A 115,343-nucleotide genomic window follows, 5' to 3' on the forward strand; every position below is an offset into this window, starting at 1 on the left:
GACGCGCGGACGCCCGCGGGCTCCGAGCGCCCTCCTTTGGGGGCCACGCGGGTACTGGGGTTGAAACTGAGGATTTGTTACCTTTGTTTCCATGGCGACTGGTCTCTCGCACGAAGAAGCGCCGCCGCAGCCGACGGCATCGCCTCCTGAGCCGCGCCGACGTCGTCGAGGAGCGCTCGGTCTCGTCCTGATCGTCGTCGTCGTCCTGCTCCTCTTCGCCGCCGCCTGGATCGGAGCGCGAGCGTACCTGGCCCATCAGGAGCTCACCGCGGCCTCTCCCGACGTGCAGGTGGTGAGGTCCGCCCTCGAAGCGGGTGACACCGCCCGGGCCGAGGCCGCCGCCGCCGACCTCCAGAAGCGCGCCCATCACGCGGCGACTCTCACGAGCGACCCCGTCTGGCAGACCGCGGAGATCATCCCGTGGGTCGGCCCGAACCTCGCCGCCGTGCGGACGGTCGCGGCCGCCACCGACACGCTCGCCACCGAGGTCGTTCGTCCGCTGGTGTCGGTCGCCGGCTCCGTGGATCCCCGGGAGCTGAAGTTGTCGCACGGCGCGATCGCTCTGGCTCCCCTGCTGAAGGCTCAGCCGGTCGTGGAGAAGGCGCAGACCGCGTTCGAAGCCGCTCAGCAGCAGATGGCCGGCATCGACGACCGGAGCGTGATCGTGCCGATCGCGACGGCCGTCGACAAGCTGCGCAGCGCACTCACGGCGGTCTCTCCCGACCTGGAGGCCGCGGGCAACACCGCGCGGCTGCTGCCGGACATGCTCGGCGCCGCCGGGCCCCGCACGTATCTGATCGTGGCGCAGAACCCGGCGGAACTCCGGGCGACAGGAGGCCTCATCGGCTCGGTCGCGGAGGTGACGACCGACAAAGGCGCCATCACGCTGGCCTCCCAGGCGGCCGGCACCTCCATCGGTCCGTGGCCGGACCCGGTCTTCAGCGTGCCGAGCGCGACGACCGACCTGTACGGGCCGCTCGTCGGCCGCTACCTGCAGGACGTCAACTTCACCCCGGACTTCCCGCTCGCCGCGCGAACGGCCTCCGCGATGTGGGTGAAGACGCACGGCGGCGTGGTCGACGGCGTCATCACGGTCGATCCCGTCGTACTGAGCGGGCTGCTGCGCGCAACGGGCCCCGTCACCCTTCCCTCGGGCGACGTGCTCACGTCGTCCAACGCGGTCTCGCTGCTGCTGAGCGGGATCTACGCCCGCTACCCGAATCAGCCGAACCTCCAGGACGCCTTCTTCTCCTCCGCCACGACGGCGCTCTTCAGCAAGATCTCGAGCGGGGGAGTCGACGGCAAGGCTCTCGCCACCGCGCTCACCGCGGCCGGTTCGTCCGACCGGCTGCGGATCTGGAGCTCGCGACCGTCGGAGCAGTCGGTGCTGCAGTCGACCACGCTCGCGGGGAATCTGCCGGTGTCGGATTCGCAGACGACCGCGCTGGGCGTCTACTTCAACGACGCCACCGGCTCGAAGATGGACTACTACCTGCAGACGTCGGTCGCGGCCGGAGCGGCCGTGTGCCGCTTGGACGACAGGATCACGTCGGTCGTGCAAGTCACTCTGAAGAACAACGCCCCGGCCGATGCGGCGACGGCGCTGCCCCCGTATGTGACGGGCGATGGGACGTACGGGGTTCCCGCCGGCTCCATCCGCACGCGGATCGCGTTCTATGGGCCCGAGAAGGGGCTCCTCGCCGGAGTGAAGAGCAAGGGCGTGGATCTGCCGTCGCTCGCCGGCACGGACGACGGCCGACCGGTCGCCGTCGTGGAGGTCCAATTGAAGCCGGGGGAGTCGACCTCGGTGGACGTGCAGTTCCTCGGGACCATCCAGAAGGCGTCGGGACTCACCGTGGCGGTCACCCCGACCCTGACAGGGGACGGGACCACCCCCGATGTGGGGGCACGGACGGCGGTGGGAAGCATTGCCGTCCCCTGTGCCGCCAGCGTAAAGTGAGCATTAATCACTAAATGCCCGACAGGTCGCCGGGTCGAGGGGAAGGCGTACCCGAATGTTGAAGAAGATCCTGGCGGCGGCAGCCGTCGCCGCAGCTCTGCTTCTCGCCGCGCCGGCGGCCGCGAACGCAGTGGGCTACCCGAGCGGCGCTCCCTGCACGTTCGACGTGAGCACCACACAGGCAGGAGACTCGGCGACGCTCACGTGCGTGCCGGGCACCTGGCGCGACGGTGAGACCATCACCTGGGTCGGCAGCGGTTCCGACGGCGCGAGCATCGTCATGGCGAGTTCTGTGACGTTCTCCAAGCACGCCAACGGCGACGGCAGCGACGTGCTGCACGTCACGCTTCCGTCCGACGCGAGCGGCACCTACACGATCACCGGCACGGGGGCGAGCAGCGGTCACGTCTGCTCCGCATCCCTGACCGTGGTTCCGGCGGACGCGTCGGCGTCGACCATCAGCGACCCGGGCAGCTCCGGCCTCGCCGACACCGGCTCCGTCATCGCGCAATGGGCGATCTGGACGGGCGCAGGCCTCCTGGTCATCGGCCTCGTGAGCGTCGCGGTCGCAGCGTGGATGCGCAAGGTGCGGTCGTCCTGACCGGTTCGTGCCGGGGCTCCTCTCTTCGGGGAATGGGCGGACGGTGGCAGCGGTTGCCCTCCCTGTGACCTCCGGCATCCCCCTCAACGTCCTCGACCTCGCCAGTAGACCCGCCGGCGGCAGCAACGCCGACGCAGTAGCCGGGACGATCCGCCTCGCACGAGAGGCGGAACGTCTCGGCTACCGGCGTTTCTGGGTCGCCGAGCACCACGGGATGCCGGCGATCGCCTCCAGCGCCCCCGCCGTGCTCATCGCCGGGATCGCGGCGGCGACCGAACGGATCCGCGTCGGTTCCGGTGGCGTGATGCTTCCCAATCACGCCCCGCTGGTCGTCGCCGAGCAGTTCGGCACGCTCCGCGCCCTCTACGGCGACCGCATCGACCTCGGGATCGGTCGTGCGCCCGGAACCGACGGCGCGACAGCGATGGCGCTGCGGCGCAGCGCCGAGGGGCTCGGCGTGGACGACTTCCCCCAGCAGCTCCTCGACCTGTTCGGTTTCTTCCATGGCGGCATGAGCGACGCGAACCCGCTGCACACCATCACCGCCGTGCCCGGCCTCGGGGATGCCCCTCAGGTCTGGCTGCTCGGATCGAGCGGCTACAGCGCCCAGGTCGCGGCCGCTCTCGGCCTCCCGTTCGCCTTCGCCCACCATTTCGCCGGCGAGAACACCGAGGCGGCGCTCGACCTCTACCGGTCCCGGTTCGAGCCGGGGGAGCAGCTGAGCGAGCCGCACACGATGATCGCCGTGAACGTGATCGCAGACGACGACCCCGCTCGGGTGCGCGCGCTGTCCCTGCCCGGGCAGTTGTCGTTCCTCCGCATGCGCCGGGGTCTCAAGCCCGAGCCGGTGAGCGTGGAGGAGGCGCTGGCCTACGAGTTCAGCCCGGCGGAGGAGGAGTTCATCGCGGCCCGCAACGCGCGCCAGGCGATCGGCACGCCCGACCAGGTGCGTGCCCGGCTCGACGCGCTGGTCGCCTCCACCGGCGTGGACGAGCTGATGGTGTCCTCCGGCGCCGCCACGGTCGAAGGTCGCATCCGGTCACTGGAGGTCGTCGCGGAGTTGTACCCGGCCGAGGCTCACTGAGAGTGCGCGCCGGGCTCGCTGTTGCGGCACGGCGGCTTCGTGACGGCGCGTGACGGTCGGACGGGCGTTCGCCGACACCCGGGGGTAGCGTTGGGCGCACCCCGACCCCCCTCAGTGAAGGCGGTACCCGCATGGCACACGCACCCCACGTCGTCGGCGTGAGCGGCAGCCCGACCGCGCCCTCCCGCACGACCGTGCTCGTCGACGAGGTCGCGCGCTCGTTCGCCGAAGCGACCGGCGGAACCTCGACGACGATCGAGCTCGCGCCCCTGCTCGCCGACCTCGGTGCGGCGCCGTTCCGCAGCGGCCTGAGCGCCCGGGTGCAGGAGGCGCTGGAGACGGTGGAGTCCGCCGACGTGGTCGTGGTCGGCTCGCCGGCCTACCGGGCCACCTACACGGGCCTGTTCAAGCTCTTCTTCGACCACATCGGCCAGTACGCCCTGATCGACAAGCCGATCGTCCTCACGGCGACGGGCGGCAGCGATCGTCACGCCCTCCTGGTGGAACACCAGATGCGCCCCCTCTTCGGCTTCTTCCAGTCGCTCACGCTGCCGCTCGGGATCTACGCGGCCGAGGCGGACTTCAAGGACTACGCCATCACCTCCGACGACCTCCGCGAACGCATCAACACGGCGGTCTCACGCACCCTCCCGCTCATCCGCTCGCACATCGACCCGGAGACGATCTACGCGCCCGTGGAGTTCGCGCGGCCGGATGCGTTCTGAGGGTGAGCTGTAGGGAGCCGGCTCGGGAGCTTCCCGGGCCGGCTTTCGTAGACCTGGCAGACGAAGAGGGCCGGCTCGCTGAGCGAGCCGGCCCTCTTCGTCTTGCTGTTGGGTCGGGGTGACAGGATTTGAACCTGCGGCCTCTTCGTCCCGAACGAAGCGCGCTACCAAGCTGCGCCACACCCCGGTGGCCCGAAGGCCTCATCTAGGATACACGAGCGGGAGGGGTACAAATGACCATCCCCGCACGGTCGGAGGCGTGGACTACTCCGACGCGGTCAGCGTCACCAGCGTCGCCTCCGGCCGGCACGCGAACCGCACCGGGGCGTAGATCGACGTGCCGAGACCGGCCGAGACGTTGAGGTAGGCCGCACGGAACGCGTGCCTCCAGATGCTGAGCCCCTTGACCTGCTGGCGGGGGATGTCGCAGTTGGTGACCAGAGCTCCGAAGCCCGGGACGCACACCTGACCACCGTGCGTGTGGCCGGCGAAGATCATCGATGCGCCGTAGGTGACGAACGCGTCGAGCACTCGACGGTAGGGTGCGTGGACGACGCCCAGTGTCACGGTCGGGCGCTCGCTGCGCGGCTCGTCGTCCGGCCACATCGCGTCGTCGGAGTACGGGTCGTTCTCGCGCAGTTCGTCCAGCGCGCCCGGGATGGCCTCCAGCCGGTCGGCCTGGATGTGCGGGTCGTTGACACCGAACAGCTCGAGGTGCGTCCCGTTGATGTCGAGAGCGCCGGCGGCGTTGTTGAGGTTCAGCCAGCCGAGGCTGTCGAAGTACGCGGTGAGCGCCCTGTCGTCGAGGCGTGGAGCCGTCGTCGAGTGGCGTTTCGACGGCCCGCGGAAGTACTTCAACGGGTTCTTGAGCTGCGGACCGTAGTAGTCGTTCGAGCCGTGGACGAACACCCCCGGCACGCCGCGGAACGCGTCGAACGCGGCACGGATGCCCTCCAAGCCGTTCTCATGGCTGAGGTTGTCGCCGGTGTCGACGATCAGGTCCGGCTGAAAGCGTGCGAGCTCCCGCACCCACTGCTGCTTGTCACGCTGCCACGGCGCCATGTGCAGGTCGGACAGGTGCAGCACCCGGATCGGCTTCGCGCCGGCCGGGAGCACCGGAACGCTCACCTCCCGCAGGGTGAACGCGCGACGCTCGACGAGCGACCCGTACGCGAACGCGGCCGCGCCGGCACCGGCGAGCACCGCGAGCGCGGTGCCCACCGGATGGAAGCCCGACGAGCGCGCCACTAGCCGCCCGCTCCCGGACCAGGAGAGGCAGTGCTCTTCTGAAGCGTGAGCGTGACCTGGGTGCCGGCCTTCGCGGCCGTTCCCGCGCCGGGATCCATCGCCTGGACGATGTCGTCGGGGGAGGCCCCTCCACCGTTGACCTTGGCGCTGAACCCGGCGGCCGCAAGGGCCTGTTGCGCATCGGAGAGTTTCTGTCCGACCACGTTCGGAATGGCGACGAGGGAGCCATTGCTCGTGTAGAGCGTGACGACGGTGCCCTTGCCCACGGATGCGCCGGCGGCGGGGTTGCTCGATGCGACCGTGCCGGCCGGGGCGGCCGAATCCTGCGGGCCGCCGTCGGCGCTGTCGAGGCCGAGGCCACTCAGGATCGACTTCGCCTCTGCCGGAGACTTGCCGGCGAGGTCGGGAACCGTCACCTGGACTCCCTGCACGAGCTTGCTGCTCGGCGCGGGGAATGCGTCGCCGCCGTACTTGCCGACGGCGGCCGCCATCATTGCGCGCTGGACAGCCGTTCGGGCGCTCGCCGGGGAGATGCCATGGGTCGGGTAGGTCCTCCGCATGTCTTGGTGGCCGCTGACATTGCCGACCCAGTACGCGCCGGCGACTTTCGTCGTGGCGGCCACGAGCCAGAGCTGCTCGTTGCCGTCCGTCGTGCCGGTCTTGGCGAGCATGTCCTTGCCGGTGTTGTTCACGGTCGCCGCGGTTCCACCGCTCTGCGTGACCTTCTGCATCGCGAACGCCATGCCGGCCGCGATGGCGGGGTCGACGGACTGCTGGCACTTCGTCGCCGGAGGCTTGACCTCCTTGCCGCCGCCGTCGACGATCTTGTCGATCGCGATGGGGGAGCAGGTGACACCGCCGTTCGCGATGCCGGCGAACGCTGTGGCCATGGTCAGAGGCGCGATCTCGTTGGTGCCGAGGACGCTCGCGGGGTTCGTGCCGAGTTCCTCGCCCTTGGCGGTGTGCACGTCGAAGGCCTGCGCGGTGTCGCGGATCTTGCACATGTCGAGCTGGGACGCCATCGAGACGAAAGCGGTATTGATCGACATCGCAGTGGCCTGGATGGCGCTACGGGTGCCCTCCTCGCCCGAGCTGTCGTTCGTGGGCCAACGGGCGCCCGTCGACGGATACGAGCCTCCGGGGTAGCAATAGCCCTTGAACGTCCCGCTGGGGTACGTGCGGACGTTCGCGTTCACCGTCTCGTAGAGCGAGTGGCCTTCCTTGAGCCACTCCGCCAGAGTGAACGTCTTGTACGTCGATCCCACCTGGAAGCCGCCCGAGCCGCCGTACTGGTAGTCGGTCGCGTAGTTGATGCTCGTGTAGTTCGGGCCGGTGTTCTCCGGGTCCTGGCTGTAATCCTTGTTCTGGGCCATGTAGAGCACGCGGCCGGTCCCCGGCTGCACTCCGACGAGCACGCCGCCGATGTCGAACTTGTACGCCTTGGGCACGTAGGAGTCGAGTGTGTCTTCCGCGACCTTCTGCAGGTCGAGGTCGAGGGACGTGTAGATCTTGTAGCCGCCACGGTTGAAGTTGGCGGCGCGGGTGTCCTCGTCTTTGCCGAACGACTCGTCGTTGAGGATGATCCGCTGCACATAGTCGCAGAAGTAGGCCGCACCGCCCGCTGTCTGGCAGCCTCGCGTCGACGGCGTGATCACCGGAGTGATCGGGGTCTTGATCGCCTCGTCGTACTGCGTCTTCGTCAGTTTCTTGTATTCGTACATCTTGGCGAGGATGTAGTCGCGCCGATCCTTGTTCGCGGCGTAGCCATTGGCAGCGCCGTTGGTCGTCGAGTCGGGGTTGTCGAGCTTGAGGCGCGTCGGGTTGTTGACGATCGCGACCAGGCTCGCGGCCTGAGCGGGAGTCAGCGCCGCGGCGGTCGTGTTGAAGTAGTACCGGGCTGCGGCCTCGATGCCGTAGACCGAACCGCCGAAGCCGACGATGTTGAGGTAGCCCTCGAGGATCTGGTCCTTCGTGTACTTCTTCTCCAGACCGATGGCGTACTTCATCTCCTTGACCTTGCGGTCGGGGGTGACGCCCGTCGAGTCGTCGACGCAGGTGTTGTACTTGCTCTTCTGCTCCTTGGTCTTGACCGGCATGGCCTCGCACTTCTGCAGCAGGACGTTCTTCACGTACTGCTGGGTGATCGAGGACCCGCCCTGCACACCGCCGCCGGAGACCGTGGACAGCACACCGCGCACGGTGCCCTGGATGTCGACGCCGCCGTGGCTGTAGAAGCGCGGGTCCTCACCGGCGACGAGAGCGTCCTTGGCCGCCTGCGACATCTGATCGAAGCCGACGGGGAGGCGGTTCTGCGAGTAGAAGGTCGCGAGGGGGTAATCCTGGTCGCCGTTCTTGGCGTAGATGGTGGTCGGCTGGGCGAGCTGGCCGATCTGGAGGTACTCGGGAAGACCCTCGAAGACGCCGATACCGTTGTTGGCGGCCATGCCCGTCACGGCGATGGCGGGGGTGACGGCAGCGGTGACCAGAAGACCGGCCACGGCACTCATGCCGACGAAAGCGCCGACAGCTCCGAGCACACCTCTAGCCTGTGGTTTTTGCGCAGACATAGGATCAGAGTAGGCGATGAACCTGTTAAACCCCCCGAATGAAAAGAGCACCATGCTGCGCTGGGAATACCTTACGACTCCTCTCATGATCCATAACACCGCCGCCATCCTCACCAACTGGGGCTCGGAGGGGTGGGAGCTGGTGCAGGTCGTGACCGGCCCGGAGGGCGGCCTGGTGGCCTACCTCAAGCGTCCGGTGCAGAGCGAGGAGGTCGCCTGATGGCCGCGATCGAAGCGCGTCTGGCCGAGCTCGGCATCGAGCTCCCCGCCGTCGTCCCGCCGGTCGCCGCCTACACGCCCGCGGTCGTCGACAGCGGGCACGTGTACACCTCCGGCCAGCTCCCGATGGTGTCGGGCGCTCTGCCCGCGACCGGTAAGGTCGGCGACGGTCACGGACTCATTCCGGCCGACGACGCCAAGAAGTACGCCCGCATCTGCGCGCTCAACGCCCTCGCGGCGGTCAAGAGCGTCATCGGATCGCTCGACCGGGTGACGCGCGTGGTGAAGGTCGTCGGCTTCGTCGCCTCCGACCCTTCGTTCACCGGCCAGCCCGGAGTCATCAACGGCGCCTCCGAGGTGCTCGGCGAGATCTTCGGCGACGCCGGTGTCCACGCCCGCTCAGCCGTCGGCGTCGCCGTCCTCCCGCTCGACGCGCCCGTCGAGGTCGAACTCATCGTCGCCTACGAGTAGGCCGCGAGCGCAGGCGCCGAGCACAGGCGCCGAGCACAGCCGCCCAGCGCAGGAGAACCGCCGCGAATCCACTCGATTCGCGGCGGTTCTCCTGCGCTGGGCGGCGGCCTCCTGAGGCCCCGGCTAGGTGAGCTTGGCCTGGATGGAGCTCATCACCGCAGTGTCGGCGAGCGTGGTCGTGTCGCCGACCTCCCGGCCCTCGGCGACGTCCTTGAGCAGGCGCCGCATGATCTTGCCGGACCGTGTCTTCGGCAGCTCGGTGACGATGAAGATGTCACGCGGGCGCGCGATGGCGCCGATCTGCTGCGAGACATGCTTGCGCAGCTCGGCCGCGACATCGATCGACTCCGCGGTCTCGAGCTGGTTCTGCTTGATGATGACGAACGCGACCACCGCCTGACCGGTCGTCTCGTCGGCGGCACCCACGACCGCGGCCTCCGCCGTCAGGGGATGCGCGACGAGCGCCGACTCGATCTCCGCTGTCGAGAGCCGGTGGCCCGAGACGTTCATGACGTCGTCGACACGGCCCATCAGCCAGATCTCGCCGTCCATGTCGTAGCGGGCCCCGTCGCCGGCGAAGTACTTGTCGCCGAACTTCGACCAGTACGTCTCGACGAACCGGTCGGGATCGCCCCAGATGCCGCGCAGCATGCTCGGCCAGGGCTCGGTGACCACCAGTAGGCCGCCCTCGTCCTTGCCGACGGGCACGCCGGCCTCGTCGAGGATGTCGATGGAGATGCCGGGCAGCGGCACCTGGGCGCTGCCGGGCTTCAGCGTCGTCACCCCGGGCAGGGCGGAGACCATGATGGCGCCGGTCTCGGTCTGCCACCAGGTGTCCACGATCGGGGTGTCGCCGCCGCCGATGACGTCGCGGTACCACATCCACGCCTCGGGGTTGATGGGCTCACCGACCGATCCGAGCACGCGCAGGCTCGACAGGTCGAACTTCTGGGGGTGCTGACGCCCGATCTTCATGAAGGAGCGGATCGCGGTCGGCGCCGTGTAGAAGATCGAGACCTTGTACTTCTCGATGATCTCCCACCAGCGGCCCGGGTGCGGCGTCTCGGGGGTGCCTTCGTACAGCACCTGGGTGGCGCCGTTGGCGAGCGGGCCGTAGACGACATAGGTGTGGCCGGTGATCCAGCCCACGTCCGCGCTGCACCAGTACACGTCCGACTCGGGGTGGAGGTCGAACACGTTCTTGTGGGTGAACGCCGCCTGGGTGAGGTAGCCGCCCGAGGTGTGCAGGATGCCCTTCGGCTTGCCGGTCGTGCCCGACGTGTAGAGGATGAACAGCGGGTTCTCGGCGGGGAACGCCTTGGCGACGTGGTCGGCGTCGACGAGGGCGATCTCGTCCTGCCACCACAGGTCGCGGCCGGCCGTCCAGGCCACCTCGTTCTCGCCGCGCTTGACCACGAGCACATGCTCGACCGTCGACTCGCCGTTCGCGAGCGCGGCGTCGACCGCATCCTTGAGCGGGAACACCCGACCCTTGCGCCAGCCGCCGTCGGCGGTGATGACCAGCTTGGCCTCCGCGTCGTCGATACGGGAGCGCAGGCTCTCGGCGCTGAAGCCGCCGAAGACGACCGAGTGCACGGCGCCGATGCGGGCCACCGCGAGCATGGCGATGACCGCTTCGGGGATCATCGGCAGGTAGATGGCGACCCGGTCGCCGGCCTGGATGCCGAGGCTGGTGAGCAGGTTGGCGGCCTTCTTGACCTCTGCGGTCAGCTCCGCGTACGTGATGGAGCGCGAATCGCCCGGCTCACCCTCCCAGTGGATCGCGACCCGGTCGCCGTTGCCGGCGAGCACGTGGCGATCGAGACAGTTGTAGGCGACGTTGAGCTCTCCGTCGTCGAACCATTTCGCGAACGGCGGGTTCGACCAGTCGAGCGTGCGGGTGAAGGGCGTGTGCCAGTGCACCAGGTCTCGGGACTGGTCGGCCCAGAACCCCAGGCGGTCCGCGGAGGCGCGTTCGTAGAGGTCTGCCGTCGCGATCGCGTTCGCGGCGAACTCCTCTGTCGGCGCGAACCGCCGGGCTTCGTGGAGCAGGTTGTCGATTGTGTTGCTCATGGGGAGTCTTTTCGCTCCTTTGCGATGCTGATGTTCGAGTCGTGGCGCGACAATGCCTGACTCTACAGCGTGACGGTGACGTGCTCCGATCAGACTTGCGTTTGCATTGATTGTGCGTAAACTAGGCAGCGGCCGAATGATAATTCTGGCGTGCGGCGCAATCGATTCCCCCCAATCCTGCGCCGCAGTGGCCGCACCTGTTCCCCCCAATAGGTGCGGCCCCCCTTTTTTAACCGGCGGTGTCGTTCCTTGACCGACCCTGGCACCGACCGGTTCGCGGGTCGGGCCGAGTCGGCGACTCTCCACCTCCGGGTGTGGATGAGTCGGTCTGTCCACAGATTCGCCGGTTCCTGACCGCGTCGTCTCGTCGCTTCGTAGCGTCGAGGGCATGACGATTCCGGACGACCTCCACACCGCTCTGCGACCCGAGGCGACCGCGCGCGGCGAGCCAGGACCGTGGGAGACCTTCGGCCCGCTGACGCCCTACCTGATGCGCGACGGCGTCAGCGACCTCTTCCTGACGGGTGACGGTGTGCTGTGGTCCGATGGCGGCTCGCGCGGCCTCCACCGGGTCGACGGGTGGAGCGCGGATCCGCAAACCGCCCGGCGTCTCGCCACGCGCCTGATCGCCCGCGGCGGCCGCCACCTCGACGAGGCGACACCGTTCGCCGACGTCCGGCTCGGCGGAGGTGTACGCGTGCACGCCGTCCTCGCACCGATCTCCACCTCGGGAGCGGTGATCTCGATCCGCGTGCCGTCCGCCGTCGCGCCAGGCCTCCACGACCTGGTGCGCGGCGGTTCGGTGACGACGGCCGATGCCGCACGCCTCCGGGAGGCGGTGGCGGCGCGCACCAACATCCTCGTCACGGGCGCAGGAGGAGCGGGCAAGACCACGCTGCTGGGCGCGATCCTGGCAGACGCGCGGCCCGACGAGAGGATCGTCCTGATCGAAGACGTGGCGGAGCTCCGCGTCGCGCATCCGCATGTGGTCGGGCTGCAGACCCGGCAGCCGAATCTCGAGGGAGCGGGAGGGGTGGGGTTGCGCAGACTGGTGCGCGAGGCGCTGCGCATGCGACCGGACCGGCTCGTCCTCGGAGAGTGCAGGGGAGAAGAGGTCCTCGACCTGCTCTCCGCGCTGAACACGGGGCACGACGGGGGTGCAGGCACCCTGCACGCCAACTCGATCGCCGATGTGCCCGCGCGTCTGGAGGCGCTCGGTGCGCTGGCGGGGATGAGCGAGATCGCGGTCGCACGCCAGACCACCTCCGCCATCGGCCTGATCGTCCACGTCGAGCGCTCGCCGGAGGGTCGCCGGATCCGCGGATTCGGTCGCTTCACGACGACTCCCGACGGCCGGCTCACGGTGGTCGTCGGTGACTGAGGCGACGGGTCGCGCCGAGCCCGACGACGACCTGGCCCGATCGGTGGAGGCTCTGGCGGTACTCCTCGACGCAGGGATCCCGCCGGCATCGGTCTGGTCGTACATCGCCGAGGACGCTCGACATCCGGCGATACGGAGCGCCGCGGCGCGGATCGCGGCAGGCGTGCCGCCGTCGGAGGCGCTCACGGAGGTGGCGCGGCGGCGGAGTGGCGACGGGGTGGGGAGCTGGTCGGGGCGCGGATGGGGGTCGGGCGGGCGGATGTTGAAGTGGGGGCCGCCGCGGGCGGGGGCGGCGGAGGCTCACGCGGCGGGTGGTGAGCGGTCGGCAGGTCCGCAGGCGTTGGGGAGGCGTGCGGGAGCGCGGGCCGGTGTGCGGGCGGCGGGGGCGCGTACGGGGGCGGGTGAGCGGGCGGCAGGTCCGCGGGTGGCGGCGATGGGGGCGCGTGCGGGTGCGCGGGCGTCGGGGGCGCAGCCGAGACGTTCACGCGCATCACCGACATCGCCGGGCGACCACCTCGACCACGGCACCGCGACCGTGGCGGCCGCGTGGAACGTCGCCGAACACGCCGGGGCGCCCCTGTCACCCGCGTTGCGCGGCGCGGCGACCGCACTGCGCGACCGGGCGGAGACGGCGCGCGACGTGCGTACCGCGCTCGCCGGGCCGCGGGCGACGGCACGACTGATGGCGTGGCTGCCGCTGGTGGGCGTCGCCATGGCCTACCTGATCGGCGTCGATGTCGTCGGCGCGCTCGTCGGCGGCCCGCTCGGGTGGGGTGTGGCCGCCGCCGGCGGGTCGCTCACCGTTGCGGGCCGTCTCTGGACGGCGCGCTTGGTCCGCGACGCCTCGCGGACCGGACCGGTCGCCGGGGCCGAGCACGAGCTGGTGGCGATCGCCCTCGCCGGCGGTATGTCGCCGACGCGTGCGCGTCAGCTCGTCGCGGCGGTCCGCATGCGAATCGGGTCCGCCGGCGGCGAGCACGACGGGCGGTCCATCGACCGGGTTCTGCGCATCGCCGAGCGCGCGGGTGCGCCTGCGGTCGAGCTGCTTTCGGCCGAGGCGCGGCAGCAGCGCCGTCTCGCACGGGCGGAGGGGCGCACGAGGGCGGAGCTCCTTGCGGTCCGGCTGCTCCTGCCGTTGGGGCTCTGTGTGCTTCCCGCATTCGTGTTGCTCGGTGTGGTCCCGGTCATCCTCGCGATGATGTCCTCCACATTCACGGGGCTGACGTGAGCTGTCCACAGATTCGCCCGCGAGCGCCCGGTCGCGGGCGGCGCCAGGCACGATCGGAACATGAGCCACGAAACGTCGTGGCCGATATCGACGAAGGGGGAGATCGTGGGCGATGACTTTCACGGTCGGCGGCCGGTCCTGCAGCGGCTGCGCCACGAGGACCGCGGTGCGAGCACCGCGGAGTACGCCGTCACGACCATGGCGGCGGTCGGGTTCGCCGGAGCGCTGCTGATGCTGTTGCGCGGCGACGAGGTCCGGTCGGTGCTCGCCGACCTCGTACGCCGAGCGTTGACGGTCGATGGCTGAGTGCCGGCACGGTGAGACGGGTGCGGAGGAGACGGACGGGGTTCCGGTCGAGCACGATCGAAGTTCGGGGCAACGGCACACGGCAGACGACGACTGCGGCGCCGATCGAGGCCGCAGCACCGGATTGGGAGAGGGCGCGAAGGCGGGAGCGCGGCAGCGTGACCGCCGAGTTCGCCACGGCGCTTCCGGCTGTCTTGCTCTGCCTTGCGCTCTGCGTGAGCGCGGTGCAGGCCGGGGCGCAGCAGGCTCGGCTGCTCGATCACGCGGCATCGGCCGCGCGGCTCATCGGGCGCGGCGATGCGGCTCCTGCGCCGCCCGACGGAGCGACGCGAGCGGTCGGGATCGACGGAGGGATGGTGTGCGTGACGCTCTCGGCGCCCAGCCGCTCCGCCGGGCTGGGCACGCTCGGCCTCACCGTCTCGGCGCGTTCCTGCGTCCTCGACGATGTCGGGGAGGGGTGAGCGGCGCCGTGCAGTCGCCGAAAGCGTTCGAGCGGGGTTCCGGGACTGTACTTGCCCTGGCCACCGTCGCCGTTCTCGCCGCAGTGACGGCAGCCGTGGTGCTCGTCTGCGGAGCGTGGGCGGCACGGCAGCGCGCGGGCATCGCTGCGGATGCGGCGGCGCTGGCGGGCGCGGACGTCGCGGTCGGCCGGGCCGCCGGCGACCCGTGCACCCGGGCGCGACTCGTGGCCGGAGCCAACGGAGCCACGCTCGCCGAGTGCGCTGTCGCCGGCGTGGTGGTGAGCGTCACCGCCGTGGTGCCCTATGCGGGCTGGCGGGCGGAAGCTCCCGCTCGCGCGGGTCCTCCGGGGACGCCCTGACAGGGACGCCCTCGGACAGGGAGGCCCGGGACAGGTTAGCCCTGACAGGTGCGCCCTGACAGGTGCGCCCTGACAAGTACGCCCTGACCCGTCGGCCGTGGCCGGCGCGCGTCGCGGCGGGAGTCGTCGGGCACGTCTCAGGCGTAGCCGCCCTTCTCACCCGGCGAACCACCTGAGCAGGGGCGCATGCGCGCCCGATGCCCGCCCCCGTAAGTCCGCCTCGGGCGGCGCAGGGCGCGTGGGCGGCTCAGTCGAAGACGGTCTCCACGTAGCGGTACGCCACCGCGCTGGGGAGCGATGCACTCGGGTCGTCCGAGGCGTACTCGGTCTCGGAGGCGGAGCCGCGCACATACAGATAGTGTTTGCCGCCGGCGAGCGCGGCCAGTTCCAGTCGCGGTTGCGGGTCGCCGGAGTCGAGGAAGGAGGTGGAGATGGTCTTGCCCTCCAGGGGACCGTCGATGAGCTTGGCGGTGTACGTCGTCATTGATGTCGTTGCCATGACGCCATTGTCCTCCCGCGGTCCGCAACGCAACAGGGCCGACGGTCCGCGGGAGGTGCGCCCGCGGCGAACGCCGGGGACAACCGGGCCGCGATTAGGCACACAACCGGCCTAGGTGTGTATGGTTTGCCTGTTGGGCCGGTCGGCTCACGCTCGCCGCTCTCTGTGCGGCGCTCGGGGGAGCGATTTCGGGCCGACGGGGTCCGTCTGAACACAGCAGCTATATAAGAGGAGTCAAGTGCCTGGCACGAAGAAGCTCGTCATCGTCGAGTCTCCGAACAAGGTGAAGTCCATCGCCCAGTACCTCGGCGACGGCTACGAGGTGATGGCATCCGTCGGGCACATCCGCGACCTGATCGAGCCCAAGAACCTGCCTCCGGAGCTGAAGAAGGGGTCGCTCGGCAAGTTCTCCGTCGACGTCGAGAACCAGTTCGCGCCGTACTACGTCGTCTCGGACCAGAAGAAGAAGACGGTCGCCGATCTGAAGCGTGCGCTCAAGGACGCCGACGAGCTCCTGCTCGCGACGGATGAAGACCGCGAAGGCGAGGCCATCGCCTGGCACCTGGTCGAGGTCCTCAAGCCCAAGGTCCCGGTCAAGCGCATGGTGTTCCACGAGATCACCAAGGAGGCCATCGAGAAGGCACGCGACAACACCCGCGATATCGACATCGCCCTGGTCGATGCGCAGGAGACCCGCCGCATCCTCGACCGTCTGTACGGGTACGAGGTCTCGCCCGTGCTGTGGCGCAAGGTCGGTCCCGGCCTCTCGGCGGGTCGTGTCCAGTCCGCGGCGACCCGTCTCGTGGTCGACCGCGAGCGCGAGCGCCTCGCGTTCGTCGCCGCGTCGTACTGGGGCCTCACGGCCCAGCTCGCCCCCGAGGAGGCCGCCACGTTCGAAGCCCGCCTCGCCCGTCTGAACGGCGAGCGGGTGGCCACCGGCCGCGACTTCGACGATCACGGAAGACTGACGTCCGGGGCGACGACGCTCGACGAGGCGTCCGCGCAGGCACTCGCCGACGCCATCCGACTGCAGACCACGGCCGTCTCGGTCGCCAAGGTCGACTCCAAGCCGTACTCGCGTCGCCCAGCGGCGCCGTTCACCACCTCCACGATGCAGCAGGAGGCGGCGCGCAAGCTGCGCTTCTCCGCCCGCCAGACCATGAGCGTCGCCCAGACCCTCTACGAGAACGGCTACATCACCTATATGCGCACCGACTCCGCGTCGCTGTCGCAGCAGGCGACCAACGCGGCGCGCACCCAGGCGGCAAAACTCTACGGCGCAGAGACCGTGCCGGAGAAGCCGCGCGTGTACGCCTCCAAGAGCAAGAACGCGCAGGAGGCCCACGAGGCCATCCGTCCCGCGGGTGAAGTCTTCCGCACCCCCGCCGAGCTGGAGAAGTCGCTCCGCGGACCGGAGCTGCGACTGTACGACCTGATCTGGAAGCGCACCGTCGCCTCGCAGATGGCCGACGCCAAGGGCCAGACGGCCTCGGTGACGGTCGAGGCGAAGATCGCCGAAGGCCCGCTCGACGGAACCGTCGCCGAGTTCACCGCGAGCGGAACGGTCATCACCTTCCGCGGCTTCCTCAACGCCTACGAAGAGGGCCGCGACGAGGAGCGCAACGCCGACGCCGGCGGAGACGCCAAGCTTCCTCCGCTGACGCCGGGCCAGCCGCTCAGCGTGGAGGACGTCGCCGCCGACGGTCACGAGACCACCCCGCCGCCGCGCTATACGGAGGCCAGCCTCGTGAAGACTCTGGAGGAGCTCGGCATCGGGCGCCCCTCGACCTTCGCGAGCATCATCTCCACGATCATCGACCGCGGATACGTCACCCAGCGCGGTCAGGCACTGGTCCCGAGCTGGGTCGCGTTCTCGGTGGTGCGACTGCTGGAGGACTACTTCGCCGACCTGGTGGAGTACGACTTCACCGCCGAGATGGAGGACGACCTCGACCGCATCGCCGACGGCGAAGCCGAGCGCGTCGACTGGCTGAACAGCTTCTACTTCGGCAGCGAGAAGCACAAGGGCCTCCGCCGGGTGATCGACAACCTCGGGGAGATCGACGCGCGCAGCATCAACTCGATCGCTATCGACGACGGTGTGACACTGCGCATCGGCAAGTACGGTCCGTACCTGGAGGTCCAGGAGGAGGGCGCGGCGGAGGACGCGACGCCCCGCCGCGTCAACCTGCCTCCGGAGCTCGCACCGGACGAACTGACGCCCGCCAAGGCGAAGGAGCTGATCGAGGCTCCGGTGCAGACCGACCGCGTGCTGGGTTCCGACCCGGCGACCGGAAAACTCGTGCTGGCGAAGGACGGCCGGTTCGGCCCGTACGTGACCGAGGCCGATCCGGAGGAGGAGCCGGCGGCCGACCCGAAGACCGGAGAGGTCGTCGAGGCCAAGAAGTCGGCCAAGAAGGCCGCGGTCAAGCCGCGAACGGCGTCGCTGTTCAAGTCGATGGACCTCTCGACGATCGATCTCGACACGGCGCTCCGGCTTCTGGACCTGCCGCGCACGGTCGGAACCGACCCGGAGAGCGGCGCCGACATCCAGGCCGCCAACGGCCGCTACGGCCCCTACCTGAAGAAGGGGACGGACACGCGGTCGCTGTCGAGCGAAGACGACATCTTCGGGATCGACCTCGCCGGTGCCCTCGAGCTGTTCGCGCAGCCCAAGTACGGCAACCGTCGCGCCTCCAGCGCGCTCAAGGAGTTCGACGCCGATCCCGTCAGCGGCAAGCCGATCAAGATCAAGGACGGCCGGTTCGGCGCCTACGTCACCGACGGTGAGACCAACGCGACCATCCCGCGCGGCGAGACCGTGGACGAGGTCGACTTCGCCCGGGCGGTGCAGCTGCTGGCGGACAAACGGGCGAAGGGCCCGGCCAAGAAGCCAGCGGCCAAGCGCACGTCCACGCGATCGACGTCGGCCAAGACGACGGCCGCGAAGACGACGGCCGCGAAGACGACGGCTGCGAAGACCACCACCGCGAAATCCACCGCAGCCAAGACGACGAAGGCTGCGGCCAAGCCGAAGACGACGTCGACGCGCGCCGCGGCGAAGAAGACCGCCGAGTGACGGACGAGCACGACGTCGACGCGCGCCGCCGCGACGACGACACCCGCCCCAGCGGTAGCGCGCGACCCGGTCTGTTCATCACCCTCGAGGGCGGCGACGGCGTCGGCAAGTCGACGCAGGCCGCGCTCCTCGAGCAGTGGTTGGCCGGGCGCGGGCGGACGGTCGTGCGCACGCGGGAGCCCGGCGGCACCGACGCCGGGGTGGAGATCCGGGAGATCGTGCTGCACCACCGGGGCGACATCGCGCCGCGTGCCGAGGCGCTGCTCTACGCGGCCGACCGCGCCCACCACGTCGCGACCGTCGTGCGTCCCGCACTGGAGCGCGGCGACGTCGTCCTGCAGGACCGCTACATCGACTCGTCCGTCGCCTACCAGGGCGCGGGCCGCGTCCTCGACGCCGACCAGGTGCGCGAGCTGTCGCTGTGGGCGACGGAGGGGCTTCTTCCCGACCTGACGATCCTGCTCGACCTCGACGAGACATCCGCGCGGGCCCGTCTCGATTCGTCGCGCACCCGCTACGACCGTCTCGAGGCGGAGCGCTCCGACTTCCACGCCCGCGTGCGCGCCGCCTACCTGGCGCTCGCCGAGGCGGAGCCCGGGCGCTTCCTGGTGGTCGACGCGTCGCAGCCCGTCGACGTCATCGCGGCGGACATCCGCCGTCGCCTCGAGGACCGGGTCTGACCGCCGCGGCCCCGGCTCCGGCCGCTGCCGCGTCGCCCGCGGTCGCCGACGGGGTGTCCGCCGTCCCCGCTAGCCTGGAGCACATGGCGGTGTGGGACGACCTGACGGGTCAGGACGACGCGATCGCCGTCGTGCGCGCAGCGGCCGAGTCGGCCACCGCGTCCGGCCCCGCGGCCGTCGCCGCGCGCGGCATGACCCACTCCTGGCTCATCACCGGCCCTCCCGGTTCGGGCAGATCCAACCTCGCGTATGCGTTCGCGACCGCACTGCTGAGCCCAGGCACGCCGGACGGCGACCGCGCGGCGCAGCGCCAGGTGGAGGCGCGCACCCACCCCGACCTCGCGGTGCTCAGCACCGAGCGCGTCATCATCTCGATCGACGAAGTGCGGTCGCTCGTCTCCAGCTCGCAGTTCGCACCGTCGGTCGGCCGGTACCGGGTCATGGTCATCGAAGACGCCGACCGCATGACGGAGCGCACGTCGAACGTCCTCCTGAAAGCCCTCGAGGAGCCGCCGGAGCGCACCGTGTGGATCCTCTGCGCGCCGAGCGACGCCGATCTGCTGCCCACCATCCGCTCCCGCGTCCGGACCGTGCGCCTCAAGGTCCCCGGCGTCGCCGACGTCGCCCAGCTCATCGAGCGCCGCGACGGTGTCGACCGCGCGGTCGCCGAACGCGCGGCCCGCCACGCCCAGAGCCACATCGGGATGGCGCACCGGCTGGCCACGAACGAGGAGGCCCGGCGTCGGCGCGACCAGACGCTCGAGCTCGCACTCGGAATCCGCTCGGTCTCCGACGCGGTGCAGGCTGCGGCGACGCTGCTGGAGGTCGCGGGCGCCGACGCGAAGGCGATCACGGAGGAGCGCGACGCAGAGGAGCGCGAGCACGCCCTGCGCTCGCTCGGCGTCGAGCCGGGCGGCGCCATCCCGCCCGCGCTCCGCGGGCAGCTGCGGCAGCTCGAGGAGGACCAGAAGCGCCGGGCGACCCGGAGCCTCCGCGACGGGATCGACCGGATCCTCACCGACCTGCTGTCCCTGTACCGCGACGTGATGATGCTGCAGCTCGGCAGCGGCAGCGAGCTCGTCAACGTCGAGCTCCAGACCCGGCTGTCCGCTCTCAGCACGCACACGACTCCTGCGGCTACGCTCTCCGCGATGGATGCGATCGCAACCGCCCGCGAGCGGATCGACGGCAACATCGCACCAGCCCTGGCCCTGGAGGCCATGCTCATCACCATCCTTCGCGGCACCGCCGCGCGAAAGGGGACCGACCTGTGACCACCCGACTGAGCCGTCCGGCTCGCCGGCGGGCCGCTCGCACCGTCTTCGCCGCGATCGTCGCCGTCACCGCCCTCACGCTGACCGGCTGCGTCACCTGGTTCCTGCCGGCGAAGACGTCGAGCACCTCCACGCCGGCGCCCGAGAAGGTCGCTGCCGCGCTCATGCCGTTCTACACGCAGCAGCTCGTGTGGAGCGACTGCGCCCAGGGCAAGCAGTGCGCGACGGCCACGGCCCCGCTCGACTGGAACGCTCCGTCGGCCGGTGAGGTCAAGCTGGCCCTCATCCGTCAGCAGGCCACCGGCACGAAGCAGGGGTCGCTGCTGGTGAACCCCGGCGGTCCGGGGGGCTCCGGCTACGACTTCGTCAAAGACTCGGTCGGCTACGCGACGGACAAGACGCTTCAGAGCCACTTCGACGTCGTCGGATTCGACCCGCGAGGCGTCGGCCGCTCGACGGCCGTGAAGTGCTACGACGCCGCACAGATGGACGACTACCTCTACGGCATCACCCCGGGCCAGCGCGGCTCCGACGCGTGGATCGCGAGCAGCGTCACGCAGTCGAAGGACTTCGGCTCGGCCTGCGCGAAGAACACCGGAGCCCTGCTCGACCACGTCGACACGGTGAGCGCGGCCCGCGACCTCGACCTCCTGCGCGCGGTGCTCGGCGACACCAAGCTCAACTACCTGGGCTACTCCTACGGCACCTACCTGGGCGCCGTGTACGCCGGCCTCTACCCGGGCAAGACGGGCCGGCTGGTGCTCGACGGCGCCCTCGACCCCGCGGCCTCCAACTTCGACGTCACGAAAGTGCAGGCCGAGGGATTCGAGAGCGCACTGCGCGCCTACCTCACGAAGTGCCTGACCGAGAAGGACTGCCCGTTCAGCGGGACGGTCGACGACGGGCTGGCGACGATCTCGCAGCTGCTCGCCGCCGTCGAGGCCAGCCCCATCCGCAACTCCGACGGTCGAGAGCTGGGCGCCAACACCCTGGTCACCGCGATCATCTACCCGCTGTACGACGCGACCGCGTGGTCGTACCTGAGCAGCATGTTCGCCGACGTGATGAAGGGCAGCGCGCGCATCGCGTTCACCCTCGCCGACGGCTACAACAGCCGCAACAGCGACGGCACCTACAGCGACAACTCCACCGAGGCGTTCATGGCGATCAACTGCCTCGACTACAGCTATGACGACAATCCGGCGACCATGCGCGCCCAGGCTCAGGAGCTGGCCAAGGCCGCACCGGTGATCGGGCCCTACATGGCCTACGGCGACATCGGCTGCGCGAACTGGCCGTACAAGACGACGGTGGAACGGGGGCCGATCGCCGCCGCCGGATCCGCGCCCATCCTCGTCGTCGGCACGACCAACGATCCGGCGACGCCGTACGTGTGGGCCAAGAACATGGCGTCGGAGCTCGAGAACGGGCACCTTCTCACCTACAAGGGCGAGGGTCACACGGCGTACAACAAGTCGAACTCCTGCGTGAACGACACGGTCGACGCGTTCCTGGTCGACGGCACGATCCCGCCGAAGGGCAAGACCTGCTGACGTCTCGCTCGGGCGACGTGACGACTCATCCCGTGTGGTGAGTGGTGCAATTTTGCAGACGGTGAAATAATACGACTCGTGACTGTGGTGACCGGGATGACGGACGGCGAGCTGGGCCTCCGTGAGCGCAAGCGCATCGCGACCAGGCGCGCCATCCAGTTGGCGGCGCTGGAGCTCGCGAGCGAGCGCGGTTTCGACAGGGTGACGGTCGACGAGATCAGTCACGCCGCGAATGTGTCGCCGCGCACGTTCTTCAACTACTTCCCGTCCAAAGAGTCGGCGATCATCGGCGAGCTGCCGGAACTGCCGGACGAGGAGAGCATCGAGCGCTTCATCGAGGCCGGACCGACGGAGCCCATCCTCGACGGAATGGGGCGCCTGCTCATCGCCGCGATCGAGTCGGGCGACCTCGACGGCGACCTGGGAGGAGGCGTCCCAGACGAGCGCACGGCGAGCGCGCAAGAGCTCCACGTGCTGCGCCGCTCCCTGCTGAAGGACAACCCGGAGCTGTTCGCGCAGCGGATGGCCAGCATGCACAAGTTCGAGGACGCGCTCAGCGCCGTCGTGCAGCGCCGCCTGGCCCACGACGACCCCGAGCTCGCGGCCGACGAGGAGGCCCTGCATCAGCGCGCGCGCCTCGTCACCTATGTCGCGTTCGCGGGGATGCGGCACGCGTGGTCGTGCTGGGCCGACCACGGCGGAGTCGAGCCCCTCGCCGACCGCCTCCGCAGCTCGTTCGCCCAGCTGCAGGCCCTCGGCGCACAGCAGGGGTGAGCAGGGGAGGCCGCGTCGGGCGTGGTCGTGAGCACCTCCCGAATCGGGTAAGCTATCTGACTGTGCCCGGGCGCGAGTCCGGCCACGCCGCCCTAGCTCAGTCGGCAGAGCATCTCACTCGTAATGAGAAGGTCAAGGGTTCGATTCCCTTGGGCGGCTCCATCTGATCGTCCCGCTTACGTCGGGTTCGATATCTCCACGTAGCGCTTTCGCCCACTCGACCCGCTGCCTTCCGAGGCGAGACGTTTCCGTGCGCCCGCGACTCATCCGGCGTAGACTCTCCCTTGATTTGAGGATTGTTCAGTTTGACCTGGGGCTGTCATGGAAACGACGTCGGAGTCCGGTCGGGCGCGCGTGCTCGGCATGCTCACCGCGGTGGCGAGTGCGCTGCTGCTGATCGGGGGAGGGCTGAGCCTCGGCGGGGCCGCGTCGGCCGACACCATGCCCGTCGACCCGACGAATCCGGCGACGCCTCCGACCGTTGACGGCAGCGTCCTGCCCACCACGCAGATGGACGGCGTGGCCTGGGCGCAGGCGGTCGTCGGCAACACCGTGTATGTCGCGGGCAAGTTCACGGCGGCGCGGCCGTCCGGGTCGCCCGCGGGGTCGAACACGACTCCGCGAAGCAACTTCCTCGCGTACGACATCACGACCGGTGTCCTGAACACCAGCATCAACGTCCCGCTGAACGGCCAGGCGCTGGCCGTCGCCGCCTCGCCCGACGGGTCGCGCGTCTATCTGGGCGGCGACTTCACCACCGCGGGCGGCGGCACCTACTACCGGATCGTCGCGATCAGCACGGCCACCGGTCAGATCATCAGCTCGTTCCGCCCGATCATGGCGAGCCAGGTGCGGTCGCTCGCCGCGACGAACACCGCGCTCTACGCCGGCGGGACCTTCACCAGCGTCAACGGCACGGCCACCGGCTACATCGCGAAGATCGACGCGTCGAACGGCGCGCTCATCACGTCGTGGAAGGGCTCCGCCGACTACGTCGTGGATGCGCTCGCCGTCAGCCCGGACGGCACCAGGGTCTACGCGGGAGGCCGCTTCCAGAACATGGACGGCGCCGCCAACTACGGCCTCGCGATGCTCGACGGCACGACCGGCGCCGTGCTGCCGTTCCCGACCAACACCATCGTGCGGGACGCCGGTATCAACGCGGGGATCACCGCGCTCTCGGCCACGGCCGACCGGGTCTACGGCTCCGGCTACGTGTTCGGTTCCGGAGGCAACTTCGAGGGCGCATTCTCTTCCGACGCGGTCACCGGGGCACTGGTGTGGATGGAGGACTGCCACGGCGACACCTACTCGATCATGCCGATCGGCAACGTGCTCTACGCCACCGGCCATCAGCACATGTGCAGCAACGTCGGCGGGTTCCCCGAGACGAACCCACGCACTTACCACCACACCCTGGCCTTCTCGAAGGCCGTCACCGGAAAGCTGACGAACGACGGCAACAGGTCGTACGCGAACTTCTCCGGCCGCCCGTCGCCGAGCCCGCTGACCTGGTACCCCGACTTCTCCACCGGCACGTACACCGGCATGGGACAGGCGGTCTGGAGCCTCTCCGGCAACACGGACTACCTCGTGGCTGGCGGCGAGTTCCCGACCGTCAACGGCAAGGCCCAGTACGGCCTGACCCGCTTCGCGATGGACAGCGTCTCGCGCAGCACGATGGGGCCGAACAACAACACGGCGCTCACCCCGACGGCGACCTCGACGACGTCCGGGCAGGCCAAGATCGCGTGGACCTCCACCTACGACATGGACAACTACCAGCTCAGCTACGCCCTGTCGCGTGACGGCAACACGGCGAACCCGATCTACACGACGACGAAGAGCAACAACTTCTGGAACACCTCCGCCATGAGCTTCACCGACACCGGTGTGGCCCCGGGAAGCTCGCACACCTACACGATCACGGTCACGGATCCGGACGGGAACGCGATCTCCCGGACCGGCAATCAGGTGGTGATCGCAGGCGGAGGCACCAACCCGCCGCCGGTCGCGTCGTTCACCGTGGGGGTGAACGGCCTGACGATCAGTGTCGACGGCACGTCCTCCAGCGACCAGAACGGCACGATCGCCTCGTACGCGTGGAACTTCGGCGACGGCAAGACCGCGACCGGAGCGACCGCGAGCCATGAGTACGCGGCCGCGGGCACCTACTCGGTGACCTTGACGGTCACCGACAACCAGGGTGCGACGGACTCGAAGTCCCAGTCCGTCACGGTGTCGGCGAACTCCGGCACGACGATCGCCCAGGACACCTTCCAGCGAACCGTCTCCAGCGGGTGGGGCAGCGCCCAGACCGGAGGCGCCTGGACGGGATCGGGCAGCGCGACGCAGTACGCCGTGAGCAACGGGACCGGCAACATCGCCGACGCCGCGGGCACGACCGCGACCGAACTGCTCAAGTCGGTCTCGACGAGCCGCAGCGACACGACCGTGACCCTCACGACCGACATCGCCCCGACCGGAGGTGGGGCCTTCGTCTCGGCGATCGGCCGGCAGGTCGGCTCGGTCGCCTACGAGGGCCGCGCCTGGATCAGCGCGAGCGGCGCGGTGCAGGTGCAACTGCTGCAGAGCGGAACGACAATCCAGTCGGCGGTGGTCAGCGGGGTGACCTACACCCCGGGGATGCAGCTGAACCTGCGCGTGCAGGTCTTCGGGACCTCCCCGACCACCATCCAGGCGAAGCTGTGGCCGGCGACTCAGGCCCAGCCCACCAACTGGCAGGTGAGCTCGACTGACGCCACTGCCGCACTGCAGGCCGCGGGCGACGTCGGACTGAAGGCCTACCTGTCGGGAGCCGCCACCGTGTCGCCGGTCACGGTGAAGTTCGCGAACTACGGGGTCGTCGCGGTGCCGTGACCCGGCGCCGGGTCACCCGATGGACGCCAGGTGCGTGCCCTTCGATAACCGTGTGATCGAGCGAGTCGAGCGCGTCACACTATTCTGAATCGGTGTCTGCAGCGTTCGTCTTCATCGCCGAGTCAGCGCACGTGCTGCACACTCTGGCGCGGGAACCCCTGGGCGAACCGGCAGAGCATCGGATGCGGCGGTTGCGGTCCGCGGGCGACCGGGACGATTTCAGTGCGGCACGCAGGCTCGCCAAGCGTGCCGCTGAATATGCCGGTGAAAGCGGTCTCGGCGTCATGGATCTGCGTCAGCGCTGTGACAGCTGCGGGGGCGAGCATGGGCGTCCAGTGCCGACTGCGGGAGGTTGGCACGTCTCATGGGGACACTCGCGCGGCTACGTCGTGGCCGGCGTGTCACGGTCCCGGCTCGGCGTGGATATCGAGTCGCACGCGCCCGACGTGTCAGAGATCGCGGAGACGGTACTGACGCCGCGTGAGCGGGTGATGGTGGACTCGGCATCCGATCCGTCCCACTCGTTCCTGTCCGCCTGGACCGCCAAGGAAGCCCTCGTCAAAGCGGGCGTGTGCACACTTGACGATGTGGGGCAGCTGAAGGTCCTCCGGACGTCGAACGCGCTCCTGCCGCATCAGGCGGGCTTCGCGCTCAGCGCAGCGGTTCTTCGTGGTGCGGTGGCTGCCGCCGCGACACGGGAGGACGCCCAGTGGTTCGGCCTCGACAAGCAGGGGAACCCGCGAGCGATGCTCGATGGCTAGCTACCCGATGGCTCTCGGAAGGAGGATCGCGACGATCGTCGCATCTGCCGCGACATGCGCGAGGTAGGTCGCGAGCATGCCGCCGGTCCGCACCCGGAGCGCGGCGAGGAGGATCGCCCAGACGGCGGCCATGACGACTCCGATGTAGCCTCCGGGCACTCCGGCGAAGTGCCCGATGCCGAACGCGATCGAGGTGACGACGATGGCGGTTCGGGGTGGCAGGTGTGTGAGCGCGGCGGTCAGGACGACTCCGAAGAAGACGGCGTCTTCGACGAGGCCGTTCAGGACGAGGAAGATGAGGCCGCCGGCTGCGGCCGCTTCGGGCGACACGCTCCTGGCCGCTTCCCGGTACGCCGGTGGCAGGGAGCCCCCGGTAAGGTTCGACCAGAGCAGTAACGCGAAGGCGGTCACGGCGATCATGCAGAACAGCCAAAGCCAGGTGTCCCAGCGCAGCCGGCCGATTCGCAGCCATGACCGCCACGCTCGGAGCTCGCCTCTGGACAGTGCATACACGGCGGCGATAGCCAGAGCCAGGAGTCCGGCCAGAGGCCAGAGGCCGGCGATCGGAAGCGGCCCGACAGCGTAGAGCCCGGCGACCAGGACGCTCGAGCATGCCAGCGCCGGGGAGGGCGTACGGGAGGCCAGGATCGCCACGGAAGCGAGTAGCGCCGTCATCGGAATCGCGACGGCGACCGCGGAGGACAGGACGGGGCGAGACCCGCCGCCGCGATCACCAGAACGGTGAGTGCTGAGTGCCAGCCGGTACGCACAGGGGTGACATCCGCGGAAGGGGTCGGCCTCCCCGGTGTCCGGAAGGCGTTCAGTGGGCGTCGATCGTGTCGGCCAGCGCTCGGCGAAGGGAGAGGGGACGCATGTCTGTCCAGTGCGCCTCGACGTAGCTGCGGCATTCATCGATGCTTCCCGACGAACCCACCGGGTGCCAACCGGCGGGAACCTCACGTCCGGCAGGCCACAGGGAGTACTGTTCCTCATCGTTCATCAGGACCTGATATGTGACGTCTTTCATCGTGTTCCAATCTGCGCTGTGGATGAGAGGCTCGACTCGAAAGCCGTGTGGAGGGTTGCGGCGAGGGGCGAAAGAAAGCGTCCGCTCATCATGGTCATGTGGTCTCCTGGGGTTTCGGAGCACCGCACGGGCCCCCGGGCGAACGCACGCCAGCCCAGGTCCGGTGGGAGCAGGCTCCGTTCCTGCTGGGTAGCGCGGACGACCGCGAGCGGGACGCTCACCGGCGACGGAGACCAGCGGCGGAGCAGCCGGTCGTGCCGACGGAGCACGGCAAGTCGATTCAGCACGCTCGTGGCGTCGGCGGACGCCCCGAGCAGACCGTGCCGTTTCGCGCTCTCCGCCGCGAAGACGAGTTGCTCATCGGTCGGCATCGACAGGAAGTCGTGCGGGGTGCGGTCGAGGATGACTTCGCCGCTGATCGCCTCGAGGCGGCGGACGACTGTGAGCAGCAGGGAGCCGGAATCCTCCTCATCAGGGAGGTCGAGCAGTTCGGGAACGGCAGAGTCGAGCACCGTGAGCGACAACGGTGCCGTGTCCTCCCGCTCGAGTTGCGACGTCATCTCCGCAGCGATCAGACCGCCGAGGGACCATCCCGCGAGGTGGACGTCAGTCGCAGGGAATCGCTCGCGGAGCACCGCTCGATAGTGGAGCGCGAGATCCTCCATCCGGTCGATCGCCCGCCCACCGTCGAGTTCCGGGTCCTGAAGGGCATAGACCGCACGCTGGCCAGACCACTGCTCCGCCAGCGGCATATAGCAGAGGACATCGCCGCCCGACGGGTGGATGAACACGACCGGCGCGAAGCCTCCTGGTTCGTTGAGCGAGATCAGAGGGCTCTCCGGTCGGTGCCGAATGGAGCGCATCCTGGCTGCGAGGGAGCGAATCGTCGGGTTCCGGAAGAGCGCGGCGAGCGGAACCGAGATCCCGGTCTCCTGGTGCAGCTGCTCCTGGAGAGACAGCGCGAGCAGAGAATGGCCGCCGAGAGCGAAGAAGTCGTCATCGATGTCGATGGGCACCCCGAGGAGCCGAGACCAGATCCGCTGGAGAGCCGCCTCGATCGGGTCGTGGCCGGCAGCGGCGGACTGTGCACGCTCGAGCGATCGTCCCGCACGCTCGCCATTCATCGCGTGCATGGTCGCCGCAGCGTGGAGAGCGCTGTCGTCGCGTTTGCCGTTCACTGTCATCGGGATCGCCGAAATGGCCGTATAGCGCTGGGGTCGCAGATGAGCAGGGAGGCGTGCCGTCACGGAGTCACGGAGCGTTCGGACGCTCGCGGAGGCCACGACGAACGCTGTGAGGCTCCGGCCCCCGGCTTCGTCGGTGACGAGCACGGCGCAGTCGTCGACCCCAGGAATCTCGCGAATGGCCGACTCGATCTCACCGAGTTCGATCCGGTACCCTCGCAGCTTGACCTGTTTGTCCGCACGGCCGAGGAACTCGATTCTTCCATCGTCGAGGAGCCGGGCATTGTCACCTGTGCGGTAGAGCCGGGATCCCGGAGGACCCCACGGATCCGGTACGAACCGCTCCGCGGTCAGTCCGGGTGCGTTGAGATAGCCGCGTGCGACTCCTGCCCCGCCGATGAGCAATTCGCCCATCGCGCCGATCGGCATCCGATGACCGTCGCTTCCTGCGACGTAGCAGCGCACTCCGGGGAGAGGCGAACCGATGTTGAGCTCCTCGTCTCGGTTCGCCGCTTCGGAGGTCGCGATGAAAATGGTCTCGGTCGGACCGTAGGCATTGAAGACGACCCGGTCGTCAGCGAGCCAGCGGCGGGCCAGTTCAGTGGGAACGGCCTCGCCACCCATGAGGATGACCCTCAATTCCGGCAGGACCGTCGGCGGGACCGTGAGCCAGACGGCCGGCGTCGCAAAGGCATGGGTGATGGCTCTGCGACGAAGGAGGGCGGCGTAGTCCGAGCCCAAGCCGCGTTCGTCTCGGCGGGGTATCACGACGGTGCCACCGACCACGAGCGTGGCCATGACTTCTCCCACGAGCATGTCGAAGCTGCGACTTGCGAAATGAAGGACTCGGCTGCTGGAGTCGATTCGAAGAGTCGCTGCTGACGCAGTCGCGATGTCGGCCAGACCTCCGTGCGTGGCTCCCACTCCCTTGGGTTTTCCGGTGGATCCCGACGTGAAGATCACGTAGGCGAGACCCTCACGGTGCACGTCCGGGCGTCCTGTCGGCGGCAGGTGAACGTGTGAGGCGGCACTTTCGAGATCGTCATAGGGGATCGTCCTCACACCGTCCGGCACGGGCGGGGCGTCGCCGAGAACCGCGGCACTGCCGCTCTCCGTGATCATCAGACCCAGCCGGTCAGCCGGATAGGCCGGGTCGAGCGGAACGAACGTCGCTCCCAGCCGCCCGATCGCGAGCATGGCCAGCAGGGCATTCAGGGCGGGGTCGGTCATCACCCCGACGGTCGTGCCGGGGTCCACACCGAGTCGCGCGAGTGAGCCGACGAGGCGATCGACGCGGGCGTCGAGCTCTCCGTAGTCGATGGTGCTTTCGTCCGCCAGCTCGATTGCCGGGGAGTGCGGGTGACGCGCGGCGATCGCGCGCACCCGATCGGAGAGGAGCGGCGATGGGAGGAGCGGAGCCCCGCTGGCGAACCCGTTCAGGGTCGCGAGTTCGTCGGAAGACTGCTCGGGAATCGTCCCGGCGGGATCGGCGAGCCCCGTCGTGATGACATCCGCCAGCATCCCGGTGAAGCGTCGGACGCCCTGCTGCGAGGCGGTGTGCGCAGCGACGGTCACGGTGATCGTCACCGCCCTCTCCGACACGTCGAGCACCACCTCCAGTGCGAAAAGAGCGCTGGACTCCGCCGTGTCCGACGCACGTCGCACCCGCATCGCGGCGAGTACACCGTCTTCCCGCAGTGGGAGAACGTCCGCGACGACCGTGTTCTCGATGGCGGGGCACTCGGCCATCGCGAGCCGTGTCCGTTCGAGAACGGAACGCAGCGAGTCGTCTGGCCGTGCTCTGTGATTCACCATCACCGACGCATGGTCGTCGAGCCCGGCGGCGATGAGGGTGCGCGAACCTGCCGAGAAGCGAGACCCGGCGATGGAGACCGCCGCCAGCGCGACCGTGAGTTCGAGTGCGGGACGTCCCTTGGCCAGCGTCTGCAACCGGGCACGGGTCGATGCGTTCAGGGTGACCTCCTCGCGCACCTGATCTGCGGTCGCCGCAGCGACAGGACCCAGATCCGGGACGAGGGGGAAGTCTCCGTGACGCTCGAGGACCCGGCGTGCGCGAGCGAGCTGTTCGGTCTGGGTGCGTGGTCGCAGTCCCGTCATCGTCCCTCCAGGAGCAGACCGAACTCGAAGTCGTCATCGAGGTCGGGCGAATCGGGTGACGTTCCGATGTCGACGGCCCTGACCTCTGGGCGGACGACGCCGTCGGCGAGGATCGCGACGAAGGTCTCGACGAGCTCGTCGGCGACGTCTCCTGCGTAGAGGGAACCGTTGTAGTCGAGTCGGACGCTGATCTTCGTCCCGTCGTCGATGAGCGTCATCGTGAGGTCGAAAGCGGTGTCATTCCGGTCGATCACGCTGTCCGCGTACTCCGTGAGGACCCGGAGCCCAGGCGGTTCCGGGAGCGCGGCGGGGACATACTCGTAGGCGAAAGTCGTGCCGAAGAGCGGATGGCGGTCGACGCTCCTCTGGCGTGCCGTGACGGCGACGAGGTCTTCGAACGGGACGTCGGCTGCATCCAAGACGGCCCGACTGGCCTCCTTGGTGCGTGCGAGGAGGCGTGCGAAGTCGTCGTCTTCCCGGATGCGCATCGGCATCACGAGCATGGTGACCAGATATCCGATCGTCGAGTCGTGACGTCCGTCTGTCCGGCCGGCGAACGGCGTTCCGACAGCCAGTTTGCTCTGTCCTGTGAGACGTGCGAGTGTGAGCGACCAGGCCGCGAGGGCCACGGTGAACGGTGTCGTCTGCTCGCGCACTGCACAGGCGCGAAGATCTGTGGCGCCTGCATCCGACATCGTCGAGACGACCGAACGTGCCGGCCCTGGGAATCGCGGCCGGGTGAGCTCGGGGAGAGCGAGCCTCGCCGGCACCGACTCCAGCGCCTGGGCAGCCTGCGCGACGCGCCGGGCGCGGTCTGGCGAGGTGCTCAGGGCGGCCTGGTCCTCGCACCACCCGAAGAGTCCTGCGGCGGGTCCGCGTCGTTCATAGCCGGCTGCATCTGCATACGCCTCGACGAGATCCGCCACAAGGATCTGCATCGACCAGGCGTCCGAGACGATATGGTGCACGACGAGCGAGACCACGTGGTCGAGGCTGCTCGAGCTCACGACACGGATCCGCCAGAGAGGACCGTTCTCGAGGTCGAACGGGGCGGCCATGTAGTCGGCGAGAAGCTGTTCGAGTGGCGTGTGCGCGGCCGGCTCGACGATCTCTACGAGAGGAGAGGCGTCGTCTCGGACGTGCATGAGCACGGCTCCGTCCGTCGCGCTGAAGGTCGCTCGCAAGGCATCGTGTCGTGCTGTGACAACCCGGACCGCGCGCCGGAAACGTTCGACGTCGAGGTGGCCCTGAAGGCGGATCGCGGAAGCGAGCGTGTACGAGGTCGAATCGCGATCCATCCGCCAGTGGAACCAGAGAGCGCGTTGAGCGGAGGTCGCCTGGACCGGACCCGAAGGCGCCGCGTCGGATTCGACGCGTGGTCTCGCCGGAACGACTTCCTCCGAGCCCAGAGCGAGGGCGACTCCGGCCAGGGTCGGCTCTTCGAGGAACCGCCGTAGGGTCAGGTCGGTTCCACAGGTGGCACGAAGGCGATTGATGACGAGGATGGCGCTGAGCGAGTGGCCACCAGCCTCGAAGAACGAGGTCTCCGGCCCGAACCGGTCGATGCCGAGCACCTCGGTCCACACGGCAGCCACCTCCTGCTCGCGAGGGCTCAGCGGCCGTGCGACGGTGCTCAGGGAGACCGCCGCCTCGTCCGCGAGGACTGCGAGACGGGCGCGATCGGCCTTTCCGCTGCGACCGAGCGGGATGTGCTCGACGGGGAGGAATCGCGACGGGATCGCACTCGCCGGCAGCGAAGCAGCAAGGTGGCGCCGGAGGGCCGATTGATCGAGGGGATCCATCCCGGTGACGAAGGCGACGAGCTGGGTCGTGGCAGAACGCTGGACCAGAACGGCCGCATCTCGTACCGCGGGGTGGCTCCGGAGCGCGACCTCGACTTCGCCGAGCTCCAGACGGACGCCGTTCACCTTCGCCTGGTCGTCGTCGCGGCCGAGGTACTCGATCTCGCCGTCTGCCCGCAGGCGGGCTCGGTCTCCCGTGCGGTAGAGTCGCGCGCCGGGTTCAGCCGCGAACGGATCGGCCAGGAATCGCTCGGCCGTCAGGCCGGGTCGTCCGATGTAGCCTCGGGCCACGTTGGCCCCCGTGATGCAGAGCTCGCCGACGCCGCCGACCGGAAGCTCGGCCATCGTGTCGTCGACGATCCGGATGCCGGTGTTCGCGATCGGCCGCCCGATCGGGATCCGACCTGTCGTGGCGTTCTGCGTCGTGGGATGCCAGGTCACATCGATGGCGGCCTCTGTGGGCCCATAGAGATTGTGCAATCGGGCGTCGGAGTGAGCGTGGAGCGCGTCGACGACGCCACGATCCAGCGCCTCGCCGCTCGCGAACCACGCGCGGACGGACGGAAAGCGTGCGTCCTCGGGCGCTGCGTCCAGGAACGCTCGAAGCATCGAGGGGACGAAGTGGATGAGCGTCACGCCGTGCCGACGGATCAGTGCGGCGATCCGATCCGGGTCGGTGTGGCTCTCCGGAGGCGCCACCACCAGCCGACCACCGAACGCCAACGGCCAGAGGAACTCCCAGATCGAGACGTCGAAGCTGAGCGGCGTCTTCTGCAAGACCACGTCGTCCGCTGTGAGCGAGAAGGTCTCCTGCATCCACAGGATGCGGTTGCGGATGGCGGCGTGGGAGACCACGACACCCTTGGGACGTCCGGTCGAGCCGGACGTGTAGAGGACGTAGGCCGCTTGATCGGGTCGAACGGGCGGCGGGTCGAAGCGCGGCTGCTGTTCAGGCGTCTCCGAGTCGACGAGGAGGACAGCAGCGCCCGGTCCGAGCCTCTCGGCTCGTGCCAGCAGTCCGCTATCGCTCAGAATCACGCTGACTCCGGCATCTTCCGCGATCCAGGCCAGACGCTCGTCCGGCAGGCCGGGATCGAGCGGGACGAAAGCGGCTCCCGCGCGAAGGGTGGCGTAGAAGGCGATGACGAGCTCGGCCGACCGTTCGCAGAGCACGGCCACGCGACCCTCAGCGTGCACCCCTGCCGCGGGAAGACGTGCGGCGAGGGCATCGATGCGCTCTTCCAACTCCCGGTAGCTGAGCACCACGTCCTCTGTCGCCACGGCGGGCGACAGCGACGAGCGCTCGACTTCATCGAAGAACAGCGTGTGGACGGCGCCTGCGCGGTCCGCAGGGGTACGTGTGCGATTCCACTCGGCGATGTCCGCAACGTCCCGAGGGGAGAGGATGTCCAGAGCGTGCGAGACGGATTTCTCGATCGCCGGAACGACCTGCATGAGCAGCGTGACGAAGGTGTCGAGTATGCGTTGTGCCTCGGCCGCCGAGAGCGACGCACTGTCGACGCTGAACTCGATGAGCGGTCGAACGCTCGGGGTGACGAAGACCGTGACGGGATAGGGGAGGCGCTCTTCGTTACGGATGTCGCGCACCGTCAGCCCCGCGTTCGCGCCGAGATGGTCGTTGCCGGGATAGTTCTCCACGATGACCGCGGTCCGAAGGAAGGGGCTGCCGACGGTGAGACCGGCCGCTCGCTGGATGCGGCTCAGAGACAGCGTCTCGTGCGGGAGGCGCTCAGCCATGTCGGCGTGGACACGTCGCACCAGGTCGCCGATGGTCATGTCCGGTTCGAGCCGGATACGTGTGGGGACGGTGTTGATGAGCACCCCGACGACACGGTCGATCTCCGCCACGTCGGCGGTTCGCCCGGAGACCACCGAGCCGAACGTCGCCTCCGCCGTTCCCGCGTAGCGGCACAGGAGCAGGCCCCATGCGACCGAGATGAGAGAGGCGAACGAAACGCCGAGACGCTCCGCTGTGGTCCTCAGCCGACCCGCGGTCGCGAGGTCGAGCGTGTGCTGGAGGAGGACATGCTCACCACCGAGCCCGCGCTCGTCCGCTCCGAACGGGAGCGGTGTCGGTTCGGCCCCGCTCAGGTGTCTCGACCAGTAGCTCTCCGACGCGGAGGTGTCCGCGGCGCTCAGCGCCGACAGGGCACGACGAGCCGACGGCAATGGCGGGAGTGGGCGCTCTGCGCGTCCGGCGACGATGTCGGCGTAGCGGGTGAACACGGTGTCGAGGAGGATCGCGAGCGACCAGCCGTCGAACTGGAGGTCGAGATGCGTCCAGACGATCCGGTGATGGGTCTCCGACAGCCGAAGCAGACGGATTCGGCTGAGCGGCAGCGCCGAAGGGTCGAATGCCGAGGTGGCCTGGACGTGAGCTGTTTCGTCGGCCGCCGCTCGCTCGGAGGCGACGACCTGGAAATCCGTCGGACCGTCGCGGAACACGACCTGCACCGGGTGGTCGAGACCCCGCCAGTGAACCGCGCTCCGCAGGGCGGGAGCGCCCGCAGTGAGATCTTCGAACGCGCGCTGGAGCGCTGCAGCATCGAGCGCACCGATGAGGTCGCAACGCATCTGCGTCGTGTGCGTGCCGGCGCCCTCGGCGTCGAGGATGTGGTACAGCATCCCTTCCTGGGTCGGCGTCAGGCGAAAGATGTCCTCCACGTCCGTGGGTTGCTGGACGGCGTCTTTCATCGTCCGTCTCCTCTCAGCGTTTCGAGCAGAGCATCGAGCTGTGTCTGATCGAGGTCGGCGCCGCCGAAATCGGACGGCGAATAGGCCGTGTGCTGCTGCGCAGCGAGGTCCGAGGTGAGCTCGCCGAGCTCCGACTCGATCGCTTCGCCGAGTCGACGCATGGTCGCTGCGTGGTAACGACCGGAGCTGTATCCGATCTGCCCTCTCAGCCGACCGTTGACGACTTCCGCATCGATCTCGACGGCGTAGGCGCGTGGCGCGTCCGGCGCACGGAGGCTCTTCTCGTTGACCGGGATCGCTGCGAACGGAGCGTTCGCAGCGAGGATGCTGTCGAACTGACCGAGGAAGTTCACCGAAACGTCCGAGCCGTTCCTCGCCCGCGCCGATGGAGTGGCCGAGTCACGGCGCACCCACTCTTTGACAGACAGGAGCTGATCGACGGCCGTCGCGTGGGAGTGGACGGTGAGCGGCAGTATCGAAGTGAACCAACCGATCGCCCGACTGTGATCGGGTTGCAGTTCGTCTCCGAACCGGCCGTGCCCTTCGACGTCGACCGTGACGTCCGTGCTGCCGGTCATCCTGTGCAGAGCCCGGGCCGCGGCTGTGACCAGGGCGTCCCCGAGACCGGCATTGGCTCCGCGGATCGCAGCGGTGCTGAGAGCGTCGGTTTCGAACTCGGAGAGACCGAAAGTGACGTCGGCTGTTTCGTTGTTTCGGTTCTCTCCGAGCTGCAGGTCGAAGGGGATGGTCGGTGCCGCAGCGGGCGCCTGGGGCAATTGGATCTGGGGTGGTGCGAGCCAGACAGCCGAGGGCGGAAGCTGTGTGGGCTCGCCGTCTCGTTCCGCGCAGTAGACGGCGGCGAGATCTTCCACGAGCACGCGCCACGACACGCCGTCCACGATCAGGTGATGGGCTGTCCAGAGCACGTGAACGCGGGAGCCGCGGCGCTCGAGCCCCGCACGAGTGAGCGGACCCGCTTCAAGGTCGAGCGTCGAGTGCAGGCTCTCGTCCGCCGCCGACTGGAGGCCTGCCCACCCGGCGGATTCGGCAAACTGCTGTACCCAGCCGTCGCTGCCACGAAGGAAGCGGAGCCGGAAGGCGTCGTGGTGCTCCACTACCCGGGTGAGAGCGCGTTCGAAAGCGTCGAGGTCGAATTCGTCGGCATCCGCCTCGAGCCGGATCGCCTGGTTCCAGTGCCCGGGAACGGGCAGCTCCTGGTCGAGCAGCCAGCGCTGCATCGGAGTGAGCGGGAGGACGCCGCTCGGTCGTTCGTGCGGTTCCTGGAGCGCGATGGAACGCAGACGTGTGGCGATCGCTCGAACGGTCTGAAGTCCATAGACGTCGGATGCGGCGACGTCATAGCCTTCGTGGCGGACGCGGGAGACCACCTGCATGCACATGATGGAGTCTCCGCCGAGAGCGAAGAACGAGTCGTCGCGTCCGACCCTGTCGACACCGAGCACACGGGCGAACGCCTCGGCAACCGCTGCTTCCTGGGGAGTCGCGGCGTCCGTCGACGCGCCATCGGCATCGTCGTCGGCAGCGGCGGAGCTCCACTCCGGTGCAGGGAGCGCAGCGCGATCCACCTTGTTGTTCCACGTCAGAGGGATGTGGTCGATCGCGACGATCGCCGCGGGCACCAGGTACTCGGGCACGCGCGTGCGCAGCGCGACGAGCAAGGCGGCCGAATCCCACTCGCGCTGGGGATGCGCCTGTACCACGTAGGCGACGAGCGCACGCCGTGGACCGCGCGGCACGGCCACTGCCACGGCGTGAGTCGCCAGGCCGGTGTCGAGGATCGCACGCTCCACTTCGCCCGGTTCGATGCGATGACCGTCGACTTTGATCTGCTGGTCGTCGCGGCCGAGAAATTCCAGGACGCCATCCTGGCGCATTCGGACGAGGTCTCCCGTCCGGTACATCCGTGATCCCGCGGCGCCGAACGGGTCGGGAAGGAACCGTTCGGCCGTCAGGTCGGCGCGGCCGAGGTAACCCCGAGCGACGGTGGCTCCGCCGATGTAGAGCTCGCCCGCTCGCCCGGCGGGCAGCGGATGCAGTCGCGGCGAGAGGACGTAGAGGGCCGTGCCGGGAAGCGGGCGGCCGATGGGGACGGCTGCGATTGCGGCTGTTCCGGAGCCTCCAGGGTAGGCGGCACTGTCGACCGTCGCTTCCGTCGCACCGTACGAGTTCAACAGGGTCGTCCCTGCCGGCAGCTGTGCCCGAAACTCGTCGAACTCCGCCATCGTCCAGGAGTCGGAGCCGACGAGAACCGTGCGGAGGCTGTGAAGCGGCAGGCCGTGCTCACGTGCGTGGCCCATGAAGACCCGGAAGACGGCGGGCACGAACTCCGCGAAGTCGACGGCCTCCCTCACGATGAGTCGGTGCAGACGTTCGGGGTCGAGGATATCGTCCCGTGAGGCGAACACCAGGCAGCCACCTGATCCCAACGACCGGAGAAGGTCACCGGTGAAGACATCGAACGAGAGGGATGCCTGCTGCAGGACGACACGAGGACGCGTGAGGTCGTAGCAGTCGCGCCAGCCCGCCAACGCGGTGTTGAGTGCACGGTGGTCGACCATCACGCCCTTCGGCGTACCGGTGGATCCGGAGGTGTAGAGAACGTAGGCAAGGCGGTCGTCCGAGAGTTCACGCCTGGCTGAGCCGGCCACCGAGGGGCCGTCCTGGAACTGCTCGACCTGGACGACCGTGATGGTGCTTCCCTCGAGCTTGCTCGCTGTGCTGCTGTCGGTGATCGCGATCGTCACATCGGCTTCTGCGCAGATGGTGAGGACCCGCTGTTCGGGGTGACGGTCATCGACGGGTACATAGGCACCGCCCGATTTGATGACACCAAGAACGGCCGCGACAGCGGCGGCGCCGCGGTTGCAGGAGACGAGGACTCGCTCATCCGGTCCGACGCCGTTGGCGCGGAGCTCGGCCGCTAGCCGGTTCGCCCAGGCATTCAGTGCTCCGTAGCTCGTCCGGACGCCGTCGGTCACGACGGCGGTGCGGAGCGGATCTTCGCCCGCGATCCGCTCGACGACGTCGAGCACGCACGGGCCGCCAGCCGGACGGACGGCGGGAAGCACCGCGCGTCTGCGCGGACCGACGACGTCCGCGACGATGCCGCGACCCTCTGCGATGGACCAGAGTGCGCCCAGGTAGATGTCGCGCCAGAGCTCGATGGTCTCGCGGCCGAAGAGACCGGTTCGGTAATGGAAGACCCCGGAGAGGCCGTCGCCGCCGTCGATGACGGAGAGGTCGACCGCGAACTGGCCACCCTGCTGGTGGAAGGGGACGGACTCCAGCACCGCATCACCCATCGTGAGGGTCGCGGCCCGTATTCCGAACATGAAGTCGGCGAGCTGCTCGCGCTCGTGAACGCGCTCGAATGTGAAAGCCGTCTGGAACAAGGCCCGACGGTCTGCAGAACCACCGAGGACGCGCGCGGACAGGGAGGCGAGCGGCACGTCTTTGTGATCGAGGGCCGAGTGGAGGGCGCGGCGGACCTTGCCCGTCAGCTCGTCCATCGTGAGGTCTTCGTGGACGGATGCCCGGACCGGGACGGTGTTGACGTAGTAACCGACTCCATGTCGATCGGCCTCCTCGCGCCCGGTTGTCGGCGTTCCGACGACCAGATCCGTCTCCCCGCCGACGGCGTGGAGAACGGCGAAGTACGCGGCCATCGACAGGGTTGCCACGGTCGTCGCCGTGACAGCACTTCGCGCGCGAAGCGCATCGACGAGCGCAGCGTCCACGATGAACGGAACGGCATCGGTCTCCCGCTCCGGGTGCCGTCCTGTGTCGTCGTCGGGACGGACGGCGACCGTGCCAACCCCGGTCAGCTGCTCTTCCCACCAATCGAGTTGACGCGACCCTTCCTCGCTGGACTCGAAGTCCAGCTGTCGGGCGACGAAGAGGCCGTAGTCCGACGGCGGTGTCTCGGGCAGGGCGACCTCGGCCTCCCCGTGAATCAACGATGCGTATGCGCCCATGACCTCCCGGAGGATCACGTCGAGAGACGCCAGGTCGCACACGATGTGGTGCGTGCTCAGAAGCAGGAAGCATCGGTCGCCCGGCGTGCGGTAGACGGACGCGCGCACGAGGGGGCCGCTGCCGAGGTCGAACGGCGCGCTCGCATCAGTGTGCAGGCGCCTCAACGAACTCTCGAGGTCGTCGTCGGGGAGCTGGACCTCGGTCCAACTCAGGGAGTGTTCGACGTCGCGGACCTCACGGACGGGCAAGCCGGAATCGTCCGTCGTGAAGCGGCTGCGAAGCTGATCGTGTCTCTCGAGCACCGTCGAGAGCGCGGTCTGGAGCGCATCGGCCTCCAGACTGCCGCGGACTGCGGCGGGAAACGCAACGTTGTACGAGGTGTCGGACGGATCCAGGCGTTGCAGGAACCAGAGCGCGCGCTGCCCGGCAGAAAGCGCACTCGGGTCTGCGCCCTGTGCCGGTTCGGACGTCGGACGCTCCGGCCCGCCGGTGAGGCGCGTGGCGAGCGAGCGTGCCGGTGCCGGCGACATCAGCTCCTCGAACCTCAGCGTGACGCCGAATGCTTCAGCTGCGCGATGCCGCAGCGTGAGTGCTCCGATGGAGTCGAGGCCGAGCGTGGAGAGTGGACGGCTCAAGTCGACGGCTTCTTCGGAGGTCTCCGCCGTCGCCGCGATGGCGGACCGCAGCCAGGATTCGACCTCGGCCGTCGTCGTCGGCCGGTCGCCGTCTGCCGTCCGCCCCCTCCAGACCGCGATCGTTGCGAGGTCGCCTGCGAGGTAGCGTTCGCGGATCTCGCTCCGCCGGATCTTGCCGCTCGTGGTCAGAGGGAGCGTTCTTTGGGGGACCACGACGAGTTCCGCCAGATCGAGGTGATGCGATTGGGCGATGGTGTCTCGCGCGGCCTTTCCCGCGGCGGCGATGTCGAATCGGTCGAGAACGGCTCTGTCGACCTCCTGCACCACGACGATCCGCGTCTCTCCCTCGGCACTGATCGAGAAGGCCGCAGAGGACTGTCCGTCGAAGCCCGGCTCGGTGTCGGCGATCGTGCGTTCGAGATCGTGCGGGTGGTGGTTGACGCCGTCGACGATCAGGATGTCTTTCAGCCGACCGGTCACGAACAGCTCGCCGTCGCTCAGGTAGCCAAGGTCGCCGGTTCGCAGCCAGGATGTGCTGTCGTCGGGGCGCGTGCCATCGAAGGTGGCCGACGAAGCCTCGGCGTTCGCCCAGTACCCCTGGGCCACATGAGGGCCCGCGACCCAGATTTCACCTTCTTCGTCGGCCGCGCGGTCGAGCCCGGTCTCCGGGTCCACGATGGCGACGGAGCATCCGGGTGCGGCGGGACCGCAACTGACGACGGTGCGCCCGTCGCGTGTGCTCTCGGTCCGGTTCGGGGAACGTCGGCTGCCGCTGACGAGAAGCGTCGATTCGGCCAGTCCGTAGCAGGGGAGGAATGCATCGGCGTCGAACCCGACCGCGGAGAATCGCTCGCCGAAAGCGCGAAGCGTTCTGCTGTCGATCGGCTCCGCTCCGCTGAACGCCACCGTCCATCGAGAGAGATCGAGTCCGGTGATCTCATCGTCGGATATCGAGCGGACACAGTGCGCGAATGCCGAGCTCGGGGCTCCAGACACCGTCACTCCGTAGTCGGAGATCATCCGAAGCCAACGAACCGGTGACGAGACGAAGTGATTGGGTCGCATCAGGACTACCGGGCGACCCAGCGTGAGGCCTTGGAGCAGACCGCCGATCAGCCCCATGTCGTGGTGCAGGGGCAGCCAGCTTCCTGCGATGCTCGTCTCTCCCAGCCCGAACGCGGCGCTGATCATCCGTTCGTTCGCCATCAAGCTGCCGTGCCCGACGATGACGCCTTTAGGTGCGTTCGTCGACCCGGAGGTGTATTGCAGAAATGCGACGTCATCAGGTTGAACGTCGGGAAGCGACATCGGGCCGAGTTGAGGGAGGTCGTCGACCACGAGTGTGCGGAGGCTTCGGTGCTGAGAACTCAGCCGTTCGAACTCGGAGCCGACGCGACGCAGCGAATCGGCATCGGTGATCAACACCCGTGCCCGGCTGTCTTCGATCACGGTGTCGAACCGCCGGCTTCGATCATTGCGCCGGGGCGTGTAGAGGGGGACAGCGATCACACCGGCCATGAGGCTGCCGAGAAACGCTGCGACGAAGCTCGGTCCGCTGGGAAGCGCGATGATCGCGCGGTCGCCGGGCTCCACGGTGGCGAGCAGAGAGGCTGCCACGTGCTCGGCCGCTGCCTCCAACTCGCGGAATGATGAGTGACGCTCGTCTCTCTCGCCATCGGCGAGGTAGATCAGAGCAGTACCGTCTGGATCGTTCTTACTGTGGAAGCGGACAGAGTCGACGAGAGTCGACGCGCGTGGAAGCATTGCATTATCAATCAATAAAGAATTTAGCGCTCATAATCTAAGCTATAGATATTTCTATCAGACCCTTTCGATGGTGGCAACGAGCATCTCCAAGCTGTGGCCGGCGATCCAGTCCTCAGCCCACCGGCTGGCAGGCCAGGTCACCCGATGGACGTCAGGTGCGTGCCGTCGATGTCGACGAGGTAGCCGCCGTCGAACTCCCATCGGCTCTGCCAGCTGTCCCTCGGCAGGGTCCACAGGGTCTTTCCGGTCGCCAGGTCGTAGGCGGAGCCCGGAGCCGGGTCTGCGGAGGAATCGGCAGGGGAGGAGAAGTATCGGTAGCCGTAGAGGTTGTGGTCGCCGTAGACGATCGTGCGGTAGGTCTGGTCGGGAAGGGTGCCCGTGCCGAGCTCCCGGCCGCTGTCCGCGTCGAGGCTGCAGAGCCCGCTGTTCGAGAGTGCGATGACGATCGCGTTGCGCGTGGCGTCCAGCCGGGATGAGAACTGCCAGGTCGGGAAGCCTTCGGTGCACTCGACTCGGCTCGTGCGCCAGACGTCGCGGCCGGTCGTCTCGTCGACGAGCGCCACCTCGGTGGCCGTCACGATCGTGAACCAGCCGGCGCCGGCGGCCGAATCCCCGCTTCCGCGGTACCCGCCGGGCACGTGGCCGGACGTCAGCACCTCGCTGATGGTGGCTCGCGTCGGGATCGTGCGGTTCCAGAGGTTGTGTCCCTGGGCGTCGTATCCGCTGATGGTATTCATATCGGTCCCTGACGTGCTCTCGACCAGGACATCGCGCATCGCGTAATTCACGCGGAACGGATGGTCGGTCTCGACGAGCCGACCACTCGAGACATCGATGAGACGGGTGGTCGCGGCCGTCTGACCCACCGGGTAGAAGGCGACGGCCACGACGCCCATCGGGAGCGTCCTCGGATCGAGGGAGGCTGTCGTGCCGGGGAGCGTGAGGGTCCACAGCGGGTGGGCCGCATCGCGTGGATCCACGCGGATGAGGACGTCCGGCGCGGTCGGCGCTCCATTCGCGTCCGTCTGGTGGCGAGTCAGAAGCATGTCACCGGAGTCGCCCGTCACCGCGACGGCGTCGACCGCCGGATTGAACCCGGCGAAGTCGGGTCGGAAGGGCGCGACCGTCGCACCGGTGCGGAGATCGATGACTTCCTGCGGCCCGGAATCGGTGGCGTCGTAGGAGATCACCGCCCGTCCCGAGGTGCCGAGGATGTAGACCTCCGTCATTCGTGTTCCGTGTCGCGGCACGTCGAACGTCCACTCGCGCGACCAGAGCTTCGTGCCGCTCGACGTGTCGACGAGAGTGAGGGCGATGTCCTCGTGCGTCTCGTTCACGCAGTCGGATCCCTCGTACTCCTTGGGCCGCAAGCCGGTCGCGTACAGGGCGCGGCCGTCGGACAGCGAGTACGCCTGCGTCCCCGTGCAGCCGGTGTTCGGGCCGGGGAGGTCGAGCGTCCAGCGGGGCTGCGCAGGGAGGCTGTCCACGTCGTGGGGCCGGATCGGCCCCGACTGCACGATCGGCGCCCGGGTCGGCGTCGGCGTGGGCGTCGGCGTCGGAGTCGGCGTCGTGGACGACGGGACGACGGGGGCAGGGGCGGGCGCTCCGAAATGCAGCACGCCGCTGAGTGCGAGCGCAGCGGTCCCGCCCGCGAGTGCGAGCGCGAGGCCCGTGAGCGCGGCGACCATCGCGAAACGCGTGGTGGGCCGGTGGGAGGGCGCAGCCTCCACCGTCTGGACGAGCAGCTCCCGGATGGCGGCGCTGCGGGCGGCGTCGAACGCCGGGTTCGGGGTGCTGGTGGTCATCGCGCACCTCCTTCGAGAGCGGACTCGGCCGTGCCGAGGGTGAGGTCGCCGAGCTTTCGCTTGGCGCGGGACAGGCGGGATTTGACGGTGCCGACGGGCACGCCGAGAGCTGCTGCGGCCTCCGCGAGCGGAAGCTCTTCGATGACGCAGAGCGTGATGACGTCCTGGTCGCGCGGCGGCAGCGCGGCGAACGCGTCGCGCACGCGGCGGTCGCGCGGTCCGTTGTCGATCGACGCGTCCACGTCGACGGCGTGGTCGCCCTGTGCTTCAGGCTTCGGGAGCCGTGCGAGCGCCGTGCGATAGCGGCGTGCGCTCCGCGTCTGATTGCGGATGACGTTGTTCGTCGTCACCAGCAGCCAGGGGAGGATCGATCCGTCCACGACATGGACGGCGTCCCTGCGGCGCCAGGCCTCCAGGAACACCATCGCCGTCGCGTCCTCCGCGTCGTGCGGATCGCGAAGCAGACGCAGAGCCTGCCCGAAGACGCGGTCGCGATGCCGGTCGAAGAGCGCCGCGAACGAGGAGGAGTCCCCGCTGCGCGCACTCGACCAGGCTTCGGCCTCGTCGAAACTCCCTGTTTCCATATCCCCTCATGTCCGCGCGCCGTGAAAGGTTCCATCGAGCAGGCGGACGACACGGGAGTGGCGCTCTCAGGGAACGTGGGTAATATACCCGGATGCGCGAATCGGACCAGCGCGACTCCGGTCTGCCCGACGGGCCCGAGTCAGAATCGACGAACATTCTCCCGCTCGTTCCCCCCACCGGCGACTCCGCTACGACGGGTGAGCCCGGTGCTGCACCGACCCGTTCCGGCCGCAGAGCGGCTGAGGCCTCGGCACGCAGCGGTACGGCCGGCGGCGCCATCGCGGGAGCGGCGGCGGGAGTGCTCTCCGCCATCAGAACGCACCCCAAGGCTTGGCTCGCGGCGGGTGCCGCCGCCGCCTTCGTGATCCTCGGCACCGGCAGCGTCGCCCTCGGCGCGACCCTGGGTGCGGCCCCCGCAGGAGCGGCGGCAGCGCCCTCCCCGACGCGCTCGGCCACGAGCACGCCGACCCCGACACCGACGCCGACCGTCGACCCGGCCCGACCGGTCCCCGCCGCTCAGCCGGCCGCCAGTCGCATCCGCACCTGCTCCGTCGCCTCGCTCGCGCAGGACGGCCGCCTCGGCAACCTCGAGGCCCAGGTCGTCAACGCCAAGACCGGTGAGGTGCTGTTCGACCGCAACGGCGGCAAACCCGGCCCGACAGCGTCGGTGCTCAAGACTCTGACCTCTGCTGCCGCGCTCGCCACGCTCGGTCCCGACTACCGCGTTCAGACGACGGTCGTCGCGGGCAGCGTCCCCGGTCAGGTCGTGATCGTCGGCGGCGGCGATGTCACACTGTCGCGGCTCCCGGGCGGCCAGGGCGCGTTCTACACGGGCGCGCCGTCGATCCAGGACCTCGCGACGCAGACGAAGCAGGCGCTCGGCGGCCAGCCGGTGACCTCCATCGTGGTCGACACGTCACTGTTCGGCGGCCCGCTGTGGCAGCCCAGCTGGGACGAGCACGAGGAGCGCGTGGTCGAGGGCTCCACGCCGTACATGTCCGCGCTGATGGTGGACGGCGACCGCAACGACCCGGGGGCGGTGGAGTCGCCGCGCAGCACGGACCCCGTCGGCCGGGCCGTGCAGTACTTCCAGCAGTACCTCGGCACGAACGTCCCGGTGACCTCCGGCAGCGCTCCCGCCGGTGCGCGCCAGCTCGCCGCCGTGCAGTCGCAGCCGGTCACCACGCTGATCGACCAGGCGATGACGTACTCCGACAACACGATCATGGAGGAGCTCGCGCGCCTGGTGGCGATCAAGGCCGGCGCGGGCAACACCTTCGACGCCGAGAACGCGGGCGTGCTGGCCGGGCTGAAGGCCTACGGGATCGACACCAGCGGCATCCACATCGCCGACGGCTCCGGCCTCAGCGCAGACAACGCGGTGCCGCCCTCGTACCTGACCCAGCTGTTCATCAAGGTACTGAACCGCCAGAACGGCCTCGGCGTCGTCTACGACGGTCTCCCGGTGTCCGGCCAGTCCGGCACGCTCGGCCCGGGCTACAACCGCTTCACCGGAGCCAACGCGGTCGCCCGTGGCGCTGTGCACGCCAAGACCGGGTGGATCAACAACGGCTACACGCTGTCGGGGATCGTCACGGCAGCCGACGGCACTCCGCTCACCTTCGCCGTGTTCGCGCTCGGGCCGGTGAGCGACAATGCCAAACAGGCGATCGACACGCTCGTCACCGGCTTCTACAAGTGCGGCGACAACCTCATGAACGGCTGAGCGGAGGAAGCGGCCATGGGCAAGGCGCTGTTCATCATCGACGTGCAGAACGACTTCACCGAGGGTGGAGCGCTCGGGGTCGACGGGGGTGCGGCGGTCGCCGCAGGCATCACCGAGTACCTGCGCGCACACGGCGACGAGTACGCGATCGTGCTCGCGAGCCGCGACTGGCACGATGCCGACAACGACAACGGCGGCCACTTCGCCACCGACGCCGAACCCGACTTCGTGACCACCTGGCCCGCGCACTGCGTCGCGGGCACGACCGGGGCCGACTACCATCCGGCGCTCGACACCTCCCGCGTCGGCTACCACATCCGCAAGGGGCAGGGCGTGCCGGCGTACTCGATCTTCGAGGGGCGGACGGATGCCGGGTCCTCCGTCCACAACCTCCTGGACGAGCACGGGATCGACACGGTCGACGTCGCGGGCATCGCGACCGACTACTGCGTGCGCGCATCCGCACTCGACGCACTCGCGCATGGTCAGCGGGTGCGGGTGCTCACCTCGCTCGTCGCCGGCGTGGCGCCGGCATCGTCGGAGGCGGCGCTGGCCGAGCTCGCCCATGCCGGGGCGGAGCTGATCGCGACGGAGTAGAGGCACGGAACCTCGGTCGCAGGCCCCTTGGCCCCGGGGTCGCGGCATCGCTTCGCGCTGCCACTAGCTCCACCGCTCGATTACGCAGTATGCTGATTGCTAACTTAGCTAGCTAATTGGAGGCGTGATGTCGGGCAGGCCGTCGCTGTGGCTGCGGATCGTGGTGCCGACCGCGCTCATCCTGATCTGGCTGGTGCTGGCCGGCATCGGCGGCCCGACCTTCGGCAAGCTCTCGGGAGTGTCCAGCAACGACCAGGCCGCCTTCCTGCCGGCGAGCGCGGAGTCGACCGAGGTGCAGGCCTGGCAGAAGCGTTTCACCGACTCGGACGCGGTGCCCGCCATCGTCGTCGTGCAGTCCGACACCGCGATCCCGAAGAGCGGACTGGCCGCGTACTCCGAGCTGGCCACGAAGCTCGGCGCGGTGGAGGGCGTCCAGGCTCCGGAGCCGGGCGCGACCACGAGCGTGGCCGGTCCGATCCCGTCGGCGGACGGACGGGCCGTGCAATTCATCGTGCCGGTCGCCGACACCAACCACGTCAAGACGGTCGTCGCCGACCTGCGCAGCGTCGTGAACAGCGGGCTGCCCGCCGGGACGCAGGGCTGGGTCACCGGTCCGGCCGGCCTGACAGCCGACCTCGTCAACGCGTTCGGTGGAATCGACGGGATCCTCCTGCTCGTCGCGGTGGGCGCGGTGTTCGTGATCCTGCTGCTGGTCTACCGCGCGCTGCTGCTGCCGTTCCTGGTGCTGCTGACCTCGGTCTTCGCGCTGTGCGCCGCCATCCTCGTGGTCTACCTCTTCGCGCTGTGGGGCTGGATCAAGCTGAGCGGGCAGAGCCAGGGCATCCTCTCGATCCTCGTGATCGGGGCGGCCACCGACTACTCCCTACTGCTCGTCGCGCGGTACCGAGAGGCGTTGGAGCACGAGGAGTCGCGGTGGACGGCGATCCTCACAGCGTGGAAGGCCGCCTTCGAGCCGATCCTCGCCTCCGGAGCGACGGTCATCCTGGCGCTGCTGTGCCTGCTGTTCTCCGACCTGAACTCCAACAAGAGCCTCGGCCCGATCGCCGCCATCGGCATCGTGTTCTCGCTGCTGTCGGCGCTCACCCTCCTGCCGACGCTCCTCGCCGTCTTCGGGAGGGCGGCGTTCTGGCCGTTCCGTCCCGTCTACGCCGGCGCCCACCCCCACGAGCACACGCACAGCGCCGAGGAGCGGATCGCCGGGCTCGACGGCATCCGTGGCGTGTGGCGGCGTGTCGGGGCGCTCATCGCCCACCGGGCTCGGCTCACCTGGATCGTGTCTTTCGTGCTGCTCGCCGCGTGCGCCCTCGGGCTCACCCAGCTCAGAGCGAACGGCGTCGAGCAGACCGACCTCGTTCTGTCGCAGTCGGATGCGGCCGACGGCCAGAAGGTCCTCGCGAAGCACTTCGACGCCGGTTCGGGAGCGCCCGTGCTCATCGTGGCGAAGGAGGCCGACGGGGAGGCGGTGCGCGCGGCGGCCGAGAAGAACACCGGCATCGCGACCGCGACGATCTACACGGGCGGGGGCCGGCCGGCATCGGCGGGCGGCGCCATCGCGCCCGCGGCGGTGAGGGACGGCCGGGTACTCATCCAGGCGACGCTGAAGGCGCAGCCGGACTCGGCCGCAGCCGAGCAGGTGGTCCGCGAGTTGCGGCGCGACCTTCCGCGCGCCGACACCGGCGTGCTCGTCGGCGGGGTGACGGCGATCGCGCTGGACACCAACGACACCGCCCAGAGCGACCTGATGAAGATCATCCCGATCGTGCTGCTCGTCATCCTGCTGGTCCTGATGCTGCTGCTGCGCTCGGTCCTCGCGCCGGTCCTCCTGATAGCCAGCGTCGTGCTGTCGTACGCCGCGGCGCTGGGCGTCTCTGCCCTCGTCTTCGACCACCTGTTCCGCTTCCCGGGGGCCGATGCGAGCGTTCCGCTCTTCGGGTTCGTGTTCCTGGTCGCGCTGGGGGTCGACTACAACATCTTCTTGATGACGCGCGTGCGCGAGGAGTCGCTGCGGATCGGCACCCGGCCGGGGATCCTGCGCGGACTGGGGATGACCGGCAGCGTCATCACCTCGGCCGGCGTCGTGCTTGCGGCGACTTTCGCGGCCCTCGCCGTCATCCCGATCCTGTTCCTGGTGCAGATCGCCTTCATCGTCGCCTTCGGCGTGCTGCTCGACACCGTGCTGGTCCGCTCGCTGCTCGTGCCTGCGCTGTCGTACGACATCGGCCGCGCGATCTGGTGGCCGTCGAGGCTCGGCCGGCGTATACCGCAATCGTGACCTGTTCGACGCTGCGCACTGTGTAGTCCGGATCGCCGTCGGCGCCTCCGGTCACTGCACAGGGTGCGCGCCGGTCAGCGCGCTCGTTGCCGCCGGGCACGCGCGTTGGAGAGAGTGGAATCCATGACCTCCACGATCCTCGAGCCGGTCATCGGAGCGCACGCCGACGTCGCCGCGCTGCTCCGCCGGCTCTACCGGACGATGGCCACCGTTCGCAGACTCGACCGTGAAGCGGTCATCCTGCGCGGGCGCGGCGTCCTCCCCGAACACATCGACTCGCTCGGCCGCGAGGCTGTGCAGGTCGGCGCCGCGTCGGCGCTCGACCCGGCGCGCGACCGCGCATTCCCTGCGGCGCACGAGCCGGGAATCGCGATCGCGCTCGGCGCTGATCCGGCGGCGGTGCTCAGCCCGCGCAGCGGCGCGCTCGGCGCCGCGTTGGACGGCTCGGTGACCCACGCCGCCGGCTGGGCGCTCGGCGCCAAGCTCGACCGCACCGGCGCGTGCGCCCTCGTTCCCGTCGGCACAGGGGGCGGCAGCCCCGTCGAGGTGCGCAGCGCCGTCGGCACCGCGCGCGCAGCGGCGCTCCCCGTGGTCTTCCTCTCGAGCTCCGGTCGCTCCGGCGGCGCCTCGATGCCCGTCCTGCTGGTCGACGGCTCCGATGCGCTCGCGGTGCACGACGCCACGCGGGAGGCTCTGGCGCACGCGCGTTCGGGCGCCGGGCCCATCCTGATCGACGCCGTGCTGCCCGAACCGTCGGCGTGGCCCGCCCGCGACCCCCTCGTGGTCTGCGAGCAGCGCCTCCGCGCGACCGGAACCGTCGACGACGACTACTTCGCCGAGATCGCCGACACCGCGGACGCCCTCGCCGACCGGCTGCGCGCCCGCTTGACCGGCAGGCTCTGAATCGCCGCCGGTCCGAGCCTCCACACGCGCAGATCGGGCAGGATGGACACATGCGCCTCCACGTCGAACGCCACCCGGGGGCCGACCCGGTTCTGCTGGTGCACGGCTTCGCCACGACCGGCGCGCTGACCTGGGAGGCGACCGGCTGGGTGGCAGCGCTCGCCGAGGCGGGCCGAGGTGCGGTCGTCCCCGACCTGCGCGGTCACGGCGGAAGCGACGCCCCGCACGATCCCGCAGCGTATTCGCCCGACCTCCTCGCGGCCGACCTCCTCGCCGTCCTCGACGACCAGGACCTCGCCCGCGTCGACGTCATCGGGTACTCGATGGGCAGCTGGGTCGCCCTCGCCCTCGCCGGACAGGCGCCGGACCGCGTCCGGCGGCTCGTCGTCGGCGGTGTCGGCACGGTCGAGCAGTTCGGGCGGTGGGGCGTGGAGGCCGTGCGGCGGGCGATCCTGGAGGGGGCCGACTCCCTCCCGGCCGACAGCCCGCTCGCGCCGCTGCTGTCGTCGCTGCGCGAGGCGCCCGGCGTCGACCGTGCGGCGCTGGCCGCGTGTGCGGAGGGGATGGCGCAGCACCCGCTGCCGCTGCCGCCGGCGACGCCGGCGTTCTCCGCGCCGACGCTCGTGGTGGTGGGCGAGGCGGATCCCGTCGCCGACGGCGCCGACGAGGCCGCCCGCCGTCTCGGCGCCGAGCTCGTCGTGATCCCGCGCCGCAACCACATCACGACGTTGAGCGCCCGCGCCTTCAAGCAGGCTGCCCTCCCGTTCCTGGGAGCTTCGGTCAGCCTGTAGGAGCGGGGTCGGTGCGGTCGTACGATGTGCGAGGAGCGAAGGAGTGCCCATGATCGACAGGCTGGACGCCGACCTCATCGCGCTGCTCACCGAGGAGCCGCGACTGGGGGTGTTCGAGGCCTCCCGACGGCTGGGGGTGGCGCGTGGCACCGTGCAGGCCCGACTCGACCGCTTGCAGCGCACCGGCGTGGTGAAAGACTTCGCCCCGACGATCGACAACCACCGGCTCGGCTTTCCCGTGACGGCGTTCGTGACCGCCGAGATCACCCAGAGCGACCTCTCGGTCGTCGAGCACCTGCGCGGCATCCCCGAGGTGCTGGAGGTGCACACGGTGACCGGGTCCGGCGACCTGCTGATCCGGGTCGTCGCCCGCTCGAACGCCGATCTGCAGCGCGTGATCAGCGGCATCCTGGGAGATCCGGCGATCAGCCGCACCTCCACCGTCATCGCGCTGGAGACCAAGATCGAGAGCCGCAGCGTGCCGCTGGTGCAGGCGGCCGTCGAAGACTGAGCAGAACGAGCCCGCGTAGAACGAGACCGAGCAGTGCGAGCCAGAGCAGAACCGAGCCAGTAAGGAGTCAACATGGACGAGAGGGTCTTGCTCGAGCGCGTGCCCGACCGCCTCTTCATCGGCGGCGAGTGGGTGCCGGGAGGCAACGGGACACTGAAGGTCTTCGACCCGGCGACCGGTGATCCGATCCGCGAGATCGCGAACGCCTCGGTGGACGACGGCGCCCGCGCGCTGGACGCCGCGGTCGAGGCGGCCGACGCGTGGGCGGCGACCCCGCCGCGCACGCGCGGTGAGATCCTGCGCCGGGCGTTCGATCTGCTGCAGGAGCGCCGTGATGAGTTCGCGTTGCTGATGACGCTGGAGATGGGCAAGCCGCTGGCCGAGGCCAACGGCGAGGTCACCTACGGCGGCGAGTTCCTGCGCTGGTTCTCCGAGGAGGCCGTGCGCATCTCCGGCCGCTACGGGACCAACCCCGAGGGCACCGGCCGGATGATCGTGTCGCAGCATCCCGTCGGCCCCTGCTTCCTGATCACGCCGTGGAACTTCCCGCTGGCGATGGCGACGCGCAAGATCGCCCCGGCTCTGGCCGCGGGGTGCACCGTCGTGGTGAAGCCGGCCGAGCTGACGCCCCTGACGACCCTGTACTTCGCCCGGCTGCTCGAAGACGCCGGGCTGCCGGCCGGCGTGCTCAACGTGATCACGACCTCCACCTCCGGAAAGGTCTCCGCTCCGATCATCGCCGACCCGCGGCTGCGGAAGCTCTCGTTCACCGGCTCGACCGAGGTGGGCAGGAAGCTGCTGCAGCAGGCGTCGGAGAACGTGCTGCGCACCTCGATGGAGCTCGGCGGCAACGCGCCGTTCGTCGTGTTCGACGACGCGGACCTCGACCGTGCCGTCGAGGGCGCGCTGCTGGCGAAGTTCCGCAACATCGGCGAGGCGTGCACCGCGGCCAACCGGTTCATCGTGCACGAGGACGTCGCGGACGAGTTCGCCCGCCGGGTGACCGCCAGAGTCTCCGCGATGAAGATCGGTCGCGGCACCGAAGACGGTGTCACCATCGGCCCGCTGATCAACGAGGACGCGGTCGACAAGGCCGCCGAGCTCGTGGAGGACGCGGTCGCCAGGGGCGCCTCGGTGCTGACCGGCGGCTCCCGCGTCTCCGGGCCCGGCACCTTCTACGAGCCGACCGTCGTCACCGACGTGCGCGCGGGCAGCGAGATTCTCCGGCAGGAGATCTTCGGGCCCGTGCTGTCGATCGTGCGCTTCCGCGACGAGGACGAAGCCGTGCGCGTCGCCAACGACACCGAGTTCGGCCTGGTCTCGTACGTGTTCACGAAAGACCTCGCGCGCGGCCAGCGGATGATCGAGCGGCTGCAGACCGGGATGATGGGCCTCAACGTCGGCGTCATCTCGAACGCGGCCGCGCCGTTCGGCGGCGTGAAGCAGTCGGGGCTCGGACGCGAGGGCGGCCTCGAGGGCATCCACGAGTACCTGAGCACGAAGTACACCCTGACGCCCGACCCGTTCACGGTCTGAAGCCGCGCCACCGTCCGAACCGAGGAGCACCATCATGCCGACCGAAGCCGTCATCGTCGACGTCGTCCGCACCCCGTCCGGCCGCGGCAAGCCGGGAGGGGAGCTGTCGGACATCCACCCCGCCGACCTGCTCGCCGGCGTGCTCGCCGAACTGGCCCACCGCAACGGGCTCGACCCCGCACTCATCGACGACGTGATCGGCGGCTGCGTCACGCAGACCGGCGAGCAGGCGGGCAACGTCACGCGGACCGCGGTGCTCAGCGCAGGCTTCCCGGAGAGCGTGCCCGCGGTCACCATCGACCGGCAGTGCGGGTCGAGCCAGCAGGCGGCGGCCTTCGCCGCGCAGGGCGTGATCGCCGGCGCGTACGACATCGTCATCGCCTGCGGGGTGGAGTCGATGAGCCGGGAGCCCCTGGGCTCGAACGTGGCGGGCGCCTCCCTCGGCGGTGAGCTGCTGCACTCGCGCTACCCTGACGGCCTCGTCAACCAGGGCGTGGCGGCGGAGCTGATCGCGGAGCGGTGGGGAATCCCACGAGACGAGCTCGACGCCTTCGCGGCCGAATCGCACCGGCGCGCAGCGGAGGCCGCCGCCTCCGGGGCCTTCGAGACCGAGCTCGTGCCGGTGCCGACACCGGACAGCGGCAGCGTGGACGCGGACGAGACCATCCGGCCGGGGACCACCGTGGAGAAGCTGGCCGCGCTGGCGCCGTCGTTCCGCACGGACGCGCTGGCGGCGCGCTTCCCACAGCTCGACTGGCGGATCACGCCGGGCAACTCCTCGCCGCTCACCGACGGTGCCTCGGCGGCCCTGATCATGAGCGCGGAGGCGGCGAGACGGCTCGGGCTGAGGCCGCGGGCGCGGTTCCACTCGTTCGCGGTCGCCGGCAGCGACCCGCTCTTCATGCTCACGGGGATCCTCCCGGCGACCCGCAAGCTGCTCGACCGCAGCGGTGTGAAGCTCGACGACATCGACGCGTACGAGGTGAACGAGGCCTTCGCTCCCGTGCCGCTCCTGTGGCAGCGCGAGTTCGACGCGGATCCGGCCCGGTTGAACCCGCGGGGCGGCGCCATCGCGCTGGGCCACGCACTCGGCTCGTCGGGCACGCGGCTGCTCGGGACCCTCCTGAACGAGCTCGAGGCGGTCGGCGGCCGCTACGGCCTGCAGACCATGTGCGAGGGTGGGGGAACCGCCAACGCCACCCTCATCGAGCTCCTCTGACCCACCTCGGACGGAACTCACCGACGAAAGGACACTCATGCAGATCGACGGATGTTCGGCCCTCGTTACCGGCGGCGCCAGCGGACTCGGCAACGCCACCGCGCGGGCGCTGACGGAGGCCGGCGCGCGCGTCGTGATCGTCGACCTCCCCAGCTCGGAGGGCGAGAAGGCCGCTGTCGCCCTGGGCCCGCACGCACGGTTCGTGGCGGCCGACGTCACCGACGTCGAGCAGGTGCAGGAGGCCGTGCAGACCGCGAGCGCTCTCGCGCCGCTGCGGATCGTGGTCAACTGCGCGGGCATCGCGACGGCTCAGAAGGTGCTGGGCCGTGACGGCGTCCTCCCGCTGGAGAGCTTCGAACGGGTGATCAGAGTCAACCTGATCGGCACCTTCAACGTGGTGCGCCTGGCCGCCGCCGCGATGGTCGAGACCGAGCCGGTGGGGGAGGACGTGCCGGGAGGCCGGGAGCGCGGCGTCATCGTGAACACCGCCTCCGTCGCCGCCTTCGACGGCCAGATCGGCCAGCCCGCCTACTCCGCCTCCAAGGGCGGCGTCGCGGCGATGACGCTTCCGCTCGCCCGCGAGTTCGCGCGCAGCCTGATCCGGGTGGTCACCATCGCACCGGGGATCTTCGAGACGCCGATGATGGCGGGGCTGCCGCAGGCGGCGCAGGACTCGCTCGCGGAACAGGTGCCGCACCCCTCGCGGCTCGGCCGGCCGTCCGAGTACGCGCAGCTGGTGCGCTCCATCGTCGAGAACCCGATGCTCAACGGCGAGACCATCCGCCTCGACGGGGCCATCCGCATGCAGCCCAAGTAGCCCCGACATTCGTCACGAATGTGCACATTCGTGCCACGAATCTCGAGATTCGTGACGAATCTCAGACGCCGGAGTGGGCCTCCAGGAACGTGAAGACGTCGGAGTCGTCGACGCCCGGAAACGACCCCGACGGCAGCGGCGAGAGGATGTGCGCGTGCAGGCGCGCGCTGGGCCACGCCTTGCCCGACCAGTGCCCGGTCAGCTCGGCAGGGGCGCGCTTGCAGCACGACTCGTCCGGGCAGCGCGACTCCGCCCGCTCCGTCGTCTCCCGGCCGCGGAACCACTTGGCCTGGTCGAACGGCACGCCGACACTGATCGAGAAGCCGCCGTCCGCGGTGCTGCCCGTCTGCGTCGAGCACCAGTAGGTGCCTGCGGGAGTGTCGGTGTACTGGTAGAACTCCGTCGTGCGGTTGGTGCGCGCGAAGGCGTTGCGGGCGCCCCACTTGCGGCACACCACCTGCCCCTCGATCGAGCCGGTCACATCGGTCGGCAGCGGCAGGCTGTCGTTCTCGTACCCCTTGTAGAGCGTGCCGTCGTCGCCGACGCGCAGGAAGTGCAGGGGCATGTCGAGGTGCCGCGTCGCCAGGTTGGTCAGCCGCAGCGCCGCGGCCTCGTGCGTCACACCGAACGCGTCGCGGAAGTCCTCGACGGCGAGATCCTTCTCCTTCTTCGCCTGCTGCAGGAAGGCGACGGCCGCCTCCTCGGGCATCAGGCAGCAGGCCGCGAAGTAGTTGATCTCCAGCCGCTGCCGGAGGAAGTCCGCGTAGCTGGCCGGCCGCTCGTGTCCCAGCAGCCGGTGCGCCATCGCCTGCAGCGCCATCGACCGGAGGCCGTGCCCGCCGGGGATGGACGCAGGAGGCAGGTAGATGCGCCCGTTCTCGAGATCGGTGATCGAGCGGGTGGACCTCGGGAGGTCGTCGACGTAGATCAGCTCGAAGCCCAGCTGCTCCGCCATCACGCTCACCTCGCGGTGGGTGAGGGCGCCGCGGACGTGCCCGGACGCGCGCACACGCTCCTCGGCGAGCCGCTCGATGTCGGGGATGTAGTTGTCCTGCCCGCGCATCCGCTCGCGCAACTCGGTGTTCGCCCTGCGCGCCTCCTCGGGCGTCGCGATCGCCTCGTTGGCCCGGCGCGCGAGCTCGCGATGGAGACCGACGAGGGCCTCCAGCGTCTCGGTCGGCGTGCCCTTGGTCGGCTTGACGGCGGGGAGGCCGAGCGACCCGTAGAGCGTGCCGCGCTGCGCACGGGAGAGCTCGATCTCCAGGGCTGCGCGCTCGTCCGGCGGCTCGGCGGAGAGCAGGTCGGCGAGCTGCACCCCCAACGCGGACGCGATGGTGCCGAGGAGGGAGATGCGCGGTTCGCGCTTGCCGTTCTCGATCAGCGAGAGCTGACTGGCGGCCACCCCTGCGGCGGCGCCGAGCTCGTCGAGCGTCAGACCGCGCTGCGTGCGGAAGTGCCGGATGCGGTGACCGAGGGTGGCGACGTCGGTGGTCACCGGCTCAGAGGCGAGGGAGTCCATGCCTTCACGATAGCGAAAGAATCCCGATTCTTTACGTCCACTTTCTGACGCGGTGCCGTGAATCCTGCTCGATGCTGGTTTCAGACCCCGATCTTTCCGAACGAGAGGACCTCCGGAATGAGCATCGCCGAGCTTCCCCGGACCGACCGCACCGCCGACACCGTGCACTCCGACACCGCGCACCCCGACCAGGCTCACCAGTCCGACGGTCACAGCGCGCCCATCGCCCGCGGAACGGCCGCCCCGGAAGGCATCGCCGGGCTGACCGGGCTCGACGGCCTCCGGGCCTGGGTGGCCGGCATCGCCGACCTGACCCAGCCCGAGTCGATCGTCTGGTGCGACGGAACCCCCGGTGAGGAGGACCGCCTCACCAAGCTGCTCGTCGCCGAGGGCAAGCTCATCCGGTTGAACCCGGAGTGGCGTCCGAACAGCTTCCTCGCCCGCACCGACCCCGGTGACGTGGCCCGGGTCGAGGACCGCACCTTCATCTGCTCGCTCGACGAGCAGGACGCCGGCCCGACGAACAACTGGCGCGAGCCGGAGGCCATGCGCGCCGAGCTGCGCGACGTCTTCGCCGGCAGCATGCGCGGCCGCACGATGTACGTCGTCCCGTTCTCGATGGGCCCGGTCGGCGGCCCGATCTCGCAGGTGGGCGTCGAGCTGACCGACTCCGCCTACGTCGCCGTGAGCATGGTGAAGATGACCCGGGTGACGAGCGCCGTGCTCGACCTCATCGACGCCGGGCAGCCGTGGGTGCCGACCGTGCACAGCGTGGGCGCTCCGCTGATCGACGACGCCGGCGTCCGTCACGACGATGTGTCCTGGCCGTGCAACGAGACCAAGTACATCGTCCAGTTCCCCGAGACGCGCGAGGTCTGGTCGTACGGCTCCGGCTACGGCGGCAACGCCATCCTCGCCAAGAAGGCCTTCGCGCTGCGGATCGCCTCGGCCATGGCCCGCGACGAGGGCTGGCTCGCCGAGCACATGCTGCTCATCAAGGTCACCTCGCCGGAGGGTCGCGCCTTCCACTTCGCGGCGGCGTTCCCGTCGGCGTGCGGCAAGACGAACCTCGCGATGCTGCGCCCGACCATCCCGGGCTGGACCGTGGAGACCATCGGCGACGACATCGCCTGGCTGCGTCAGGGGCCCGACGGCCGGCTGCGCGCCATCAACCCCGAGGCCGGCTTCTTCGGTGTCGCGCCCGGCACCGGCGAGCTCACCAACAAGACGGCGGTCGAGACGCTCTGGGGCAACACGATCTTCACCAACGTGGCGCTGCGCGACGACGGCGACGTGTGGTGGGAGGGCCTGACCGAGGAGCCCCCCGCGCACCTCATCGACTGGGAGGGCAACGACTGGACGCCCGCGAGCGGACGTCCGGCCGCGCACCCGAACTCCCGGTTCACCGTGTCCGCCGCGCAGTGCCCGTCCATCGCGGACGACTGGGACGCGTTCGACGGCGTGCCGATCGACGCCATCCTCTTCGGTGGCCGTCGCGCCACCAACGTGCCCCTCGTGGCGCAGGCACGCGACTGGAAGCACGGCGTCTTCATCGGCGCGACGGTCTCGTCCGAGAAGACCGCAGCGGCCGAGGGCACAGTGGGCGAGCTGCGGCGCGACCCGTTCGCGATGCTCCCGTTCTGCGGGTACAACATGGCCGACTACTGGGGTCACTGGCTGGAGGTCGGCGAGCAGCTCGGCGAGAACGCGCCGGCGGTGTTCCAGGTCAACTGGTTCCGCAAGGGCGACGACGGCCGGTTCCTGTGGCCGGGCTTCGGCGAGAACTCGCGTGTGATCGAGTGGATCGCCCGGCGGGTGGAGGGCACGGCCGACGCCGTCTCGACGCCGATCGGCTGTCTCCCGCAGGCCGAGCAGCTCGATCTCGACGGCCTCGACCTCGCCGAGGCGGACGTCGCCGAGCTGTTCGAGGTCGACCGCGACAGCTGGCTCGCCGAGTGCGACCTCACCGAGGAGTACTTCGAGCAGTTCGGCACCCGCGTCCCCGCCGCGCTCCGCGCCGAGCTCGCCTCGCTGCGCTACCAGCTCCGCGCCTGACCGCGGACACCGGCTATCGCTTCCTCACTTCCTCCCGCCCGCGCACGGCGTGTTGCGGGAGAAAGTGAGGAAGCGATGGCTGCTCAGACGAGGAGTTGGTGCTTGGCGAGGTCGCGGTAGAGCGGGGTGCTCGCGACGAGCTCGGAGTGGGTTCCCACACCGATGACGCGGCCGTGGTCGAGCACGACGATCTGGTCGCTGTCGACGACGGTCGAGAGGCGGTGCGCGATGACGAGGAGGGTGCGGTCCTCCGCCACGGCGTCGATCGCCTCCCGCATCAGCTGCTCGTTGCGGCCGTCGAGGCTCGACGTCGACTCGTCCAGCAGCAGCACGGGCGGCGCAGCGAGCAGTGCACGGGCGATCGCGAGCCGTTGGCGCTCGCCGCCGGAGAGCATGATGCCGTCTTCGCCGACCGGGGCATCGAGCCCGAGGTCGCTGCGCTCCAGAACCTCGGTGAGATTGACCGCGTGGAGGACGTCGATGCACTCCTGATCCGTCGCTTCCGGCGTCGCCAGCCGCAGGTTGTCGCGCAGCGAGCCGGCGAGCACCGGGGCGTCCTGCTCGACGTAGCCGATGTTCGAACGGAGGGCGACGCGGTCGAGAGTGCGGACATCCATGCCGCCGAAACGCACCTCGCCGGCCTCCGGGTCGTAGAAGCGCTCGACCAGCGCCAGGATGGTCGACTTGCCCGCGCCGGACGGCCCGACCAGCGCTGTGCGCTTGCCGCGGGGGACGGCGAAGCTGACACCGTGCAGGACGCCCCCGGGGGATGCCGCGGGCGTGTCCTCCCCGAGCCCGGCAGCGGCCTCCGCCTCGGCCACGACGTCCACGCCGCCGATGGCCTCGAATGCGATGGCCTCGGCGTCCGTCGGCGTCGGGCGGGCCTGCGCCGCCGACTCCTCCGGCGCGGCGGGCGTGGACGGGTACGCGAACTCCACGTCGACGAACTCGATCGCGGGGGCGCCGGGTGCGAGCCCCTCGTTCGCCGCGCCGACGGTCAGCGCCAGCGGGGCGATCTCGCGGTCGTGCTGGTCCTCGGTGGGCAGGTCGAGGATCTCCTGGATGCGGCCGAGCGCTCCGAGGGCCGAGTTGACGGCGGTGATCGCGCCGAAGGCCTGGCCGAGCGGCAGGATCATCATGAACAGGAAGAGGATGAACGCCACCAGGTTGGCGACGGTGATCGCCCCGCTCGCGACCCGGAAGCCGCCGACGCCGAGCACCACCAGGAACGACACCTGCATCGCGATCCCGGCGACCGGGACGACGAGCGCCGAGATCTTCGCGACCTGGATGCCCATCCGCCACGCGCCGGTCGCGTCGTCGTCGACGGCGGCGATCTCCCGGTCGGTCGCGTTGGCGGCGCGGATCGTGCGCACCGAGCTGATCGCACGCTCCACGGCGGCCGCGAGGTCGCCGACCTTCGTCTGCGCTTTCTGGCTGGCGACCCGGATGCGCCCCGACAGCAGCGTGACGACGACGATCGAGACCGCCACCACCAGCACGGTCAGCCCCAGCAGCACCGGGTCGATGATGAGCATCGCGATGAGCGCTCCGATGAAGGTGAGCGCGCCGCCGATGGCCTCCACGAGCCCCTGCGTGAGCACTGCGCGCAGCAGCGTGGTGTCGGAGCCGACCCGCGACACCAGGTCGCCGGTGCGGCGGGTGTCGAACTCGCTGATCGGCAGCCGCAGCAGGCGGCCGACCAGCTTGCGCCGAGACGAGAGCACGACACCCTCGCCGGTGCGCTGCAGGAGGTAGTGCTGGTAGCCCGAGATCAGCGCGGAGACGACGACCAGGGCGACCAGCCCCCAGACGATGCCGTTCAGCGGCTCGCCCTTGCCGACCAGGGTGATCACCTGACTGACGAGCAGCGGCTGCGCGAGGCTCGCCGCCGCCCCCAGCACGCTCAGCACGACGACGACGGAGAGCACCGCGCGGTGCTCGAGGAGGTAGGGGAGGAGCTGGCTGAACCGTGCGCGGGGACCGGCGTCCGCCTCCCGCCGGGCGAAGGGGGAACGACGACGCGGGGGAGCGCTGGTCTCGGTGCGAGCGCTGGTCTCGGTGCTCATGGGGGTTCCTTCGAAGAGGGTTCGGGATGCTGATTCGACCGTACTTCCTGTGGACTGCCTGTTTGCTGAAACTCCGGGGATGTCGGACGACGGGGATACAGTGCTGAACTATGCCGACGTCTGTCATCACCGCCACCGATCTGGTCAAGAAGTACAAGGACTTCCCAGCGGTCGACGGCATCAGCTTCGAGGTCGAGGCGGGGGAGTCGTTCGGCCTTCTCGGACCGAACGGCGCGGGCAAGTCGACGACGATGCGCATGATCGGAGCCGTCTCCACCCGCACGGCCGGCGAGCTGAGCATCCTCGGGCTCGATCCCGATCGTTACGGGCCCGAGATCCGGTCGCAGCTCGGCGTGGTGCCGCAGTCCGACAACCTCGACACCGAGTTGCGCGTGCGCGACAACCTCATCGTGTACGGACGCTACTTCGGCCTGCCGTCGGCACACGTTCGGAGGCGCGCCGACGAACTGCTGGCCTTCGCGCAGCTCGAAGACAAGGCGAAGGCGAAGGTCGACGACCTCTCCGGCGGCATGAAGCGCAGGCTGACCATCGCGCGGGCGCTCATCAACGACCCGCGCATCCTGCTGCTCGACGAGCCGACCACCGGGCTCGACCCGCAGGCGAGGCACATCCTCTGGGATCGGCTGTTCCGGCTCAAAGAGCAGGGCACGACGCTCCTGCTGACCACCCACTACATGGACGAGGCCGAGCAGCTCTGCGATCGCCTGGTCGTCGTCGACAAAGGCACGATCATGGCGGAGGGCACTCCTGCCTCGCTCATCCGCCAGTACTCGACGCGTGAGGTGCTGGAGGTGCGGTTCGGCTCCGACCGCAACGCCGAGGTCGCCCCGCTTCTCGACGGCATCGGCGAACGGGTCGAGGTGCTGCCCGACCGCATCCTGGTCTACAGCGACGACGGGGAGGCCGAGCTCGCGCGGCTGACCGAGCGCGGGCTGCACCCGATCACCAGCCTCGTGCGCCGGTCGAGCCTCGAAGACGTCTTCCTGCGGCTCACCGGGCGGAGTCTGATCGAATGAGCGCGACCGCAGCGGTGGACGAGGGCGCGCACGCGGCGCTCGCCGGCGCCGGCAGGCCGCGCCGGTTCGGCGCCTGGTACGTCGCCGAGCACCGGTTCCGGGTGATGCGCGCGTACCTGCAGACGCTGCTGGTCACGGGCTTCGGCAACCCGTTCCTCTACCTGTTCGCGATGGGCGTCGGCCTCGGGAGCCTGGTCAGCGCCAATCTGGGCCCGAGCGCGGTCGACGGCGTGAGCTACCTGGCCTTCGTCGCGCCGGCGCTGCTCTGCACGGCGGCGGTCACGGTCGCCAGCGAGGAGTTCACCTACCCGGTGATGCTGGGATTCAAATGGAACCCGACCTTCATCGGCATCAGCGCCTCCCCGATCTCGGCCGGCCAGATCATCGACGGCGTGGTCATCTCGGTGGTGGCGCGCCTGCTGGGAACGACCATCGTCTACTACGCCTTCATGCTGCTGTTCGGCGCGGTGCCGAGCCCGTGGGGCTGGCTCGCGATCCTGGTCGCGACCCTGGGCGGCCTCGCGTTCGGCGCCCCGGTCATGGTCTACGTCGCCACGCTGGAGCAGGACACCGGCCAGATCGCGATGCTGATGCGGTTCGTGCTGCTGCCCATGACGCTGTTCTCCGGCACGTTCTTCCCGCTGTCGACGATGCCGCCGTACCTCCAGTGGATCGGGTGGATCTCCCCGCTGTGGCACTCCACCGAGCTCTCGCGTGTGTTCGCGTACGGGTACGCCGAGCCGTTATGGCTGACGCTCGTCCACGTCGTCTACCTGGCCGGGCTCTTCGTCGTCTTCTGGTTGTGGGCCAGGCGCATCGCCGCGAGGAGGCTGAACAAGTGACCACCACGCGCGATCCCTTCGTCGCCGCTGTGTCGCGAGCGCGTCCGCTGCGCGCGCTCTACGCCGGCAACGCCCGGTCGGTGATGCAGCGCGGCTGGTCGGCCACCCGCAGCACGAACTGGCTGGTGATCGTCTCCGGCTTCTTCGAGCCGATCTTCTACCTGCTGTCGCTCGGCGTCGGCTTCGGTGGGCTGGTCGGCACGGTCACGACGGCCGGCGGTGAGCAGGTGCCGTACGCCGCGTTCATCGCCCCGGCGCTGCTGGCCACCACCGCGATGAACGGCGCGGTCTACGACTCCACGTGGAACGTCTTCTTCAAGATGCATTTCGCCAAGCTGTACGAGGGGATGCTGTCGACCTCCCTCGGCCCGCTCGACGTCGCGCTGGGGGAGATCCTGCTCGCCCTGCTGCGTGGCGCCCTGTACGCGGCCGGGTTCATGGTCGTGATGCAGGCGCTGAACCTGAACCTGTCGTGGTGGGCGCTGCTCGCCCTCCCGGCGGTCCTGCTGATCGCGTTCGGCTTCGCCAGTTTCGGGATGGGCGTCACCAGCTACATGAAGACGTTCCAGCAGATGGACTGGATCAACTTCATCCTGCTGCCGATGTTCCTGCTGTCGGCGACGTTCTACCCGATCACGGTCTACCCGGAGTGGATCCAGAAGATCATCATGGCGCTGCCGCTCTGGCACGGCGTCGAACTGGTCCGCGGCCTCACGACCGGCAACGTCGATCCCGGGATGCTCTGGCATGTGCTGTACTTCGCGGTCATGATCGCGCTCGGCCTGATCCTGACCACCCGCCGCCTGCGAGCCCTCTTCCTCGACTGAGCACATCGAGGGGCACGTAAACGCCCCTAAAACGCCGTTTTTGGGGCGTTAGCGTGCCCCTCGATCGAACGCGGCTGCGGTGGGCCGGCCGAATCGTGCCGATCGGTAGGCTGAGGGTATGGAAACCCTCTTCGCCGTGCTGCATGTCGTGTCCGCCGTGTTCATCGTCGGGCCGATGGCCATCCTCCCGATGACGGCCATGCGCGCCGTCCGAGCGGGCAACGCCGGGCAGGTGGAGGTTCTGGCCAAGTCGACGAACCTGATCTCGCTGCTGTCGCTGCTCGTGGTCTTCTTCGGCTTCGGGGTGATGGGGCTGGCCGACAAGAAGTACGGCCTGAGCGTCACCACGCCGTGGATCCTGTGGTCGATCATCCTGTATGTGATCGCGCTCGCCCTGACGCTGTTCCTCGTGGTGCCGACGATGCGCCGGGCCGCAGAGGCGCTCCGTGGCGGAGAGACCTCGAAGTACCCTGCCATCGCTGCAGGCTCCGGTGTCGCGAGCCTCCTGCTGGTCGCCGTCGTCGTACTGATGGTCTGGAAGCCGTAGCCTTCCGGACCACCAGCCGACGCGAGCTCTCCTAGGCGCGCAGCTCCCGCAGCGCGACAGCCGTCGCGAGTGCCGCGTGCGCGGCCTCCTCGCCCTTGTCCTCGCGCGAGCCGGGGAGGCCGGCGCGGTCGATCCCCTGAGCCTCGTCGTCGAGCGTGAGCACGCCGAAGCCGACGGGCTTGCCGGTGTCGAGCGCGACGCGGGTCAGGCCGTCGGTGGCGGCCGACGACACGTACTCGAAGTGCGGGGTGCCGCCGCGGATGATCACGCCGAGGGCGACCACCGCGTCGGCGCCTGCTTCCAGCGCCGCCTTGCTGACGACGGGGAGCTCGAAGCTGCCGGGCACGCGGACCAGCGAGTAGTCGGCTCCCGCGGCCTCCAGCGTCCTGGTCGCCCCGGCGATCAGGCCGTCGGTGATCAGCTCGTGCCAGGTGCCCGCGACGATCACGACCTTCAGCCCGCGGCCGTCCACGGCCTCCGTCGTCTTCGGGGCTCCCGCTCCGCTCATCGTGCAGTCCTCTCCGCCGCCACCGCAGCCGTTCCGTCCGACCCGTCCTCCGGGTCGATGTCGTCGATCACGTGACCCATGCGGTCGCGCTTGGTCTCCAGGTACCCTTCGTTGAACACGCCGACGCCCACGACGAGCGGAACGCGCTCCTCGACGGCGATTCCGTGCTCCTCCAGCTGGCGCACCTTCTCGGGGTTGTTGGTCAGCAGTCGCACCGACTCGATCCCCAGGTCGTTCAGGATGGCCGTGGCCGCGCCGTAGTCGCGCGCGTCGATCGGCAGGCCGAGGGCGAGGTTGGCGTCGAGCGTGTCGAGGCCGTCCTCCTGCAGCTTGTAGGCGCGCAGCTTGTTGATCAGGCCGATGCCGCGCCCCTCGTGGCCGCGCAGGTAGACGACGACGCCGCCCTCGCGCTGGATGGTGGCGAGCGCCGCATCGAGCTGCGGCCCGCACTCGCACTTCAGCGAGCCGAACGCCTCACCGGTCAGGCACTCCGAATGCACGCGGACGAGGGTGCCCTCCTCGCTCGGGTGGCCGGAGACGATCGCGACGTGGTCGGCACCGGTCATCCGGTCGCGGTAGGCGCGCATCCGGAACGACCCGTTCACCGTCGGTACCGTCGTCTCGACCTCGAAGATCACCCGCGAGGACTCCGGGATCGGCGTGGGGGAGGCCAGCTGCTGGTCGCAGTGGAACTCCTGCAGATACGCGATGAGCGCCTCGATCGTGATCACCAGCACGCCCTCGCGCTCGCCGAGCTCGAGGAGGCCGGGGAGGCGCATCATCTCGCCGTCGTCGGCGACGATCTCGGCGATCGCGGCCACCGGGGTGAGACCGGCAAGCTTCATCAGGTCGACCGACGCCTCGGTGTGGCCGTCGCGCTCGCGCACCCCGCCGTCCACGGCGCGCAGCGGCAGGATGTGGCCGGGACGGTGCAGGCTCGCCGGGGTCGAGGCGGCGTCGGCGAGCACCCGCAGGGTGTGCGAGCGGTCGGCCGCGCTGATGCCGGTCGACAGCCGGTCGGCCGCGTCGACGCTGACCGTGTAGTTGGTGCCGCGGGCGTCCTCGTTGTTCGCGACCATCACGGGCAGCTCGAGGCGGTCGGCGATCTCGTTCGTCATCGGAGCGCAGATGAAGCCGGACGAGTTCTTGACCGTCCAGGCGATCCACTCCTGACTGGCGAGCTCGGCGGCGATCACGACGTCGCCCTCGTTCTCGCGGCTCTCGTTGTCGACCACGATCACGGGTCGCCCCGCTCGCAGCTCGGTGAGGGCCTCTGGGATGGTGGCGAGGGTCATGACGCACTCCGTTCTGTCAGCGTCTGCCGTTCGGTGAGCGACGGCTCCAGCGCGAGCATCCGCTCGACGTGGCGGGCCAGGATGTCGGTCTCGATGTTCACGCGGTCGCCGGGGACGCGGTCGCCCAGCGTGGTGGCGGTCAGGGTCTCCGGGATCAGCGACACCTCGAACCAGCCGTCCTCGAGACCGCCGCCGACGTCGCTCACGGTGAGCGAGACGCCGTCGACGGCGATGGAGCCCTTGCGGGCGACCAGCGGCGCGTGCTGAGGGTCGAGGCTCAACCGGACGACGCGCCATGCGCTGCCGTCTTCGATGGAGAGCACGGTGGCGGTGCCGTCGATGTGGCCCTGGACGATGTGGCCGCCGAGGCGGTCGCCGACCTGGGCCGCGCGTTCGAGGTTGACGCGGCGCCCGGGCTGCACGCCGTCGAGCGTGCTCATCGCGAGCGTCTCGGCCATCACGTCGGCGGTGAACGACTCGGCGTCCTGGCCGATCACCGTGAGGCAGACGCCGCTGACCGAGATGGAGTCGCCGTGGGCGGCGTCGCTGACCGCGAGCGGCCCGCGGACCGTGATCCTGGCCGCGTCGGCGACCCGCTCCACAGCGGTGATCTCGCCCAGCTCTTCGATGATTCCGGTGAACACTCTCAGCCCTCCTGGTGGGTGGTGTCGCCCTGCTGGGCGGTCGCGGGTGGCGGGACGGGCACGGCCCGCAGGTAGAGGTCGCCGCCGAGCCGCTCGACGTCAAGGATGCGCAGCCGCCGCTGGTCGGCGATCGTCGCGACGCCGATGTCGCCCAGCGCGAATCGAGGCCCGCCGAGCAGCGACGGCGCCAGGTAGATGGCGTACTCGTCGACCAGGCCGGCCTCCACGAACGCGCTGGCCAGGGTGGGACCGCCCTCGACGTACACCCGGCGGAAGCCGCGCTGACGGAGGTCGGCGACGACCTGGTGGAGGTCGTGGGTGCCCTCGAAGATCACCGGGTTCGGGTGGCGGAAGACCGCCGCGTCGTTGGGCACGGCGCGCGTGCCGACCACGACGGGGGTCGGCTGCGTGGCGAGCAGCTCGCCTGCGTCGCCACGGGCGGTGAGGCTCGGGTCGTCGGCGAGAACGGTGCCCGTCCCGACCACGATCGCGTCGGAGGCCTCCCGCTGCTCGTGCACGCGCTGGCGGGCGGCGGCTCCGGTGATCCACTTGCTGGTGCCGTCGGCCGCCGCGGCCCGGCCGTCGAGCGTGCTCGCCCACTTCACGGTGATGTACGGGCGGCCCAGCCGCGCGGCCGTCAGCCAGTCGTCGAGGAACGCCTCGGCCTCCTCGGCGAGCACGCCTCCCGTCACGGCGACGCCGGCCTCCCTGAGCCGCTCCGCGCCCCCGCTCGAATGGCGGCCCGGGTCCGCGACGGCGTAGACCACCCGGGCGACGCCCGCCGCGATGAGCGCCTCGGAGCAGGGGCCGGTGAGCCCCCAGTGGTTGCACGGTTCGAGCGTGACGACGGCGGTCGCCCCCGTGGCGCCGCCCTCGGGCAGCGAGCTGAGCGCGTCGACCTCCGCGTGCGCCGTGCCGGCCCCGCGATGGAAGCCCTCGGCGATGGTCCGCCCCTCGGCGTCGAGGATGACGCAGCCGACGCGCGGGTTCACACCGGTGGCGGGGCCGCCTTCGGCGAGCCGCAGTGCGGTGCGCATCGCCGCATCCCATTCTCCAGTCCGGGTCATCCGGGCGTCGTCCTGTCTCTCGTACCGTCGAGACGTGATGCCGGGGTCGCTGGAGCGGAATGCTCGCGTTCGCCCGCGATCGTCGCCGACCGCGGGACGTGCGCCTCCCATCCGGACTGAGCGCCCAGGTTGTCGCCTGCACGCATTACCGTCGGTGCCGGAATTCCACCGGCTCAGCAGGAGGCTCGCACCTCCCGCTCGCGGACTGTCACCGCCGGTTCGGACTCTCACCGACCCCGGAGCACGTTTTTCTGTTGTCGAGTCTAGATCAACGCGCGAGCCGGCGGTCTATTCCCGACGCTCTGTGACGCCTCGGCGGTCAGGCCGCGTCGGCGGCGTCCTCCACCGGCTCCGCCAGGTCGACCAGGGCGCGGGCCGTGCCCTCGTCCACGATCAGGTCGGTGATGAGCCCGGCGGCCAGTGCGCCGCGGAGGCTGTGCACCTTCGACGGGCCAGACACGATGCAGACCCGGCGCGGAACCCGCTTGATCAGATCGATGTCCGGCCCGCTGGCCCGCTCGTTCAGCGGGATGCCGTGGTGGCTGCCGTCCTCGCGGAAGAACACGGTCGCGACGTCGCCCACCACACCCGACTCGTCGAGCGAGGCGTAGTCGGCGGTGTCGAGGTAGCCGCCCGCGTAGACGTGCGACCGCACTTCCGAGAAGGGCGAGCCGAGGCCGAACATCGCCACGTCCATGCGCTCCTGGATGTCGAGGATGCGGCGCGTGCTGCGCTCGCGCCACATCGCCACCTTGGTCTGCGGGTCGTCGAAGAGGGCGGGCACCGGGAACTCCTGGATCGTGCCGGAGTACGTGTCGCCGAACCGGCGCAGGATCTCGGAGGCGTAGAGCACGCCGGTGGTGTAGGTGTTGCCTGCGCCGTTGAGCTGCACGAACTCGACGTTGTGCAGGTCCTTGGGGATGAGGTGGCGGCTCAGCGCGCTCATGGTCGACCCCCAGGCGATGCCGACGGTGGTGTTGGAATCGATGAAACGGTCGAGAATCCGTGCAGCCGAGATGGCGACGCGCTCCAGGCGGTCGACGTCGCTGATCGCGCTGGGCATGGGCACGATGTGCGCTCCGATGCCGTAGCGGGAGTGCAGTTCCTGCTGCACACGGGTGGCGCCCTCGTGGGGCTGGGCGATCTGGATCGTGACCAGTCCGGAGGCGCGGGCATACGAGAGCAGCCGGGAGACGCTGGACCGCGAGGTGTGCATCTCGTGGGCGATGGCCTCCATCGTCAGGTCCTGCATGTAATAGAGGTGCCCGGCTTTGAGCGCGTCGCGGACCTTCTCCGGGAGGTTCTGGGTGTCTGGCTCGGTCATCTCGGGTGCTCGCCTTCTCGGGGGACTCCGCCTTCTCGGAGGACGGGGCGTTGCACGTATGTGCATCCGGCTTGATCGAAGTTGTGCCGGCATCGAAGACTATAGCTGCACCCACAGCCGTAGAGAAGAAACCCAGGAGTCCGAAGTGACGACGAAGTCGAATACCCGCGCCGAGATCGAGCTGCTGCGCGAGCGCCCCAACGCCCAGGTCGTCATCGTCGGTGGCGGCATCAACGGGCTCGGCACCTTCCGCGACCTCGCCCTGCAGGGCGTCGACGTCGTGCTCGTCGAGCGCAACGACTTCGTCTCCGGCGCGTCGGCCGCCTCCAGCCACATGATCCACGGCGGCATCCGCTACCTCGAGAACGGCGAGTTCCGCCTGGTGAAGGAGTCGGTGACCGAGCGCAACGGACTGCTGAAGATCGCGCCGCACTACGTCAAGCCGCTGCAGACCACCATCCCGATCTACTCGACCTTCTCCGGCATCCTCGCCGCTCCGCTCCGCTTCCTCACCCACAAGCAGGGCAAGCCGAAGGAGCGCGGCGCGTTCCTGATCAAGACCGGGCTCACCATCTACGACGCGTTCTCGCGCGACGGGGGCACGGTTCCGCGGCACAGCTTCCACGGCCGCAAGCGCAGCCTCCAGGAGCTGCCGAAGCTCAACCCCGACCTCAAGTACACCGCCACGTACTTCGACGCCTCGGTGCACGACCCGGAGCGACTCGCGCTCGACGTGCTCGCCGACGGCCTGGCCGCCGGGCCGCACGCCCGCGCAGCCAACTACCTGGAGGCCGTTGGCGCCCGAGACGGCGGCGTGCTGGTGCGCGACAGGGGGACCGGCGAGGAGTTCACGATCGCCGCCGACGTCGTCGTCAACGCCTCCGGGCCGTGGACGGACCTCACCAACGCGGCACTCGGGGAGGCCACCCGCTTCATGGGCGGCACCAAGGGCTCGCACATCGTGGTCGACAACCCCGAGTTGCTGGAGGCCTGCCGAGGCCGTGAGATGTTCTTCGAGAACAACGACGGCCGCATCGTGCTCATCTACCCGCTCAAGGGCCGCGTCATGATCGGCACGACGGACCTCGAGGCCGACATGTCGGTGCCTGCGGTCATCACCGAGGACGAGATCGACTACTTCATCGAGCTGGCCTCGCACGTTTTCCCAACGATCCCGGTGACCCGCGAGCAGATCGTCTACAGCTTCTCCGGAGTGCGCCCGCTGCCGCACCACGACGACACCGCTCCGGGTTTCGTGTCACGCGACTACCGAATCGTGCCAGGCACCGTTCCCGGCCTCGGCAGCACGACCGTGCTCAGCCTGGTCGGCGGCAAGTGGACGACGTTCCGCGCGCTGAGCGAGCACCTCGCGAACGAGACCCTTGCCGCCCTCGGGATGACCCGCACGGTGCAGACGCTCGGTCTCCCGATCGGCGGGGGCGCCGGCTTCCCGACCACGCAGCAGGCCGAGCGCGACTGGGTCGCCCGCTACGGCGCCGACATCGGTGCCGAGCGCGCGGCCGTGCTGCTGGCCCGCTACGGCACCAAGGCGACGTTCGTGATCGACGCCATCGCCGGCTGGGACGGCGACGACGCCCCGCTGGCCGCCGCCCCCTCGTATTCCCGTGCCGAGATCGACCACCTCGTGCGCACCGAGCACGTGGCCCACCTGTCCGACGTGTTCCTGCGCCGCACGAGCCTCGCGTTCACCGGTTCGATCTCCGTCGCCCTGATCCACGAGATCGGCGAAATCGTCGCAAACGCGATCGGATGGTCGCCAAACCGTCGGGTGGAGGAGGAAGATGCGTTCCAAGCGGAACTGGCGACCGCCCACCGGGTGAACCTGGAGTCGGGGGACGGGAGCGAAGCCGCGGCGCTCCGATAATGCACGAACGTGCATAAGACGGTCCTTGCCCGGGTCGACCTGACGGCAATAGCGTTCAAAGGCCCACCCTGTGAGGACACTCAACGCACAACAGGGTGCGGGTCAACTGAACAATTGGAAGGTCAACGTGGACAATATCGGTATTGATTTCCTGTCAGAGTTGTGCGGAACCGCAATGCTGGTGCTTCTCGGTACTGGTGTGGTCGCAAACGTCGCTCTCGCCAAGAACAAAGGCTTCAACGGCGGGTTCCTGATGGTGAACATCGGCTGGGGCATCGCAGTGTTCTCCGGCGTGGTGGTCGCCTACAACTCCGGTGCGCATCTGAACCCGGCGGTGACGCTCGGGCTTTGGGCCAACGGCGCCAAGGCGTTCGGAAGCGCGGCGGCGCACACGCTCGTGCCCGTCAACTTCGTCACCATAATCCTGTACATCCTGGCTCAGCTGATCGGTGCCATCATCGGTGCCGTTCTGACGTTCCTGGCGTACAAGAAGCACTTCGACGAGGAGCCGGACCCGGGCAGCAAGCTCGGCGTCTTCTCGACCGGTCCCGCCATCCGCAGCTACGGCTGGAACCTCGTCACCGAGATCATCGGCACCTTCGTGCTGGTCTTCGTCGTGATCGCCTTCGGCCACCAGCCGGGAGCCGCCGCCGGCCTCGCCGCCCTCGGCGCACTGCCCGTCGCCCTCCTGGTGATCGGCATCGGCGCCAGCCTCGGTGGTCCGACCGGATACGCCATCAACCCAGCCCGTGACCTCGGCCCGCGCATCGCGCACGCGTTCCTGCCGATCAAGGGCAAGGGCTCGAGCGACTGGTCCTACTCGTGGGTCCCCGTGGTCGGTCCGATCCTCGGCGGTGTCATCGCCGGCGTCGTCGCCACCTGGCTGCTCCCCATCCTCACCAAGTAACACCGGGGGCCGGCCGGGGGAGACCCCGACCGGCCCTCTTCAGTCCCACCCCCAAAGAACAAAGGAGTCACCTTATGGCCGACTACGTCGTCGCTATCGACCAGGGCACAACCAGCACCAGGGCGATCATCTTCGACAAGTCCGGGTCGATCGTCTCGACTGGACAGCTGGAGCACGAGCAGATCTTCCCGAAGGCCGGGTGGGTCGAGCACGACCCCAAGGAGATCTGGAACAACACCCGCGAGGTGATCGGCCAGGCGCTCTCCAAGGCGGACCTGACCCGCCACGACATCGCCGCGGTCGGTATCACCAACCAGCGCGAGACAGCGGTGGTCTGGGACAAGAACACCGGCGAGCCGGTGTACAACGCGATCGTCTGGCAGGACACCCGCACGCAGCCGATCGTCGACCGCCTCGCCGCGGACGGCGGGGTGGAGCGTTTCAAGCAGATCGTCGGCCTCCCGCTGGCGACCTACTTCTCCGGCACCAAGATCGCGTGGATCCTCGAGAACGTCGAGGGTGCCCGCGAGCGCGCCGAGCGCGGTGACCTGCTCTTCGGCAACACCGACGCGTGGGTGCTCTGGAACCTGACCGGCGGCCCCGACGGCGGCGTGCACGCCACCGACGTGACCAACGCCTCGCGCACCATGTTCATGGACCTGGAGACGCTCACCTGGCGCGACGACATCCTCGAGGCGTTCGGCGTCCCGAAGTCGATGCTCCCGCAGATCAAGAGCTCTTCCGAGGTCTACGGCACGGTCGAGTCGTCCAGCCTGCTGCGCGAGGTGCCCGTCGCGGGCATCCTCGGCGACCAGCAGGCCGCCACGTTCGGTCAGGCCGCGTTCGATCCGGGCGAGTCCAAGAACACCTACGGCACCGGCAACTTCCTCATCTTCAACACGGGTGAGGAGATCGTCCACTCCAAGAACGGCCTCCTGACGACGCTCGGCTACAAGCTGGGCGACGAGAAGCCGCACTACGCCCTGGAGGGGTCGATCGCCGTCACCGGTTCGCTGGTGCAGTGGCTGCGTGACAACCTCGGCATCATCTCCAGCGCCCCCGAGATCGAGGACCTGGCGAAGACCGTCGAGGACAACGGCGGCGCGTACTTCGTGCCGGCGTTCTCCGGGCTGTTCGCGCCGTACTGGCGGGCGGACGCGCGCGGTGCCCTGGTGGGCCTCACGCGCTACGTCAACAAGGGTCACATCGCCCGTGCGGTGCTGGAGGCCACGGCCTTCCAGACCCGCGAGGTGCTGGACGCGGTCAATGCCGACTCCGGGGTCGAGCTGTCGGAGCTCAAGGTGGACGGCGGCATGATCGCCAACAACACCCTCATGCAGTTCCAGGCGGACATCCTGGGCGTCCCGGTCGTGCGGCCGGTCGTCGCGGAGACGACGGCGCTGGGCGCCGCCTACGCCGCGGGTCTCGCCGTCGGCTTCTGGAGCGACCTGGACGACCTGCGCAAGAACTGGCAGGAGGACCGCCGCTGGACGCCGGACATGGACGCCGCCGAGCGCGACCGCCAGCTGCGCCTGTGGAAGAAGGCCGTCACGAAGACGTTCGACTGGGTCGACGACGACGTGAAGTAACCTTCGCTCCGCTCCACCGAACGCCGCCCGGCACCCGTCGGGCGGCGTTCGCGCGTCCGTTCACCAGCTGTTCACGAGCTGTTCGCGCGCAGCTCGCATGCCGGCAGCGGCTCGTCGTCTGTCGGTTTCCTCATCCGTGCGAAAGCTTTCCTGCAGGCTGATCGCCTACCGTGCTCGTATGAGGCATTCTTCCGTCGTGCGGCCCCTCCCGGTGCGGCACGGCCGACTACCCGCGCGTCGCGCGCGCGGGCCGCTGGCGCGGTTGCTCGCCTCCACCGTCGCGGTGGTGCTGCTCGCCGTCGGCGGCGTGGCCGCGTACGCGGTGCAGGACACCGTGCGCTCTCTCAAGCCGTCCATCCACCTCGTGTCGGCCTCCGGCAAATCGGTCACCCCGCCCAGCGTCGGCGCCGAGTCGGGAGCGGTCAACATCCTCCTCGCCGGCACGGACACCCGCACCGGACAGGGCGGCCAGTTCTCGTCGTCGAGCGAGCTCGCCGGGAGCTCGGGCGCGGGCAACAACGACGTCACGATGGTGCTGCACCTCTCCGCCGACCACCAGCACGCCACCGTCATCAGCATCCCGCGCGACCTGATGGTGCCGATCCCGTCCTGCCCGACGTCGGGAGGCGGCTCCACGTCGCCGCAGGACAGCGCCCAGTTCAACACGACGCTGTCGACCGGTGGTCTCTCCTGCGTCGTGCTGACGGCGGAGGCGCTCACCGGACTCACGATTCCGTACGCCGCCGAGATCAGCTTCGACGGCGTCGTGGCCATGTCCAACGCGGTCGGCGGTGTTCCCGTGTGCCTGGCGACCCCGCTCACCGACCCGTACGTGGGACTCAAGCTCCCCGCAGGGCAGCAGACCCTCGTCGGCTCCCAGGCGCTCGCCTTCGTGCGCAGCCGTCACGGTGTCGGCGACGGCAGCGACCTCGGCCGGATCAGCAACCAGCAGCTCTTCCTGTCGTCGCTGCTGCGCACGATGACCAGCGCGGGAGTGCTGACGAACCCGCTGACGCTCTACACGCTGGCGAAGGCGGCGACCTCCAACCTGACCCTCTCCGACACGCTGGACTCACCGACGACGATCGTCTCCATCGGCCTCGCGCTCAAGAGCGTTCCGCTGAGCGACTTCGTGTTCCTGCAGTACCCGTCGATGACCGACCCGGAGAACACCAACCGGGTCGTGCCGGAGCCCACCGGGGTCGACGCGCTCAAGCAGGCACTGACGACGGACACGCCCGTCGTGCTCACGGGGACGACGGGCTCCGGCACCGAGTCGGCGACGCCGACGCCGACCGCGACGCCGTCGACCACGCCAAGCGCGACCGCGACGCCCGGAAGCGGGAGCACCCCGCCGGCCGCCGGCTCCACTCCGGCGCCGACCTCCTCGGCGGTCACCCTCCCGTCGAACGTGACCGGCCAGACGGCGGCGCAGCAGACCTGCACCAAGGGCAACTGAGCGCGGGGCTACGTCCGGGTCGGGGAGTCGGCACGGTCGAGTGCGGTCAGGAGCGCGGCGGGTTCCGGCCGGAGCCCAGGCGGCTTCGCGCGACGGTGTCGGCCGAGTCGAGCATGGTCGTCACTCTACTGTGCGGGCGCGTCACCGCCGCGCATCGACGGTCTTCAGACCGAGCGCGGCGCGTCCAGACCGAGTGCGTCGGGCAGTGCGTCGAGCGACGTGACCTCGAGCACTCCGGTGGCCGCGGCCTCCGCCGCGTCGTCGGCCGAGGGCACGTCACCCCGGCGATTCAGCCAGACGCCGGTCAGCCCAGCACGCGCGGCACCGATCGCGTCCGTGCGCAGCCGGTCTCCGACGTAGACGGCCTGCTCGGACCGCACGCCGAACTCCGAGCAGGCCTCCTCGAAGATGCGGGGGTCGGGCTTGGCGACGCCCACCTCGCCGGAGGCGATGAGGTGATCCATCCGGGTGTCGAGGCCCACCGCCTCGACCTTGCGGCGCTGGAACGCGAGGTCGCCGTTGGTGATGAGGCCGAACCGGACACCGGGGATCGCCGCCTCGAGCGCGTCGAGGCAACGGAGGGCGTCGTGGTGGAGCGACCACGCGGCGACGTAGTGTTCGAAGTAGTCGGCGAACCACGCGCTGGCCTCCGCCGCTCCGAGCGCAACGCCATGCCGGGCCGCGAAGTCGCGCGCCCTGGCCTGCCGCTGGCCTTCGAAGTCGAGACGGCCGGCGAGATAGGAGTGGTAGTGCTGCTCCTCGAGGTCGTGCCAGAGCGCGACCAGGTCGACGGCCTCCATCGTGCCGTATGGTTCGCCCAGCGTGGCGGCGTAACGCTGGATGCCGCTCGAGACGGCCGCGCGGTGTGCGAACAGCGTGTCGTCGAGGTCGAAGAGCACGACCCGGATGCCGCTCACACGGGCACCTGGACGTAGGTGTCCTCCGGCCAACCGCTCGACGGCTCACGCGGGTCGGTCGCCAGCAGGCCGGCCTGCCAGTCGTCGCGCCGCACACCGCGGTGGGCGACGCCGAGCCGGGCGACGCCCTCCCACCGGAAACCGGCCCGACGCGCGACGGCCGCGCTCGCCGCGTTGCCCGCGTAGGCGTGCCACACGACGCGCTGGAGCGCCAAACCATCGGGCGTCTCGGCGAACGCGAAGTCGAGCACCAGCTGGACGGCCGTGGCCATCCAGCCGCGTCCTCGTGCCTCCTCGGCCAGCCAGAACCCGATCTCGCCCTCGCCCTCGTCGATGTGGTGCAGCCCGATCATGCCGTGCAGCAGGTTCGTCGATGCCTCGCGGATGGCCCACGTGCACTCGCGGCCGCTGGCCCACCCGTCGGGAACGACGCGGGTGACGAAGACCTCGGCGTGTGTCCGCCCGTACGGGGTGGGCACCGTGGTCCACGCGGCGATGAGCGGGTCGCTGCAGAGCTCCGCGATCCGGTCGATATCGTCGGTGCCGGGCACCGACAGGATCAGCGGCCCGCCGGCCAGCTCCCTCGGTGCCCCGACCATCAGCGCGCCCGCCGCAGCAGCCCGACCGCGTTGTACGCCTTGGCCAGCGTGCGCTCGGCGACCTCGCTCGCGCGCTCGGCGTTGCCGGCGAGGATGCGGTCGAGCTCGGCCGGATCGCCGAGCAGATCGAGCGCGCGCTCACGTACCGGACCGAACGTCTCGACCACGACCTCGACGAGCCCCTTCTTGAAGTCGCCGTAGCCTTTGCCGTCGTAGTCGAGTTCGATGTCGGCGACCGGCCGGCCGCTGAGCGCCGAATAGATGTTCAGCAGGTTCGAGATGCCCGGCTTGCCCGCTCGGTCGAACGACACGACGCCGTCGGTGTCGGTGACGGCCCGCATGATCTTCTTGCGGGTCACGTCGGGCTCGTCGAGCATCCAGATGATCCCGGCGCCCGAGTCGGCCGACTTGGACATCTTCGACTCCGGGTTCTGGAGGTCGTAGATGCGCGCACCGTCTTTGAGGATCATCGCCTGCGGCACGACGAAGGTCTCACCGAAGCGCTTGTTGAACCGCTCGGCCAGGTCGCGTGTCAACTCGACGTGCTGGCGCTGGTCGTCGCCGACCGGGACGACCTCGGTGTCGTAGAGCAGGATGTCCGCAGCCATCAGCACGGGGTAGGCGAAGAGGCCGACCGAGGTGGCGTCTGCGCCCTGTTTGGCGGACTTGTCCTTGAACTGCGTCATGCGCGACGCCTCGCCGAACCCGGTGATCGTGTTGAGCACCCAGGCCAGCTGGGCGTGCGCCGGCACGTGGGACTGCACGTACAGGGTGGACACGGAGGGGTCGATGCCGGCCGCGATGTACTGCGCGGCCGTGCGGCGCGTCTTCTCGCGCAGCTCGGCCGGATCTTGCGCGACGGTGATCGCGTGCAGGTCGACAACGGAGAAGAACGCGTCGTGCGTGCTCTGCAGCTCTTTCCACTGCAAGAGGGCGCCGATGTAGTTGCCGAGGTGGAGCGAGTCGGCGGAGGGCTGCATGCCCGAGTAGAGACGGGGGAGTGTGCTCATGTCAGTGCTTTCGAAGTCGATGCGGTGGGATGCGGGTTCGTCTGCGGTCCGCTGCGCTCAGATGGCGTAGTCGACGACCACGGGGGTGTGGTCGGACCATCGCTCGTCGTAGGCCGCTGCCCGGTCGACCGCGTAGTTCTTCACCGTGGCCGCCAGCGCGGGGGAGGCCAGCTGATAGTCGATGCGCCACCCGGTGTCGTTGTCGAACGCCTGGCCGCGCCACGACCACCACGTGTACGGGCCGTCGACCTCGCCGGCCGCCTTGCGCCCGACGTCGACCCAGCCGAGCCCGGCGCCGTCGTTGTACCGTGCGTCGTCCTCCGCGCCGAGGATCCGGTCGAAGTAGGCGCGCTCCTCCGGCAGGAAGCCGGCCCTCTTGACGTTGCCCTTCCAGTTGCGGATGTCGAGCGTGCGGTGGCCGACGTTGAGGTCGCCCATGACGACGGCGAGCGGATTGTGCTTCTGGAGTTCGGGGAGCCGCGCCTCCATCGCGTCGAGGAAGGTGTACTTGGCGTCCTGCTTCTCGGTACCGGCCTCGCCGGAATGAACGTAGGCGCTGACCACCGTGACGACCTTCGAGCCGATCTCGTAGTCGGCCTCGAGCCAGCGGCCCGCACTGTCGAACTCGGTCGCGCCGAGCTCGACCCGATGGATGTGCGCGCGGTGCCGGCTGGCGATCGCGACGCCGGCGCGCCCCTTGGCGGAGGCGGGGTCGTGGACGATGTCCCACGCGTCGCCGAGGAGGCCCTGGAGGTCTTCGGTGGACGCGCGCACCTCCTGCAGAGCGAGGATGTCCACGTCGCGTGAATCGAGCCAGGAGCCCATGCCCTTGCGGAAGGCGGCACGGATGCCGTTGACGTTGACCGTCGCGATGCGCAGGGGTTTCGAGGGCATGCTCCCAGCCTAGCGGCGCGCGCCGACGCTGCTCTCGTCCAGCAGGTCGTTGAGCCGGTGCTCGGCCTTCTCCACTTTGCGTTGCGCGCCGAGGCGCGCGAGGAAGCGCGCCTTGCCGAGGTCCTCCTTCGCGTTCTGGAGTTCGGCCCTGGCCACGAGCACCCGCGCCTCGTACTCGGCCGCGGCGCGCTCGGCGGCGGCCTGCTCCGGAGTGATCATCCGCGGTGAGAGTCCGGAGTCGAACATGCCGACCGCGATCCAGGACGCCGACAGCAGGATGACCCGGGAGACGAGGTTGAACCACAGCAGGAGTCCGACGAAGACCGCGAAGGACGCCAGCAGCGGGTTCTTCGTCGCGGCGCCGAGGAAGTAGCCGCCGAGGGTGCTCAGTCCGGCGAGGATCAAGGAGCCGAGCAGCACACCGAAAAAGAGGTTCTTCCACGGGATCGAGACCCGCGCCATGACGCGGAACATCGCGCCGAGCGTGAAGATGTTGAGGATCACCGACACCAGGAGGCCCGAGAACTGGGCGGCGGCCGTGGCCCAGAACGAGTCGGAGCCGATCCCGATCAGATCGAGGACGAACGCGAGCGCCTGGGTGCTGAGGATGGTGAGCAGTGCCGAGACGATCAGCACCAGTCCGAAGCCGAGTGCCAGGAAGAGGTCGCGGATCTTCTGGAGCACGTAGTTGGTTCTGTCGCGACTGAGCCCGAAGACCGCCCGCACGGCCTGGCGGGTGTAGTAGAGCCAGCCGATGGCCGTCCAGAGGAGGCCGACGGCCGCGATGACGCCGTACCAGCCGAATCCGGTCGCGGACTCCAACTGCTCGACGTTGATGGCGCCCTCCGACGTGGGCGTCGAGATCAGCCCGGGAACGGCGCGGTTGATGATCGCGACCAGGGCCTCGAAGACCTGCTCGTTGCCGCTGAGCCAGATGCCGGCGACGGAGAAGCCGAGCCAGATGGCGGCGAAGATCGCGAAGAGCGATTGGAAGCCCATCCCGGCGGCCCGGAGGTTGCCGTCGGAGTGCGAGTAGTTGATGTAGACCCGGTAGGGGCGCAGCCCCTGCACCCACTTGGCCCACCGGGAGACCCGCGCGACCGGCTTCTCGAGCCGCTCCCTGAGCGGCTCGGCGGCGTCGAGGATGCGCTCCTTCAGTGACTCCTCGGGCTCGACCGTCCCCTCGGCGCGCTGAACCGACGGGTTCGGCTGCACCGAGGGGCTCGGCTGCACCGAGGGGTTCGGCTCGGCGCGCACGGCTGCCGGGCGGCGGGACTTCTTCACCACGGGCCAAGGATATCGATGCGGTAGGGCTCGCGAGCGACCGCGCGCCCTCCCGGGTCGCGTGACGCGCCCGCTTCTGCGGCACGCCCGACTCGAACCGCACTCAGCGACGATACAGAGGAGTGATGTAAAATACTCAATAGAAATGTGAGACACAAATACCTGCATGTGCAGAGGAGCACCCGATGGATTTCCCCGATAACGCATCCGTACCGACCCCACTCATCTCGCGCCGCACGGTCGCGCGCACCGCCGCCTGGGCGGCGCCGGCGATCGTACTCTCGTCCGCGTCCCCGGCCTTCGCCGTCTCCGGCGTGAATGCCGGCACCATCCTCCTCGGCGCGGCCGAGTACGACATCACCTACGACAAGCCGATGGCCGTCTCCGGAACTCTGGTTCCGTCGCCCGGCTCGTCTGTACCTGACGACCTGCGGCTCACCGCGGCAGTCAGCAGCGGCTTCGCGATCGTCTCGCAGCCCGTCGTCTCGGGCGCGACCTTCACGATGACGGTCTCGGGGCCGAAATCCGAGACGACCGGAACGCTGACGGTGTCCAGCCCCAACTATCCCGCTTACGTCCAGGCGACGGCGTCGGTCATCCAGCTCGTTCCCGGCGCCATCTCGAAGGGGTACCACGTGCTGCCCCTGGCCAACAACTGGTCTGACTATGTCTCGGAAGACGACACCCGCTGGTTCAACACCTCGCTCATCGAACTGACGGCAGCGAAACTCGGCGCAACGAAGCCGCTGCTCGATCTGCGGTTCGACTTCGCCGGCAAAGCACAGAAGGACAACTTCGGAAACACACCGCTCGTGGCGCCGAGATATCTCGGTGGGCGCCCAGCGGAGGGGCTGGGCCGGCTTGATGTCGTCACTGAGGCCCGTGTCGTCTCCCTGCAGACGCTCAGCGGCGGCAAGGCCATCGACCCCTCCCACGGCGTCGGCGTCAACATCGGCGGGTTCAGCAGGACCGGACCTGGCTTCGTGGTCAGCGGTGACCAAGGCGTTCCGATGTGGATGCCGAATGTCGACCAGTACCAGAACAAGATCACACTGCATAACAAGGTCTTCGCGTTCGCGCCGACCTCCCTCCCGAAGGGTTCGATGGGAATAGTGGAAGTCATCCACACGATCCACAACCAGAACCGACAGGCGAAGATCGGCTTCGCCTTCCAGTACATCTATCGTTGAGCGCCGAAACGACGAAGGCGCCCTCGAATCTCGAGGGCGCCTTCGTCGTTGGCTGGGTTCAGTGCGTCAGCGCTTGCCGCGCCGTCAGCGCTTGCCGCGCATGATGGCCTGCTTGACCTCCGCGATCGCCTGCGTCACTTGGATGCCACGGGGGCAGGCGTCGGTGCAGTTGAAGGTCGTGCGGCAGCGCCAGACGCCCTCCTTGTCGTTGAGGATGTCGAGGCGCACCTGCGAGTTGTCGTCGCGCGAGTCGAAGATGAAGCGGTGCGCGTTGACGATGGCCGCCGGGCCGAAGTACTGGCCGTCGGTCCAGAACACCGGGCACGAGGATGTGCACGCGGCGCAGAGGATGCACTTGGTGGTGTCGTCGAAGCGGGCGCGGTCGGCGACCGACTGGATGCGCTCCTTGTCCTTCGGGGGCGTGCTGTTCGCCACCAGGAACGGCTGCACCTCGCGGTAGGAGGCGAAGAACGGCTCCATGTCGACGATCAGGTCCTTCTCGAGGGGGAGGCCCTTGATCGCCTCGACGTAGATCGGCTTGGAGATGTCCAGGTCTTTGATCAGCGTCTTGCAGGCGAGGCGGTTGCGGCCATTGATGCGCATCGCGTCGGAGCCGCAGATGCCGTGGGCGCACGAGCGGCGGAACGTCAGCGAGCCGTCCTGCTCCCACTTGATCTTGTGGAGCGCGTCGAGGATGCGGTCGGTCGGGAAGAGCTCCACGTCGAAGTCCTGCCAGCGCGGCTCGGTGTCCACGTCCGGGTCGAACCGACGGATGATGAGCGTCACGGTGAACGACTGGATGGGCGCCTCGGGGGCCGGGGGAGTCTCGAGCACGGCGTTGGACATCAGTACTTCCTCTCCATCGGCTGGTAGCGGGTCACGACGACCGGCTTCCAGTCGAGCGTGATGTGGTCTGCCGCGTCGGCGGAGTGCGGGTCGCCGGTGAGGTAGGCCATCGTGTGCTGCATGTAGTTCTCGTCGTCGCGCTTCGGGAAGTCGTCGCGCATGTGGCCGCCGCGCGACTCCTTGCGGTTGCGCGCGGAGAAGACGACCACCTCGGCGAGGTCGAGCAGGAAGCCCAGCTCGACGGCCTCCAGGAGGTCGGTGTTGAAGCGCTTGCCCTTGTCTTGCACGACGATGTTCTTGTAGCGCTCGCGCAGGGCGTGGATCGTGCCCGTCACCTTCTCGAGCGACTCGTCGGTGCGGAACACCTGGGCGTTCTTGTCCATCTCGTCCTGCAGCTCCTTGCGGATCGCGGCGATCCGCTCGGTGCCGGTGCCGCTGCGGAGGCCGTCGATCAGCCCGCGGACGAACGCCGCAGGGTCTTCCGGCAGCGGCACGGCCGTGGCCGTCTTGACGTACTCGACAGCGTTGTTGCCCGCACGCTTGCCGAACACGTTGATGTCGAGAAGCGAGTTGGTGCCGAGTCGGTTGGAGCCGTGGACGGACACGCAGGCGCACTCGCCCGCCGCGTACAGGCCGGGGACGACGGTGGTGTTGTCGCGCAGCACCTCGGCGTTGTTGTTGGTCGGGATGCCGCCCATCGCGTAGTGCGCGGTCGGCATGACCGGCACGGGCTCGACGACCGGGTCGACGCCCAGGTAGGTGCGGGCGAACTCGGTGATGTCGGGGAGCTTGGTCTCCAGGACCTCCGCCCCCAGGTGGGTGCAGTCGAGGAGCACGTAGTCCTTGTGCGGGCCGGCTCCGCGGCCCTCCGCGACCTCCTGGACCATGCACCGCGCGACGATGTCGCGTGGCGCGAGGTCTTTGATGGTGGGCGCGTAGCGCTCCATGAACCGCTCGCCGGAGGCGTTGCGGAGGATGGCGCCCTCGCCTCTGGCGCCCTCGGTGAGGAGGATGCCGAGGCCGGCGAGGCCGGTCGGGTGGAACTGGAAGAACTCCATGTCCTCCAGCGGCAGGCGCTTGCGCCAGATGATGCCGACGCCGTCGCCGGTCAGGGTGTGCGCGTTGGAGGTCGTCTTGAAGATCTTGCCGAAGCCGCCGGTGGCGAAGATGATCGCCTTCGAGTGGAAGACGTGCAGTTCGCCGGTCGCGAGCTCGTAGGCCACCACTCCCGCGGGCTGCTCGACGCCGTCCACCTCGTTCATGATCACGTCGAGGACGTAGAACTCGTTGAAGAAGTTGATGCCGAGCTTCACGCAGTTCTGGAACAGCGTCTGCAGGATCATGTGCCCGGTGCGGTCGGCCGCGTAGCAGGCACGGCGCACGGGCGCCTTGCCGTGGTCACGGGTGTGACCGCCGAACCGGCGCTGGTCGATCTTGCCCTCGGGCGTGCGGTTGAACGGCAGGCCCATGTTCTCGAGGTCGATGACCGCGTCGATGGCCTCCTTGGCGAGGATCTCTGCGGCGTCCTGGTCGACGAGGTAGTCGCCGCCCTTGACCGTGTCGAAGGTGTGCCACTCCCAGCTGTCCTCCTCGACGTTCGCGAGCGCCGCGGCCATGCCGCCCTGCGCCGCGCCCGTGTGCGAGCGGGTGGGGTAGAGCTTCGAGATCACCGCGGTCTTCGCGTGCGGGCCGGCCTCGATCGCGGCGCGCATCCCGGCGCCGCCTGCGCCGACGATGACGATGTCGAACTCGTGGTAGTGGACGCCGTCGATGACGGTGGATTCAGTGGTTTCAGTTGTCACAGCTCTTGTTTTCCGTCAGTCAGTCACTTGGCCGCGCAGGCTCACTTGGCCGTGCAGAATGTGGGCAGGTCGGCCGCGTGGGCGCCCACCGGGCACGGGTCGAAGGTGAAGATCACGAGCGTGCCCAGCACGACCAGGACCACGACCGCCGCGGCGATCGCCCACTTGAGGATGAGGTTCAGCGTGCGGTTGTGCGCGTAGTCGTTGACCAGGGTGCGCATGCCGTTGCCGCCGTGGATGAGCGCGAGCCAGAGCATCAGCAGGTCCCAGACCTGCCAGAACGGCGTCGCGTACTTGCCGGCGACGAAGGCGAAGTCGATCTGCTTGACGCCGTCGCCGAGGACGAGGTTGATCAGCAGGTGGCCGAAGATGAGGATGACCAGCACGAAGCCGGACGCTCTCATGTAGATCCAGCCCCACTTCTCCCAGTTGGTGCCCTTGCGGACCGGGCGGGCCGGCGTGCGCGGAGCCTCGATGGTCGTCACGTCAGTTCACCTCCGAGAAGATGTGGATCAGCTGCGTCGGCACGAAGCCCGCCATGAGGATCACCCAGATCACGATGACGATCCAGAACATGACCTTCTGGTACTTGACGCCCTTGCTCCAGAAGTCGATGAGGATGATCCGGAGGCCGTTGAAGGCGTGGAAGATGATCGCCGCGACCAGCGCCATCTCGCCGAATCCCATGATCGGGTTCTTATAGGTGCCGATCACCGCGTTGTACGCCTCCGGGCTGACCCGGATGAGCGAGGTGTCGAGGATGTGGACGAGGAGGAAGAAGAAGATGGCGACGCCGGTGATGCGGTGCAGCACCCACGACCACATGCCCTCCCGGCCGCGGTACAGCGTGCCGCCCGGCCTCGATTTGTTCGGTTGCAGGGTCCCTGCCGCTTGCTCTGGCACGAACAACCCTCCCTGGTTGCTATCGCTGAAAGTAGGCGCACGAAGCGCGTGGCAAGTCTATGCCGCGCACTGGTCTCGCGCTGCTTAGGATGCCCTTGGTTATCTCGACGTCGAGATAATTCGGGGTGGGTGAGGCGGCCGGCGGCTCGGGTCAGAGCACGTCCGTCGAGCCGGAGACCTTGAGCGCGTCGACGACCGACTTGACGCGCTGGGCGTTGTCCGTTGTCGTCACGAGAAGGGCGTCCGGCGTGTCGACGATCACGATGTCCTTCACCCCGATCAGGCTGATGACCCGCTTCGTCTGGCTGACCACGATGCCGCTGGAGGCGTCGGCGAGCACCCGGGCGTCGGCGCCCAGTATCGCCAGGTCGGTCGTGCGGCCTCCCGAGTTGAGCTTGGAGAGGGAGGCGAAGTCGCCGACGTCGTCCCAGTCGAAGTAGCCGGGGATCACGGCGAGCCGGCCGCCCGCCGCCGCAGGCTCCGCCACCGAGTAGTCGATGGCGATCTTCTCGAGATTCGGCCAGATGCGGTCGACCGCCGGCCCGCGCGTGGCGGGATCGTCCCACGCCGCCGCCAGCTCGAGCAGCCCGGCCAGCAGCTCGGGCTTGGACCGGCCGATCTCTTCGAGGAGGCGGTCGGCCCTGGCGATGAACATGCCGGCGTTCCACAGGTACGACCCGCTGTCCAGGTAGCGCTCGGCCGTGGCGAGGTCGGGCTTCTCGACGAAGGAGGCGGCGGCGAGGGCGCTCGGAGCGCCCGACACCGTGAGGGCGCCGCCGCACTGGATGTAGCCGAAGCCGATCGCCGGCTCGGTGGGCTTGATGCCGATGGTGGTGATGTAGCCCTCGTCGGCGGCGGCGACGGCCTCCTTGACGGCCGCTGCGAAGAGGCGCTGGTTGCGGATGACGTGGTCGGCGGCGAACGACCCGACGATCACGCCGGGCTCGCGGCGCTCGAGGATGGCGGCCGCGAGACCGATCGCGGCCGTGGAGTCGCGCGGCTCGGATTCGAGGACGACGTTGGCATCGGCCAGTGCGGGGAGCTGGGCCTCCACGGCGGCGCGGTGGGCGCGTCCGGTGACGACCATGATGCGCTGCTCGCCCGAGATCGGCGTCAGGCGGTCCCAGGTGTCGCGCAGCAGGGTGTGGCCGGAGCCGGTGAGATCGTGCAGGAACTTCGGCGCGTCCGCCCGCGACAGCGGCCACAGCCGCGAGCCGATCCCGCCGGCCGGAATGACGCTGTAGAACCGGTCGAGGGCGCCTGGAGTTGTCATGGCGAAAGGATACCGAGCGGTTCTGGTCACCTGCTGTTCACAGCCGGGTCATTCCGTGCGCCGACACTGGAGCCATGCGGGTCGCGGTCGTGAGCGAGAGCTTCCTCCCCACAGTCAACGGGGTGACGACCAGCGTCCTCCGGGTGCTGGATCATCTGGCCGAGCACGGGCACGAGGCCATCGTGATCTGCCCGGAGGCCGGCGCCCCCGACGAATACGCGGGCTTCCGCATCCACCAGGTGCCGTCGATCGCCTATCGGCAGTTCCCGGTGGGGCTGCCGAGCCCGCAGGTCCAGCGCATCCTGGCGCGATTCGGCCCGGACGTGCTGCACGCGGCCTCCCCGTTCTTCCTCGGCGCGCAGGCCATCGCCGCCGCCAACCGGGTGGGCGTGCCGTCCGTCGCCGTCTACCAGACCGACGTCGCCGGGTTCGCCCGACGCAACGGCCTCGGGATGACGGCGGCCATCGCCTGGAAGTACGTGCGCTGGGTGCACGAGGGCGCCGACCTCACGCTGGTGCCGTCGTCGGCGAGCGAGTACGACCTCCGCCAAGCCGGGGTGCGCAGACTGGCGCGCTGGGGTCGCGGCGTCGACCTCGAGCGGTACCACCCCAACAACCGCCGCCTGCCCGGCGCGGTCGCGCTGCGCGAGCGGCTCTCTCCCGACGGCGAGGTCGTCATCGGGTACGTCGGCCGCATCGCTCCGGAGAAGCAGGTGGAGCGGCTGCGCGTCCTCAAGGGACTCCCCGGCGTCTCGGTCGCGATCGTCGGCGACGGGCCGGCGCGCGAGGCCGTCGAGCGTCAGTTGCACGGCGTGCCGACGACCTGGCTGGGCCGGCTGGGGGGAGCGGAGCTGGGCGCGGCGTACGCCGCGTTCGACGCGTTCGTGCACACCGGATCGGAAGAGACGTTCGGCCAGACCGTCCAGGAGGCGCACGCTTCCGGGCTCCCCGTGATCGCGCCGCGGGCCGGCGGTCCCATCGACCTCGTCGAGCACGGCGTCGACGGGCTGCTCTTCCCTCCGTCGGACGACAGGGCGCTGCGCGCGGCGGTCTCGATGCTCGCCACCGACGCCCCGCTGCGCCTGCGGATGGGGGAGGCCGGCCGCCGGCGTGTGCTGGGGCGGGGCTGGGACGTCCTCTGCTCCGAGCTGACCGGGCACTACGAGCGCGTCATCCTCGACGCGTGCAGCGACGTCGGCCGCCGCGACGTCCAGCCGTCGGGCGGGCAGCGCGCGTACAGTTAGGTGGCTCCATCGCCCCCGGCGTCTGTCGCGCGGGCGTCGCAGGGCCGCCTGACGTATCCGCATGCACCAGGAGGTGAATCATGGCGAACCTGAACCGTCGCGGCATCCCGATGCCCTTCGTGTCCCGAGCCCGGAGGGTCGATCCCCCCAGTTCGCCCGATCCGGTGCTGACGGAGCCGAGGCCGGCCACGCGCAACAGCATGGTGGACAGCGCGATCTACGCCGACGGCGTGCGCGTGGCGTCGCCGCACACCCTGGCCGAGACCTACCGCGCCCTCGACGGGACGCCGGGCGGTGTCGCCTGGATCGGGCTGTACCGGCCGAGCGAGCAGGAGCTGATGTCGCTGGCCGAGGAGTTCAGCCTGCACCCGCTGGCCATCGAGGACGCCATCGTCGCGCACCAGCGGCCCAAGCTGGAGCGCTACGACTCCGTGCTCTTCGTGGTGCTCAAGGCGGCGAACTACCTCGACGTCCCCGAGGAGGTCGACTTCGGCGAACTCCACCTCTTCGTCGGCCCGAACTTCGTGATCACGGTCCGGCACAGCGAGTCGCCCGACCTGTCGACGGTGCGGCACCGGATGGAGCGCGAGCGCGATCTGCTGGCGCTCGGGCCGCAGGCCATCCTCTACGCGATCATCGACGCGGTGGTCGACGCCTACAGCCCGGTCGTCGCCGGTCTCGCCAACGACATCGACGAGATCGAGACCCAGGTGTTCGGCGGGGACGCGCTGGTCTCCCGACGCATCTACGAGCTGTCGCGGGAGGTCATCGACTTCCAGCGCGCCACCCATCCGCTCTCGTCGGTCATGGTGGCGCTGGAGCGCGGCACCGCCAAGTACGGCGTCACCGAGGAGCTGGAACGCCGGCTCCGCGACGTCGCCGACCACCTCACCCTGGTGAACGAGCGTGTGGACGGGTTCCGTTACCTCCTGCGCGACATCCTCACCGTGAACTCCACGCTGGTCTCCGAGCGCCAGAACGAGGAGATGACGAGGCTGGCCCACTCCACGCACCGGCAGGGCGAGGAGGTCAAGAAGATCTCCTCCTGGGCGGCGATCCTGTTCGCGCCGTCGTTGATCGCGGGAATCTACGGAATGAACTTCCACAACATGCCCGAGCTCGCGTGGCCGCTCGGCTACCCGCTCGCCGTGCTCGCGATGCTGGGGTTGAGCACCCTGCTGTACGGGATCTTCAAGCGCCGCGGGTGGTTGTAGGGAGAGGTCTCCTCCCGTTCGGGGGACGCCTCCGGGAGTGCGCCGTCGGCACCTGCTCAAATGAGCAGGTGCCAACGGCGCGCGCGTTTGTAACGCTTGCATGAAGAACCCGGATTTTCGATCAGAGCCGTTCGTCACATTCGGTAACGTGCAATGCATACAGTGGCCCGCCGGCACCAGCGGTGGGCCTGCATCTTGGAGGACAACCTTGACAATCACAGCCCGTAAGGCCGGCCTCGTCGGCCTGGCGGTGACCGGCGTCGTCGCGCTGCTCGCCGCGTGTTCGGCTGCCCCGTCGGACAACTCGTCCACGGCGGCCGCGAACAGCAAGTTCCTGCCCTGCATGGTCTCCGACTCCGGCGGATTCGACGACCACTCGTTCAACCAGCTCGGCTACGAGGGCCTCCAGCAGGCCGCAGGCACCCTCGGCGTCAAGTACAACAAGGCCGAGTCGAAGAGCGAGAACGACTTCGCCCCGAACATCCAGAGCATGGTCGACGCGAACTGCAACCTCGTCGTCACCGTCGGCTTCCTGCTCGCCGACGCGACCAAGAAGGCCGCGGCTGCCAACCCCGACGTGAACTTCGCGATCATCGACGACAACTCGATCACCGCCAAGAACGTCAAGCCGATCATCTTCGACACCGCCCAGGCGGCGTTCCTCGCCGGCTACGCGGCCGCGAGCTACTCGAAGACCGGCATCGTCGGCACCTTCGGCGGCATGCAGATCCCGACCGTCACCATCTTCATGGACGGCTTCGCGGACGGCGTGAAGTACTTCAACGACCAGAAGGGCAAGTCGATCAAGGTCGTCGGCTGGGATGTCGCCAAGCAGAACGGCTCCTTCACCGGTGGCTTCGACGCCAACGAGACGGCGAAGAACACCGCTCAGGGCATCATCGACCAGAACGCCGACGTGATCATGCCGGTCGGCGGCCCGATCTACCAGTCGGCCGCGCAGGCCATCCGCGACTCGGGCAAGCCGATCGCGATGATCGGTGTCGACGCCGACGTGTACCAGTCCGACCCGACCGTGAAGGACCTGCTCCTCACCTCGGTCATGAAGGGTATGAAGCCGGCCACCAACGATGTGGTCACCCAGGCCGCCAAGGGCAAGTTCGACAGCACGCCGTACGTCGGCACGCTGAAGAACGACGGCGTCGGCCTCGCCCCCTTCCACGACTTCTCCTCGAAGGTGGACTCGGGCCTGCAGGGTGAGCTCGACAAGATCAAGGCCGGCATCATCGACGGCTCGATCAAGGTCACCTCGCCCTCGTCGCCGAAGCAGTAACCGGCACGACAGCACCAGACGGGGAGGTCAGCGCGACGCTGGCCTCCCCGTCGCACGTCCGCCCTCGTCCGGCTCGATCCCATCTTGTCGGTGCGCTCGTTTGAGCACACACTGACATATGCGCAGAAAGGTAGGGTGATGAAGCGCATCGTGGCCACGGGCCGTTGTCGCGCGCCATCACCTCTGTAGTCTCTGTGCTCACCCCGGGCGAGTAGAGAAGGAACCCACCCGAATGAAGCTCGAACTTCGCGGCATCACCAAACGGTTCGGTGCCCTGGTCGCGAACGACCACATCGATCTCACCGTCGAACCTGGCGAGATCCACTGCCTGCTCGGCGAGAACGGCGCAGGCAAGTCCACCCTGATGAACGTGCTCTACGGCCTCTACCAGGCCGACGAGGGCGAGATCCTGCTCGACGACGTCGTCCAGCACTTCTCCGGCCCCGGCGATGCCATGAAGGCCGGCATCGGCATGGTCCACCAGCACTTCATGCTCATCCCCGTGTTCACCGTGGCGGAGAACGTCATGCTCGGCCACGAGCAGCTGAAGTTCGGCGGCCGGCTCGACCTGAACGCCGCTCGCGCGAAGGTGCGCGAGATCTCGGCCAGGTTCGGGTTCCACGTCGACCCCGACGCCCTCGTGGAGGACCTCCCCGTCGGTGTGCAGCAGCGCGTCGAGATCATCAAGGCGCTCTCGCAGAACGCCAAGGTGCTGGTGTTCGACGAGCCCACCGCCGTGCTCACCCCGCAGGAGACCGACGAGCTGATGGAGATCATGCGCCAGCTCAAGGCGGAGGGCACCGCGATCGTCTTCATCACGCACAAGCTGCGCGAGGTCCGCGAGGTCGCCGACCGGATCACGGTCATCCGCCTCGGCAAGGTGATCGGCGAGACCGAGCCCACCGCGACCAACGCCGAGATGGCCTCGATGATGGTCGGCCGCGCCGTGTCGCTCACGGTCGAGAAGGAGCCGGCGAACCCGGGAGAGCCCGCTCTCGTCGTCAACGACCTCTCGGTGATCGACCCGATCGGGCAGCTGGTCGTGAACAAGGTGAGCTTCGAGGTCCGCGCCGGCGAGATCCTCGCGATCGCCGGCGTGCAGGGCAACGGGCAGACCGAGCTGACGGAGGCCATCCTCGGGTTGCAGCCGCGGGTCGAGGGCGAGATCCTCCTCGACGGCAAGCCGATCCAGGGCCACAGCCCGCGCAGGGTGCTCGACGCCGGCGTCGGCTTCGTGCCGGAGGACCGCAACGAGGACGGCCTGGTCGGCGAGTTCAGCATCCAGGAGAACCTGATGCTCGACCGCTCGACGGGTGCGCCGTTCGTCAAGGGCGGCAGCATCCAGTTCTCCTACCTGAAGGACTTCGCCGAAGAGAAGGTCAGCGAGTTCGACGTGCGCACGCCGTCGATCGACCAGAAGGTCGGCCGGCTCTCCGGCGGCAACGCGCAGAAAGTGGTGCTCGCCCGCGAGCTCAGCCGCGACCTGCGGCTGTTCGTCGCCGCACAGCCGACGCGCGGCCTCGACGTGGGATCGATCGAGTTCGTGCACAAGCGCATCGTCGCGACGCGCGACGCGGGCGTGCCCGTGATCGTGGTGTCCACCGAGCTCGACGAGGTGGCGGCGCTCGCCGACCGCATCGCCGTGATGTACCGCGGGGGGATCGTAGGAATCGTGCCGGGGAACACGTCGCGCGACGTGCTCGGCCTCATGATGGCCGGCGAGTCGCCGGAGCAGGCAGGAGCAGCAGCATGACCGGCACCGGGACTCCAACGCCCAGCCAGCCCGTGGCGGCCGCCCAGCCGGGGCAGCCCGGCAGCCCGGCAGTCAAACCGGAGAACGACGACCGCTGGAACAAGGCGGTCCGCGACATCATGGGCGGCCCGGTGGTCATCTCGATCCTGGCCGTCGTGCTCGCGCTCGTCGTCGGCGCGATCCTGATCGCGTTCACCGACGAGGGCGTCCAGAAGGCCGCCGGCTACTTCTTCGCCCGGCCGGGCGACACGTTCTCCGCGATCTGGACCGCCGTCTCGAACGCCTACACCTCGATGTTCCAGGGTGCGATCTACAACTTCGGCCGGCCGACGTTTGCCGCGGGGATCCGCCCGCTGACCGAGACGCTGACCTTCGCGACACCGCTCATCGTCGCCGGGCTCGGCGTCGCGCTGGCGTTCCGCGTCGGCCTGTTCAACATCGGTGGCCAGGGCCAGCTGCTGATCGGCGCGGCCGCCGCCGCGTGGGTGGGCTTCTCGTTCGAGCTGCCTCCGGTCATTCACCTGGTCGTCGCGGTGCTCGCGGGCATCGCCGGTGCCGCGATCTGGGCCGGCATCGTCGGCCTCCTGAAGGCGAGGACCGGCGCGCACGAGGTGATCGTGACGATCATGCTCAACTACATCGCGTTCTATCTCATCTCGTACATGCTGCGCACCAAGGGGCTGCTGCAGGCGCCGGGATCGAACAACCCGAAGGCCCCGCCGATCCACGGCAACGCGGTGTTCCCGCCGCTGCTGGGCGTGCAGTACAACCTCACCTGGGCCTTCGTGGTGGTGATCGGGGCGACCGTCTTCGTCTGGTGGCTGATGAACCGGTCGAGCCTGGGCTTCCGCTTCCGTGCCGTCGGTGAGAACCCGAACGCCGCGCGCGTCGCCGGTATCAACGTCAAGAACATCTACGTCTACGCGATGCTGCTCGCCGGCGCCCTCGTCGGCGTCGCGGGCGCCAGCCAAGCGCTCGGCGTCTTCCCGGCAGGCATCAGCTCCGGTGTCGACGCGGGCATCGGCTTCGACGCCATCACCGTCGCGCTGCTCGGCCGGTCGCGGCCGTGGGGCGTGTTCGCCGCCGGTCTGCTGTTCGGCGCGCTCAAGGCCGGCGGTTACACGATCCAGGCCGGGGGCATCCCGATCGACATCGTGCTGATCATGCAGTCCCTCATCGTCCTCTTCGTCGCCGCACCGCCGCTGGTGCGGGCGATCTTCCGCCTCCCGACGCCGGGGAGCGCGCCCCGCAGACAGCGTCCCATCGTCACGAAGGAGGTGGCGGCCAAGTGACCACAGCGGCCCCCGTCGTTCCCGACTCCTCCCCGATCGTCCTCGAGAAGGCCGAGATCCGCTCGTGGAAGGCGCCCATCGCCTTCGCCGTGTTCGTGGTCATCAGCCTGATCCTCTTCTTCGCCTTCCCGCGCCACGGGGCGAGCACCTTCCGGTTCTCCGAGGCCGGTGACGCGATCAAGCTCCCGAACCTGACCGTCGACACGTTCTCGACCACCGTCGTCGTCACGATCCTGCTCACGCTGATCACGGCGTACAGCGCCTGGCTCTCCTGGCGGGTGCGCAAGACCCCGATCTGGCTGGTCATCGTCTTCGCGCTGCTGTTCATGTTCGCGTTCCTGTCGTGGGCGGGCTCCGGCCAGCTTCCGGTGCCGGTCACGGGCCTGCTGCTCGGAACGATCAGCCTCTCCGTCCCGCTCGTGTTCGGCGCGCTCGGCGGCGTCATCTCCGAGCGCGGCGGTGTCGTGAACGTCGCCATCGAGGGCCAGCTGCTCGCCGGCGCCTTCGTGTCGGCGATGACCGCGAGCCTCACCGGCAGCTGGGTCGTCGGCCTGTTCGCCGCGATGGTCGCCGGCGTGCTCGTCTCGTTCGTGCTCGCGGCGTTCTCGATCAAGTACCTGGTCGACCAGGTCATCGTCGGTGTCGTGCTCAACGTGCTCGTCACGGGCCTCACGAGCTTCCTGTACTCGACGGTGCTCGCGAACGACCCGCAGGTGCTCAACCACCCGCCGCGGCTGCCCGACTGGCCCATCCCGATCCTCAGCGACATCCCGATCATCGGCAAGGTGCTGTTCGACCAGACGATCATCGAGTACCTCATGTACATCGCGATCTTCCTGGTCTGGTTCGGGCTGTTCAAGACGCGCTGGGGCCTGCGCCTCCGCTCGGTCGGAGAGCACCCGGAGGCCGCGGACACCGTCGGCATCAACGTCAACGGCACCCGGTTCTGGAACGTCTCCCTCGCGGGAGCGGTGGCCGGTCTCGGTGGCGCGTACTTCACGCTCGGCTCGGTCGGCGCCTTCTCGAAGGAGATGACGGCGGGTCAGGGCTTCATCGCCCTCGCGGCCGTGATCTTCGGCCGCTGGGACCCGATCCGCGCGACCCTCGCCGCCCTCCTGTTCGGTTTCGCCACGAACCTGCAGAACGTGCTCGGCATCATCGGCTCGCCGGTTCCGAGCGAGTTCATGCTGATGCTGCCGTACGTCGTGACGATCTTCGCCGTCGCCGGGCTCGTCGGAATGTCGCGGGCGCCGGCCGCCGACGGCAAGCCGTACATCAAGTCATGACCGCGCAGCAGATCGACTGGGCCGCACTGCGCGCCGCCGCGAACGAGGCCAGGACGCACGCCTACGTGCCGTACTCGAAGTTCCCGGTGGGTGCTGCGGCGCTCGTCGACGACGGCCGGATCGTGAGCGGCTGCAACGTGGAGAACGCCAGCTACGGCATCACGCTGTGCGCCGAGTGCGGGCTCGTGTCGTCCCTGGCGATGACCGGTGGAGGACACCTGGTCGCGTTCACGTGCGTCAACGGCGACGGCGACACCCTGATGCCGTGCGGTCGCTGCCGGCAGCTGCTCTACGAGCACTCGGCCGAGGGGATGCTGCTGGAGACCGTCTCGGGCATCCGCACGATCGACGAGGTGCTGCCGGACGCCTTCGGGCCGCGGCAGCTCGACGCCTATGCCGAAGAGCACGGCGACGCCGACCACCGCACGAGCGACACCGTGCGACCAAACGACTGAGGGGTTACATCTTCGTGAGCACCGCGGGAGCGGTCGAGGCGTTCGACGCCGTCGACCTGATCAGGACCAAGCGCGACAAGGGCGAGCTGAGCACGGCCGAGATCGACTGGCTGGTGGACGCGTACACGCGCGGCTATGTCGGCGACGAGCAGATGTCGGCGATGACGATGGCGATCTTCCTCAACGGGATGACGCGCCGCGAGATCAAGGACCTCACGCTGGCGATGATCGCCTCGGGCGAGCGGATGGACTTCTCCGGCCTCGGCAAGCCGACAGCGGACAAGCACTCCACTGGCGGCGTCGGCGACAAGATCACCCTGCCGCTGATGCCGCTCGTCGCCGCGTTCGGCGTCGCCGTCCCGCAGCTCTCGGGCCGGGGGCTTGGCCACACCGGAGGCACGCTCGACAAGCTGGAGAGCGTCCCGGGCTGGCGCGCCAACCTCAGCAACGAGGAGATGTTCGCGCAGCTCCGCAACGAGGGCGGCGTGATCTGCGCGGCCGGCTCGGGCCTGGCTCCCGCCGACGGCAAGCTGTACGCGCTCCGCGACATCACCGGCACCGTGGAGGCCATCCCGCTGATCGCGTCCTCGATCATGTCCAAGAAGATCGCCGAGGGCACCGGCGCGCTGGTGCTCGACGTCAAGTTCGGCTCCGGCGCCTTCCTCAAGGACATCGAGAAGTCGCGCGAGCTCGCCCGCACGATGGTCGAGCTCGGCAGGGACGCCGGTGTCGCGACCTCCGCCCTGCTCACCGACATGAACGTGCCGCTGGGCCTCGCGATCGGCAACGCCAACGAGGTGCGCGAGTCGGTCGAGGTGCTCGCCGGAGGCGGCCCCGCCGACATCGTGGAGCTGACGGTCGCCCTCGCGCGCGAGATGCTGGCGCTCGCGGGCCGACCGGACGCCGATGTGGAGGCCGCGCTGAAGGACGGCCGCGCGATGGACAAGTGGCGCGCCACCGTCCGCGCGCAGGGCGGCGATCCCGACGCGGCGCTTCCGGTGGCCCGCGAGACCCACACGGTCGTCGCGGAGGCCGACGGCGTCCTGGTCGAGCAGCAGGCACTCCCGTTCGGCATCGCGGCCTGGCGGCTGGGCGCCGGCCGCGCCCGCAAGCAGGACCCGGTGCAGCACGCTGCGGGGATCGACCTCCACGCCAAGCCCGGCGACGAGGTGCGCGCCGGGCAGCCGCTTTTCACTCTGTCGGCCGACGAGCCTGCCCGCTTCGAGCGCGCCCTGGAGGCGCTCGACGGCGCCTACCGCATCGCGCCTCCCGGGACCGCCTTCGAGCGCGGCCCGCTGGTCGCCGAGCGCATCGGCTGACCGCCGGCGCGCGAAGCGGCGCAGAATCGGATCGAAGCCTCCGAGGCGGCCGACTGTCCGCCGTCCCGGCGGTTGCCGCGGGGTGGGCGGCCTTCAGTAGATTGGGAGACATGAGCATGAGTGAGAACGTCGGCGAGTACACGCTGAGCGATGGGACCGACATCCGGGCGCTGCCGAAGGTGTCGCTGCACGACCACCTGGACGGCGGCCTGCGGCCTGCCACCGTGCTGGAGCTCGCCGACGGGATCGGCCTCGAGCTCCCGGCGAGCGACCCGGCGGCCCTCGGGGCCTGGTTCGCCGAGAAGTCCAACTCGGGCTCGCTCGTGGAGTACCTCAAGACCTTCGACCTGACCACCGCCGTGATGCAGACCCGCGAGGGTCTGACCCGTGTCGCACGTGAGTTCGTGCAAGACCTCGGAGCGGACGGCGTGGTGTACGGCGAGATCCGCTGGGCTCCCGAACAGCACCTCACCCGCGGTCTCAGCCTCGACGAGACCGTGGAGGCCGTGCAGGAGGGCCTCGAGCAGGGCATCGACGACGTGCGCGCGACCGGTCGCCGCATCCGCGTGGGCCAGCTGGTCAGCGCCATGCGCCACACCGACCGCAGCCTCGAGATCGCCGAGCTCGCCGTGCGTCACCGCGACCGCGGCGCCGTCGGCTTCGACATCGCCGGCCCCGAGGCGGGCTTCCCGGCCTCGAACCACCGCGCCGCCTTCGACTACCTCGCCGCCAACTTCTTCCCGTCGACGGTGCACGCGGGCGAGGCGGACGGTCTCGACAGCATCCGCAGCGCCCTCCTGGACGGCCGTGCGCTCCGCTTGGGCCACGGTGTACGCCTCGCCGAGGACATCACGATCGAGCGCCAGGACGACGAGAACACCTACGTGACGCTCGGCACCCTGTCGCAGTGGGTCAAGGACCGCGAGATCGCGCTGGAGACCAGCCCGACCTCCAACCTGCAGACCGGCGCGATCGCGGCGTGGGGCGACGACATCCTCGACCACCCGTTCGACCTGCTGTACCAGCTCGGCTTCCGGGTGACGGTCAACACCGACAACCGCCTCATGAGCGGCACCACCCTCACGCGCGAGCTGAGCATCCTCGCCGACGCGTTCTCGTATGACAGCACCGACCTCGAGATCTTCCAGCTGAACGCTGCGGCGGGGGCCTTCCTCCCGGTCGAGCAGCGTGAAGAACTGGCGGAGATCATCACAGCAGGTTTCGAGGGTTCGTGACGCGCTAACGCGTACGCTGGACACATGCCGCTGCCACCGTTGCCCGACTCCGCCGTGACCGTCGGAGCCCACGCCTCGGACTGGCGCGACGCCGTCGAACTGGCGGGGGAGGCGCTGACGCGCTCCGGTGCGACGGAGCAGGGCTACGGCGCGCGGATGATCCAGGTGATCGAGGAGTTCGGCGCTTACATCGTCATCGCCCCCGGCCTCGCGCTGGCCCACGCGCGACCCGGACCCGATGTGCATCACGACGGGCTCTCGGTGGTGACTCTCGACGAGCCCGTGGTCTTCGGCCACCCGCACAACGACCCGGTCTCGGTGGTGATCGGTCTCGCCGTCTCCACGCCGGAGGGCCATGTGCGCAGCGTGGCCGAGCTCGCCAATGTGTTCAACGACCCCGAGGCGATCCCGGCGCTGGCCGCGGCGGCCGACGTCGCAGAGGTGCAGCGCATCCTCACGCTGACCGAGGACGCTGCGCGGTGAGGATCGTCGCGATCTGCGGTGCCGGCATCGGCACCTCCGGCATCCTGAAGGTGAACGCGGAGCGGGTTCTGGAGCGACTCGGCCTCGACGCCGACGTCACCGCTGCCGACATCGCGAGCGTGAGCTCTGCGGCGGGCGACGCTCAGATCATCCTCACCTCGCCCGAGCTGGTCGACCGGATCGGTCCGACCAACGCCGACGTGATCGTGGTGCAGAACTACTTCGACCTCGACGAGCTCGAGCAGAAGCTCGACGAAGCGCTGGGCTGACGGCGCCGGGTCAGACCCCGGGCGCCGGTTCAGTCTGCGGCGTCGAGCAGAGCCTCGATCAGACCGGGAAAGCGCTCGTCGAGTTCGGCGCGGCGCAATTGGATGTCGTGCGTACGGCCGTTCACGATCGTGTTGGTGAGTCCTGCTTCGCGCAGAGTCTTGAAATGGTGCGCCAGCGTCGACTTCTGCACGTCGACGCCCCAGTCGGTGACGCCTTTCGGGTGGGCGTCCCCGTCGGCGATCGCGCGCACCATCTGCAGTCGCACCGGATCGGCCAGTGCGCGGAGCACATCCACCAGCTCGACCTGATCCATCGGCGGCGAGGGGTATTCGGTCATGCGGCGCCCAATTGTTTGACAATCATCGAACTATCGCCCTACGCTGACGGTATGACGATCATCGAACAATCGTACCGCAGAACGACTCCGGCGTTCGTGGTCCTCGCCCTCGGGCTCTTCGTGGTCGGCACCAACGCCTTCGTCATCGCCGGGCTGCTGCCGGAGATCGCGGCGACCCTGCACACCTCCGCCGCAGCGGTCAGCGTGTCGATCACCACCTACTCGCTCGTCGTCGCGGTCGCGGCTCCTGCGGTCTCGATCCTCCTCCCGCGCGTGCCCCGCTCCGCCCTGATGGCGGCCGGGCTCGCCGTCTTCGCCGTCGGCACGGCGGTCGCCGCCGTCGCTCCCGATCTCGGCTGGTTCATCGCAGGTCGGACCTTCTCCGGGATCGGCGGCGCGGCACTCGTCCCGACCGCCACTGCCGCGGCGGCCTCCCCCGCCGCGCCCGAGAAGCGCGGACGTGCGCTCGCCCTGGTCGGCGCGGGGTTCACGCTCGCGACCGCTGTCGGATCGCCGCTCGGCACCGCGCTCGGCGGCGTGGCCGGCTGGCGGTTCGCACTCTGGTGCGTGGTCGGACTCGGCGTGGTGCTTGCCGCACTCATCCCGGTGTTCGTGCGGCGCGTGCCGCTGGCGCCGCCGGCGAGCCTGAGGCGACGGCTGGCGGTGCTGGCGGACCTGCGCGTGCTCGCGCTGCTGGCGACCACCGTGTTCATGATCGCCGGCTTCAACATCGTCTACATCTTCTCCGCCGCGGTGACCCGGGCGTCGACCGGCGGCGCGGGGCCGCTGCTGGCGGCACTCCTCCTGGCGTACGGGGTCGCCGGCGTGGTCGGGAACGTCGTCGCCGGGCCGCTGACCGATCGTTTCGGCAGTCGCCGCATCGCGACGTACGCACTGATCGGACAGGTCGTCGCGCTCGCGGTGCTGCCGTTCGTCGAAGCGTCGTTCGCCGCCTCCGCGGTCGTGTTCGCGCTCTGGGGCGTCACCGCCTTCGCCATGGCGATCCCGGTGCAGCACCGCCTCGTACACCTCGACCCGGCGTCGTCCGCGCTCGTGCTCTCGTGGTATTCGACCGCGATGTACGTCGGCATCGCGATCGCTCCGCCGATCGGCACGCTCGCCCTGGGCGCGGGCGGGGCCCAGGTCGTGCCGTTCGCCGGCGCGGCGGCGACGGTGGCCGCGCTGGCGACGTTCCTGCTGAGCTTCGCCGCGCGCGCCGCCCGGCGCTCTGTGCCGACGCGCTGAGTGCGCGCGGCCTCGCAGCATGGGCGATTCCGGCGCTGCGCGCCGCTTCGCGACTCAGTCGAGCGCGCCGAGCCCGCGCAGCACGGCCTCGGCCGCCGCGGCCACGAGGGCGTCGTCGGTGTCGGCGTCCGCCGCCGCGTGGTCGGTGAGCACGGCCAGCACGACCGGCTTGCCCGTGTCGCGCCAGATCACGGCGATGTCGTTGCGGGTGCCGTGATCGGCGCTGCCGGTCTTGTCGCCGACCGTCCAGTCCGACGGAGCGACCGAGCGGATCAGCGCGTCTCCCGTCGTGTTGCCGACCAGCCACGTCTTCAACTGGGCACGGGCGCCCGTCGGGAGGGCGGAGCCGAGCGCGAAGGCGCGGAGGTCGGTCGCCAGGGCGCGCGGCGTGCTGGTGTCGGCGGTCTCTCCCGGCGTGAGCCGGTTCAGCGCCGGTTCGACGCGCTCCGCGCTGGTGACGGTGTCGCCGAGCCCGCGCAGGGCCGCCTGGAACCCGGCCGGACCGCCGAGGGCGTCGAACAGGAGGTTGCCGGCGGTGTTGTCGCTGTACCGCACCGCGGCGTCCGCGAGCTCGCGGAGCGTCATCCCGGTCTCCACGTGCTGTTCCGTGATCGGGGAGTGGGCGACCAGCTGGCCGGACGTGTAGCCGACCGGTGCGTCGAGACCGCCGGCCGGCGGGTCGGCGAGCACTGCGGCCGCGGCGAGGGCCTTGTACGTGGAGGCGTAGCCGAAGCGTTCGTCTGCTCGGTAGGCGAGCTGCTTCCCGGTCCCCGTGTCGACCGCGTACACGCCGACGCGCGCGCCGTGCTCGGACTCCAGGGCTTCGAGTTCCTTGTGCGCGGTTGCGCTGCGCGCGTCCGGCGACGCCGACGGGGTCACCGGCGGCGGAGTGGCGGACGTGCCGCTCGGGCCTCCACCCGCTGTCGGCGCGCACCCCGCGAGGAGGGCGGCGATCGTGAGCGGGATGACGAGCTGGAATTTCACACGCATCATGCCAGCTTCGACCATGCGGGGCCGACGGTCAAGCCGGGTCGTCAGGCCGTCAGCTCCCGCATCGCGTCCGCCAGCGCGGCGACGCGACCGGTCGCGTCCGCGCGCCGCTCCGCGACCGAGCCCTGGTCGCTCGATGCATCGATGTAGATCTTCAGCTTCGGCTCGGTGCCGCTCGGGCGGACCATCACGCGTGAGCCGTCGGCGAGCACGATGCGCAGCACGTCGCTCGGCGGGAGGCCGTCGAAGCCGTCGCGCAGGTCGTCGATGTGGTCGACGGCGACGGTGCCCAGGCGGCTCGGCGGCGTCGACCGCAGCGCGGCCATGATCTCGCCGATACGGGACAGCTCGGTGACCCTGATCGAGATCTGGTCGCTGGCGAAGTAGCCGAAGCGCTCGGCGAACGCGACGAGGTGGTCGGCGATGGTTCGGCCGGAGGCCGCCAGCTCGTTCGCGAGGTCGAGGAACGCGGTCGCCGCCGAGATGCCGTCCTTGTCGCGGATGGTCTGCGGGTTCACCAGATAGCCGAGAGCCTCCTCGAAACCGTAGATCAGGCCAGGGGCCCTGGACACCCACTTGAAGCCGGTCAGCGTGTCGGCGAAGTCGAGGCGGTAGGCCGCGGCGACGGCGGCGAGGGCCGGCGACGAGACGATCGAGCACGCGAGCGCACCGAAAGCGGCCCCCTCGGTCGCCGCGCGTTCGGCGAGCTCGGCCGCACGCCAGCCCAGGATCGCTCCCACCTCGTTGCCGCTCAGCCGCCGGAAGCCATCGGCCGACGTCGCGTCGGGGATGGCGACCGCGAGCCGGTCGGCGTCCGGGTCGTTGGCGATGATCAGGTCGACGCCGGCCTCCCGGCCTGTCGCGTACGACAGATCCATCGCGCCGGGCTCCTCCGGATTGGGGAAGGAGACCGTCGGGAACGCCGGGTCGGGGTCGCGCTGCGCAGCGACGACGACCGGGCGCGAGAAGCCGACCCGCTCGAAGACCGCCTCCGCGGTGCGCCAGCCGACGCCGTGCATCGCGGTGTAGGCGAACGAGACGGCGTCCCGCGGTGCGGTGGTCGTGGCGACGGACGCGGTCGCCTCCACGTAGGCGAGCTCGACGTCGGGCGGGGCGATCTCGAACTGCTCGGAGCGAGGGAGGTCGCCGATGTCGCCCTTCGCCACCTCGAGGATGTGCGCAGCGATCTCGGCGTCGGTGGGCGACACGATCTGGGAGCCGTGGTTCTCACCACCGAGGTAGACCTTGTAGCCGTTGTCGTTCGGCGGGTTGTGGCTCGCGGTCACCATGACGCCGGCGCTGGCGTCGAGATGGCGCACGGCGAACGCCAGCACCGGGGTCGGCAGCAGGCGCGGCAGGAGCACGGCGCGCACGCCCGCACCCGCCATCAGCTCCGCGGTGTCGCGCGCGAAGACGTCGGAGTTCTTGCGGCCGTCGTAGCCGATGACGACCGACGGCTGCTCGCCCTCCGCGTGTTCCAGGAGCCAGCGGGCGAACCCGGCCGCGGCCTGTGCGACCAGGACGCGGTTCATCCGGTTCGGGCCTGCGGCGATCTCGCCCCGGAGCCCCGCGGTGCCGAACTCCAGCCGGGTGTCGAACCGCGAGTGGAGGTCGTCGACCGCCTCGGCAGATCCGGCCTGCGCCGCGACGATCAGCGACTCGAGCTCGGTGCGCGTCTCCGGGTCGGGGTCCTGCGCCAGCCAGGCGCGCGCGTCGGCGAGCAGCTGAGGAGTGTCGGCCTGCGCGTCCCGGCTGCTCACAGGGCCTCCACGATCTGAGCCAGGAGGGCGCTGATCACCGGCTCGGCCTCCCGGCCCGCGTCGATGACCTCCTGGTGGCTGAGCGGAGTCTTCTGGATGCCGGCGGCGAGGTTGGTCACCAGCGACATCCCGAGGATCTCCATCCCGCCCTGGCGTGCGGCGATGGCCTCCAGCGCCGTGGACATGCCGACGATGTGGCCGCCGATCGCCTTCGCCATCTGCACCTCGGCCGGCGTCTCGTAGTGCGGGCCGCGGAACTGCGTGTACACGCCCTCGTCGAGGGTCGGATCGATCGTGCGGGCGACCTCGCGGAGGCGCTTCGAGTAGAGATCGGTGAGGTCGATGAACGTCGCGCCCTCCAGCGGAGAGTCCGCCGTCAGGTTGATGTGGTCGCTGATGAGCACGGGGGTGCCGGGCTTCCAGTGCTCCTTGATGCCGCCCGCGCCGTTGGTGAGCACCATCGTGGTCGCCCCGGCCGCCGCCGCGGTGCGGACGCTGTGGACGACCCTGCGCACCCCGTGGCCCTCGTAGTAGTGGGTGCGGGCGCCGATCACCAGGGCGTGCTTGCCGTTCTGGAGACGGATCGAGCGCAGCGTGCCGACGTGGCCCTCCAGCGCCGGCTTGCTGAATCCGACGATCTCGTGCGCCGGGATGGTGGCGACGGTCTCGCCGATGAGGTCGGCCGCCTTGCCCCACCCGCTGCCGAGTGTCAGGGCGATGTCGTGCTTCTCGACCCCGGTCTTCGCGGCGATCTGCACCGCCGCCTGCCTCGCGACCTCGAACGGGTCGGTGGCGCGGTCATCGAGCGGGTTCTGGGTGGTTTCGAGCATGAGCCAACTCTACTGAGCGGTCCCTCCGGCTGCAGGGTGAGCGCGGGTGCGCATCGGTGCATCCCGATACGGAAGAATGAGGGGCATGGCCTATGAATTCGAGCGGAAGCAGCGGATCGCCGTCCTCGGCGGCGGTCCCGGCGGTTACGAGGCGGCGCTCGCCGGCGCACAGCTCGGCGCCGACGTCACCCTCGTCGAGCGCTCGGGCGTCGGCGGCTCCGCCGTCATCACCGATGTGGTGCCCTCGAAGAGCCTCATCGCCACCGCGGAGGCCACCAACGCCATCGGCGAGGCGACCGATCTCGGCGTGCAGTTCTTCACGCGCGGGGCGGGCGGCAAGCCGGTGCGTCCCGAGATCGCGGTCAACCTCGCGGCCGTGAACAAGCGCCTCATGGGCCTCGCGCGCCAGCAGTCGGAGGACATGCGGGCGGAGCTCGTCCGCGCCGGAGTGCGCATCGTGACCGGCGAGGGCCGGCTCGACGGCGACGACGCGATCATCGTCTCGACCGGCACCGGCGACTCCGGTACCGACTTCGACCGGGTGGAGGCCGACACGATCGTGATCGCGGTCGGCGCGAGCCCGCGCATCCTGTCGTCCGCGGTCCCCGACGGGGAGCGCATCCTCACCTGGACCCAGCTCTACGACCTGGCAACCGTGCCGGAGCACCTGATCGTGGTCGGTTCCGGTGTCACGGGCGCCGAGTTCGCCTCCGCGTACACCGCGCTCGGCTCCAAGGTCACGCTGATCTCGTCGCGCGACCAGGTGCTCCCCGGCGAGGACGCCGACGCCGCCCGCGTCATCGAGAACGTCTTCAAGCGCAACGGCATGCAGGTCCTCGCCAAGTCGCGGGCCGAGTCGGTCGTGCGCACGGAGACCGGCGTCGTCGCGACCCTCACCGACGGCCGCACCGTCGAGGGCAGCCACTGTCTGATGGCCGTCGGCTCCATCCCCAACACCACGGGCATCGGGCTCGAGGAGGCCGGCGTGCAGCTCACGCCGTCCGGGCACATCCGCGTCAACCGGGTCGCCCGCACCTCTATCCCCAACATCTACGCAGCCGGCGACTGCTCCGATCTGCTGCCGCTCGCCTCGGTCGCCTCGATGCAGGGCCGCACGGCGGTGTTCCACGCGATGGGCGACGCGGTGAACCCGATCGAACTGCGCAACGTGACGAGCAACATCTTCACCCAGCCCGAGATCGCGACGGTCGGCTGGAACCAGAAGCAGATCGAGGAGGGCATCGCCCAGGGCGACATCTACAAGCTCGCCCTCAAGTCCAACCCGCGCGCGAAGATGCTGGGCATCCGCGACGGGTTCGTGAAGCTGTTCGCCCGCACCGGCTCCGGCACCGTGATCGGCGGCGTCATCGTCGCCCCTCGGGCCTCCGAGCTGATCTTCCCGCTGGCCCTCGCCGTGGAGCACCGGCTCACGGTCGACCAGGTGGCCAGGGCGTTCACCGTCTACCCGTCCCTGTCCGGCTCGATCTCGGACGCCGCCCGCGCGATGCACATCGTTCTCTAGACGGAGGCCGGGCGGATGGAGGAGATCCTGGTCATCGGCGTCCTCGCCGTTCTGACCATCGCCGCCGCCACCAGCTTCGGACAGCGCTTCGGCGTCGCCTCGCCGCTGATCCTGGTGGTCGTCGGCATCCTCGTCTCGTTCCTGCCGTTCGTCCCGGCGCTGACCCTCCAGCCGGAGTGGATCATCGCGGGAGTCCTGCCGCCGCTGCTGTACTCGGCCTCCGTCTCGATGCCATCGATGAACTTCCGCCGCGAGTTCGGGGCGATCGGCGGCCTGTCGGTCGTGCTGGTCATCGTGAGCTCGCTGCTGCTCGGGATCTTCTTCGCGTGGGCGATCCCCGGGCTGGGCCTCGGCTGGGGCGTCGCCCTCGGCGCGATCGTGAGCCCGACCGACGCGGTCGCGACCGGCATCGTGAAGCGTGCGGGCGTCTCCCCGCGCGTGGTGGCGATCCTGGAGGGCGAGAGCCTGCTCAACGACGCGACAGCGCTCGTGCTGCTACGCGCCGCCATCGCTGCCGCGGCGGTCGCCGGGTTCACGGTCGGGGCGGTGACGCTGTCGTTCCTCTACTCGGTCGTCGTGGCGGTCGTCTTCGGCTGGCTGGTCGGCCGGCTGAACCTCATCGTGCGGGCGCGGGTGAAGGACGCCACGGTCAACACCGTCATCTCGTTCACCGTGCCGTTCCTGGCGTCCATCCCCGCAGAGGCGCTCGGCGCCTCCGGGCTCGTCGCGGCGGTGGTCGCCGGTCTGATCACCGGCAGCAGGGCGCCGCGGGTGCTCTCGCCCGAGCACCGGCTGTCGGACTCCCAGAACTGGCGCACGGTCGAGCTGGTGCTCGAGGGCATCATCTTCCTCACGATGGGTCTCGAGCTGTTCGGCATCGTGCAGAAAGTGCAGAACGACCATTCGGGTGTGCTGCCCGCACTCGGCATCGCCGCCGCGGCACTGCTGCTGACCCTGCTGGTGCGGGCGGCGTTCGTCGCGCCGCTGCTCGCCCTGCTCGCACGGCGCGGCCGGCGCCGGGAGCGCATGCGGCCGACCCTGACCAAGCTGCAGGAGCGGTTGCAGGACCCGGAGGCGGCCCGGCGGCTGCTCGAGCAGGGGCCGCGGCCCCCCGAGGCGCTGCCGGAGCTGCCGCGGGACCCCGTGGACGACCCCGACGCGCACGCCGAGGTGCTGGCGGCCGACCCCGCCGTGGCGCACGCCGAAGTGGCCAAGGTGGCCGGAATGCCGGACGCGGCGGCCTCCGCTCGCGAGACCATCGGGGCGACGCCGTCGGGCTGGCGAGGCCGGATCGTGCGCCGGCAGCGGGCGCGCCAGCGGGCGTGGACGGTCGAGAACATCGCCCGGTTCGGCACGCGTCTGCGCCGGGTGCTCGCCGACATCGACTACTTCACGGGAGCGCCGCTCGGCTGGCGGGAGGGCTCCATCGTCGTCTGGGCGGGGATGCGCGGAGCCGTCACCGTCGCGGCAGCGCAGAGCCTCCCTCAGGACACGCCCGGCAGGTCGGTGCTGGTGCTGATCGCCTTCCTGGTGGCGGCCGGCTCCCTGCTGCTCCAGGGTGGGACGCTCGGGCTCGCGCTGCGGATCGTCAAGCCGACGGCCGCCGATCCGGCGGCGGAGCGCGACGAGCGCATGCGGCTCCTGGAACTGCTGCGCGAGGCGGGCGAGGCCGTGCCGCTGCCGGAGACGCGGGAGCGGACCCCCGAGGCCTTCAACCAGCACAAGACCGCTCGGCTGCAGCGCATCCGTGCGCAGCGCGACGCCCTGCTCGACGCTCGCGACGACGGCACGTTCAGCGCCGACGTCCTGGCCGGCGCCCTCAGCAACCTCGACGCCGACGAGATCAGCATCGACCTCAAGGGCGACCCCACCGAGGCCACCGGCTAGCTGCCGCGATCTCGCCCTCCGTAACTCCGGAGATCCCGCGCGAATCCGATCGAGTGTCCGGAGTTACGGACTTGCAGACGGCGCGTCGCGCCGACTATCCGGAGTTAGCAACGTCCCTCACATCCACCCGGCCGAATGGACTTTCCACCTCTTTGCGAGAATGTCCGCGTTCACCGATCGTGCACGACACCCTGAGTGGATGAAATGGCTGAACGTTCTCGGACAACACGGCGGCATCGCGACCTTGCGCCAGCTGGTGGACGAGCGCGTCACGGCACGCGAGTTGACTGCGGCGGTCCGGGAGGGTCGGCTCCTGCGCCCGCGGCGCGGTGTGTACGCGCTGCTCTCAGCGCCTCCGACTGCGCTCGCCGCGGTCGCGGGCGGCGGTCGACTGTCGTGCGTGTCGGCCGCGCGAAGCTACGGACTCTGGGGAGGCGTCGATGGGAGGCTGCACCTGCGCGTTCCTTCCCATGCGACCAGATTGCCCGCCGACAACAGCGTTCGCCACTGGGTGGATAGCGACCGCCACCGCGAGTGCTGGCGCGTGTCGGTCGCGGACTGTCTGCGATCGGTAGTCGCCTGTGCGTCGAGGGAGACGGCCGTGGCCGTTCTCGATACGGCGCTGTCATCCGGCCTGGTGACGCTGGAGACAGTGAACGACGTCTTCGCACACCAACCCCGGTCGGCGCGGGCGGTGGCCGGCCAGTCTCGACCGGGCTCGGACTCCGGTATCGAATCGCTCGTCCGCCAACGGCTCGAATCCCGGGGTCACATCGTCGAGCAGCAGGTGCATGTCGCGGGCGTCGGGAGGGTGGACATGCGCATCGACGGCGTTCTCTACCTCGAGTTGGACGGCTACGCCTACCACTCCGGCCGAGAGGCCTTCGAGCGTGATCGTGCCCGCGATGCCGCGCTCGCGCTTGCCGGCAAGCGCCTCCGGGTGTCGGCGCGGCAGGTACTGGAGGAGTGGGAGCAGGTCGCGGCGCTCGTGGAGGGGGTGTTGGTTGATTCGGAGAATCGGGGGATGGGATCGGTTAGATAGCCGTAACTCCGGAGATCGAGCCCGAATCGGCGCAGAACTCCGGAGCTACGGCATGGAATCAGACGATGTTGAGGAGGAGGTGGCCCGACGAGACGGTCTCGCCGACCGACGCGTTGATGCCGGTGATCGTGCCGTCCTTGTGGGCGGTCAGCGGCTGCTCCATCTTCATGGCCTCCAGCACCAGCACGAGGTCGCCCTTGACGACCTCGTCGCCGTCGGTCACCGCGACCTTGACGACGGTGGCCTGCATCGGGGCGGTCACCGAGTCGCCGGTGGCGGTGTCGACCGCGTGCGCGCCGGTGCGGCGGCGCGGGGCGGCCGCAGCCGCGGGCGATGCGGCGCCCCCGGCGAGGATGCGGGCGGGCAGCGACACCTCGATGCGCTTGCCCTCGACCTCCACGACGACGTTGCTGCGGCGCTCGGCCGCGGCCTGCTCGCCCAGCTCGCCCGACCACGGCTCGATGCCGCCGGCCCACTCTGTCTCGATCCAGCGGGTGTAGATCGAGAACGGCTCGCCGTCCTGCGGGGCGAAGGCGGGGTCGCGCACGATGGCGCGGTGGAACGGCAGCACGGTGGGCAGACCGGCGACCTCGAACTCGTCGAGAGCGCGACGGGAGCGCTCCAGCGCCTCCTCGCGGCTGGCGCCCGTCACGATCAGCTTGGCGAGCATCGAGTCGAACGCGCCGCTGATGACGTCGCCCGCCTGGATGCCGCTGTCGACGCGCACGCCGGGGCCGCCCGGCGCCCTGAACACGTGCACCGGTCCCGGGGAGGGGATGAAGTTGCGCCCGGCGTCCTCGCCGTTGATGCGGAACTCGAAGGAGTGGCCGCGCGGCGCCGGGTCGTCGTAGTCGAGCTCGCCGCCCTCGGCGATCCGGAACTGCTCACGGACGAGATCGATGCCGGTGACCTCCTCGGACACCGGGTGCTCGACCTGGAGGCGGGTGTTGACCTCCAGGAACGACACCGTGCCGTCCTTGCCGATCAGGAACTCGCAGGTGCCGGCGCCCTGGTAGCCGACCTCCGTGAGGATGGCCTTGGACGCGCTGTACAGCTTGTCCAGCTGCTCGGGAGAGAGGAACGGCGCAGGAGCCTCCTCGACGAGCTTCTGGTGGCGGCGCTGCAGCGAGCAGTCGCGCGTGGAGACGACGACCACGTTGCCGTACGCGTCGGCGAGGCACTGCGTCTCGACGTGGCGCGGCTGGTCGAGGTACTTCTCGACGAAGCACTCGCCGCGGCCGAAGGCGGCGATCGCCTCGCGCGTCGCCGACTCGAAGAGCTCGGCGACCTCGTCGCGGGTGCGCGCCACCTTCAGGCCGCGTCCGCCGCCGCCGAACGCCGCCTTGATGGCGACGGGGAGGCCGTGCTTGTCGACGAACTCGAGGACCTCTGCCGCGTCCGCGACCGGGTTGAGGGTACCCGGCGCGAGGGGCGCCCCGACCTTCTCGGCCACGTGGCGGGCGGACACCTTGTCGCCGAGGCGCTCGATCGCGTCGGGGGACGGGCCGATCCAGGTCAGGCCGGCCGCGATGACGGCACGCGCGAAGTCGGCGTTCTCTGCGAGGAACCCGTAGCCGGGGTGCACGGCGTCGGCGCCGGAGCGGCGGGCGATCGAGAGGAGCTTGTCGATGACGAGGTAGGTGTCTGCGCTCGTCGAGCCGTCGAGGGCATACGCCTCATCGGCGAGCCGCACGTGCATCGCGTCACGATCCTGGTCGGCGTAGACGGCGACGGAGGTGATTCCGCTGTCTTTCGCGGCGCGGATGACGCGGACGGCGATCTCGCCGCGGTTTGCGATGAGGACCTTGGAGATACGTGGCACAGTTCTCTAGCCTATTGCCGGAGCGGGACCAGCTTTTGGACGATTCCCACAAAAAAGCATTCCCACTGCTTCAGGGAGTCGACAAGAGACGGAATGGGCTTTTCGTGCTGCGCTGCGGAGCGGTCAGACCCGGTTCCACAGCTCCGTCCACTCGACGCCGAGCCGGCGCACCAGGTCGCGCAGCGTCGACAGCGACAGGCCGACGACCGTGCTCGGGTCGCCGTCGACCCGGGTGATGAAGGGGCCGCCGAGGCTGTCGATCGTGAAGGCGCCCGCGACCTCCAACGGTTCGCCGCTGGCCACATAGGCATCGATCTCGGTCTCAGTGACGTCGGCGAAGGTGACCGACGCCACCGCCGTCGCGCCGACGGCTCCGTTCTCGCGCCCGTCGCGGTGGTCGATGAGCCAGTGGCCCGAGTGCAGGTCGCCCGTGCGGCCGCGCTGCGCGAGCCAGCGCTCACGCGCGACCTCCGGCAGGTGCGGCTTGCCGTGGATGCGGTCGTCGATGGCGAACGCCGAGTCGCCGCCCAGGATCAGCCCGTCGATCGGAGTGCCGTCGAGGGTGCCGCGCACGGCCTCCGCCTTGAGCCGGGCGAGCAGCTGCACCATCGCCTGGGGGGACAGCGGGCCGTGCTCCGCCTCCGCTGCGGCCACGGCCGCCGGCTCGTCCACGTGCGACGGCACGACGACCGGCTCGATGCCGGCTGCGCGCAGCAACGCGAGACGGGCGGGGGAGGTGGAGGCGAGGTAGAGGCGCATGTTCACCTGTGGGATGCTCGGGGGATGCCCCAGAAGGACGAGGTCGAACTCGACATTATCAATGTCGCGCACGGCGGCGTGTTCGTCGCCAGGCACGAGGGCCGGGTTGTCTTCGTGCCGGACACCATGCCGGGCGAGCGCGTGCGCGCCCGCGTGGCCGATACCGCGCACGACCGGTTCTGGCGGGCGGAGCTGCTGGAGGTCCTCGAGCCGGCGGCCGAGCGCCGGGAGCACGTCTGGGACGCGGCCTCGGTGCGGCGCGCCCCGGGGCAGCGCGCGGGTGGCGCCGAGTTCGGCCACATCCGGCTCGACCACCAGCGGGAGCTCAAGCGTCGCGTGATCGAGGACGCCCTGCAGCGCACCGCACGACTCGATGCCGACACGATCGCCGCGGTCGGCCCCGACGGCGGCCGCCTGATGGTGGAGGCCGTGAGCGGCGAGACGGAGGACGGCACCGGCTGGCGCACGCGGGTGCGGCTCCAGGTCGGCAGGGACGGCACGATCGGCCCGTTCGCGGCGCGGACCCACACCGTGGTCCCCGTGACCGGCCTCCCGTTGGCCACCGCCGCGGTGGAAGGGTCGACGCCGTTCGGCCAGCGCTTCCCCGGCGCCGAGTCGGTCGACATCGTCGCCACCGGGCTGGGGGCGACGCATGTGCTCGTCAACGACCTCCCGGAGTCGAACGGGAAGGGCGGCAGGCACGGCAGGCGCCCGGTGCGCCCGCGCCGTCGTCCGGTCCCCATCCGCGAGCGCGTGGGCGAGCGGGAGTTCCGGCTCGACGCGCGCGGCTTCTGGCAGGTGCACCGCGAGGCGGCTGCGACGCTCACCGCGGCCGTGCGTTCGGCGGTCGACGAGGCCGTCTTCGATCCGCGCGCCGCGAACCTCGACCTCTACGGCGGGGTCGGTCTGCTGGCGGCGGCGCTCGGCGACCGCTTCGGCCCGACGACGCGCATCACGTCGGTCGAGTCCGACGAGGCTGCGACCGACGACGCGGCCGAGAACCTCGCCGAGTGGGTCGGCGCGTCAGCGGTGACCGCGCGGGTCGAGCACTTCGTGACCGCGCTGGCGGTGGAGGCGACGGCCGCCGAGCGCGCCAGGCTGCGCGCCGCCACGGTCGTCCTCGATCCGCCCCGCTCCGGAGCGGGGCGCGACGTCGTGGAGGCCATCGCCTCGATGCGCCCCGCGCAGATCGTCTACGTCGCGTGCGACCCCGTCGCGCTCGCGCGCGACCTGGCGTATTTCGCGGAGCGCGGCTATCCGCTGCGCTCGCTGCGCGCCTTCGATCTCTTCCCGAACACCCACCACGTGGAGGCCGTCGCCACGCTGACCCCGTGATCGCCGGGATCCGAGCATGCTGCACACTACGATGGTCAGCATGGTGCGAGTCTCAATCGTCGACGATCACGAGTCTGTGCGCCTCGGGCTCAAGGCGGCCTGTCAGGACGCCGGGTACGAGGTCGTCGTGGCAGCGGCGACGGTGAACGAGTTCGTCGAGCTTCTCGGCTCCCAGGAGTGCGACGTCGTGGTGCTCGACCTGTCGCTCGGCGACGGCTCGAAGGTCACCGACAACGTCAAGCGGGCGCAGGCGACCGGCGCGGCCGTGCTGGTGCACAGCATCGCCGACCGGGTTGCGAGCGTCCGCGAGGCGCTCGCCGCGGGCGCGGCCGGCGTCATCCCCAAGTCGTCCCCGACCACGACGGTCATGAACGCGATCGAGACGGTCGCGCGCGGCGACGTGCTCAACAACCTGGAGTGGGCGACCGCGATCGACGCCGACAGCGACTTCGCGAAGGCGCAGCTCGGCCGTCGTGAGCGCGACGTGCTGCACCTCTACGCCTCCGGTCTGCCGCTCAAGGCGGTCGCGGCGCAGCTGGGGATCGCGAACTCGACCGCGCGCGAGTACCTCGACCGCATCCGCGTGAAGTACGTCGAGGTCGGTCGGCCCGCGCCGACCAAGGTCGATCTCCTTCGCCGGGCAGTGGAGGACGGCATCCTGCCCGGGCTCGATCCCGACACGGGCAATGAGCGCCCCTAGTCTCCCGCGCTCGACGCCGGGAGCCCCTGTCGAGGCGGCCAAGCCGCGCAACCCGCTGAGCCGCGCACGGATCGAGCGCATCTCCGACCGCACGGTGTCGGCGTTCGGCCTGGTGTTCGGCCTGCAGACCTTCCCGACGGCGCTGGGCCAGCTGGGCGCATTGCGCAGCCCCTGGGCGGCCGTGGTGCTGGTGCTGGTCTTCGGCGGTCTGGCGTTCACGGTGCTGCTGGCGATCTTCGCCCAGCGGTTCGTCAAGCTCACCATGGGCATCCTCTCGCTCGTCTACTTCGCCGCGATCGTGACGTGGCCGCTGCTGGTGTCGCAGCCGTCCGCGTTCGCGTCCGACAAGCCGTGGGTGTGGTTCCTCTGCTCGGTGTTCACGGCGTTCGCCGCCGTGGCCTACCCGCTGTGGCTGGCGATCGCCTACACGTTCATCACCCCGATCGCCTACGGCGTGGTCCGGGCGCTGCCGGCCGGCGGCGGGGTCGGCGCTGAGCTCGCCGGGCTCGACACGGTCTACGCGATCATCCTCGGCGGCGTGATCCTGGCGATCATCGCGATGATGCGGCAGGCCGCCTCCGCCGTCGACGTCGCGCAGAGCCAGGCGCTCGCGAAGTACGGCAACGCGGTGCGACAGCACGCCACGGAGGTGGAGCGCGTGCAGGTCGATGCGATCGTGCACGACAGCGTGCTGACGACGCTGCTCTCGGCGGCGAGTGCCCGCACGCCGGAGCAGAAGGATCTGGCTGCGCGCATGGCGGCCGACGCGATCGGGCATCTGCACGCGGCGGAGGCCTCCGGCCCCGAGGATCAGACCCAGGTCGGCGTCGAGCAGCTCTCCGACCGCCTCGTCACGGCCGCGCGCGCGTTCTCCTCGCCGTTCGCGGTGGACGCCCGAGACGACGACGACCTGCACAGCCTCCCCGTGAACGTCGCGGAGGCGGTCTATTCCGCTGCGGTGCAGGCGATGGTGAACAGCATGCAGCACGCCGGCGGCGAGGACGTCCGCCGCAGCGTCACCGTGCACGGCGGCGACCACGGCGCGGCGGTCCGCGTGATCGTGGCCGACGACGGGCGCGGCTTCGACGCTGACACGGTGCCGGCGGAGCGGCTCGGCCTGCGGGTGAGCATCCGTGAGCGGCTGGCGAAGGTCGGGGGCAGGGCCACCGTGGTGTCGGCTCCGGGCGAGGGCACGACGGTGACGATCGTGTGGCCGGCGGCCGAGCACGGTTCCGTCGTCGATCGCGAGCAGGAGGCCGCGGGATGATCACGCTCAACCGGCTGCTGTTCCTGGGACTCGGGGCGCTGTTCTCCGCCTACCACCTGTTCCTCGGCCTGTCGTCGCTGTCGATCCCCAGCGCCCCCGGCCCGGCGATCGTGGCGATGGCGCTCTACGCCGTCGCGACCGTCATCAGCCTGTGGCCGACCAGCCCCACCAAGATGCCGCTGTGGCTGGCCGCGTTCGACCTCGCCGTGTGCGTCGTCATCCCGATCCTGGTCACCAGCGAGCTCGACCCCGCGAAAGACAACGGGTACGCGACCTGGTACGTCGCCGCCGTCGGCACCCTCATGACGATCGCCGCGGTGCGCCGCCAGCAGTTCGTCGCCTGGGTGGGCGTCGGCTTCCTCGCGGTGCAGACGGTGGTCTGGGCGGGGCCGGGTGCGCTCGCCGGTCTGGGCGTGGTCGGCTCGGTGGTGTGGGTCGGTGTCGCCGTGGTGATCTCGGGCTCGCTGGCGAAGGCGGGCCGCGACGCCCTCCAGTTCGCCCGGGCCGAGCGGGAGGCCACCGAGTGGCAGGCGGCGCAGGAGGCGCACGTGATGGAGCGTCAGCTCCGGCTGAGGCAGACCTACCGGGTGGCCGCTCCGATGCTTGCCGAGATCGTCCGCCGCGGCGGCGACCTCACCGAGGCGGAACGCCGGGAGTGCCGCTATCTGGAGGGTGCGATCCGCGACGAGATCCGTGGTCGGCGCCTGCTCAACGACGACGTGCGCCGCGAGGTCATGGACGCGCGCCGGCGCGGTGTGGTCGTGAGCCTGCTCGACGAGGGCGGCATCGACGACCTCGACCAGAGCGGGCTGGAGACCGTCCTCCGCCGTCTCGCGGACGCGATCCGCGGTACGACGACCGACAAGCTGATCGTCCGCACCGTACCGCGCTCGTCGAAGACCGCGGTCACCGTCGTCGGCCTCCGGATGTCGGACGACGGCGCCGCGAACGCGCTCGGTGTCGAGTCGGACGACGACGAGGTCGACCTGTGGCTGGAGATCCCGCGCCCGCTCGTCGACGCGGCCCGCTGACGCAGTTGGCGCTGACCGAGTCAGAGTGCGCTTCAGGTCTGAGTATTGGTGAGATGCCTACCGATGTAGCCGACATAGACCTTTCCCGATCTCGCCACATCATCCCAGTAGTACATCCGGGGCGCAAAGCTGTCCCGCCACGTCGGCTTGAAATGCGCCTCCATGAGTAGTTCCCCGTCTGGCTCCACGTCCAATGGAACGGGGAGCACCCGCTCCTGACGCCATTTGGAGTTGTTCAGCACTGTCTCGCTCTCCTTGGCCGCATGCTGACCGGGAGGGCACTTGACGCCGTTCGCGCGATCATCCGTGAGATAGGTGTGGACACCTCCTCTAAAACCATTTGATCGCGCGATCGCATAGTCGTGGAGGGTTCGCGCTTGTTGCCAGAAGGCGGCTGCATAACGGCCCGTCGCATCACGCCTATCGACCTCGAGCGCTGTATCGAGGTCACCCGTGAAGATGACACGCTCGGAGATGGAGTGCGCTTCGTCGCCGGGAAGCAGGCGCCCGATGAGTTCTTCTACGGAAGACGGTGCGTCCCACCCATCTTCATCAGGTTCTACATATGCGTCCTGAGGGCTCTGACTCGCGGCAATGCGCTGCCTCAAGATTGTCAGTTCTCGCTGGTCGTGTATCTGTTGTTCTTGGGCGATCGCGAGATCAAGGTCACGGTCCTCGAGTTCCCGTCGCAGGTGAGAACCCTCCGATCGCAGTTCCTCCTCACGCTCGGCAGCTTCATTGAGCTGTTCCTCGGCGATCCCCACCTCGGCGACCTTGCTCGCGATGAAATCATCGAGCGCATCCAACTGTTCGAGGGCGGGATCGTCGAGTCCGAGCCAACGTTTGACCGAGTTGGAGATCCGCTCGATCCAGAGCGACGCCAGCGGAGTCGCGGGAACGGATGTCCCTTCTCCACGAAGGGCAGTGACGGCCCACTCCGCCGATTTCCGCGGCTTCGATCGTCGCGGCTGCGCTTCCGCAACTCTCGCCTCGACTTTGGCTGCGCGATCGACCGCTGTCTCGGCGCGACGGAGCACCTCAATCGTTCTTCGGATATCTGCGGGCGGCTCCGCTTCCACGAACCGCCGGCGTGCCACCTCGCCATGGCGTCGCTGCAACGGTTCCGCAACCGACCTGCCTTCGAGCGAACGGGTGAGGGTGGGGAGCGACAGCCACTTGTGGCGAATCGAATCCTTCGGGTCGGTGAGATCGACCCGAGGCAGATAGGTCCGCACCTCACCCTGTCGAGCTCGATGGCTCTCGGGGAGCGCCTCGTCTAACTCCTCCGCTGCGTCGGCGAATACCGCGTATGCCGCAGTAACGCCCACGCTCTGGGTAGTCAGGTTGGAGACCATTTCGCGCCAGGCGTCGTCAAGGTCACGAGCCGGCGATACAGCCACGACAACAGACGCTGTGCGGTCGGGGTCCGTAATGGCGCGGATCACCTCGGAGGCCTGCCCAGATCGGATTGTCGCGGCGGTACCAGTGAGTGGCACTGCGCCGTCGCTAGCCTTGACCGTGTTGAGTATGGAACGAACAATTCGCGGGGGAGCGACCTTAGCGAGAGCCGTCTCGCGTTCAACGCCGCTGAGATCGACCTCCACCACGATGGACTGTTGGTTTTCGCCGCGGGCTGTCAGTGACGACGCGTAGAGAGAGACGATCCAACGCCCTGCGGCGTTGGTTTCTATCAGCCGGTAGAGGCGCCGCCTGCCGCTCGCCTCGTGCTCAGCATGCACGACAAGCAGTTCCGCACGACGCCCGAAGCCGTAACGTCCTGGCCGGTCCCAAACAATATCTGCCGCCTTGGCTCGTAGCTTGTCTCTGAGCCAATCGCGCACTTGGTTCTCCGCGACCTCGACGGCATCCACTGCCGAGTCGAAACGGAGTATTGCACGGTAACCGACTGCCACGATCCCCCCAAGCTTAAGTGAAGCTGCTCGATTCCATCATCCACGGCTGACGCTGGAGACAGAGCGCACAACCATTCGCAGCTCAAGGTTGTCATGAATCGACAATGATGATGTCGTCTCACGTGCGGAGATGGGCGCGCGAGGCGCCCTTAACGAGATGAAAGGGGCCGACACCCGAATTGTCGGCCCCTTTTCAAACCCCGAGTCAGGGCGACAACCCGAATATCGCCCTGACTCGCCCCCAAAGCACTCGCCCGCTTACCCTAGTCGGCGAGTGATTGGCGGTGTAACTCACGAGGAGAGACACCTAGCAACAACAATATTGTCGCGTCCTCCGAGAAATACATAGTCGTCATTTTGGGGGACCGCAGGGGGACAGCCCCGAGGCCGCTGAATGGTCACTATGCCGCAATGCCGCGTGACCCGCGAGTGGGGGCCTCCCCGATCGGGGTACAACGGCGGTCGAACCGGGGTCGAACCAGGCTCAGCCGGAGAACGAACGCCACGCGGCCGGTCCACGGTCGAGCGGGCGGCGCAGGCTGCGCTGCGTGCGCTCCCA

92 protein-coding genes, 2 tRNA genes and 1 riboswitch (1 of these 95 running past the window's edge) are annotated in these 115,343 nt (G+C 69.4%); of the genes, 57 read left to right on the plus strand and 37 right to left on the minus strand.

Annotated features, from left to right (window positions below; all coding sequences use genetic code 11):
* Positions 1-91 precede the first annotated feature (91 nt).
* The 4 genes from KNO15_RS15425 to msuE all read left to right on the plus strand — a co-directional run bounded on the left by KNO15_RS15425 (position 92) and on the right by msuE (position 4,370).
* Positions 92-1,960 (plus strand): DUF4012 domain-containing protein, encoded by a 1,869-nt coding sequence (locus KNO15_RS15425; protein WP_241704695.1) that lies wholly within the window; start codon positions 92-94, stop codon positions 1,958-1,960.
* 55 nt (positions 1,961-2,015) lie between these two features.
* Positions 2,016-2,561: a hypothetical protein gene (locus KNO15_RS15430; protein WP_241704696.1), complete on the plus strand. Its 546-nt coding sequence runs from the start codon at positions 2,016-2,018 to the stop codon at positions 2,559-2,561.
* 43 nt (positions 2,562-2,604) lie between these two features.
* A complete protein-coding gene (locus tag KNO15_RS15435; protein ID WP_241704697.1) occupies positions 2,605-3,645 on the plus strand; it encodes an LLM class flavin-dependent oxidoreductase in 1,041 nt (346 codons plus the stop codon).
* Positions 3,646-3,776: 131 nt separating this feature from the next.
* Entirely contained in the window at positions 3,777-4,370 is a 594-nt protein-coding gene (msuE, locus tag KNO15_RS15440; RefSeq protein WP_241704698.1) for an FMN reductase, read from the plus strand.
* 113 nt (positions 4,371-4,483) lie between these two features.
* Here msuE and KNO15_RS15445 read toward each other — a convergent pair.
* The 3 genes from KNO15_RS15445 to KNO15_RS15455 form a co-directional block, all read right to left on the minus strand.
* Positions 4,484-4,557: transfer RNA gene (locus KNO15_RS15445), tRNA-Pro, on the minus strand.
* A gap of 77 nt (positions 4,558-4,634) precedes the next feature.
* A complete protein-coding gene (locus KNO15_RS15450; RefSeq protein WP_241704699.1) occupies positions 4,635-5,618 on the minus strand; it encodes a metallophosphoesterase in 984 nt (327 codons plus the stop codon).
* Entirely contained in the window at positions 5,618-8,155 is a 2,538-nt protein-coding gene (locus KNO15_RS15455) for a transglycosylase domain-containing protein (RefSeq protein ID WP_241704700.1), read from the minus strand. The genes KNO15_RS15450 and KNO15_RS15455 overlap by 1 nt, the downstream gene beginning before the upstream one ends.
* Positions 8,156-8,270: 115 nt before the next feature.
* Here KNO15_RS15455 and KNO15_RS23165 point away from each other — a divergent pair, with 115 nt between their 5' ends.
* Together KNO15_RS23165 and KNO15_RS15460 are read left to right on the plus strand one after the other, a co-directional pair.
* Complete coding sequence (locus tag KNO15_RS23165) at positions 8,271-8,405, plus strand: hypothetical protein (RefSeq protein ID WP_278046571.1); 135 nt, start codon at positions 8,271-8,273, stop codon at positions 8,403-8,405.
* Positions 8,405-8,875: a RidA family protein gene (locus KNO15_RS15460; protein ID WP_241704701.1), complete on the plus strand. Its 471-nt coding sequence runs from the start codon at positions 8,405-8,407 to the stop codon at positions 8,873-8,875. The genes KNO15_RS23165 and KNO15_RS15460 overlap by 1 nt, the downstream gene beginning before the upstream one ends.
* Before the next feature lie 123 nt (positions 8,876-8,998).
* Here KNO15_RS15460 and acs read toward each other — a convergent pair whose 3' ends face one another.
* Positions 8,999-10,948: an acetate--CoA ligase gene (gene acs, locus KNO15_RS15465; RefSeq protein WP_241704702.1), complete on the minus strand. Its 1,950-nt coding sequence runs from the start codon at positions 10,946-10,948 to the stop codon at positions 8,999-9,001.
* 388 nt (positions 10,949-11,336) lie between these two features.
* On the opposite strand from acs, the gene KNO15_RS15470 reads away from it, so the two are divergent.
* The 5 genes from KNO15_RS15470 to KNO15_RS15490 all read left to right on the plus strand — a co-directional run bounded on the left by KNO15_RS15470 (position 11,337) and on the right by KNO15_RS15490 (position 14,683).
* On the plus strand, positions 11,337-12,329 hold the full coding sequence (locus KNO15_RS15470; RefSeq protein WP_241704703.1) for a TadA family conjugal transfer-associated ATPase: 993 nt from the start codon (positions 11,337-11,339) through the stop codon (positions 12,327-12,329).
* A complete protein-coding gene (locus tag KNO15_RS15475) occupies positions 12,322-13,557 on the plus strand; it encodes a type II secretion system F family protein (protein WP_241704704.1) in 1,236 nt (411 codons plus the stop codon). The genes KNO15_RS15470 and KNO15_RS15475 overlap by 8 nt, the downstream gene beginning before the upstream one ends.
* 105 nt (positions 13,558-13,662) lie before the next feature.
* Positions 13,663-13,863: a DUF4244 domain-containing protein gene (locus tag KNO15_RS15480; protein WP_241704705.1), complete on the plus strand. Its 201-nt coding sequence runs from the start codon at positions 13,663-13,665 to the stop codon at positions 13,861-13,863.
* Positions 13,864-14,021: 158 nt separating this feature from the next.
* Positions 14,022-14,324 carry a TadE family type IV pilus minor pilin gene (locus tag KNO15_RS15485; protein ID WP_241704706.1) on the plus strand — a complete coding sequence of 101 codons (303 nt, stop codon included), beginning with the start codon at positions 14,022-14,024 and terminating at the stop codon, positions 14,322-14,324.
* The gene (locus KNO15_RS15490) at positions 14,321-14,683 is read left to right on the plus strand and encodes an Rv3654c family TadE-like protein (protein WP_241704707.1); all 363 of its coding nucleotides are present in this window, start codon (positions 14,321-14,323) and stop codon (positions 14,681-14,683) included. Before KNO15_RS15485 ends, KNO15_RS15490 begins: the two co-directional genes overlap by 4 nt.
* Before the next feature lie 247 nt (positions 14,684-14,930).
* Here the strand turns inward: KNO15_RS15490 and KNO15_RS15495 are convergent, their stop codons facing one another.
* A complete protein-coding gene (locus KNO15_RS15495) occupies positions 14,931-15,182 on the minus strand; it encodes a hypothetical protein (protein WP_241704708.1) in 252 nt (83 codons plus the stop codon).
* 238 nt (positions 15,183-15,420) lie between these two features.
* On the opposite strand from KNO15_RS15495, the gene topA reads away from it, so the two are divergent.
* The 8 genes from topA to KNO15_RS15535 all read left to right on the plus strand — a co-directional run bounded on the left by topA (position 15,421) and on the right by KNO15_RS15535 (position 26,183).
* Positions 15,421-18,261: a type I DNA topoisomerase gene (gene topA / locus KNO15_RS15500; protein WP_241704709.1), complete on the plus strand. Its 2,841-nt coding sequence runs from the start codon at positions 15,421-15,423 to the stop codon at positions 18,259-18,261.
* 71 nt (positions 18,262-18,332) lie between these two features.
* Complete coding sequence (gene tmk / locus KNO15_RS15505) at positions 18,333-18,941, plus strand: dTMP kinase (RefSeq protein WP_241705303.1); 609 nt, start codon at positions 18,333-18,335, stop codon at positions 18,939-18,941.
* 83 nt (positions 18,942-19,024) lie between these two features.
* Positions 19,025-20,215, plus strand: coding sequence for a DNA polymerase III subunit delta' (locus KNO15_RS15510; RefSeq protein ID WP_241704710.1), 1,191 nt, complete (start codon positions 19,025-19,027; stop codon positions 20,213-20,215).
* A complete protein-coding gene (locus KNO15_RS15515) occupies positions 20,212-21,768 on the plus strand; it encodes an alpha/beta hydrolase (RefSeq protein WP_241704711.1) in 1,557 nt (518 codons plus the stop codon). The genes KNO15_RS15510 and KNO15_RS15515 overlap by 4 nt, the downstream gene beginning before the upstream one ends.
* Before the next feature lie 78 nt (positions 21,769-21,846).
* Entirely contained in the window at positions 21,847-22,542 is a 696-nt protein-coding gene (locus KNO15_RS15520) for a TetR family transcriptional regulator (protein WP_241704712.1), read from the plus strand.
* A gap of 86 nt (positions 22,543-22,628) precedes the next feature.
* A tRNA-Thr gene (locus tag KNO15_RS15525) sits at positions 22,629-22,704 on the plus strand.
* Positions 22,705-22,863: 159 nt separating this feature from the next.
* The gene (locus KNO15_RS15530; RefSeq protein ID WP_241704713.1) at positions 22,864-25,422 is read left to right on the plus strand and encodes a PKD domain-containing protein; all 2,559 of its coding nucleotides are present in this window, start codon (positions 22,864-22,866) and stop codon (positions 25,420-25,422) included.
* Between the two features lie 92 nt (positions 25,423-25,514).
* Positions 25,515-26,183, plus strand: a complete 669-nt coding sequence (locus KNO15_RS15535; RefSeq protein WP_241704714.1) for a 4'-phosphopantetheinyl transferase family protein — start codon at positions 25,515-25,517, stop codon at positions 26,181-26,183.
* Here the strand turns inward: KNO15_RS15535 and KNO15_RS15540 are convergent, their stop codons facing one another.
* The 7 genes from KNO15_RS15540 to KNO15_RS15570 form a co-directional block, all read right to left on the minus strand.
* A complete protein-coding gene (locus tag KNO15_RS15540) occupies positions 26,184-26,858 on the minus strand; it encodes a CPBP family intramembrane glutamic endopeptidase (RefSeq protein WP_241704715.1) in 675 nt (224 codons plus the stop codon).
* A 145-nt stretch (positions 26,859-27,003) separates the two neighbouring features.
* Positions 27,004-27,210, minus strand: a complete 207-nt coding sequence (locus tag KNO15_RS15545; protein WP_241704716.1) for an MbtH family protein — start codon at positions 27,208-27,210, stop codon at positions 27,004-27,006.
* The gene (locus tag KNO15_RS15550) at positions 27,207-30,512 is read right to left on the minus strand and encodes an amino acid adenylation domain-containing protein (RefSeq protein ID WP_241704717.1); all 3,306 of its coding nucleotides are present in this window, start codon (positions 30,510-30,512) and stop codon (positions 27,207-27,209) included. Before KNO15_RS15550 ends, KNO15_RS15545 begins: the two co-directional genes overlap by 4 nt.
* Positions 30,509-35,029 (minus strand): non-ribosomal peptide synthetase, encoded by a 4,521-nt coding sequence (locus KNO15_RS15555; RefSeq protein ID WP_241704718.1) that lies wholly within the window; start codon positions 35,027-35,029, stop codon positions 30,509-30,511. The genes KNO15_RS15550 and KNO15_RS15555 overlap by 4 nt, the downstream gene beginning before the upstream one ends.
* Entirely contained in the window at positions 35,026-41,424 is a 6,399-nt protein-coding gene (locus KNO15_RS15560; protein ID WP_241704719.1) for a non-ribosomal peptide synthetase, read from the minus strand. The genes KNO15_RS15555 and KNO15_RS15560 overlap by 4 nt, the downstream gene beginning before the upstream one ends.
* Positions 41,425-41,564: 140 nt before the next feature.
* Positions 41,565-43,232, minus strand: a complete 1,668-nt coding sequence (locus KNO15_RS15565; RefSeq protein ID WP_241704720.1) for an outer membrane protein assembly factor BamB family protein — start codon at positions 43,230-43,232, stop codon at positions 41,565-41,567.
* A complete protein-coding gene (locus KNO15_RS15570) occupies positions 43,229-43,816 on the minus strand; it encodes an RNA polymerase sigma factor (protein ID WP_241704721.1) in 588 nt (195 codons plus the stop codon). Before KNO15_RS15570 ends, KNO15_RS15565 begins: the two co-directional genes overlap by 4 nt.
* A gap of 92 nt (positions 43,817-43,908) precedes the next feature.
* On the opposite strand from KNO15_RS15570, the gene KNO15_RS15575 reads away from it, so the two are divergent.
* The 9 genes from KNO15_RS15575 (at position 43,909) to KNO15_RS15615 (ending at position 54,210) form a co-directional block, all read left to right on the plus strand.
* Entirely contained in the window at positions 43,909-45,543 is a 1,635-nt protein-coding gene (locus KNO15_RS15575; RefSeq protein WP_241704722.1) for a D-alanyl-D-alanine carboxypeptidase/D-alanyl-D-alanine-endopeptidase, read from the plus strand.
* A 15-nt stretch (positions 45,544-45,558) separates the two neighbouring features.
* A complete protein-coding gene (locus tag KNO15_RS15580; RefSeq protein ID WP_241704723.1) occupies positions 45,559-46,140 on the plus strand; it encodes an isochorismatase family protein in 582 nt (193 codons plus the stop codon).
* 127 nt (positions 46,141-46,267) lie between these two features.
* Positions 46,268-48,433 carry an MMPL family transporter gene (locus KNO15_RS15585; protein WP_241704724.1) on the plus strand — a complete coding sequence of 722 codons (2,166 nt, stop codon included), beginning with the start codon at positions 46,268-46,270 and terminating at the stop codon, positions 48,431-48,433.
* A gap of 123 nt (positions 48,434-48,556) precedes the next feature.
* Positions 48,557-49,336: a thiamine pyrophosphate-dependent enzyme gene (locus tag KNO15_RS15590; RefSeq protein WP_241704725.1), complete on the plus strand. Its 780-nt coding sequence runs from the start codon at positions 48,557-48,559 to the stop codon at positions 49,334-49,336.
* A 50-nt stretch (positions 49,337-49,386) separates the two neighbouring features.
* Positions 49,387-50,127 (plus strand): alpha/beta fold hydrolase, encoded by a 741-nt coding sequence (locus KNO15_RS15595; protein ID WP_241704726.1) that lies wholly within the window; start codon positions 49,387-49,389, stop codon positions 50,125-50,127.
* Between the two features lie 49 nt (positions 50,128-50,176).
* A complete protein-coding gene (locus tag KNO15_RS15600) occupies positions 50,177-50,638 on the plus strand; it encodes an Lrp/AsnC family transcriptional regulator (RefSeq protein WP_208038441.1) in 462 nt (153 codons plus the stop codon).
* Between the two features lie 72 nt (positions 50,639-50,710).
* Complete coding sequence (locus KNO15_RS15605; protein ID WP_241704727.1) at positions 50,711-52,174, plus strand: NAD-dependent succinate-semialdehyde dehydrogenase; 1,464 nt, start codon at positions 50,711-50,713, stop codon at positions 52,172-52,174.
* Positions 52,175-52,208: 34 nt separating this feature from the next.
* Entirely contained in the window at positions 52,209-53,393 is a 1,185-nt protein-coding gene (locus KNO15_RS15610) for a thiolase family protein (RefSeq protein WP_241704728.1), read from the plus strand.
* Positions 53,394-53,430: 37 nt separating this feature from the next.
* Positions 53,431-54,210, plus strand: a complete 780-nt coding sequence (locus tag KNO15_RS15615) for a 3-hydroxyacyl-CoA dehydrogenase (RefSeq protein WP_241704729.1) — start codon at positions 53,431-53,433, stop codon at positions 54,208-54,210.
* A 61-nt stretch (positions 54,211-54,271) separates the two neighbouring features.
* Here the strand turns inward: KNO15_RS15615 and KNO15_RS15620 are convergent, their stop codons facing one another.
* A complete protein-coding gene (locus KNO15_RS15620) occupies positions 54,272-55,729 on the minus strand; it encodes a helix-turn-helix transcriptional regulator (RefSeq protein WP_241704730.1) in 1,458 nt (485 codons plus the stop codon).
* Positions 55,730-55,846: 117 nt separating this feature from the next.
* Between KNO15_RS15620 and KNO15_RS15625 the strand changes: the two genes are divergently transcribed.
* Complete coding sequence (locus KNO15_RS15625; protein WP_241704731.1) at positions 55,847-57,784, plus strand: phosphoenolpyruvate carboxykinase (GTP); 1,938 nt, start codon at positions 55,847-55,849, stop codon at positions 57,782-57,784.
* A gap of 83 nt (positions 57,785-57,867) precedes the next feature.
* Here KNO15_RS15625 and KNO15_RS15630 read toward each other — a convergent pair whose 3' ends face one another.
* On the minus strand, positions 57,868-59,853 hold the full coding sequence (locus tag KNO15_RS15630) for an ABC transporter ATP-binding protein (RefSeq protein ID WP_241704732.1): 1,986 nt from the start codon (positions 59,851-59,853) through the stop codon (positions 57,868-57,870).
* A gap of 110 nt (positions 59,854-59,963) precedes the next feature.
* Here KNO15_RS15630 and KNO15_RS15635 point away from each other — a divergent pair, with 110 nt between their 5' ends.
* From KNO15_RS15635 to KNO15_RS15650, 4 genes are all read left to right on the plus strand, one after another.
* Entirely contained in the window at positions 59,964-60,890 is a 927-nt protein-coding gene (locus KNO15_RS15635) for an ABC transporter ATP-binding protein (protein ID WP_241704733.1), read from the plus strand.
* On the plus strand, positions 60,887-61,732 hold the full coding sequence (locus tag KNO15_RS15640; protein WP_241704734.1) for an ABC transporter permease: 846 nt from the start codon (positions 60,887-60,889) through the stop codon (positions 61,730-61,732). The genes KNO15_RS15635 and KNO15_RS15640 overlap by 4 nt, the downstream gene beginning before the upstream one ends.
* Positions 61,729-62,559 (plus strand): ABC transporter permease, encoded by an 831-nt coding sequence (locus tag KNO15_RS15645; RefSeq protein ID WP_241704735.1) that lies wholly within the window; start codon positions 61,729-61,731, stop codon positions 62,557-62,559. The genes KNO15_RS15640 and KNO15_RS15645 overlap by 4 nt, the downstream gene beginning before the upstream one ends.
* Positions 62,560-62,677: 118 nt before the next feature.
* A complete protein-coding gene (locus tag KNO15_RS15650; protein ID WP_241704736.1) occupies positions 62,678-63,106 on the plus strand; it encodes a DUF2269 family protein in 429 nt (142 codons plus the stop codon).
* 31 nt (positions 63,107-63,137) lie between these two features.
* Here KNO15_RS15650 and ribH read toward each other — a convergent pair whose 3' ends face one another.
* The 5 genes from ribH to KNO15_RS15675 form a co-directional block, all read right to left on the minus strand.
* The gene (gene ribH / locus KNO15_RS15655) at positions 63,138-63,614 is read right to left on the minus strand and encodes a 6,7-dimethyl-8-ribityllumazine synthase (RefSeq protein ID WP_241704737.1); all 477 of its coding nucleotides are present in this window, start codon (positions 63,612-63,614) and stop codon (positions 63,138-63,140) included.
* A complete protein-coding gene (gene ribA / locus KNO15_RS15660) occupies positions 63,611-64,909 on the minus strand; it encodes a GTP cyclohydrolase II (protein WP_241704738.1) in 1,299 nt (432 codons plus the stop codon). Before ribA ends, ribH begins: the two co-directional genes overlap by 4 nt.
* The gene (locus tag KNO15_RS15665; protein WP_241704739.1) at positions 64,906-65,553 is read right to left on the minus strand and encodes a riboflavin synthase; all 648 of its coding nucleotides are present in this window, start codon (positions 65,551-65,553) and stop codon (positions 64,906-64,908) included. The genes ribA and KNO15_RS15665 overlap by 4 nt, the downstream gene beginning before the upstream one ends.
* 2 nt (positions 65,554-65,555) lie before the next feature.
* Positions 65,556-66,590: a bifunctional diaminohydroxyphosphoribosylaminopyrimidine deaminase/5-amino-6-(5-phosphoribosylamino)uracil reductase RibD gene (gene ribD / locus KNO15_RS15670; protein ID WP_308220447.1), complete on the minus strand. Its 1,035-nt coding sequence runs from the start codon at positions 66,588-66,590 to the stop codon at positions 65,556-65,558.
* A gap of 125 nt (positions 66,591-66,715) precedes the next feature.
* Positions 66,716-66,868, minus strand: a riboswitch (FMN riboswitch).
* A 71-nt stretch (positions 66,869-66,939) separates the two neighbouring features.
* On the minus strand, positions 66,940-67,944 hold the full coding sequence (locus KNO15_RS15675) for a sugar-binding transcriptional regulator (protein ID WP_241704741.1): 1,005 nt from the start codon (positions 67,942-67,944) through the stop codon (positions 66,940-66,942).
* Positions 67,945-68,089: 145 nt separating this feature from the next.
* On the opposite strand from KNO15_RS15675, the gene KNO15_RS15680 reads away from it, so the two are divergent.
* The 4 genes from KNO15_RS15680 (at position 68,090) to KNO15_RS15695 (ending at position 73,784) form a co-directional block, all read left to right on the plus strand.
* Positions 68,090-69,829: a glycerol-3-phosphate dehydrogenase/oxidase gene (locus KNO15_RS15680; RefSeq protein ID WP_241704742.1), complete on the plus strand. Its 1,740-nt coding sequence runs from the start codon at positions 68,090-68,092 to the stop codon at positions 69,827-69,829.
* Positions 69,830-69,956: 127 nt separating this feature from the next.
* Positions 69,957-70,736 carry an MIP/aquaporin family protein gene (locus tag KNO15_RS15685; protein ID WP_308220448.1) on the plus strand — a complete coding sequence of 260 codons (780 nt, stop codon included), beginning with the start codon at positions 69,957-69,959 and terminating at the stop codon, positions 70,734-70,736.
* Between the two features lie 74 nt (positions 70,737-70,810).
* Positions 70,811-72,325: a glycerol kinase GlpK gene (glpK, locus tag KNO15_RS15690; protein ID WP_241704744.1), complete on the plus strand. Its 1,515-nt coding sequence runs from the start codon at positions 70,811-70,813 to the stop codon at positions 72,323-72,325.
* Between the two features lie 178 nt (positions 72,326-72,503).
* On the plus strand, positions 72,504-73,784 hold the full coding sequence (locus KNO15_RS15695) for an LCP family protein (RefSeq protein WP_241704745.1): 1,281 nt from the start codon (positions 72,504-72,506) through the stop codon (positions 73,782-73,784).
* 164 nt (positions 73,785-73,948) lie between these two features.
* Here the strand turns inward: KNO15_RS15695 and KNO15_RS15700 are convergent, their stop codons facing one another.
* Genes KNO15_RS15700 through KNO15_RS15720 form a run of 5 tightly spaced genes read right to left on the minus strand, consistent with a single transcriptional unit; the run spans position 73,949 to position 78,491 of the window.
* On the minus strand, positions 73,949-74,701 hold the full coding sequence (locus tag KNO15_RS15700) for an HAD family hydrolase (RefSeq protein WP_241704746.1): 753 nt from the start codon (positions 74,699-74,701) through the stop codon (positions 73,949-73,951).
* Positions 74,698-75,300: a GNAT family N-acetyltransferase gene (locus KNO15_RS15705; RefSeq protein ID WP_241704747.1), complete on the minus strand. Its 603-nt coding sequence runs from the start codon at positions 75,298-75,300 to the stop codon at positions 74,698-74,700. Before KNO15_RS15705 ends, KNO15_RS15700 begins: the two co-directional genes overlap by 4 nt.
* Positions 75,300-76,310 (minus strand): tryptophan--tRNA ligase, encoded by a 1,011-nt coding sequence (gene trpS, locus KNO15_RS15710; RefSeq protein ID WP_241704748.1) that lies wholly within the window; start codon positions 76,308-76,310, stop codon positions 75,300-75,302. The genes KNO15_RS15705 and trpS overlap by 1 nt, the downstream gene beginning before the upstream one ends.
* 57 nt (positions 76,311-76,367) lie before the next feature.
* Positions 76,368-77,204, minus strand: a complete 837-nt coding sequence (locus KNO15_RS15715) for an exodeoxyribonuclease III (protein WP_241704749.1) — start codon at positions 77,202-77,204, stop codon at positions 76,368-76,370.
* A 9-nt stretch (positions 77,205-77,213) separates the two neighbouring features.
* Positions 77,214-78,491: a YihY/virulence factor BrkB family protein gene (locus KNO15_RS15720; RefSeq protein ID WP_241704750.1), complete on the minus strand. Its 1,278-nt coding sequence runs from the start codon at positions 78,489-78,491 to the stop codon at positions 77,214-77,216.
* Positions 78,492-78,673: 182 nt separating this feature from the next.
* Between KNO15_RS15720 and KNO15_RS15725 the strand changes: the two genes are divergently transcribed.
* Positions 78,674-79,678: a hypothetical protein gene (locus KNO15_RS15725; RefSeq protein ID WP_241704751.1), complete on the plus strand. Its 1,005-nt coding sequence runs from the start codon at positions 78,674-78,676 to the stop codon at positions 79,676-79,678.
* Between the two features lie 84 nt (positions 79,679-79,762).
* Here the strand turns inward: KNO15_RS15725 and KNO15_RS15730 are convergent, their stop codons facing one another.
* From KNO15_RS15730 to KNO15_RS15750, 5 genes are all read right to left on the minus strand, one after another.
* Positions 79,763-80,524: a succinate dehydrogenase iron-sulfur subunit gene (locus KNO15_RS15730; protein ID WP_241704752.1), complete on the minus strand. Its 762-nt coding sequence runs from the start codon at positions 80,522-80,524 to the stop codon at positions 79,763-79,765.
* Positions 80,524-82,326, minus strand: a complete 1,803-nt coding sequence (gene sdhA, locus KNO15_RS15735; RefSeq protein ID WP_241704753.1) for a succinate dehydrogenase flavoprotein subunit — start codon at positions 82,324-82,326, stop codon at positions 80,524-80,526. Before sdhA ends, KNO15_RS15730 begins: the two co-directional genes overlap by 1 nt.
* Before the next feature lie 41 nt (positions 82,327-82,367).
* Complete coding sequence (locus tag KNO15_RS15740; RefSeq protein ID WP_241704754.1) at positions 82,368-82,811, minus strand: succinate dehydrogenase hydrophobic membrane anchor subunit; 444 nt, start codon at positions 82,809-82,811, stop codon at positions 82,368-82,370.
* Between the two features lies 1 nt (position 82,812).
* Positions 82,813-83,229 (minus strand): succinate dehydrogenase, cytochrome b556 subunit, encoded by a 417-nt coding sequence (gene sdhC / locus KNO15_RS15745; RefSeq protein ID WP_308220449.1) that lies wholly within the window; start codon positions 83,227-83,229, stop codon positions 82,813-82,815.
* 151 nt (positions 83,230-83,380) lie between these two features.
* A complete protein-coding gene (locus tag KNO15_RS15750) occupies positions 83,381-84,502 on the minus strand; it encodes a mannose-1-phosphate guanylyltransferase (protein WP_241704755.1) in 1,122 nt (373 codons plus the stop codon).
* A gap of 74 nt (positions 84,503-84,576) precedes the next feature.
* On the opposite strand from KNO15_RS15750, the gene KNO15_RS15755 reads away from it, so the two are divergent.
* The 11 genes from KNO15_RS15755 (at position 84,577) to KNO15_RS15805 (ending at position 96,343) form a co-directional block, all read left to right on the plus strand.
* Positions 84,577-85,746 (plus strand): glycosyltransferase family 4 protein, encoded by a 1,170-nt coding sequence (locus tag KNO15_RS15755; RefSeq protein WP_241704756.1) that lies wholly within the window; start codon positions 84,577-84,579, stop codon positions 85,744-85,746.
* Positions 85,747-85,826: 80 nt separating this feature from the next.
* Entirely contained in the window at positions 85,827-86,960 is a 1,134-nt protein-coding gene (locus tag KNO15_RS15760) for a magnesium and cobalt transport protein CorA (protein ID WP_241704757.1), read from the plus strand.
* A 208-nt stretch (positions 86,961-87,168) separates the two neighbouring features.
* Entirely contained in the window at positions 87,169-88,251 is a 1,083-nt protein-coding gene (locus KNO15_RS15765; RefSeq protein WP_241704758.1) for a BMP family lipoprotein, read from the plus strand.
* A gap of 232 nt (positions 88,252-88,483) precedes the next feature.
* Complete coding sequence (locus KNO15_RS15770) at positions 88,484-90,004, plus strand: ABC transporter ATP-binding protein (protein ID WP_241704759.1); 1,521 nt, start codon at positions 88,484-88,486, stop codon at positions 90,002-90,004.
* A complete protein-coding gene (locus KNO15_RS15775; RefSeq protein WP_241704760.1) occupies positions 90,001-91,296 on the plus strand; it encodes an ABC transporter permease in 1,296 nt (431 codons plus the stop codon). The genes KNO15_RS15770 and KNO15_RS15775 overlap by 4 nt, the downstream gene beginning before the upstream one ends.
* A complete protein-coding gene (locus KNO15_RS15780) occupies positions 91,293-92,582 on the plus strand; it encodes an ABC transporter permease (protein ID WP_241704761.1) in 1,290 nt (429 codons plus the stop codon). Before KNO15_RS15775 ends, KNO15_RS15780 begins: the two co-directional genes overlap by 4 nt.
* Positions 92,579-93,037 carry a cytidine deaminase gene (locus KNO15_RS15785; protein WP_241704762.1) on the plus strand — a complete coding sequence of 153 codons (459 nt, stop codon included), beginning with the start codon at positions 92,579-92,581 and terminating at the stop codon, positions 93,035-93,037. The genes KNO15_RS15780 and KNO15_RS15785 overlap by 4 nt, the downstream gene beginning before the upstream one ends.
* Positions 93,038-93,051: 14 nt before the next feature.
* Positions 93,052-94,356, plus strand: coding sequence for a thymidine phosphorylase (locus KNO15_RS15790; RefSeq protein WP_241704763.1), 1,305 nt, complete (start codon positions 93,052-93,054; stop codon positions 94,354-94,356).
* A 116-nt stretch (positions 94,357-94,472) separates the two neighbouring features.
* Positions 94,473-95,591, plus strand: coding sequence for an adenosine deaminase (locus KNO15_RS15795; protein ID WP_374113184.1), 1,119 nt, complete (start codon positions 94,473-94,475; stop codon positions 95,589-95,591).
* 24 nt (positions 95,592-95,615) lie between these two features.
* Positions 95,616-96,074 (plus strand): PTS sugar transporter subunit IIA, encoded by a 459-nt coding sequence (locus KNO15_RS15800; RefSeq protein WP_241704765.1) that lies wholly within the window; start codon positions 95,616-95,618, stop codon positions 96,072-96,074.
* A complete protein-coding gene (locus tag KNO15_RS15805; protein ID WP_241704766.1) occupies positions 96,071-96,343 on the plus strand; it encodes a PTS sugar transporter subunit IIB in 273 nt (90 codons plus the stop codon). The genes KNO15_RS15800 and KNO15_RS15805 overlap by 4 nt, the downstream gene beginning before the upstream one ends.
* A gap of 29 nt (positions 96,344-96,372) precedes the next feature.
* On the opposite strand, the gene KNO15_RS15810 is transcribed toward KNO15_RS15805, so the two are convergent.
* Positions 96,373-96,681: an ArsR/SmtB family transcription factor gene (locus tag KNO15_RS15810; RefSeq protein ID WP_241704767.1), complete on the minus strand. Its 309-nt coding sequence runs from the start codon at positions 96,679-96,681 to the stop codon at positions 96,373-96,375.
* Positions 96,682-96,732: 51 nt separating this feature from the next.
* Between KNO15_RS15810 and KNO15_RS15815 the strand changes: the two genes are divergently transcribed.
* Positions 96,733-97,926, plus strand: coding sequence for an MFS transporter (locus KNO15_RS15815; protein ID WP_241704768.1), 1,194 nt, complete (start codon positions 96,733-96,735; stop codon positions 97,924-97,926).
* Between the two features lie 54 nt (positions 97,927-97,980).
* Here the strand turns inward: KNO15_RS15815 and bla are convergent, their stop codons facing one another.
* The 3 genes from bla to KNO15_RS15830 are packed head-to-tail and all read right to left on the minus strand — an operon-like array spanning position 97,981 to position 101,506.
* A complete protein-coding gene (gene bla / locus KNO15_RS15820; RefSeq protein WP_241704769.1) occupies positions 97,981-98,919 on the minus strand; it encodes a class A beta-lactamase in 939 nt (312 codons plus the stop codon).
* A 41-nt stretch (positions 98,920-98,960) separates the two neighbouring features.
* On the minus strand, positions 98,961-100,676 hold the full coding sequence (locus KNO15_RS15825) for a phospho-sugar mutase (protein WP_241704770.1): 1,716 nt from the start codon (positions 100,674-100,676) through the stop codon (positions 98,961-98,963).
* Positions 100,673-101,506: a purine-nucleoside phosphorylase gene (locus KNO15_RS15830; protein WP_241704771.1), complete on the minus strand. Its 834-nt coding sequence runs from the start codon at positions 101,504-101,506 to the stop codon at positions 100,673-100,675. The genes KNO15_RS15825 and KNO15_RS15830 overlap by 4 nt, the downstream gene beginning before the upstream one ends.
* A gap of 85 nt (positions 101,507-101,591) precedes the next feature.
* On the opposite strand from KNO15_RS15830, the gene KNO15_RS15835 reads away from it, so the two are divergent.
* The 3 genes from KNO15_RS15835 (at position 101,592) to KNO15_RS15845 (ending at position 105,957) form a co-directional block, all read left to right on the plus strand.
* Positions 101,592-103,028, plus strand: a complete 1,437-nt coding sequence (locus KNO15_RS15835; RefSeq protein WP_241704772.1) for an NAD(P)H-quinone dehydrogenase — start codon at positions 101,592-101,594, stop codon at positions 103,026-103,028.
* 15 nt (positions 103,029-103,043) lie between these two features.
* Complete coding sequence (locus KNO15_RS15840; protein WP_241704773.1) at positions 103,044-104,915, plus strand: cation:proton antiporter; 1,872 nt, start codon at positions 103,044-103,046, stop codon at positions 104,913-104,915.
* Positions 104,916-105,114: 199 nt separating this feature from the next.
* Positions 105,115-105,957, plus strand: coding sequence for a type IV toxin-antitoxin system AbiEi family antitoxin domain-containing protein (locus KNO15_RS15845; RefSeq protein ID WP_241704774.1), 843 nt, complete (start codon positions 105,115-105,117; stop codon positions 105,955-105,957).
* Positions 105,958-106,015: 58 nt separating this feature from the next.
* Here the strand turns inward: KNO15_RS15845 and KNO15_RS15850 are convergent, their stop codons facing one another.
* Both KNO15_RS15850 and KNO15_RS15855 read right to left on the minus strand, forming a co-directional pair.
* Entirely contained in the window at positions 106,016-107,779 is a 1,764-nt protein-coding gene (locus tag KNO15_RS15850) for an acetyl/propionyl/methylcrotonyl-CoA carboxylase subunit alpha (protein ID WP_241704775.1), read from the minus strand.
* Positions 107,780-107,902: 123 nt separating this feature from the next.
* Positions 107,903-108,538: a Maf family protein gene (locus KNO15_RS15855; protein WP_241705305.1), complete on the minus strand. Its 636-nt coding sequence runs from the start codon at positions 108,536-108,538 to the stop codon at positions 107,903-107,905.
* 24 nt (positions 108,539-108,562) lie between these two features.
* Between KNO15_RS15855 and KNO15_RS15860 the strand changes: the two genes are divergently transcribed.
* Genes KNO15_RS15860 through KNO15_RS15875 form a run of 4 tightly spaced genes read left to right on the plus strand, consistent with a single transcriptional unit; the run spans position 108,563 to position 112,871 of the window.
* On the plus strand, positions 108,563-109,873 hold the full coding sequence (locus KNO15_RS15860; RefSeq protein WP_241704776.1) for a class I SAM-dependent RNA methyltransferase: 1,311 nt from the start codon (positions 108,563-108,565) through the stop codon (positions 109,871-109,873).
* Positions 109,874-109,913: 40 nt separating this feature from the next.
* The gene (locus tag KNO15_RS15865; RefSeq protein WP_055918145.1) at positions 109,914-110,573 is read left to right on the plus strand and encodes a response regulator transcription factor; all 660 of its coding nucleotides are present in this window, start codon (positions 109,914-109,916) and stop codon (positions 110,571-110,573) included.
* Positions 110,560-111,840: a sensor histidine kinase gene (locus KNO15_RS15870; RefSeq protein ID WP_241704777.1), complete on the plus strand. Its 1,281-nt coding sequence runs from the start codon at positions 110,560-110,562 to the stop codon at positions 111,838-111,840. Before KNO15_RS15865 ends, KNO15_RS15870 begins: the two co-directional genes overlap by 14 nt.
* Complete coding sequence (locus tag KNO15_RS15875) at positions 111,837-112,871, plus strand: hypothetical protein (RefSeq protein WP_241704778.1); 1,035 nt, start codon at positions 111,837-111,839, stop codon at positions 112,869-112,871. The genes KNO15_RS15870 and KNO15_RS15875 overlap by 4 nt, the downstream gene beginning before the upstream one ends.
* Positions 112,872-112,903: 32 nt before the next feature.
* Here KNO15_RS15875 and KNO15_RS15880 read toward each other — a convergent pair whose 3' ends face one another.
* Together KNO15_RS15880 and KNO15_RS22925 are read right to left on the minus strand one after the other, a co-directional pair.
* Positions 112,904-114,784, minus strand: coding sequence for a hypothetical protein (locus KNO15_RS15880; RefSeq protein ID WP_241704779.1), 1,881 nt, complete (start codon positions 114,782-114,784; stop codon positions 112,904-112,906).
* A 484-nt stretch (positions 114,785-115,268) separates the two neighbouring features.
* On the minus strand, positions 115,269-115,343 hold the 3' portion of the coding sequence (locus tag KNO15_RS22925) for an acyl-CoA carboxylase epsilon subunit (protein ID WP_241704780.1). The gene runs 177 nt beyond the window's last position; 75 of the gene's 252 nt are visible here — the last part of the coding sequence; the start codon falls outside the window, past its right edge; it ends in the stop codon at positions 115,269-115,271.

It is taken from the genome of Leifsonia shinshuensis (assembly GCF_022606355.1).
In the GTDB taxonomy this organism is placed as follows: domain Bacteria; phylum Actinomycetota; class Actinomycetes; order Actinomycetales; family Microbacteriaceae; genus Leifsonia; species Leifsonia shinshuensis_B.

Excerpts from the sequence above, each read along its gene's own strand:
- KNO15_RS15425 (WP_241704695.1), top strand. The coding sequence starts at position 92 with ATGGCGACTGGTCTCTCGCACGAAGAAGCGCCGCCGCAGCCGACGGCA.
- KNO15_RS15430 (WP_241704696.1), top strand. The coding sequence starts at position 2,016 with ATGTTGAAGAAGATCCTGGCGGCGGCAGCCGTCGCCGCAGCTCTGCTT.
- msuE (WP_241704698.1), top strand. The coding sequence starts at position 3,777 with ATGGCACACGCACCCCACGTCGTCGGCGTGAGCGGCAGCCCGACCGCG.
- KNO15_RS23165 (WP_278046571.1), top strand. The coding sequence starts at position 8,271 with ATGATCCATAACACCGCCGCCATCCTCACCAACTGGGGCTCGGAGGGG.
- KNO15_RS15460 (WP_241704701.1), top strand. The coding sequence starts at position 8,405 with ATGGCCGCGATCGAAGCGCGTCTGGCCGAGCTCGGCATCGAGCTCCCC.
- acs (WP_241704702.1), bottom strand. The coding sequence starts at position 10,948 with ATGAGCAACACAATCGACAACCTGCTCCACGAAGCCCGGCGGTTCGCG.
- KNO15_RS15470 (WP_241704703.1), top strand. The coding sequence starts at position 11,337 with ATGACGATTCCGGACGACCTCCACACCGCTCTGCGACCCGAGGCGACC.
- KNO15_RS15495 (WP_241704708.1), bottom strand. The coding sequence starts at position 15,182 with ATGGCAACGACATCAATGACGACGTACACCGCCAAGCTCATCGACGGT.
- KNO15_RS15510 (WP_241704710.1), top strand. The coding sequence starts at position 19,025 with ATGGCGGTGTGGGACGACCTGACGGGTCAGGACGACGCGATCGCCGTC.
- KNO15_RS15530 (WP_241704713.1), top strand. The coding sequence starts at position 22,864 with ATGGAAACGACGTCGGAGTCCGGTCGGGCGCGCGTGCTCGGCATGCTC.
- KNO15_RS15540 (WP_241704715.1), bottom strand. The coding sequence starts at position 26,858 with ATGACGGCGCTACTCGCTTCCGTGGCGATCCTGGCCTCCCGTACGCCC.
- KNO15_RS15545 (WP_241704716.1), bottom strand. The coding sequence starts at position 27,210 with ATGAAAGACGTCACATATCAGGTCCTGATGAACGATGAGGAACAGTAC.
- KNO15_RS15550 (WP_241704717.1), bottom strand. The coding sequence starts at position 30,512 with ATGACGGGACTGCGACCACGCACCCAGACCGAACAGCTCGCTCGCGCA.
- KNO15_RS15555 (WP_241704718.1), bottom strand. The coding sequence starts at position 35,029 with ATGAAAGACGCCGTCCAGCAACCCACGGACGTGGAGGACATCTTTCGC.
- KNO15_RS15560 (WP_241704719.1), bottom strand. The coding sequence starts at position 41,424 with ATGCTTCCACGCGCGTCGACTCTCGTCGACTCTGTCCGCTTCCACAGT.
- KNO15_RS15565 (WP_241704720.1), bottom strand. The coding sequence starts at position 43,232 with ATGACCACCAGCACCCCGAACCCGGCGTTCGACGCCGCCCGCAGCGCC.
- KNO15_RS15570 (WP_241704721.1), bottom strand. The coding sequence starts at position 43,816 with ATGGAAACAGGGAGTTTCGACGAGGCCGAAGCCTGGTCGAGTGCGCGC.
- KNO15_RS15575 (WP_241704722.1), top strand. The coding sequence starts at position 43,909 with ATGCGCGAATCGGACCAGCGCGACTCCGGTCTGCCCGACGGGCCCGAG.
- KNO15_RS15580 (WP_241704723.1), top strand. The coding sequence starts at position 45,559 with ATGGGCAAGGCGCTGTTCATCATCGACGTGCAGAACGACTTCACCGAG.
- KNO15_RS15585 (WP_241704724.1), top strand. The coding sequence starts at position 46,268 with ATGTCGGGCAGGCCGTCGCTGTGGCTGCGGATCGTGGTGCCGACCGCG.
- KNO15_RS15590 (WP_241704725.1), top strand. The coding sequence starts at position 48,557 with ATGACCTCCACGATCCTCGAGCCGGTCATCGGAGCGCACGCCGACGTC.
- KNO15_RS15595 (WP_241704726.1), top strand. The coding sequence starts at position 49,387 with ATGCGCCTCCACGTCGAACGCCACCCGGGGGCCGACCCGGTTCTGCTG.
- KNO15_RS15600 (WP_208038441.1), top strand. The coding sequence starts at position 50,177 with ATGATCGACAGGCTGGACGCCGACCTCATCGCGCTGCTCACCGAGGAG.
- KNO15_RS15605 (WP_241704727.1), top strand. The coding sequence starts at position 50,711 with ATGGACGAGAGGGTCTTGCTCGAGCGCGTGCCCGACCGCCTCTTCATC.
- KNO15_RS15610 (WP_241704728.1), top strand. The coding sequence starts at position 52,209 with ATGCCGACCGAAGCCGTCATCGTCGACGTCGTCCGCACCCCGTCCGGC.
- KNO15_RS15615 (WP_241704729.1), top strand. The coding sequence starts at position 53,431 with ATGCAGATCGACGGATGTTCGGCCCTCGTTACCGGCGGCGCCAGCGGA.
- KNO15_RS15620 (WP_241704730.1), bottom strand. The coding sequence starts at position 55,729 with ATGGACTCCCTCGCCTCTGAGCCGGTGACCACCGACGTCGCCACCCTC.
- KNO15_RS15625 (WP_241704731.1), top strand. The coding sequence starts at position 55,847 with ATGAGCATCGCCGAGCTTCCCCGGACCGACCGCACCGCCGACACCGTG.
- KNO15_RS15630 (WP_241704732.1), bottom strand. The coding sequence starts at position 59,853 with ATGAGCACCGAGACCAGCGCTCGCACCGAGACCAGCGCTCCCCCGCGT.
- KNO15_RS15635 (WP_241704733.1), top strand. The coding sequence starts at position 59,964 with ATGCCGACGTCTGTCATCACCGCCACCGATCTGGTCAAGAAGTACAAG.
- KNO15_RS15640 (WP_241704734.1), top strand. The coding sequence starts at position 60,887 with ATGAGCGCGACCGCAGCGGTGGACGAGGGCGCGCACGCGGCGCTCGCC.
- KNO15_RS15650 (WP_241704736.1), top strand. The coding sequence starts at position 62,678 with ATGGAAACCCTCTTCGCCGTGCTGCATGTCGTGTCCGCCGTGTTCATC.
- ribH (WP_241704737.1), bottom strand. The coding sequence starts at position 63,614 with ATGAGCGGAGCGGGAGCCCCGAAGACGACGGAGGCCGTGGACGGCCGC.
- ribA (WP_241704738.1), bottom strand. The coding sequence starts at position 64,909 with ATGACCCTCGCCACCATCCCAGAGGCCCTCACCGAGCTGCGAGCGGGG.
- ribD (WP_308220447.1), bottom strand. The coding sequence starts at position 66,590 with ATGCGCACCGCACTGCGGCTCGCCGAAGGCGGCCCCGCCACCGGTGTG.
- KNO15_RS15675 (WP_241704741.1), bottom strand. The coding sequence starts at position 67,944 with ATGACCGAGCCAGACACCCAGAACCTCCCGGAGAAGGTCCGCGACGCG.
- glpK (WP_241704744.1), top strand. The coding sequence starts at position 70,811 with ATGGCCGACTACGTCGTCGCTATCGACCAGGGCACAACCAGCACCAGG.
- KNO15_RS15695 (WP_241704745.1), top strand. The coding sequence starts at position 72,504 with ATGAGGCATTCTTCCGTCGTGCGGCCCCTCCCGGTGCGGCACGGCCGA.
- KNO15_RS15705 (WP_241704747.1), bottom strand. The coding sequence starts at position 75,300 with ATGGTCGGGGCACCGAGGGAGCTGGCCGGCGGGCCGCTGATCCTGTCG.
- trpS (WP_241704748.1), bottom strand. The coding sequence starts at position 76,310 with ATGAGCACACTCCCCCGTCTCTACTCGGGCATGCAGCCCTCCGCCGAC.
- KNO15_RS15715 (WP_241704749.1), bottom strand. The coding sequence starts at position 77,204 with ATGCCCTCGAAACCCCTGCGCATCGCGACGGTCAACGTCAACGGCATC.
- KNO15_RS15725 (WP_241704751.1), top strand. The coding sequence starts at position 78,674 with ATGGATTTCCCCGATAACGCATCCGTACCGACCCCACTCATCTCGCGC.
- KNO15_RS15730 (WP_241704752.1), bottom strand. The coding sequence starts at position 80,524 with ATGTCCAACGCCGTGCTCGAGACTCCCCCGGCCCCCGAGGCGCCCATC.
- KNO15_RS15750 (WP_241704755.1), bottom strand. The coding sequence starts at position 84,502 with ATGACAACTCCAGGCGCCCTCGACCGGTTCTACAGCGTCATTCCGGCC.
- KNO15_RS15755 (WP_241704756.1), top strand. The coding sequence starts at position 84,577 with ATGCGGGTCGCGGTCGTGAGCGAGAGCTTCCTCCCCACAGTCAACGGG.
- KNO15_RS15760 (WP_241704757.1), top strand. The coding sequence starts at position 85,827 with ATGGCGAACCTGAACCGTCGCGGCATCCCGATGCCCTTCGTGTCCCGA.
- KNO15_RS15770 (WP_241704759.1), top strand. The coding sequence starts at position 88,484 with ATGAAGCTCGAACTTCGCGGCATCACCAAACGGTTCGGTGCCCTGGTC.
- KNO15_RS15775 (WP_241704760.1), top strand. The coding sequence starts at position 90,001 with ATGACCGGCACCGGGACTCCAACGCCCAGCCAGCCCGTGGCGGCCGCC.
- KNO15_RS15785 (WP_241704762.1), top strand. The coding sequence starts at position 92,579 with ATGACCGCGCAGCAGATCGACTGGGCCGCACTGCGCGCCGCCGCGAAC.
- KNO15_RS15795 (WP_374113184.1), top strand. The coding sequence starts at position 94,473 with ATGAGTGAGAACGTCGGCGAGTACACGCTGAGCGATGGGACCGACATC.
- KNO15_RS15800 (WP_241704765.1), top strand. The coding sequence starts at position 95,616 with ATGCCGCTGCCACCGTTGCCCGACTCCGCCGTGACCGTCGGAGCCCAC.
- KNO15_RS15810 (WP_241704767.1), bottom strand. The coding sequence starts at position 96,681 with ATGACCGAATACCCCTCGCCGCCGATGGATCAGGTCGAGCTGGTGGAT.
- KNO15_RS15815 (WP_241704768.1), top strand. The coding sequence starts at position 96,733 with ATGACGATCATCGAACAATCGTACCGCAGAACGACTCCGGCGTTCGTG.
- bla (WP_241704769.1), bottom strand. The coding sequence starts at position 98,919 with ATGATGCGTGTGAAATTCCAGCTCGTCATCCCGCTCACGATCGCCGCC.
- KNO15_RS15830 (WP_241704771.1), bottom strand. The coding sequence starts at position 101,506 with ATGCTCGAAACCACCCAGAACCCGCTCGATGACCGCGCCACCGACCCG.
- KNO15_RS15835 (WP_241704772.1), top strand. The coding sequence starts at position 101,592 with ATGGCCTATGAATTCGAGCGGAAGCAGCGGATCGCCGTCCTCGGCGGC.
- KNO15_RS15840 (WP_241704773.1), top strand. The coding sequence starts at position 103,044 with ATGGAGGAGATCCTGGTCATCGGCGTCCTCGCCGTTCTGACCATCGCC.
- KNO15_RS15845 (WP_241704774.1), top strand. The coding sequence starts at position 105,115 with ATGAAATGGCTGAACGTTCTCGGACAACACGGCGGCATCGCGACCTTG.
- KNO15_RS15855 (WP_241705305.1), bottom strand. The coding sequence starts at position 108,538 with ATGCGCCTCTACCTCGCCTCCACCTCCCCCGCCCGTCTCGCGTTGCTG.
- KNO15_RS15860 (WP_241704776.1), top strand. The coding sequence starts at position 108,563 with ATGCCCCAGAAGGACGAGGTCGAACTCGACATTATCAATGTCGCGCAC.
- KNO15_RS15865 (WP_055918145.1), top strand. The coding sequence starts at position 109,914 with ATGGTGCGAGTCTCAATCGTCGACGATCACGAGTCTGTGCGCCTCGGG.
- KNO15_RS15870 (WP_241704777.1), top strand. The coding sequence starts at position 110,560 with ATGAGCGCCCCTAGTCTCCCGCGCTCGACGCCGGGAGCCCCTGTCGAG.
- KNO15_RS15875 (WP_241704778.1), top strand. The coding sequence starts at position 111,837 with ATGATCACGCTCAACCGGCTGCTGTTCCTGGGACTCGGGGCGCTGTTC.